Here is a 115343-nt window from a genome sequence, read left to right on the forward strand (position 1 = left end):
GAGGATGTGCGCACCAAGCTCGGCAAGATCGATCGCAGCAAGCTGTCGGATGGTGACCGCGACCTGCTCGACGCCGCACAGGCCATCGCCGGTGAAGTGGTGGCGCCACCCGCTTCTCTTCCAGCCGCAAGTCCGGCGCCCGCGGTAGCTGCGCCGACGCAACCCGAAGTTACCGCCGCGCAGGCCGCCGACGCCGCCGGATTGCCACCCGTCGAAGGCGCTGCCTCCGAACAGCCCTTGGTTGCGCCAGCCGATGGCGTCGCGACCGTTGCGCCGAGCGCGCCGGTTCCTTCGGCCGAAACCGCAGCCGTCCTCCCGGCCTCGGCGCCCGCAGCCTCGGCCAGCCCTGACAAGACCGACCCGACCGACGCCGCCATGATGAAAACCCGTCGACAGCTCGACCTGATCGACCAGATGCTTGGAGCCGCCCCGAAATGACACCCAGCCTCGGCCCAGGCCTGCCAGGATTTACCGCCGCGCGCACCACGGCGGACCAGCCGGCCGTGCCGGGAAAGAAGGATGATGACGGCTTCGGCAAGATGGTGCACGCCGGCGCGAACCCGGCCCGCCCGGAAAAGCAGCCGCAGATTGAGGCCGGGTCGCGCGATCCGCGCTGGAGCAAGCTCGCCGCTGGCCTTGCGGCGCAGGCGGGCGAGGACAAGCCGATGCCGGACGGCAAGGCGCCGACCGCACGGGCCGCACCGACCGGATTGACGGCGGCGAAATCCACGAAGGATGGCAAGGATGCCCGGGCGGCCAAGGATACCGACGCTGAAACACCAGTGTCCGACGCCGGCGCAACGCCGCTTGACGATCATCTGCCGCTTCTGATGGCGTTTCATGACCTGCGCCATTTCTCGACATCGACCAAGTCGGCCGACGTCGGCGAAACCGGCCAGGACGCCGCTGTCGACGGGCAGGTTGTGCCCAAGGGCTACCGGCCGAAGTCGGCCGCCGGTAATGGCGCCGTCGAACCTATGTCGAAGCCTGAGCGGGCGTCGCTCGTCGACGGGCCGTTGACGAAACTTGACAACCCGTCCGCGCGCGACGCCGCCGCTGGCGCGCCACGGCGCGACAATGCGATCGCCGCCGGCCCTTTGCCGGAGACGATCCCGGCCGACGTACCCGGCGTGGATCCGAAACAGGCGGCGCCACAGCTGAAGTCCATCGCCGACGTTCAGTCTTCGTTGCGTTCCGAACCAGGAAAACGGCTCTCGACGGCCGGGCGCATCGAAGTGGTTTCCGAACGCAACTTCCCTGCCCCGCCGCAGGCGCCGATGAGCCAGGCAGCGCTCAGCGTGATCGGCGCCATAACCGCCGATGGCGGCCCGCAGCAGGTGCATTCGACGGCTTCCGCGGCCACCCAACTGGCCAGCCCTGTTGCCGTTCCGACACATGTGTTGAAGATCGAACTCCACCCGGCCGAACTGGGCATGGTCACGGCACACCTTCGTCTCTCCGGAGAACAACTCTCGATTGAACTGAAGCCCGAAACACACGATGCCTACCGTCGGCTTTCCAGCGATAGCGAGGCGATCGTCAAGTCGCTGCGCGGGCTGGGCTTCGAGGTTGATAAGGTCACCATCATGCAACCGTCGGTGGCCGTTGCGGCTACAACCCGGGCGGATGCAACCGCGTCGATGACCGCGGTGCCTGGCCGCGACCAGTCGTCCTTTCAGCCCGGAAATTCCAGCGGCGGCAATGGTGGAGCCGGCGGCCAGCAACCGGGCCAGCAGTCCGCAAGGGGTAACCACGATGACGCGCAAGCACACGGCCGCGCCGTTTCACCTTCTCGCGAGCGCGCTGGCGGCGATATCTTTATCTAGCCTTGCGGGCGGCGCCGCCGCCGCCACCAATCCCTGCGAGCCCGAGATCCTGCGTGCCGCCGACCGCTACGGCATACCCGCCGGCATCCTCTACGCGGTTGGCCTGACAGAGACCGGCAAGAAAGGCAGCCTTCAGCCTAACGCTTTGAATATAGAAGGAAAAGCAGTCTTCCCGAAAAGCCGGACCGAGGCACTTGCCACCTTCGCCAACGCCCAGCGCGAGGGCAAGAGGCTGATCGATCTCGGCTGCATGCAGATCAATCATCACTACCACGCCTCGCATTTCCGCAGCGTTGAGGACATGCTCGACCCCCGCCAGAATGTCGACTACGCGGCACGTTTCCTGGCCGGTCTCCATGCCCGCCACGAGACCTGGTCGATGGCCGTCGCGCGCTATCACGCCGGTCCCGACAACGACCCGGCGCAGAAGGTCTATGTCTGCCGGGTCATCGCCAACATGGTTGCCACCGGTTTTGGCAAATGGACAACCAACGCCCGGTCCTTCTGCAACCCATAGGCGTATTTTCAGCCTCCTATATGCTAGCCGCACTGCACCGTGGCTCCCTTTTGACTTGGCCCCTCAAGCATATTTGGCTGCACGCTAATGCAACCGGCACGATTCCAGACTCCCAAGAAACTAGTTACAAGAAATGACCGTGTTCAGGATTCCCGCCACCGGTTACGCCTCTTTCCACGGGGCAAATGTGCTGATTCGGAGGCGGGGCCGATGATCGTTATCGTTGACGAGCGAGAGCTCGTAACAGAGGGATACAATTCACTTTTCGACCGCGAGGGGGTCGCCTGCGCGGGTTTCGCGCCCGGCGAGTTCGGCGAGTGGGTGAACTCGGCCGCCGACGCCGATCTGCGCTCGGTCCGCGCCTTCCTCATCGGCGACTGCCGCGAAGGCTCGATCTCTCCACGCCAGATCCGCGACCGCACCGGAGCTCCTGTCATTGCTCTCAGTGAACAGCATTCGCTGGAAAACACGCTGCGGTTGTTCGAGAGCGGCGTTGACGACGTCGTCCGCAAGCCCGTCCACATCAGAGAGATCCTGGCCCGCATCACCGCCATTCGCCGCCGCGCCCAGGAGGACGTCGCCTACACCGAGATCGGCGCCATGCGCATCTTCATGGACGGCCGCGATCCCGAGATCGACGGCCAGCCGCTGCCCTTGCCGCGCCGTGAACGCCGCATCCTCGAATATCTGGCGAGCAACCGCGGCCGCCGGGTTACCAAGACCCAGGTGTTCAACGCCATCTACGGCATCTTCGACGAAGAGGTCGAGGAGAACGTGGTCGAAAGCCACATCAGCAAACTGCGCAAGAAGCTGCGCGAGAAGCTGGGCACCGACCCGATCGATTCCAAACGCTTCCTCGGCTACCGGCTGGTGTTCTGATGCCGTATCGCGCCAGCTTCGCGCAAGACAAGGCGCGTAGCCTCGCCGCCAGTGGCATGGATATTGCGGAGACATCTCGATGAGCCTCTACGGAATGATGCGGACCGGCGTTTCCGGCATGAACGCACAGGCCAACCGCCTGTCGACGACAGCCGACAACATCGCCAATTCCGATACCACCGGTTACAAGCGATCCTCCGCCGAATTTTCGACGCTGATCATGCCGTCGACGGGTGGCGCCTACAATTCCGGCGGCGTCACCACGACGATCCGGCAGGCGGTCAGCGATCCGGGCGTGCTCCAATACACCACCTCTGTCTCCGACCTTGCCGTCAGCGGCGATGGCTTCTTTGTCGTCCAGGATCCCAGCGGTACGCCCTATCTGACCCGCGCCGGCGCCTTCGTTCCCGACGCGCAGGGCCGCCTGGTCAACGCGGCCGGCTTCCAGCTGATGGCCTACAGCTACGCCAACGGCACGCCGGCTGCGACAGTGAACGGCTTCGAAGGTCTGGAGCCGGTTGTCATCGCCGATCAGGGATTGACCGCGACTGCGAGCACCGCGGGTAGTTTCAGCGGCAATCTGCCTGCAGGCGCGACAGCGGTCGCCACCGCCAACCTGCCCGGCGCCAACGCCGCCACAGCACAGTACACCTCGAAATCGTCGATGGTCGCCTATGACAATCTCGGCAACAAGAAGCTGCTCGACGTCTATTTCACCAACACGGGTACCGGCACCTGGCAGGTGGCGGTTTTCGATCAGTCGAAGGCGACGGCCGGAACATCGTTCCCCTACACCGGCGGCGCACTCGGCACGGCCAACCTGACCTTCGATACCACGACCGGCAAACTCACCGGCACGCCCACCAGCGTTTCATTCACCGTGCCGGGCGGTGCGAGCCTCAATCTCGATTTGTCGACGCTGACCCAACTCGGGACCGGCTTCACCGTTTCCGACGCCCAGGTCAACGGCAACGCGCCGAGCACCATCGACAAGGTCCAGATCAGCAAGGACGGCACCATCTACGCCCAGTACAAGGACGGCACCTCCAAGCCGCTCTACAAGATACCGCTTGCCGACGTTCAGAGCCCGGACCAGCTCAAGGCCCTTCCCGGCAACGTCTATGCCCAGGGCACTGATTCCGGCGCGGTCCGTGTCGGCTTCGCCAATGAAGGCAAGGCCGGTTCCATCATCTCCGGCGCGCTCGAAAACTCCAATGTCGATATCGCCGAGGAACTCACCGACATGATCGCGGCGCAGCGCAGCTACACCGCCAATTCGAAAGTCTTCCAGACCGGTTCCGACCTGATGGACGTCCTTGTCAACCTGAAGAGATAAACCGGGCGTCGCCCGTGAAAGACCAGCATGTCGCTATCCTCCGCATTGAGTATCGCCCAATCGGCGCTTATGAATACCGCGCGGCAGACCAGCGTTGTCTCGCGCAACATCGCCGACGCTTCCAATCCGGATTACACGCGCCGCATCTCCGTCATCACCAGCACGGCGCCCGGCGCTCGTTTCGTTGACGTCCAGCGTGCGGCCAACGACCTGCTGTTCCGCCAGAACCTTGGTGCCCTGTCGGCGTACAGCGGTCAGAACGCGCTCTACAGCGGCATGGATCAGCTGGATGTTTCGGTCAACGGTGTCGACAACGCGTCATCGCCCTCGACGGCGATCGCCAATCTGCAGCAGGCGCTGCAGCTCTATGCCACATCGCCGTCCAATCAGAATCTCGGCTCGAGCGTCATCGATGCGGCCAAGCAGGTCGTGCGCTCCCTGAATGAAGGCTCCAATGCCATTCAGGACTTTCGAACCCAGACGGACGGCCAGATCGACACGGCGGTCAAGGACCTTAACTCGCTGCTTGGCCAGTTCGAGGACGCCAACCAGGCAGTCATGTCCGGAACCCGTTCCGGCACCGATGTTTCCGACGCTCTCGACCAGCGCGACGCGCTGCTGAAGAAGATCTCGAACTATGTTCCGATCTCGACCTTCACGCGCGGCGACAACGACATGGTCATCACCACGGGCGACGGCACGACGCTATTCGAGACGATACCGCGCACGGTGAGCTTCACGCCGGCGGCCGGCTATGCCGCCGGGGCCGCCGGCAACACCGTCTATATCGACAACGTACCGATTTCGGCGGGAACCGGTGGCAACACAACCGCCAGCGGCACGCTTGCCGGCCTGCTGCAATTGCGCGACGGCGTCGCCTCGACCATGCAGAGCCAGCTCGACGAAACCGCGCGCGGCTTGATCACCGCCTTTGCCGAGACCGCCCCGTCGATGCCCAACGCCGCCGGCCTGTTTACCTGGTCTGGCGCGCCGGCAGTGCCGGCCGCGGGCACGCTCGTCAACGGTCTTGCCGGCACGATCGGTATCAATGCCGCGATGGATCCAAGCGCCGGCGGCAACCCGACATTGCTGCGCGATGGCGGCGCCAACGGTGTGGCCTATGTCGCGAACACCACGGGCGGCGCCTCCTATTCCAACCTCCTGATCGCTTATGGCGACCGACTCGACAAGCCGATGACGTTCGATTCCGCGGCGGGTATTTCGGCGACGTCCAGCGTTTCCGACTACGCCGCCAATTCGATCGGCTGGCTCCAAAGCGTGCGCCAGCAGGCTTCGACCGCCGCCGACGCCAAGGAGGCATTGGCACAGCGCAGCGCCGACGCGCTGTCCAACGCGACCGGGGTCAATATCGACCAGGAAATGTCGCTGATGCTCGATCTCGAACACACTTACCAGGCATCGGCCCGGATGATGAAGACAGTCGACGACATGATGACGGCGCTGTTGAGCGCGGTGGGATAAAGCCATGACTTCCGTCTCTTCTGCTGCCCTTTCGAACGCCGCGCGCTATCAGCAGATGCGCATGCAGGCCGATCTTGTCAAAGCCACGAAAGAGTCCTCGACCGGCAGGATCGCCGATGTTGGACTTGCGCTGGGTGGACGCACCGCCCAGTCCGTCACCTTTTCGCGCGATCTCGACCGGCTCAACGTCATTGTCGATTCGAACGGACTGGTCGCGGCCCGGCTTTCATCGACCCAGACCTCGCTCGGCCAGCTCTCAAGCGTCGCGCAGACCTTCCTGTCCAGCCTGACCACGGCATCGTCGGGCGACAACTCCGACAGCCTGACCCGGTCGACCGGCCAGACGACGATCCAGCAGCTTGCCTCGATCCTCAACACCAGCGTCAACGGCGAATACCTGTTTGCTGGCACCAACACCGACGTCAAGCCAATCAACGATTTCACCGCGCCCGGCTCACCCGCCAAGGCCGCCTTCGACGCCTCTTTCGTCGCCAATTTCGGCTTCCCGCCCAATGACCCGCTCGCCGCCAACATCACCGCCGCCCAGATGGACGACTTCATCACCAACGACGTCGAGCCGCAGTTCCTCGGCTCTGGTTGGCAGGCCAACATGTCGAATGCCACCGACCAGCAGATCGTCAGCCGCATCGCGCTCAACGAAACCACCGAGACCTCGACCGGCGCCAACAGCGATGGCATCAAGAAGCTTGCCATGGCCGCTGCCATGGTCAGCAGCCTGATGTCCACAAACATCAGCCAGGCTGCGAAAGATACGATCGTTAGCCGCTCGCAGATCTTGGTAGGCGAGGCGCTGAGCGGCATCGCCCAGGTCCAGTCGGAAACCGGCATCGTCCAGAAGCGTGTCTCGGACGCCAGCGACCGCATGAAGACGCAGGTCGACCTGTTCGAACGGCACATTCTCGATCTCGAAGCCGTCGACCCGGCGGAAGCCGCGACCCGCGTCGCCGATCTGACGCAGCATATCGAGACGTCCTTTGCTCTGACAGCGCGCCTGCAGCAGCTCAGCCTGTTGAATTACCTGACCTGACAACTCCAGCGGAACGGTAGAGCCAACGATGTACCAATTCTCCTACGCCGACGTTCAAAGCACCTCCGTCTCGGACGCCAAGGACCGTGAGCGTGAGCTTTTGACCCGCTCGATCGACATGCTGTCGGCGGCGGCCGCCGCCGGCCAGGATTCGAAGGAGGCGGTGGAGGCACTGCATTTCACCAATCGTGTCTGGACGACCTTCGTCGAGGATCTCGGCTCCAGCGACAATGCGCTTCCCAAGGAATTGCGCGCCAACCTGATTTCCATCGGCCTGTGGCTGCTGCGCGAGGCGGAGGATATTCGCCAGGGCCGCACCGACAATTTCGAAGGGCTGATCGAAGTGTCCCAGATCATCCGCGACGGCATTCAATGACCAACACGCTGAAGATCTCGTTGAAGCCGAACGAGAAGATCTACATCAACGGCGCCGTCATCCGCGTCGACCGCAAGGTTACCGTCGAACTGATGAACGATGTGCAGTTTCTGCTCGAGAGCCATGTGATCCAGGCCGAAGAGGCCTCGACACCGCTCAGGCAGCTGTACTTCATCCTGCAGGTCATGCTGATGAACCCCGCCGGCGCGGACGAAGCGCGCGAGATGTTCCGCCGCTCCCTGCCGCTATTCCTGGCCAGCTTCGAGGACGCCGAGATCTGTGGCACGCTGAAGCAGATCGACCGCATGGTCGGCGAGGACCATATCTACGAGGCATTGAAGGCGATCCGTTCGCTTTATCCTCTCGAACGCCGCGCGCTTGGCGGCAATGACGATGTTCCGGGCGCGTCGCGCCCGCTTGCCGTGGGAGCACGCTACTAATGACCGTGGACATGACGACGACGATACCGGTCGGCTCCAATTCGACCACCACGTCGACCTCGAAGACAGCGGTCGACTACCAGTCCTTCCTGAAGCTTCTGATCGCCGAGATGAAGAACCAGGATCCGACCAAGCCGATGGATTCGACGCAATACGTCGCCCAGCTCGCCACCTTCTCGCAGGTCGAGCAGTCGGTTCAGACAAACACCAAGCTCGAGCAGATCATGCAGTCCTCGGCACTGTCGCAGGCCGACGCCATCATCGGACGCACGATCACCTCGGCCGACGGCAAGACCACGGGAACGGTGGCTTCGGTGACGCTCGCCAGCAACGGACTTATCGCTGTGCTGCAGGATGGCACCCAGGTCCCCGTCGGCGCAGGCGTGTCAATTAAACCGGCAAGCTAGGCCAGCCGCCACATGAACGAGGCCGACGCACTCGACATCGTCCAGTATGCGGTGTGGACGGTGCTGACCGCGTCCGCTCCGGTCGTGCTGGTCGCCATGGCGGTCGGCATCGGCATCGCCCTCATCCAGGCGCTGACGCAGGTCCAGGAAATCACCTTGACCTTCGTCCCGAAGATCGTCGCCATCATGCTTGTGGTGGCGCTGACCGGCCCGTTCATCGGCGGCCAGATATCGGCCTTCACCAACGTCATCTTCGAGCGCATCCAGAACGGGTTCTGAGCCTGGAACTATCCGTTTTGATCAAGGGGTTTTAGGGACCCATTCTTGCTGCGCTTTGAGGAGAGCGTTTGCCAGGGTCGGCATGGAGCTTTTCCTTCGCTTGCATGCCGGCGGCCAGACCGCGGGCCACCTACCGAGATGCTGCATGCCGCGAGGCACGTTGAGATAAGGCATCCGGCAAGCAAGTGGAAGCGTGGCCCTTTGCTATCCCCTTGTTGGACCATGATCTTCCGCGCAAGACATTCGCCCTTTTCGGCGCGATGCCATAGTTTCGGCAAACCATCCGGGGAAACGATCAGCGCAAGGATCAGCACGCTGTGGCAGGAACCTATCCATGATCGACGAAAAACCGGAAAGCGAAGGCGTCTCGGCGCTGGCGCCCTTCCGGCATGGCATCTTCCGCGCCGTATGGGCCGCGAGTCTCGTCTCGAATTTCGGAGGCCTGATCCAGGGCGTCGGCGCGGCCTGGATGATGACCACGATCGCCACTTCGCCCTATCAGGTCGCGCTGGTCCAGGCCTCCACCACCTTGCCGATCATGCTGTTCGCGCTCGTCGCCGGCGCCATCGCAGACAGCTTCGACCGGCGCAAGGTGATGCTGGTCGCACAGAGCTTCATGCTGTTCGTCTCGGTGCTTCTGACCGTATTCACCTACTACAATTTGCTCACGCCCTGGACGCTCCTGGCCTTCACCTTCCTGATCGACAGCGGCACGGCGCTTAACAGCCCCTCCTGGCAGGCTTCCGTTGGCGACATGGTTCCGCGCAACAAGGTGCCTGCGGCTGTCGCGCTGAATTCCATGGGCTTCAATCTGACGCGCAGCGTCGGCCCGGCGATCGGCGGCATCATCGTCGCCGCCGCTGGTGCCGCGGCCGCCTTCGCGGCGAATGCGGTGAGCTATATCGGGCTCATCGTCGTGATGGCGCGCTGGAAGCCCGATGTTCCGGTATCGACCTTGCCGCGCGAGTCGCTGGGCGCGGCCATGGGCGCCGGCCTGCGCTATGTCGCCATGTCGCCCAACATCGGCAAGGTGCTGGTCAGGGGCGCGGCCTTCGGCTTCAGCGCCGGCGCTGTCCTGGCGCTCCTGCCGCTTGTGGCGCGCGACGTCGTCAAGGGCGACGCCTTGACCTACGGCATCATGCTCGGAGCCTTCGGCATCGGCGCGGTCGGCGGCGCGCTGATCAGCGTGCGGCTGCGGCAATTGCTCTCCAGCGAGACGATGGTGCGCTGCGCCTTCGCCGGCTTCGCGGTTTGCGCCTTCAATGCGGCGATCAGCCAGCATGCCTGGCAGACATCGCTTGGCCTGCTGGTCGGCGGTGCCTGCTGGGTGATCGCGCTCTCGCATTTCAACGTCACCGTGCAGATGGCGACGCCGCGCTGGGTGGTCGGCCGGGTCTTGTCGGTCTACCAGACCGCGACCTTCGGCGGCATCGCGCTCGGCAGCTGGATCTGGGGCGTCGTCGCCGATGCGCATGGCGCCGAAACGGCGCTGATCGCGGCCGCCATCGCCATGCTGGCCGGCGGCGCCATCGGCCTCGTACTGCCGCTGCCGCAGCAGCAGGTGCTGAACCTCGACCCGCTCAACCGCTTCAAGGAGCCGCATCTGGCGCTCGACCTGAAGCCGCGCAGCGGCCCCATCGCCATCATGATCGAATATGTGATCCGGCACGAGGACGAGGCGGAATTCCTCGCCACCATGGCCGAACGCGGACGCATCCGCCGCCGCGACGGCGCCCGCAACTGGACGCTGGCGCGCGATCTCGAAAATCCCACGATATGGATCGAGCACTATCACACGCCGACCTGGCTCGAATATGTCAGGCACAATAGCCGCATCACCCATGCCGACGCCATGGTCGGCGAACGCCTGCGGGCGCTGCACAGCGGCGGCGAACCGCCGCGCGTGCGTCGTGTGATCGAGCGTCCGACGACCGCCGGCACGGCGCTCGTGATGGCTAAGGGACCGATCGAGCATTGACGGCGGTCGCGGACCGCAGCTTTATCCTTCGCCCGACAGATCCCGGCGTGCCTTTTCGAGTTCCTCGGCGTAGCGCCGCATCAAGTGGCCCTCGGTCAGCAGCCCAAGCACGATGTGGTCGGTGAAGTCCTCGACAACGGCCAACTCCTCGGCGCCGGCACGCTGGAACGTCTCGGCGGCGGCCTGTACGTTCATGCTGGGCACCAGGACGGCATCCTTGTACTGGGCAAGATCGCGCACCGGCACCTCGCCGCCGGCGGGATCGCTGTGCAGTTCGGCCACGATCAGCACGCCGACATACTGATCGCCCGGATCGACGGCGATAACGCGCTGGGCCGAGCCGAGCGGGATTTCCTTGCGAAAGGCGGCCAGCGTCGTCGAGGCATCGATCGTCCTGATGTCCTTGCGCATCATCGAGCCGACGGTGAGGCTGCGCATCCAGCCGACATCATGGGCGCTGCGGATCGTCTCGCCGCGCAGATGAAAGCGCCAGGTCGAGAACGAATAGCCGAAGGTCTCGCGCACCAGGATCGCCGCCATGATCGAGGCGGCCAGCACCACGCCGGTGAGTGTCAGGTCGCGTGTCGATTCCAGCGCCAGGAAGGTCATCGTCAGCGGACCGCCGACGACACCGACGGCCAGCGACGTCATGCCGACGACCGCCGCCACGGAAGGGTCGATACCGGTCGCTGGCGAGATCAGCGCCATCACGCCGGCGAACGCCTTGCCGAGCAGCGCACCGAGAAACAGCGAAGCAAAGAACAAGCCACCGCGAAAACCGGAGCCGAGCGAGACGGCTGATGCCGCGAGCTTCAGCACGAAGACGCTGGCGACAACGGCCAGACCGTAATTCATGGCGAATTCGCGATGCAGCGCGCCATGGCCACTGGACAGGACCTGCGGCGTGATCAGCCCCAGGAGGCCGACAATGACGCCGCCGATGACGGGGCGCAGCGAGGCATCGATGGACAGCCTGTTGAAGCCGCGTTCGATCAGCGTCACCAGTTGCATGATGGCGATCGAGGCCGCACCCCCGAGCAGTCCAAGCAACAAGAACGGCACATACTGGCTGGGGGAGAGTGCCGGCAGGCCGGCAAGTTCCAGCGGAAACGGCACGCCGCCGAACATTTCCGCCGTCAGCGAAGCCGAGATCGCGGCGGTCATGACCGGCGCGACATTGGCGACCGAATAGATGCCGATGACCAGTTCGAAGCCGTAGAAGGCACCGGTCAGCGGCGCGTCGAAGGCGGCGGCGATGGCGCCGGCGGCACCGCAGCCGACCAGGATGCGGACATCGTTGCGGCGCAGCCTGAACATCCGCGCCAGCCGCGACGCCACGCCGGAGCCGACCTGCGTGTAGCCGGCCTCCAGGCCGACCGAAGCGCCGAAGCCGCTGGAGATCATCGTCTGGCCGACGATGATGAAGGTGTCGGTCAGCGACATGCGCCCGCCATAGAGCGCGTTGGCCTCGATCGGATCGACCGGTGTGCGGAATTTCCGCTTTCTTAGCCAGATCACGCTCAGCCCGAGCAGGACGCCGCCGATTGCCGGGATCAGCGCCTGCATCGGATTGGCGAGCGAGAACATGCCGGAAAGCCGGCCACCTGGTTGGACGCCAAACAACAGCCCGTGCAGATCCTGCACGATCTGGCTCATCGCGGTAACCAATATGCCCGCCATGACGCCGATGATGCCGGCCAGGATGACCACCGCGATGCCGCGCGCCTCGAGCAGCGGGATCGACCTCAAAAGCACCGCGCGCAGCCGGCGGGCGTAGACTTGCGGTTGGTTTCTGGAAAGCACCGGGGCGGCTCGCCGATATCGGAAAAGGCAACGGAAAGCCGCTGATACGCCCGCCGACACCGCATGGCAACCACAATGGCGACATGGAAGACGCCGTTGTGGCCAAGAGGCCGCTCATTGCGTGAAGCGCTCAGGTCGGCATCGGCTCGCCAGCCTCATAGAGCAAGAGATTGCGCTCGCCGATGCCCAGCGCCGGCCAGCTCGAGCGCCAGTCGGCGATGTGCGGTGAGCGGAAATGCGCATCGAGCGCCGCCCTGTCGCGCCACACCTCGGTGACGCGCATCAGCCCGGCATCGAGCACATCGCGCGCATAGGAATATTCGAAGCAGCCATCCTCGGCGCGGCTGCCCGAGATCATGTGCTCCATCGCGGACTTAGCCTCCTCGAACTTGTGGGGCGGCAGGCGGATCGTGCCGATGATCACAAGCATGGGTCTTCCTTTTTGCGAGACGTCGGAGCGAGCCACTTTCCCACCCTCGCGCAAGCTTGGCCAGTTACCCTCGCCCGGTTGTCGCATGCGCGGCAGCACATGGTTCGAGGACTTCAATGGCGATCACCGAAAGCATCCAGCCAGGCGCGGTGGCCAAGAATGGCCGCGACATCTTCTTCGCGCTCGGCATCGTCGTCATCCTGGCCGTGCTGTTCCTGCCGATCCCGGCCTTTCTCATCGACATCGGCCTCGCCTTCTCGATCGCGCTTTCGGTGCTGATCCTGATGGTGGCGCTGTGGATCCAGCGGCCGCTCGATTTCTCCTCGTTTCCGACCGTGCTGCTCATCGCCACCATGCTGCGGCTGTCGCTCAACATCGCCACCACGCGCATGATCCTGTCGCACGGCAATGAGGGCACGCACGCCGCCGGCTACGTCATCGCCGGTTTCTCCAAGCTGGTGATGGCGAGCGACTTCGTCATCGGCCTGATCGTCTTCATGATCCTGATCGTGGTGAACTTCATCGTCATCACCAAGGGCGCCACCCGTATCGCCGAAGTCGGCGCCCGCTTCACGCTGGACGCCATCCCCGGCAAGCAGATGTCGATCGACGCCGACCTCTCCGCCGGCATGATCGACGACAAGACCGCGCAGTTGCGGCGACGCGAACTGGAGGAGGAGTCCTCCTTCTTCGGCTCGATGGACGGCGCCTCGAAATTCGTCCGAGGCGACGCCATCGCCGGCCTCATCATCACCGCCATCAACATCGTCGGCGGCATCGCCATCGGCTACATCAGGCACGGCATGGGCATGGGCCAGGCCGCCGACGTGTTCATCAAGCTGTCGGTCGGCGACGGCCTCGTCACCCAGATTCCCGCGCTCATCGTTTCGCTCGCCGCCGGCCTGCTCGTCTCCAAGGGCGGCACCCGCGGCTCGACCAATCAGGCCGTGTTCGGCCAGCTCGGCGCCCATCCGCGCGCCCTCTATGTCGCGGCGGCGCTGCTGGTGCTGCTCGGCCTGATGCCCGGCCTGCCGCTCTTCCCATTCTTCGCGCTGGCCGGCGGCATGGCCGGCCTTGGCTATATCATTCCGATGCGCGCCAACCGCGTCCTCGCCGAGGCCGAGGCGCTGAAGGACAAGGAGAAGGCAAGCAAGGTCGAGGAGGAGAAGAACTCGGTCAAGGCCTCGCTCGCCACCGCCGAGATCGAGCTTCTCATCGGCAAGCAGCTTTCGACCCGTCTCCTGGTATCGCACCAGGAGCTGGTCTTCCGCATGTCCAAGATGCGCAAGAAATTCGCGCAGCAATATGGCTTCGTCGTGCCGGAAGTGCGCGTCGCCGACGATTTCGCCATCCCGCCGAAGAGCTACCAGATCAAGGTGCACGGCACCGTGGTCGCCGAATACCAGATGCGGGTCGGCGAGATCATGGTGCTTCTCGGCAATCGCGACGTGCCCGAGATACCGGGCGAAGAGATCCGCGAGCCGGCCTTCGGCATGCGCGCCTATTCCGTCATGGAAACCTTCGCCGAGGATTTGAAGCGCGAGAACTACACCTTCGCCGACAACATGTCGGTGCTGCTCACCCATCTCTCGGAAGTCATCCGCAACAACCTGCCGCAGCTTCTGTCCTACAAGGACATGAAGGCGCTGCTGGAGCGTCAGGACCAGGAATACCGCAAGCTCGCCGACGAGATCTGCACCACCCACATCTCCTATCCCGGCCTGCAGGCGGTGCTGAAGCTGCTTCTGGCCGAGCGCGTCTCGATCCGCAATTTGCATCTGATCATCGAGGCCATCGCCGAGATCGCGCCGCATGTGCGCCGCACCGAGCAGATCGTCGAACATGTCCGCATCCGCATGGCGCAACAGATCTGCGGCGACCTCTCGGAGGGCGGCGTGCTCAAGGTGCTGCGCCTCGGCAATCGCTGGGACCTCGCCTTCCACCAGAGCCTCAAGCGCGACGCCAAGGGCGAGGTGCGCGAGTTCGACATCGATCCGCGCCAGCTTGAGGAATTCGGCCAGGACGCCACCAAGGCGATCAAGAAATTCCTCGAAGCCGGCGAGCGCTTCGTCCTCGTCACCGCGCCCGACGCCCGCCCCTATGTGCGCATGATCATCGAGCGCCTGTTCACCACGCTGCCGGTGCTCTCCCATGTCGAAATCGCCAAGGGCGTCGAGATCAGGGTGCTCGGGACCATATCGTGAGCATTCTCTCGCAGAGCGTCGTCATCGCGGCGTTCCTCGCCTTCTGCCGCATCGGCGCCTGCTTCATGCTGATGCCGGGCCTGTCCAGCGCCCGCGTGCCGGTCCAGGTCAGGCTGTTCGTGGCGGTCGCCGCCACCGGCGGCCTGCTCGCCTTCCTGTGGGACAAGATCTTTCCCTTCGTCGATGCGCGCCCGCAGATCCTGGTGCCGATGATCATCTCGGAACTTCTGGTCGGCGGGCTGATCGGCGCCATGACCAGGCTCTACATGGAAGCGCTGCGCTTCATGGGCTCGGCCATCGCCATGCTGATCGGCTATGGCGGCTCCGGCGGACCGGCGATCGAGGAGCCCGAGCCGCAGGCAGCCCTTGCCGCCATCATCTCTTTCTCGGCGCTGATGATGCTGTTCGTCTTCGATTTCGACCACGAAATCATACGCGCCCTGGTAACGTCCTACACGGTCGCGCCGGTCAACATCTTCTTCAACCCGCAGGCAGCCCTCGTCGATGTCGCCGACACCGTGTCAGACACGTTCTTCCTGGTCATCCGCCTCGGCAGTCCGTTTGTCGCCTACGCTCTTCTCGTCAACCTGACGATCGGCTTCGTCAACAAGCTGACCCCGCAGATCCCGATCTACTTCATCTCGCAGCCCTTCGTCATTGCCGGCGGCATGATCATCTTCTATTTCGCCATCGGCACCATGCTGTCGCTGTTCGTCGACGGTTTTGTCGACCTGACGCTGGCGAGGTAGCGATGAGCACGCGCAAGGACCGCCTGCGGAAACTGGTCAAGGTGCAGGAACAGCTGAAGGCGCTGCACGAGACCCGCCACGCCACCTTCCTGGCCGCGGCAAACGCCGCCGAGGCCGAGGCCAGGGAACTGATCGGCCATTTCGACCAGGACAATTCCCTCTCCAGCCTGTTCCCCGATCTCTACCACCGGCGCATCGCCCAGGCCGTCGTGCGCCAGGAAGAAAGCCTGGAGAGCGCCAGGCAGGAGGCCGGCCTGATTGCCACGGCAAACGCGCGCACCAACATGGTCCAACGCGCCTACAAGGACGTGCGCAACCGCGACGAGCGCGAACGCTCCGACCGCGAACGGCTGGATTTGATCGCGCAGAAGCGAAGTGAGGAATAGCCGTGGGAATCGGTCTATGACCCTGCAAGCTGATATTGGCAGCAACCATGCTGGAGATTGCTGCTGCGCCATCGGCGCACCACCTAGCCTTCACAGCGGTCGGTCGACGTTCATGCTTACTTCAGTGACCAGCTTGCGGCGAAGAGCCATTGCGTAGTCGTCCGGCCCCTTCGGCGTTATGACGAAGGCCTGGGAGCCGCCAATGACCGATTTGGCAAAATAGGATGCCAACGTATTGTCGGGGCTCTCATCTTCCATCGGGATGGCGATCGCGTTGATCGTGTATCCCTTGGCAATGGCGTTCAGCCTGCTCGGCTGAACAGGAAGTCCATCGTTGTTCTCACCATTGGAAGAGATGTCGATCACTTTCCTGGCCGCCTTTCCAGGAAACTGGTCGAGCAGAAGACTGCCGATGTCGATGGCTGAGGAAACGGATGTTCCTCTGCGTCCTCGGCGGGTGATCCCGGTATCGCCTTCCTTGCTGATCACAGATGCTGCCGCTCTGGCGTCTTCCAGCCCGCAGATGTTTGTCCACGGAAGCACAGTGCGTGCGTGTCCGGGACTCGACCATTCAAAGTAGGCCACGCTGATGCAGCCAACGTAGTTGCGCGTGATGGCCGCGATGATCTCTGGCGACGTGAGCGCGGCGGCATGACCCTCGCGCTGCAGGTCGGCAATCTTCGGATCGATCGAGGACGAGAAATCGACCGCGAATACGATGGCGACATCGACATCGGCGGCATGTGCCTGCGGTCCCCAAAACATCGAAGCGGCAAGTGCTCCCGCCAGTCCAAAGTACGAGTTAACCCGCTTTGCCGGCCACCTGACCGATCGCTTCGCCGGCTTCGGAATGCCTTCCCCTCTCATCCGCGGCTGCTCGTGAAAGGAGCCTGTCACAGACAAGCCAGTTACGTCCTGATGCACAGTTGGGCACATGTCATTCTCCATCGAGCAGCCGTTTCAAAGCGGACATTTTCAGCATGTGGAAATTTGGCGAGGGATCCCCACGCCGAACAGCAGCAGATCGGCCCTGGTCCACAGAGCGTAACAACCAAGCAAGGTCAGCGGCATGGCGAGTACCGCGAAGGATCCGCCCGACCAGACCTCCTGCGAGGCCCAGCCCAGGGCGACGGCCGCCACCAAAATCGCCGGCAACCGGCTGGCAAGCACCGCGCTGCGGAATGGATCTGGCCAGGCGGCCGGCCACACCGGAACCTGAGTGCCCGGTGTGTGGAAGGTGCTGCCGAATTTGCCCAGCGCGTGCAGCAGGCCGGACGTCGCCGCAAGCAGAGGATCGCCGAGCAGCAGCAGAGCGATGCCCAGCCCGACCGCGCCCAGGCCTGACAGGAAGTCGCCGAGGCGGTTGAGGAATAGCAGCAGCAAATTGGCTTTTGTCCTGGACACTGGCCACCCCTCAAACCAAGTCTTCCGTTGACTTGGCTCCCCTAATTTAGGAAAGCCTAAGTTACTTGCCGTTACGGCAGCGTTTGAGCGCGGGGGCCAACGGCGGCGAAACGTTAGTCTCGAGTTAGGATTTCGTCAGGCTGGGATAGCGAATGCGAAGTGAGAACAGCGGCGCTGCAAATAGAATCTCACTCTTCGGCGGGTTCCGGATTGATAATGAAACGGCCGGCCCGCTTCGGCTGACCGGGAAACGGGGGCCGGCAATCGTTGCTTATCTGGCCCAGAGCCCGGGCATGGCGGCGACGCGGGAGAGGCTGGCGGACCTGTTATGGGGCGACAGCGATAGCGAACATTCGCGCAATAGTCTTCGGCAAACCCTCAGCGTCTTGCGCCGGGATCTATCGCGCGCTCGAGTGGATAAGATCTTATCCACTCGAGCGGGGAGTCCATCAATCTCAGGCCTGAGATGGTTCGGGTCGACGTGCAGGAGTTCGAAGCGGGTCTCGGGGCCCGGTCCGCGCACGAACTCGAGACGGCTTTGGCGAGCTGCATTGGCCCATTTCTCGACGGACTTTATTTGGGAAGCAGTGGGTTCGATGACTGGGTCGCATCGGAACGCGACAGGCTGCTCGGCCGCGCTCTTGTGTCTTTCGAGAAACTGGCTCGCCTTGTCGACTCTGAAACCGGGCTGGTCCTTGCCGATCGCCTTCTGGCCATGGAACCGACGCGGGAAGAATCTTATCGGCTCAAGATGGAATTATTCCTCGCACGTGGCCAACGCGACAGGGCGATCAAGACATACGAGACTTGCAGAAGCATGCTGAAGAAGGAGTTCGGTGTCGAACCTGGCTCAGAGACGCGGGCGCTTTGGCAATCCCTGCTCCTTGCTGCCGACCCGGCGTCAAATGTTCCGTCGGCAAGTGGTATTCCGACCGGCCAGCGCCTCGGGCGCCCGTCTATCAGCGTTGCCGACTTCACCAATCTGACCGGAAAGCAGGGCGATGATTTTTTCGCCAGGGGGCTCGTCCAGGACATCACCACGGCCCTATCCGAGGTAGCCGACTATGTCGTGCTGTCCGCGCCTTCGCCCATGGAGAAGAAAGGCCTAGGCGAAGAAGACAAAACGCCGGGAATGCTCCGGGCGCAATATTTGCTCAGCGGCAGTGTCCAGAGATCCGGCAATGGGCTGAGGGTGAACATCCAGCTTGTCGATACCGCTGGCGGCCAGCATGTCTGGGCCCAGAAATTCGACGGCAACTCAGAGAACGCGCTCGAATTCCAGGACAGGATCGCGCAGTCCGTTGTTCTGGCTGTGATCCTCGAACTTCAACTGACCAACTGGAAAGTCCGTGACAAAAGCCCGCCTGGTCCCCCTGAAGTGCGCAGGTTGGTGAACGAGGCTCTCATGAAGTATTTTGAGATGACCCAGGATTCGCTGTTGGTCGGGATTGAGTTTGCCGAGAAGGCCCTCTTGATAGGCCCCGACAACGCCCGTGCGAAGCGGACGCTCTCGATCGTGATCTCCATGGGCGTGGCGTTTGGCGCACTGCTTCGGGAGGAAGGGCTGATCGAGCGTGCGCTTCAGCTTGCGGAAGCCGCCGTGAGGGCGGTGCCGGACGATGAAATTGCCCGGTGTATCCTGTCATTCGCACTCGAAAGTTCTGGCCGTATCGACGAGGCGGTCGTCGAGTGCCGCCATGCAATCAGCCTCAACCCGAACTATCCAAGCGGTCACGGCGATATTGCGATGCTGTTTGCCCTCCGCGGACAGGTCAGCGAAGCAGTCCGCGAGGCCAACGAGGCAATTCGGCTCGGGGCGCATGACGTCATCGACTACTGGCGTCACCACGGCTTGGTTGTGGCGCTGTTTGCCGGCGGAGACGATCAGCGGGCGCTCGAAGTCGCCCGCAGGGTGGTCAGGACAAAGCCGGGTTTCGTTCGAGGCGCCCTATATTGGGCTGCGGCCGCGTCGGCAACCGGAAACAACGAAGAGGCGTCCCGAGCCATCCACCATTGCCTCTCACAACTTCCACATCTCAACCTGGGCAATGTCTGCCCCGGCTTTGTGCCACGCTATGTCAAGGATCATCAGCACTCGAGATTCCTTGAAATGTTATCGAGAGCCGGCCTTCCCAATTGCTAGAGCAAGGTGAGAAATCGCGGCCGGTCGGTGATCGGTTGGTCTCAAGCCAATTTCCGTCTGCCGCTCTCCAGTTTTTTCCAAGACGTTCAAATTTGAGCTTCCGTACTCACGCTTTGTCGAGAGTATCTCCTGTAATCACTTGAACCTCCTGCGCCGAAAGTTTTAGCCGTTCTGAATCGCCGGCGGCGACGATGACGATGAAATAGGAGAACGCAATGTCTCGCAATCACGTTGAACGTCTTGAAGAGTTTAGGGAAATCCTGATCGCGACTCGACGCGAAGGAGTCCGCAACGTGCACCATACTCGCGACGCGATGCGGGCAAGCGGCTTTCAGATCGGAGACAGCGACGGCTCCAGCTACGGAGCCGAGCTGAAGGCGCTCCAAGAGGAAATCGAGGCAGTCGATCGCGCCATCGAAGACGAGAAGCGGTTGGCCTTGGCCCTCGAGAGCTCGGCTCAATCCCGTCGACCGGCTAAACCGAGAATCGTGAAGGGTACATAGCATCAGGCGCGACCGTTGGCGTTCGTTGCGCCGATCGCCCGCGGCCTGGTGTCGGACTCGCCGCCGTGGTGTCATCTGTTGCGACGGAAAGTAACAGCCGAGATTGCCTTCTGCCGATGTGTCATCTCGCTCAGACTGCGACTAAACGACAAGTGAGATCACCAAAGCCAGGAAGCCGATGCTGGTGAGAACGGCCCGCGCTACATGGGCATATTCCCAACGATCACGAAGTTCGGTCCAATCCGGCTGCGGACCGTCGCGCTTCCCGCCAGCCCCGAAGAAGGCTGCGCCAGGTGCGCCCACCGGCGCGCCTTCCATCCAGTATTTGTTTACCGGGTGGATCGCGAGCCAATAGATCGCGACCGTTGCCAGCAAGGCAAAGAAAGCGAGCAGGACAGCCCAGAAGCCGGCGGTTCCAGCCGGGGCCAGGAATAGCAGGAGACCGGTCACGACGACACTCAGCGGATCGGCCGCACCGCCGATCGTAAAGCCGGGATAATAGATGTGCTGCACGGCGCGATATGTGCGCTCGTCGAGGCGCATCTTGCCTGGAAGCTCCAGGGCGTGTGCGACCGATAGTGCCATGGGCAGCGCGGCGATCAGGACAGCCACGACTTGCAGCAGGCTGAACATTCCTCGCCTCCGGGTTCGCCATCGACAATACTATGGGGCGAACGCCGATGGGCACGCGATGTTCCATTGTAGAATCTGGATTTGAGGCTTTTTGGCGCCAGGCAACAGGCCGGCCTGATTGCCACGGCAAACGCACGCGCCAACATAGTCGAACGCGCCTACAAGGACGTGCGCAACCGAGACGAACGCGAACGCTCAGACCGCGAACGGCTGGATTTGATCGCGCAGAAGCGAAGTCAGGAGTAGCCGCGGAATTCTGTGCCGTTGGGTGGCGAGGCAACCCATCTACCCGTCGGCCACCCTCTGGGAACACTGATCGACGCCGTGGCTCAGCCAGCTTTGCTAAGGTGGAGTTCATCGGCAAGCACGCTTTCGTTGGGATCGATCGGACCCAGGTTCTTGACGACCCGGAAGCGACCGCCCTGCGCCTGCGCGATGTACATGTTCATGCGAACATGATGTTGGCCGGGGACCATTTCGGCCGGGCCACCCGGGCCCTCGCTGATTCGGGCGTGATCAAGTGCCCGGATGACCGCGCCCTGCTCGAGCGTGCCGGCTTCGTTGACTGCTGCTTCCCACATCTTGATTGCCCGGTAGTGGCCAGTGCAGCCGCTGCCTGCGGTCAACATGGCGCTGCCGGAGAATCGGTCCTGGTAGCGACGCAGGAGCGCTCGGCCAAACGGATCCTCGAGCTCCTGATAGTAGTCGAGGCAGCTGTAGAGGCCCTCGATCTGTTCGGACGGCACGAGATTGAAGAAGTTCTCGTCGAAGTAGGTGCAGACGATCTTGCCGCCGCGTTTGCCGAAACCGGCCTTGTACAGCTCTTCGAAGAACGGTGTCAGGCCCGGCGGAACGATGGTATTGAAAATCACGTCGGTGCCGCTCGCCATGATCTGATGCACAGTCCGCCTGAAATCGACGGTGTCCAGCGGAAAATACTCCTCGCCGACGATCTCGCCGCCATTGGCACGCACCACCCGGCTCGCCGCCTTGTTCAGCAGATGGGGCCAGATGTAATCAGCCGACGGCAAATAAAACCGCTTCGCGCCGGTGCTGTTCATGAGCCACGGTATCAATGGCTCAACCTGCTGCGCGGGGACGGGTCCCGTGCAGAAGATCAGGGGATGGTTTTCCTGTCCCTCATACTGCTCGGTATAGATGTAGAGCGTCTTGCCCCGCGTAACCGCCTCGCTCTTGATGGCCTGTCGGGTTGAGCTGTAGATGCCGCCTACGACCAGGTCGACCTTGTCGACGTCGATCAGTTTCGCGGTCCTTGCCTTGGCGGCGCCGTCGATGGTTTCGCCATCCTCGATGACAAGCTTCAGCGGCCGGCCGAGCAAGCCGCCCCTGGCGTTGATATCGTCGACGAGCATGGTGGTGAGGTTCGCATTGGCGATGCCCATGAAAGACAATGGGCCGGTGAGTTCGGCGATAAGGCCGATCTTGATGGGTTTCGGATTCATTTGATCTCTCCAAATCTGGGGGTTCGTCGGGCGCGCGCCGCCGCCGGGTGGCAGGCGGCGCTCAGCGAGGGGACCTCAGGCCTCGTAGTGGCCGAGCAGGAATGCCGCCTGCGGCTTGCCGACATGGCCGGCTTCCTGCAGGATCGCGGGCACCTCCGGATCCGACACGAAATTCTTCCAGCCCTCGGCGTCCCAGTCGAAGATCGCCCAGACGCGGTCTGGCTCGCTTGGGTCGCGGAAGACAGTCGCACCATTCGAGCCGTGCAGCCGGCGCTTGTCGGCGCCCTTGGTCGAAAAGATACGGATGAAGTGGTCGATATCAGCCACTTTGGTCGTTGCGAGAAGCATTTGATTTCCTCCTGTCGGTCGCGGCCACCATTGGTCCGTCGACAGGATCACGATGCGCGCCCCGGAGCGGGCGCACATGGGGTGGATTCCCTATGTCTGCGTCTCGCCTGGCCGGACAAGGCCGTGCTCGACCGCATAGAGCGCTGCTGCCGCGCGGGTGGTCACACCGATCTTGGCATAGACGCTCTGGATATGGTGGTCGGCGGTCTTGGGCGAGATATCCAGCTTGCGCGCCGCTTCCTTCGCCGTAAGGCCGGCGGCAATCAGGCGCAGCACCTCGATTTCGCGCGGCGTCATTCCAGCCAGCGGCCGGGGCGGCGTCCGGCGCGACGGTTGCCCGGCGAAGGACAGCACGGCCTCGGCAGCGTCAGGGCAGATGCAGCCCTCGCGAACGGCGGCGCGTAACTGGCTTGCCGCCGCATCACTGGACAGTGCCCGGCGGTGAGGGCGTTCCTCTCGCGACGTCTGGAATGCTTCGGCAGCGGCCAGGATCCTCGCCGCCGGGGACAGGTCGGAGGCGTGGACCTTGCGGTGATAGCCCGAGCCGTCCAGGCGTTCGTGATGGCGAAGCACGAGAGCAGCCATCGCTTCGCCCTCGTGACCGAACGAGGCCAGCGCCCGCTCGCCGTAATAGGCATGCAGTTGCGCCGCGTCGCGCTCACGGACAGACAGCGGGCCGTTACGCATCCAAGTCGCCACCGGCACCACGAGTTCGCCAATGTCGTGGATACAACCCGACCAGCGCAGCGCACGCAGGTCGGTGGCGGGAAGCTTCATTTGTCCCCCGGCTCCCTCGGCCAGTTGCGCCACCATCCGTGAATGGCCGTAGGTAAGCGGCATGCGCATGTCGATCATGTCGGCGATGGCAAGGAACGCCTCGTCGCAGCCTGCCTCGTCCAGCGTCACCGGCGGATCGGGCTCGAGCGCCAGTATTGTCTCACGGTCGACCGTTGCGCCGATCCCCTCCATCAGCGCCGGCGCGTTGGCTGAGACGAGCCGGGCCAGATCCGCTTCGTAAGGGCCATCGGCGCGACTGGCTATGGTTTCGGCCATTTCCTCGATGCCGACGGCTTCGCTGAGCGCGATGGCATCCTGCGCCAGCGTAATCAGGCGCACGGCTGGCAGGACATCCTCGCCGCTCAGTCCGCGCGGCAGGCCCTTGCCGTCCCAGCGTTCATAGATCTGCCCGAGATTGTGCCGAATCTCCTCGGGAAGGCCGAGCCGTTGGCCGATCCGCTGCGCGACCTCGCAATGCGCGGTAAGCACCGGGCGCGCGACCGCGAGCGCCTGCGACATCGCGGCCTCGATCGCCCTGGCCTGCGCGTCAGGCTCGAGATCATAGTAGAACCGCTTGAAGGCCTGCACGAAGACCCTGCCCAGTTCCGCCCGATTGCCCATGTCAAGACCGACAAGATCCTGACGGAGCGCGATTTCGTCGCCGAAGGTGGCCGACAGAAGGTCGGTGTCGGCATTGCAGCCGACATAGCGCAGCATCGACTGGTGGTAGGCATTGCGCCGAACCTCATCGGGAACACCCCCAAGCGCGGCGATCCGCATTGCAAGCACACAAGATTTCAGCGCGAAGTCGCGAGAATGGCCAGTGGCGAGATCGGAAGCATAGGCCAGGACCATCATGAAGTCCGCGCGGCGCATCGAGACGTCTGTCATCGCACACCCCCCAGTGAGCCCCATGCTAGCCCCGTGGGCCGTCAATACCTAGGGGAAAATCCCAAGCTTGACGTATCGACCCCCTGTATTCCGCCTCCCCTCTCCCTCGCAAGCCTGCCACAAGCTTGTTGAGGCATGGTCTGGCCAAGGAAACCCGGCAAAAGGCGGACTTTCTTGGCGATTTCTCCACCCAGCGACATCGTTATGGATGTCGCCCGAGCCGCGGAGCCGGCAGACATCGAGGCCGCCCGCGCCGCGCTGACCAAGCGCGCGGGCGGTGCCGCCGGCACGTTCTCGGTCGACGCCGCCGCGTCGGTCGATGCCGGCTCGATGCTGTCGCGCGCCACGGCTGACAAGGCCGCGGCGACAGCCGACCCGGCCAAGAAATTCAAGAAGTTCGAGGCGATGGTCTTGCAGACCTTCATCCAGAACATGCTGCCCAAGGACACCGAGGGCGTCTACGGCACGGGTCTCGCCGGCGACATGTGGAAATCGCAGCTTGCAGAGCGTGTCGCCGACGTCATGGCCGATCGCGGCGGCATCGGCATCGCCAAGTCGCTGCTCGCCGACCACTACCTGGACGGCAAGCGCAAGGTGCCGATCGGACCGGTTTCAAATGGACCGGAGAAGACCGAGATCGACCAGCAAACCCGTCTGTCCACTTCGCTCGTCCAGGAATTGCAGCGCAAGGCCGCAAGGTCGATGACCGGCGACGAGATAACCACAAAAACAGACATCAAGATCTAAACTGGGAAACGCCATGGCCGACATTACGGAATTCACCCCAAACCTGCCGGCGCGCACGACAGAATCGGAAACACCGATCCAGTTCGCACGGCCTGGAAACCTGGCCGCCATCATCGGCCGCATCGAGGAAGTGGTCGAGGAAGAGACCGCCGGCATCCGTAGCAACACAAGCTACGACCTCAAGGCGTCGAACGCCCGCAAGAGCCGCTATCTCTATGAACTGACCCGCGCCATGAAGGGCGGCAGCGAGGTCGAATTCCTCGAGCAGCACCGCGAGGGCCTGACCCGGCTGCGCCAGAAGCTGGCGAGGAACGAGGCGGCGATCCTGGCGCATCTCTCCGCCGTCAACGAGGTTGCCGGCCTGTTGCGGACGGCCATTCAGCGCGCCGAGACCGACGGCACCTACTCCGCCGTTGAATTCGGCAGGAAAGGTTAGGGCGCGATGATTTCGGGCTCGGGCTCTCGATGATCAAGGTCATTGCCATCGCGGTCTGGATCTGCGCCGCCACGCTCGGCGCGGTATTCTATTCGTTCCAGGCAGCGGGTGAAAAAGGTGTCGGCGAAACCCCGAAGCCGATGCTGGGCGGGTTGGACTACGTCAAGACCGACATCATTTCGGTGCCGCTGATCCACAACGCCTCGATCGACGGCTACTTCCTGACCAAGCTCGTCTACACTGTCGAGCCGGAGCAGATAAAGAAGCTGTCGATCCCGGCCGACGCGCTGATCACCGATCAGGTCTACACCTACCTCTATTCCAATCCCCAGATCGACTTCACCAACAAGCAAACGATCGACCTCGATGCCTTTCGCGCCGCGATCCGCGACACCATCAACACCCGTGTCGGCGCGAACCTGGTGCATGAGGTCCTGATCGATCAGGTCAACTTCCTGTCGAAGGACGAAATCCGCGACAACTGGCTGCGCCGCAAGAAAAGCGAGACCGCAAGCGAGATGACCAAGGCGTTCAAGGACCATTGAGCTCCGCAAGGTGCTGCCCGTGCCGACGCCGGCATGTGCGGCGATAGGAACCAGCGCCTGCAAACCGCGTTGACGTAAACGTCAATCCGAAGCTATATGCGGCAGCGATCATGATCGCCAAAGATGCGGCACGGGCTTCCGCCGGACCGAAATGCCCTGCGCTACAGATACAACCAGACAAGCAGATGCAACCAGACAGGAGAACAGCGTGAGCGTTCAGCAGATTGCCGAGAAGATCAAGTCACGCGTGGCCAGCAGCGGGTTCGATCGTTCCGTGAAGTTCGACACCGGCAGCGACGGCGTCATCGTCATCGACGGTGCCACCGTCTCGAACACCGATGCCCCGACCGATTGCACCATCAAGCTCTCGCTCGACGACCTGGACTCGCTGATCGCGGGCGATCTGAACCCGACCATGGCGTTCATGACCGGCAAGATCAAAGTCGAAGGCGACATGACGGTCGCCATGGCGCTGAGCCAGTTGATCGGCTGAGTGCGCGGCCGCTTGAACGCGGCTTTTTGAGGTCAGACGAACGCCGCCTTTCGGCGGCGTTTGTTTGAGGGTTGGTGCCTCAGGCCGCCAGTGTCGGCGCCTGCGTCTTCAGCTTGCGGCCGGCAGCCTTCAGCGTGCCCATAGCGCCGTCAAGCGCCCCGTCCACCAGTTCCAGTGCCAACAGGCGATGCCGCTCATAAGGTCCGGGCATGGCGAGCGAACCGGTCCTGGCGGCCGAGAACCCGAAGCGTCCGTAGTAGGGCGCATCGCCGACCAGAAGGATCGCCGCGTGGCCGAGGCGCGCCGCCTCGGCGATGGCGTGGCGCATCAGCGCCGAACCGATGCCGGCATTCTTGAGCGACGGGTCGACCGCAAGCGGGCCAAGCAGCAGTGCGGCCGCACCGCCCTCGCCCAGCCTGACATCCCACAGCCGCACCGTGCCGGCAACGCCGCCCGAGGCATCGCGCGCGACGAAGGCCAGGCCTTCCGAAGGCCGGCGGCCGCGCCGCAGCTTCTCCGACGATTTGGTCTTGCGCTTCGGCCCCATGGCACGATCGAGCAAGGCTTCGCGCGCCGCGACGTCGGCAACGGTTTCCGCGACCATCATGAAGGCCGGCGCATGAGCTACGAGTTCAACTGACATTTCCATTTCCGCAATCCCTGGCGAGCGGAGATCTGTTCCACAGGCGAGCCCGGGTGGGCGACAGGCGCCCGCCTGGGATGATCCGATCGGCTCTGTCAGCGCATTTTCAGGCGAAATCGTGTCCGGTTCGCCGTCCGAAAATGCGCCGAGGAAGCGCCGTCAGATCACGTAGGATCGGAGAGGCTCGAAGCCGTTGAACGCGACCGCCGAGTAGGTGGTCGTGTAGGCGCCGGTGCCTTCGATCAGCACCTCGTCGCCGATGGTCAGCGACAAGGGCAGCGGATAGGGTGTCTTTTCGTACATCACGTCGGCCGAATCGCAAGTCGGGCCGGCGAGCACGCAAGGCGCGGTCTCCGTGCCGTCATGACGGGTGACGATCGGGTAGCGGATCGCCTCGTCCATCGTCTCGGCCAGGCCACCGAACTTGCCGATGTCGAGGAACACCCAGCGCACATTATCGTTATCGGCCTTCTTCGAGATCAGCACGACTTCCGACTTGATGACGCCGGCATTGCCCACCATGCCACGGCCCGGCTCGATGATGGTCTCCGGGATCGCGTTGCCGAAATGCTTGCGCAGCGCCGAGAAGATCGCCTGGCCATAGGCCTGGGCCGCCGGCACGTCGCGCAGGTAGCGCGTCGGGAAACCGCCGCCCATGTTCACCATCTTCAAGACGATGCCTTCCTCGGCGAGCGTCGCGAAAACCGTCTTGGCGTCGCGCAGCGCACGGTCCCAGGCGGTCAGGTCGGTCTGCTGCGAGCCGACGTGGAACGACACGCCATAGGCGTCGAGGCCGAGGCCCTTGGCATGGCGCAGCACGTCGACGGCCATCGCCGGCATGCAGCCGAACTTGCGCGACAGCGGCCATTCGGCGCCCTCGCCGTCGGTCAGCACGCGGCAGAACACGCGCGAGCCTGGAGCGACGCGGGCGACCTTCTCGACCTCCTCGACGCAATCGACCGCGAACAGGCGGATGCCGAGCTGGTAGGCGCGTGCGATGTCACGCTCCTTCTTGATGGTGTTGCCGAAGGAGATGCGGTCCGCCGGCGAACCGGCGTCCATCGCCATCTCGACTTCGGCAACGGAAGCGGTGTCGAAGGACGAGCCCATCGCAGCAAGGAGACGCAGGATTTCCGGCGCCGGGTTTGCTTTCACCGCATAGTAGATCCTGGAATCGGGCAGCGCCTTCTCGAAGGCGCGGAAATTGTCGCGAACGACATCGAGGTCGACGACGAGGCAAGGGCCGGTCGGACGTCGGGTGGCGAGGAAGTCGAGGATGCGCTGAGTGGCCATCGGGATTCTCCATCACGCCTTTCGGCGCGCACAAGGGTGCGGACGCGGGCTTTCGGCCTCGCAAACACGCGGTGGACAAAGGCGGGACGGAAAATCATGGAACCAGCCGGTGGAGACCCCGGAACCATGAAACGCCGTCTCGCGGCGATGAACCTCAGCCTTGCCCGGCTTCGGTTCGCTTTGTCTGCCTTGGCTTGGATTGGGAGAACCCCGTTCCGCACTGCCGGCAATGATGGTGTGCCTCTTCAGTAACCCCGGTCTTTGGACAACCGGCAGAGAACCAGAAAGGCCCGCACCGTCGTTGCTTCAAGGTGTCCTCGGTCTGGCGGTTGGCCGCTAAACCGACTGGAGGGGTTAGCTCCAGTTACCTTACCGATTTCCCTCGCCATTCGAGGATCGGCGGACACCCACAGGCACGTGCGACTTTGGGCAAGCGCGATATAAGAGCGAAGAGTTTCACAATCAATAAAAATCGTATCCAAGGTTGTAAAATTTCTGGCGTCGAACAATGTTGGCTCAACCGTATACGGATAGCGAACGATGACAGGCACGCGTGGCCCTCTCAATGCCTTTCTCGATCTTCGCCAGATGCCGGTGGCGCATGCCGCGCTTGGCCCGCTGGCCGGCCTGCGGCTGGCCGTAAAGGACATCTACGACGTTGCCGGCTATCGCAGCGGCTGTGGCAATCCCAGGAAATTCGCCGATAGCCCGGCCGACTCGCGCACGGCGCCGGCGGTGCAGATGATTCTCGATGCCGGCGCGCGCTTCGTCGGCAAGACGCAGACCGACGAGCTGGCCTTCGCGCTGTTCGGCCAGAACGCGCATTTTTCGTTTCCGGTGAACCCGGCCGCGCCCGACCGCGTCACCGGCGGCTCGTCATCGGGATCGGCGGCGGCGGTGGCGGGCAAGCTCGCCGACATCGCCACGGGGTCCGACACCGGCGGCTCGATCCGCGCGCCGGCGAGCTTTTGCGGGCTGATCGGGCTGCGCACCACGCATGGCCGCATTTCGCTCGACGGCACCATGAAGCTGGCGCCGAGCTTCGACACCTTCGGCTGGTTCGCCGACGACATCGAGACTTACGAGACCGTCGGCAAGCTGCTGCTCGGCCGCGACCCGCATCATCACCATCTGGACCGCCCGCTGGCGCTCGACTGGCTGGACGAGCTGGTCGCCCGCCCGGCACTTGCCGAATATGCCGAAATGAAGAGGTTGGCGAGCGCGGTTTTCGGCGCGCCGGCGACGCCGGCGATGCCCTTCAGTTCGTCTCCGGATGAACTCTACTGGTGCTTTCGCCGCCTCCAGGCCAAGGAAGCCTGGGGCGTGCATGGCGAATGGATCACCAGCGGCGAGCGTGACCTCGGCCCCGGCGTCGAGGAGCGTTTCGGCTTCGGCCGTGCCGTCGACGAGCGGACGGCGCAGGCTGAGGAAGTGCGAAGGCTGATCTTTCGCGATGAACTCGGCGCCCTGCTCGGCAAGGACGGTTTCCTTGTCCTGCCAACGGTGCCGGGCCCGGCGCCCTATGTCGACTCGACGCCGGAGCAATTCCAGGCCTATCGCGAGCGGGCGCTGCACCTTCTGTGCCTCGCCGGGCTCTCCGGGTTTCCACAGATCACCTTGCCGATCGGCTCGGTCGCCGGCGCTCCGTTCGGCCTGTCGCTGCTTGGCCCTTCCGGCTGCGACATTGCCCTGATACGGCTCGGCCGAAAACTTCTCGACGCAGCAAAGGCCTGACAATGGACACACTGACCCGCATGCGCGCATTCATCGACGTCGTCGAGGCCGAAGGCTTTTCGGCGGCCGCGCGCAAGATCGGCCGCTCCAAGGCGCTGCTGTCGAAATATGTGCGCGAGCTGGAGGACGAGCTCGGCGCGCTGCTCCTCAACCGCACCACGCGCCAGTTCTCGATGACCGAGGCCGGCCACACCTATTACCGGCGCGCCTCCGAGATCGTGCGCGAGGTCGACAGCCTCGCCGACGCCGTGCGCGAATCATCCGGCGACGTGCGTGGCCGCATCAAGGTGTCGGCGCCGCGCACCTTCGCCGACGCGCCGATCGGTCAATCGCTGATCGACTTCGCCAAGCAGCACCCCGACATCGTGCTCGATATCCAGCTCGACGACCGCTTCGTCGATCTGGTCGAGGAAGGCTTCGACCTCGCGGTCCGCATCTCGCGCCTGGAGAATTCTTCGCTGATCGCCAGGCGGCTGGCGCCGTTTTCGGTAAAACTCTGCGCCTCGCCGGAGTTGATCGCCAAGCATGGCATGCCGACGCGGCCGCAGGATCTCGGCCACATGCCTTGCATCGTCGACACCAATGGCCGCGGGTTGAACAACTGGCCGTTCAAGGGTGACAACAACGACCAGCTGAGCGTCGCGGTGTCGGGCCCGATCGAGGTCAACAGCCCGATGGCGGCCCGCGCCGCCGCCATATCGGGGCTCGGATTCTGCATCCTGCCGGATTTCATCGCCGCGCCCGATTTGAAGAGCGGCCTGCTGGTGACGGCGCTCGATGACCGCATCCTGTCCGGAGGCGGCATCTTCGCCGTCTACCCGCACCGCCGCTATCTGCCGGCCAAGGTCCGCGTCTTCGTCGACTTCCTGGTGCAATGGTTCAGGACGCGCGAGATCGCCTAGCCGGTTTTAACCGTCTCAAGGTCCCAATTTCGCCCCCTTTCTGGTCACTCTCGGCATCTCTCCGAGGCCAATGGAATCGCGACCGGTAATGCACCTGAAACGGCACGCAATCATGCTGGCTTCGGCCTTGACGGCGATCTTTGCCGCGATTGGTCCAGCTTATGTGCACCCGCACGTCTTCGCCGAGGCGCGCCTCGACGTGATCCTCGGCCCGGATCACCAAACCGTGAAGGCGCTGCGCCATCTGTGGCGCTTCGACGACCTGTTTTCGAGTACGGTGATGATGGAGTTCGACAAGAACTCCGATCTGAAACTTGACGACAAGGAGCTGAAGGAGGTCGCCGACACGGTTCACGCCTCGCTGGCCGAATTCAATTACTTCCAGCTCGTCACGCAGAACGGCAAGGACGTGACGATGGTGCCGCCGCCGCATCTGATGGCCAATTTCGACAACGACCAGCTGATCATCCTGTTCGAGTCCGAACCCAAGGTCCCGATCAAGCTGACCGGCACGATCGACATCGGCGTCTACGACCCGACCTTCTACACGGCGATCGACTTCACCGAGGATTCCAACATTACGGTTGAAGGCCTGCCGTCGAACTGCACCAGCAAGGTGATCCGTCCGGACCCGGATGAGGCGATCAAGGAAAACCAGAAGACCCTGACGGATGCCTTCTTCAACGACCCGACAGGCACCGACATGAGCAAGATCTTTGCCACCAAGCTCGAACTGACCTGTCAGCCAGAAGGATGAAGCCGGTGACGAAACCGTCCCTGCGTTTGGCATTCGGCCTGTTGGCCCTGACCTTTGCGGCGATGCATTTCGCCAACGCCGCGCATGCCCAGTCCTCGCTCGGTATCGGCGTCAATGACGGCATGGCGCCGAGCACCGGTCCGTTCGCCCACATCCTGATGTGGATCAATCTGCGCCAGCAGGAATTCTACCGCGCGCTGGCGACAGCCATGAAGGCGATGCGCCAGGACAACAGCAAGATCTGGATCCTTATCGGCCTGTCCTTCGCCTATGGCATCTTCCATGCCGCCGGCCCCGGCCACGGCAAAGCCGTCATCTCGTCCTACATGGTGGCCAATGAAGTGGCGCTGCGGCGCGGCATCCTGTTGTCCTTCGTCTCGGCCCTGCTCCAGGGCTTGACGGCGATCGTGGTCATGCTGCTCGCCTATTTCGTCCTGCGCGGCACCACCATCTCGATGACCGACGCGGCCTGGTTCATGGAGATCATGAGCTTTGCGCTGGTCACCCTGTTCGGCGCCTGGCTGCTGTGGCGCAAGCTCGGCCCTTCCGTCCTGCGCCTGTTTGGCAAAGGTCCCGCCTACAGCCTGTCGGCGGCTCATGCCGGGCATTCTCATGGTGGCCATTCTCATGCGGGTCACTCTCACGCGGGCCACTCTCACGCAGCCCATTCGCATGCCGCGCACAGCCATTCGGCGCATGCCCATTCGCTCGCGGTCCATGTGCATGACGATCACGGCCATGAGCATGACCATTCGCACGATGATCACGACCATAGCGCGCATGACCACCATCATGACCATGGTGCGCATACCCATCACGATCACGCTGCGGGCGAGGTCTGCGAAACCTGCGGCCACTCGCACGCACCCGATCCGGCGCTTCTGTCGGGCGATCGCTTCGATTGGCGCACCGCGTGGTCGGCGGTGGCCGCCGTCGGCATCCGCCCCTGCTCCGGCGCGCTGATCGTACTCAGCTTCGCCCTGCTCAACGGGCTGTGGCTCGGCGGCCTGCTGTCGGTGCTGGCAATGTCGATCGGCACCGCCATCACCGTCTCGGTACTGGCGACGCTTGCCGTGACCGCCAAGAACTGGGCGGTGTATTTCGCCGGCGACGGCCGCATGGGCAACCGCATCCATTCGATCGTCGAGATCGGCGGCGCCGCCTTCGTGTTCCTGTTCGGACTTTTGCTGCTGTCGGCGAGCCTGACAGGCAGCGTCTAGGCCTTGCTCGAACCGATGGGCTGCACGAACTCCTAATCGGGAAGCTTGCCGCCTAGCTCATCCTCGATATGGGCGCGAATAATCTCATCAAAGCTCTTTTCGGCGCTGAAGCCGAGTTCCCGTGACCGCTTCGCCTCGAACCGAGTCGGCCAGCCCTTGACGATCGCCCAGATCGTCTCGTCCGGCACCTCAAGGATCAGTTTCACTACCTCGGTGCCGGCGATGCGTTCCAGCGCCTCGATCTGCTCGCCGACGGTGACGGCGACACCAGGCATCGTCAGGTTGCGGCGCGGCCCGACGGCGGCGCCATCGATCCCGGCGGCATGGATCAGGAAGTTCACCGCTGAGCGCGGGCTAGCATGGGTGTGCACGACCGAGCGCGGCACCGGCAGGATCGCCTCCTGGCCGCTCAGCGGCTCGCGGATAATGCCGGAGAAGAAGCCGGAGGCCGCCTTGTTCGGCTTGCCGGGCCGCACGCAGATGGTCGGCAGCCGGATGCCGATGCCGTCGAAGAAGCCGCGCCTGGAATAGTCGGCAAGCAGCGCTTCGCTCATCTGCTTCTGGGTACCGTAGGAGGTCAGCGGCGTCGGATGGAAGTCGTCGGGAATGACATTGGGAAACGGCGCGCCGAACACCGCGATCGACGAGGTGAAGACGACGCGCGGCGCAAAACCGGCCAGCCGGATGGCGTCGAACAGGGCGCGCGTGCCGTCGAGATTGACTCGGTAGCCGAGATCGAAATTCGCTTCCGCCTCGCCCGACACGATGCCGGCAAGATGGAACACGACATCGGGTCGCGAAGCCACCAGGCCTTCGGCGGCACCCGCCGCGGCGAGGTCGCCGGTATGGGTATTGATGCTGACACCGTCCATCGCCGGCGCCTGCGGCGGCACGATGTCGTGCAAATCGAGCGCGGTGATCTTCTCGGCCCGCAGCGTGCCGTCCTTTGCCAGCCGGGCGATGAGCTTGCGGCCGACCATGCCCGCGGCGCCCGTGATCAGAATGCGCATGTCAAAATCCCTTACTTGCCCTGATTTTTGCGCTGGCTGCGCGCGCGCAGCCAGAACACTAGGAAGAACGCCATCACGAACACGGTGCCGAACACACCGGCCAGCACGGTCGAAAAACTGCCGAGTGCCAGCATCATGGTCGGCAGGTAGAAGACGGCAATGCCGAACAGAAGCATGATCCAGACCGCTGCGATGGCCGCATTGCGCGTGTCGCGGTCCATCATGCCGCACCGGGGCGGCGGTCGTCGGGCTGGGTTTTCAAAGCTGGAGAACTCCTGAGGCAGGTTCGATCGATGGTCATCGACAGGACCTAGTGATAGTGGCCGTGATGCGGGACAGCATCGTGCTCGTGATGGTGGTCGTTGCCCTCGTCGGTGCACTTTCCGAATTCCGGCTCCACGGTGGCATGGCTGATGCCGTGCGCGCTGGCAAGCCGCTTCTTGACGGCGCTGACCGCCTGATACGCATCGACGCCGTCATTGAGACAGGCATGCAGCGTCGCCATGTTGCTGGCGCCATCGAGCGACCAGATATGCATATGGTGCACCTCCCGCACGCCCCTGACCGTTGCCTCGATATCGCGGGCGATCAGGTCCCGGTCGAGGCTGGGCGGCACGCCTTCGAGCAGCACATGGGCCGCGGCGCGCATCAGCGACCAGGCCGTCGACAAGATGAGCAGCGAGACCAGCACCGACAGGATCGGGTCGATCGGCGTCCAGCCGGTCGCCAGGATCACCAGTGCGGCCACGATCGCCGCGGCCGAGCCGAGCAGGTCGCCAAGCACATGCAGGATGGCGCCACGCATGTTCAGGCTTTCGCGGTCGCCGCCATGCAGCACGAAGAAGGAGCCGAGATTGACCAGCAGGCCCAGGATCGCCACCACCAGCATCGGTCCGCCCAGCACCGGGGCCGGCGTCTGCAGGCGCTCCCACGCCTCGTAGATGATCCACAGCGCAATGACGAAGATGGCGATGCCGTTGGTGTAGGCCACCAGCGTCTTGACCCGGCCGAAGCCGTAGGTGAGCTGGCCGGTCGCGGGCCGTCCCGCAAGATGGAAGGCATACCAGGCAAGGCCCAGCGCGATCGCGTCGGCGAGCATGTGCCCGGCATCGGCCAGCAGCGCCAGCGAGCCGGTGAAGAGACCGCCGAGTGCCTCCGCCACCATGAACCCCGCCGTCAGGCCGGCCGCGATCAGCACACGCTTCTTGTCGGTCGAGCCATGCACATGGCCGGGCCCGCCGTGATCATGGCCGCTATGGTCGTGGGAATGGGCCAAAATAAGAACTCCTAGGCGCCGAATTCAGCGCGACAATCCTCGAGCCGTCGCTTCTGCTGGCCGTCGCCATCGAAATTGGCCGGGTCGAGCCACGCTTCATAAGCCTTGCGCAACCCCGGCCATTCCTTGTCGATGATCGAATACCATGCGGTGTCGCGGTTTTCACCCTTGACGATGAGATGCTGGCGGAAAATGCCCTCGAATTTGAAGCCGAACCGTTCCGCCGCCCGCTTCGACGGTTCGTTGCGGTTGTTGCACTTCCATTCGTAACGGCGATAGCCGAGCCCGTCGAAGATGTATTTCATGAACAGGAACTGCGCTTCCGTGGCTGCCGGCTTGCGCGAAATGAGTGGCCCCCAATAGATGTTGCCGATCTCGATGACGCCGTAGGCCGGATCGATGCGCATCAGCGTCTGGCGCCCGGCGACCTTGCCGCTGGCCTTGTCGATGATGGCGAAGAACAGCGGATCTTCGCTGGCTTCGACCTTGTCCAGCCATGGCTGGAAGGCGGCACGGGTTTCCGGCGGATAATCGGGCAGCCAGGCGAAGCGGCCGTCGACATCGGACACCGAGGACGCCTCGTAGAGCCCATCACCGTGCTTTGCGGCGCTCAGCGGCTCAAGCCGGACGTATCGACCGTCGATGGGCTTGCGCTCGGGTCGCGGACGCGGTTGCCAGTCTTTGAGATTTTCCGACACCAAAAACTCCAATCCGTTTGACTTTTGCGGGCCAAGGCTCACAAAAACGCGACCCAACAGTAAGAACCACACGGACGGGAAAAATGCTCCACACGATTTCGGCCTTCGACCGTCTCGGCGAGGAAAATGCGTTCGCTGTGCTGGCGCGGGCAACGGCGCTGGCTCAACAGGGCCGCGACATCGTCAATCTCGGCATCGGCCAGCCCGACTTCAAGACGCCGCAGCACATCGTCGAGGCCGCCATCAAGGCGCTGCGCGACGGCCACCATGGCTACACGCCGGCAAACGGGCTTCTGGCGACGCGCGAGGCTGTGGTGCGCCGCACGCTGACCACCACCGGTGTCGAAGTGTCGCCAGAGACGGTGATGGTCCTGCCCGGCGGCAAGCCGACCATGTTCGCCGCCATCCTGATGTTCGGCGAGCCCGGCGCCGAGATCCTCTACCCCGATCCCGGCTTTCCCATCTACCGCTCGATGATCGAGTTCACCGGCGCGGCACCCATTCCCGTGCCGATGCGCGAAGAGAACGGCTTTGCCTTTTCCGCCGAGGAAACGCTGGCGCTGATCACCTCCAAGACCAGGCTCTTGATTCTGAACTCTCCGGCCAACCCGACCGGCGGCGTCACGCCGCGCGCCGAGATCGAGAAGCTGGTCAGGGGCCTGGAGAAGCACCCAGACGTCGCCATCCTTTCCGACGAGATCTACGACGTCATGACCTATGACGGCGAGACGCATTGCTCGCTGCTCGGCTTCCCCGAGATCCGCGACCGGCTGATCGTGCTCAATGGCTGGTCCAAGACCTGGGCGATGACTGGCTGGCGCATGGGCTGGTCGATCTGGCCGAATGGCGACAAGGGCGCTCATCTCTACGACAAGGTGCGCAAGCTGGCGGTCAATTGCTGGTCCTGCGTCAACGCGCCGAGCCAGTTCGCCGGCATCGCCGCCATCGACGGTCCGCAGGACGACGTCGACAGGATGATGCGTGCCTTCGACCGCCGCAGGAAGATCGTGGTCGAGGGCCTGAACGCCTTGCCCAACATTTCCTGCATCACCCCCAAGGGCGCCTTCTACGCCTTCCCCAACGTGTCGAAGACCGGCTGGAAGGCAAAGAAGCTGGCTTCCGCCCTGCTCGACGACGCCGGCGTGGCGCTGATCGGCGGCCCCGATTTCGGCATTCTCGGCGAAGGCTACATCAGGCTCTCCTACGCCAACTCCGAGGAGAACATCTTGCGGGCGCTGGACAGGATCGGAGCCTTCCTGGCGAAGTGAGGTTCAAAGCGGCCTGCTGCCCCCTCCCGGACGGTGTCATGAGCCGTCCGGAGGCGCGCGGCCAAGACTGGGCGTGCATGTCGGGAACAGCTACGGTCCTCGGATCAGGATCGAAGTGGGGTGACATTCGAATGTTCTATGCAATCCTTGCCTATCATGTGGAAGACGCAATCAAGGCGCTGACGCCGCAGGAAGATGCGGCGCTGATGGCTGACTTGCTCAAGATCAACACCCGGCTTCATGAGGAAGGCACGCTTGGACCGTCAGCGCGTCTGGGGTCGACACAGGATGCCTGCACCTTGCGCGGCCCGGGCGACGGCGTGATCATCGACGGCCCTTTCGCCGAGACCAAGGAACAGCTGCTCGGTCTCTATGTAGTCGACTGCGCCACCAGAGATGCGGCAATCGCGATCGCCCGCGACCTTCGCCGCGTCAATCCGACCGCCGTTTACGAGATCAGGCCCATTCTGCTGTTCAAGCCCGGCGTGCCGCTGGCGGGCGAATGAGGCGGCGGCGAAAGCCTGTGCTCATCCGCGCCCCACGAATGGCATCTTGGTCGCCATCACTGTCATGAACAGTACATTGGCGTCGAGCGGCAGGCTGGCCATGTGGACGACCGCGTCGGCAACATGCTGGACATCCATCACGGCTTCGGCGGCGATGGAGCCGTTGGCCTGCGGCACGCCGACGGTCATCGGCTGCGCCATGTCGGTCAGCGCATTGCCGATGTCGATCTGGCCGCAGGCGATGTCATAGGGGCGGCCGTCGAGCGCCAGCGTCTTGGTCAGCCCGGTGATGGCGTGCTTGGTCGCCGTATAGGGCACCGAGCCCGGGCGCGGCGCATAGGCCGACACCGAACCATTGTTGATGATGCGGCCACCCATCGGCCGCTGCTTGCGCATGGCACCGAACGCAGCACGCGCGCACAGGAAGGAACCGGTGAGGTTGACGCCGACGATATCGTTCCACACCTCGACCGGGATCTCATCGATCGGCGTCGACTTGTAGCCCATGCCGGCATTGTTGAAGAGCAGGTCGACGCGACCAAAGGCCTCCGCCACGGTCTCGAAAAGATCATCGACCTCGCCGGCCTTGCTGATGTCGCAGGCAACCGCCAGCGCCTTGGCGTCGGAGGGGCCAGCCTCGGCGACCGCGGCGTCCAGCACCGCCTTGCGGCGACCGCAGAACACCGTGTTCCAGCCGGCCTTGAGCAATGCCGTGGCGACGCTCTTGCCGATGCCCGTGCCGGCGCCGGTGACGATGGCGGTTTTCTCGGTCATGGCAGTTGTCCTCCGGCAGCGCCGCGCGTGCCCGCTTGATTTTCAGGATCTGGCTTCAGAACAGAAGGCATCGCAAATGACGGCAGCGATGGCAAGCGGAGCGGCCAGCACATGTTCCCGAAAAGTGGAATCCGGTGTGCGGAAGCGGCCTCATCCGGGCCGACAAAAAGGGCGGTCATTGGCGACCGCCCTGATCTGAACCGGACTTGGGAGGAGGAAAGCCGATCCGACTGTGTAGAATCATGCGCTTCCTGAGTTAACGAAGGGTAAACGCAGGCTAAGTGCACCTGTGCCGATATGGGCTACCAACGCGGATTGGGCGAAGTGCCCGCCTTTGCGGCCGGCACCTTGGCAGCCGAAACCGTCGCCTCGACATGGTCTATCAGGGCATCCGGCAGGCCAAGCCGGCCGGCGAGCAGGTCGAGATAGCCGCGCTCGGTGCGCGTGTCCGGGTCTATGGTCAGGCGCGACGCGGTGTAGAGCTCGAGCTTCTGCGCGTCGGTCTTGGCACCCGCCACCAGCGTGTCGAGATCGAGCGGGCTTTCCAGCTCCGCCATCAGGAATTTCTCGGCATCGGAGCCGATACCGGAAAGGCTGAGCTTGCCGGCGATCTTCTTGCGTTCGTCCTCGTCGACATGGCCGTCGGCCTTGGCCGCCGAGATCATCGCGCGAACCAGCGTCAGCGTGAACTCATCTTCGCCCTGCGGCGCCTGCGACGGGTGGAAGGCAGTATCCTTGGGCGGCGGCAGCAATTCCGGTTCGCCGGCGGCGGGCGCCTGCTCCGGTGCATTGCCGGCCTTGTAGTTCTGGTAGGCCTTGTAGGCGAGACCGCCAATGGCAGCCAATCCACCGAGCTTCACCGCCGTGCCTGTCACCTGGCGACCGGCGCCGGTTCCAAGCAGCACCGCCGCAAGCGCGCCGGCCGCCAGCGGATTGTCCTTGGCCATCTGCACGGCCTGGCCCGCCTTGTCGCGGACAGTGCCGGTGGTACCGGGAATTTGCGAGCCGAGCAGTTCGTCGAGAAGCTTCTTGGGATCGAACATCAATGCCTCCAGGATTTGCCCGGCTGAACGGGCAGGTTTCGAACGTCGAAGACGTAGGTTCCGAAGCCTGGCATTGCAATGACAGGCTGCCGCTTGGCAGCGGCTGGGATCAGGAGCCGATATGCGGGCCCTTGCCCCGCGCTTGCGCGAGTTCGACCTGGCGCTGGCGCTCGGCGTAGCGCTTGCGGTCTTCATCCGAGCGGGCATCGAAGCAATGCGGGCAAGAGATACCTGCGGCAAACTTCGGCGACGACCGCTCGCTTACCGTCAGCGGATGGCGGCAGGCGCGGCAGAGTTCGGCGTCCCCCTCGGCCAGGCCATGCGACACCGAAACGCGCTCGTCGAAGACGAAGCACTCGCCCTGCCACACGCTTTGTTCGGCCGGAACCTCCTCGAGATATCTGAGGATGCCGCCCTTGAGGTGGAACACATCCTCGAAGCCAAGCGACCTGACATAGGCGGTCGCTTTCTCGCAACGGATGCCGCCGGTGCAGAACATCGCCACCTTGCGGCCTTCGAGCTCCGCCCGGTGCGCTTCCACCCAGGCCGGAAACTCGCGAAAGCTCGCGGTCGCTGGGTCGATCGCCCCCTTGAACGTGCCGATCGACACCTCATAGGCGTTGCGCGTGTCGATGACGATCGTGTCGGGTTGCGAAATCAGGGCGTTCCAGTCGGCCGGCGCGATATAGGTGCCCGCACTTGTCGCCGGGTCGATGTCCCCGACGCCCATGGTGACGATCTCGCGCTTCAGCCGCACCTTCATGCGGTGGAACGGCATTTCCACAGCTTCGCTGTATTTGACCTCCAGGCCCGCCAAGCCCTCGACGGCCTCGATATGGTCGATGAGTTCGGCGATCGCTGCTTCGCTGCCCGCGACGGTACCGTTGATACCTTCATGCGCCAGGAGCAGTGTGCCCTTGATGCCGCGTCCGCAACAGAAGGCGGCAAGCGGCGCACGCAATGCCTCGAAGGCGTCGAGCCGGGCAAACCGGTAGAGCGCGGCGACGCGGACGGGTTGGGATGGCGCGGACGGTGTCATTGCCAGAGCAACTAGACGCTCGTAAAAGGCGATTCAAGGCAAAACGGGCTCGGCGGCCTGTTTCGGTGGCTTGTTTCGCTTGCCTGTCATGGCCCTGTTGGGGAAGAGACGGTAAGCTGCCCGATGACGCGTGACATCGCGACGCGACCAGGTTCGTGGACAGGCAAACACCCGTCTGCTAATCGGTTGAAATAGCCTTTTACATGGAGAGACAGATGCCCAGCAAGACCGAAAAACTCCTGTCGCTTCTGAACGGCCAGCCGGTCATTCCGGTGCTGAAGATCACCGATGTCGCCAGCGCGGTGCCGCTGGCCCGTGCACTGGCGCGCGGCGGCTTGTCGGCGATCGAGATCACGCTCAGAACCGCCGATGCGCTGGAAGCGATCCGGCGGGTCGCCGCCGAGGTCGAGGAAGCCATTGTCGGCGCCGGCACCATTCTGGACAGCAGGCAGTTCGACGAGGCAGCCAGCGCCGGTTCGCGCTTCATCGTCAGCCCCGGCATCACCCGCGAGCTTCTGGCGGCGGCCGCCGACAGCGAGGTTCCGCTGCTGCCCGGCGCCATCACGCCCGGCGAGATCATGGCCGCGCGCGAGGCCGGCCTGCGCTTCCTGAAGTTCTTCCCCGCCGAGCAGTCGGGCGGCATCGCCTCCTTGAAGGCCTTCGCCTCGCCGCTGGCCGATGTCAAATTCTGCCCGACCGGCGGCATCACCGGCAAGAACGCGGCCGACTACCTCAGCCTGCCGAACGTGATCTGCGTCGGTGGCTCCTGGGTCGCGCCCGACGATATGGTCAAGGCCGGCAAATGGGACGAGATCGAAGCGCTGGCGCGCGCCGCGAGCCAGCTTCGGAAATAGCCATCGCTCACCAGGGCAACGGACCATTCTCATCGAAATAGCCGCCGGTGGGGCCGCCGGCCTTCAGCGTCGCCAGCTGCACGATGATCCCGGCAGCCTGCTGCACCGTACGGCCGCCCTTGTGCGCATTGAGGTCCGTCGCGGCGTAGCCGGGAGCGGCAGCGTTGACCATGATACCGCGCGTCGAAAGCTCCCGGGCGAAGGCCACGGTGACGGCATTGAGCGCTGTTTTCGAGCTGCCATAGCCCATGACATTGGGCGACTGGCTGTTATCAGCGGCGCGCGCGATCGAGCCGAGATAGCTGCTGACCATGACGATGCGGGCGGCGGGCGATGCCAGGAGGAGCGGCAGGAATGCCTGGGTGACGCGAACCGGACCGAAGACGTTGACGTCATAGGTGGCCTTCATGTCGGCGACACTCTCGCGGCTCGGCGGCCGTTCGTAGCCGCCGTCCGGCCCCAGCGCGTCGACATAGCCGGGGGCAATGCCGGCATTGTTGACCAGCGCGTCAAGGCTGGATATCCGCGTCGTCAAAGTTCTGGCCGCGGCCGTTACGCTGTCGTCGCTGGCGACGTCGAGTTGGAGCCATTCGACGCCAAAACCTTCGTTGCGCAACGTCTTTGCCGCGGCCTCGCCGCGCTCGGCATCGCGGGCGCCGAGCCAGACCTTGAATCCCATGACCGCCAGCCGGCGAGCGGTCTCGTGGCCGATACCCTTGTTGGCGCCGGTGACCAACGCATTCACTTTCGTCGTCATGTCCGTGTCTCCTTGATGACCTAGAAATGACCTGCGTTGGCCGGTTTCGCGCGCCGGATACTCGCGTCCTCTTGCCTAATCCTCTCAACTGGTTGCGCGGTCAGCATGGATCGGCAATGCTGAAGACATGGAAGAAGCCCTGCAGGAATTGATCGTGATCGCCGGCCGCCATGCGCATGGGCGGCGCACAAAGACAGCCATCCCGCGTGTTTCCATCGGCCGCAGCGAGATTGCGACCCCGCCGCTGCCCGAGCTTTGCCAACCAACGGCGCTGTTCGTGCTGCAGGGGACGAAAACGGTGCTGATCGGCGACCGCACGCTTCGCTATGGCGCCGGCAGCTATTTCGTCTATGCGGTGGAGACGCCCGCCACCAGTCAGCTCATCGAGGCGAGCAGCGCCCGTCCCTATGTGGCCGTCGCCTTCGCCCTCGACATCGAGTTGATCGCCACCTTGATCGTCGACCACAAGCCGGCGCTCGACGGCGACAGCTTCGTGACCGACCGGGCCGATGACGAACTGCTCGATGCATGGCGCCGCATGCTGCGGCTGCTCGACCGGCCAGCAGAGATTCCCGTGCTCGCGCCCATGCTCGAACGCGAGATCGCATTCCGCCTGTTGCAGGGTCCGCAAGGCGCGAAGCTTCGCCATCTCGCGCGCGCTGACGGCCGCTTGTCACAGATCCGCCGCGCCACCGCCTGGATACGATCGCACTACAACGAGCCTATCGACGTGACGGAATTGGCCGAACTCGCGCATATGAGCAACGCCTCGTTTCACCGCCACTTCAAGGCGGCAACCGCCATGAGCCCGATCCAGTATCAGAAGCAGGTCCGTCTGCTGGAGGCGCGTCATCTGCTGATCGCTGAGTCGGGCAACGCCACGCGCGTCGCCTTTGCCGTCGGTTATGAAAGCGCATCCCAGTTCAGCCGGGAGTATGCGCGCCATTTCGGACTGCCGCCGTCGCGTGACGCAGCGCGGCTTCTGGCCAAGGGTGAAGCTGCTACGCTGGAAATCGACTGATGCCGCCGCCCGGCGGTGATCACGGGTTTGGGAGCGAGACTCGCGGTGACTTGCCGACAGGTTGGCTCCGACCAGTGTAAGAGCCGCGTCAGCTGGCATATGAACGCCCGGCCGACTCCCGCCGATCGGGCCAATTCACCGGATCTATCAATTCCGGATCAGTTGCAGACCCTGATCTTGTTGACCACCCTATGGTGGTGAACCCAATGCTTGACCACCTTGGTCCTGCACTGATGCTTGCCGTTCTTGATGATCACGGTTTCGGCTTGCGAGGGAGCAATCGCAGCCGATGCTGCCGCCAGTGCCAGAACTGATGCCAGTAGAATATCCCCAGGTTGGAACGCGCCGATAGTGACCTGGAAATGGGTCCATCGTTCCGATCTCACGAGAAGTTCCGTCTCGCGTGATCTGGCTCCCGACGGTGATGACCGGCGAGCCTTTCAAGCTTCGAATGGGTAATATTAAACAGCAAAAAGCCGCGCAGGCTGCCCGGCGCGGCTTTTGCGATTGGCTGGTCGGTTACTTCGTCTGGAAGCGGGCGACCGACATGAACTTGACGGCGTTGCCGGTGAAGCGATTGGGGTCGGCTACCGCGTCGCCCGACTGGAAGCCGGCCGTATAGACCTCGGTCGGCGGCGTATGCACGATATTGTAGGCGTAGCCCGGCGCCGTCGTTGCGCTCGAAACGGCGGCGACAGTCTCGCCACTGGTCAGCGCCCAGCGGGCGGCCTGAGGCGCGGCTGCGACCACCACGGCCCTGGGGCCGGGCTTCTGGTCGCGGGCGGTGGCCCTGGCTTCCTTGCGGGTCGTCTTCACGCCGGCGCCGATCGCGGCTGCCGGATCGGAACCGGCCGGACGGGCGGCAACAGCCTGGCGAGGCGATGCCGCATCGACGGCGGACGGATCGTTGAAGGCCGAGCGCGGTTCTTCGGACAGCGAGGCAAGCTGGTATTCGTCACCGCCGCCGACCTGTGCATTGGCAACCTGTGCATTGGCAACCTGGGCATTGGCGAGCTGGGCATTGGCTTCGTCGAGCACGGCCTTGACGGCATCCGGCTTGGCCGGTGCCGGACGCGCCGTCGGCAGCACCGAGAACGCATCCGTGGCGGACTTGTCCTGATCAGCCGTCTCGGCCAGCGCCATCAGCACATCCTTGCTGGGCGGCGGTGCGAGGTCCGCCGGCAACGAGTGTTCGGGACGCCAGGTCGGCAATGGGATGTTGTTGACGGCAATCTGCGCCGGATCGGCGGCGGCAGCAGCCGCCATCGCCGCAGGGTCGGCCTTGCCGAAAGGCATGTTCGCCGGCGCCTGCGCGGTCGCCACGGCCTGTTCGGTGGTGGCCGTCGCATCCGCCGTGGCGAACGGAACATTCTCAGGCTGCTGCGCGCCGACATCAGCCTTCGGCCGCGGCGCGAAGTCGGGCAGCGGGATCTCCTTGGCAGGCAGCGCCGCGATGATCGTCTCCGGCGTGTCCGTCCGCGGCTCCGGAGCCTGCTCGTCGGCGACCTGCGGAATTTCGGCGCGCTGCGCATTCTCGGGCGCGACGATGGCGATGCCCGGCAGGTTGCTGCTCTTGGCAGTGGCCAGCGGCTTCACGTTTCTCGGCTTGGGCGCGGGTGCGGCCGAAGCGGTTTCGACATCGGCGCTGTCGTCGGCTTCATCGTCGCCGCCGCCAAAGAATGCGGAGAGGAACCCGCCGGACTTCTTGCCGCTGCCGCCGGCGCTGGCCAGTTCGATGTTGGGTGTGCCGGAGCCGCTGCGCGCCTTGTAGGAGGCGAGCGCCTGCTCATAGCCCGGCAGCGGCCGGCCGTCGCTCGGCACATGCAGTGTCTTGCCATTGGGGAACAGGCTGACCAGTTCCTGGCGGCTGATGCCGGGCCAATGGCGTACATTGCCGACATCCATGTGGACGAACGGCGAACCGGAGGTAGGGTAATAGCCGACGCCACCGCCCTGCATCTTGAGGCCGATGTTGCGCAGCTTCTTCAGCGGCACGCCGGGAATGTAGAAGTCCATCGCTTTGCCAAGCATGTGCTGGCTCTTCTCGGCGACGCCCCGGCTGCGGCTGCGCAGCATCGAGTTGGTCGCCGGCGAGCGGTAGCCGCAGACGACCTGGATATAGTCGGTGGCGCCGCTTTCCCGATACGCCTCCCAGACCAGGTCCAGCAGGCGCGGGTCCATCTTGGTCGGCTCGTTGCGCCGCCAGTCGCGCAGGATGATGTTGATCTTCCTCAGACCCTCGGGAATGTAGCGGCCATTGCGCTTGTAGACGATCTCGGCCTTCTCGTGGGTGTGGAGGTGATAGAGCTTGAGCGAACGAACTTCGGCCTGGGCGCCCGTGGCGGCCGCGGCAACAAAACCAAATGCGACAATCACCGCTGCCAGCCATCTCGGCCAGACGCGCAAATGATGATGACGCCCGTTTGTGAGTCGTTCGATTCTGTTCAAATCAAAAGGCCTTGCAGGCTGCCGTTTGTCCCCGGATTTGCCCAAACGGATGTGTCGTTTTCACATCCGAATATCGATCCTAATGGTTAATCATCGCTTATTGAAGCCGAAATGCGGTAACACCATGGCGATATCCCGTCAAAAATTGTTCGGAGGGTTTCTTGGTAAACCGCTGGTTTAGATCACGTTTCCGCCTTTGGCTGAAACACGATCTGTTACCATTAGCCTTAATGCGTGATCGCCACCTGTCGGGCACCGCTCCCAGCCCGCCATAATCCGGCCGGGACAGTGCAAGACCGCACCATGACAGGGCAAGCTGGTCCCGGCCTTGCGCCGCTCAGGAGGCGAGGCGGTCGATACGCCCGGTTTCCGGGTCGATGCCGTATTCCTTGAGCTTGCGGTAAAGCGTCGAGCGGCCGATGCCGAGGCGACGGGCGACTTCGCTCATCTGGCCGTTGTAGTGATCGATGGCGAGCTTGATCATCTCGAGTTCGACATCGGCCAGCGCCCGCACATTGCCGCGTTCGTCGAGCGCCTTCAACGTGCCGAAGCGAGGCTGCGTCCTGACGGCTTGGTCGTGCACGCTTGCCGGAACGGCGTCGCTGGGCACGATATCCTCATCGCGGGGCTCCAGCGATGGCGGCGCGAGAGCGTCTGCTTCCTGATCGCCATCCGTTTCGAGGTTGACGGTACCCTCCACCTGCGCCCGGATCTGCGGGAAATCATCGACGGTCAGCACATCGCCTTCGCACAACACCGAGGCGCGAAAGACCGCGTTCTCCAATTGCCTGATGTTGCCTGGCCAATCATAGGCCTGCAGCACGGCAAGCGCCGCCGCCGAAATGCCCGTAAGACGGTGGCGCGGGTCGGCGGGCGCCACTTTCTCCATGAAATGTCTGACCAGGTGCGGGATGTCGTCGCGGCGGTCGCGCAGCGGCGGCACGAAGATCGGATAGACGTTCAGCCGATAGAACAGATCCTCGCGGAACTTGCCGTCCTTGACCTGCTGCAAGAGGTTGCGGTGCGTGGCCGAGATCAGCCTGATGTCGACCCTGACGGTGGCGCGGCCGCCGACCGGATCGACCTCGCCGTCCTGCACGGCGCGCAGCAGCTTGACCTGCACGTCGAGCGGCAGGTCGCCGATCTCGTCGAGGAACAGCGTGCCCGAATGCGCGTCGACGAACTTGCCGGTGTGCTTGTCGGTGGCGCCGGTGAACGAGCCCTTCTCGTGGCCGAACAGGATGGATTCGACCAGATTGTCGGGAATGGCGCCGCAATTGACGGTGACGAAGGGTTTCGAACGGCGGTCGCCGCTGCCCTGGATGGCGCGCGCCACCAGTTCCTTGCCGACGCCGGATTCGCCTTCGATCAGGGTCGGGATATTGGAAGCCGCCGCTTTCTGGCCAAGGCGTATCACCCTGTCCATGGCCGGACTGTGCGTGATCATGTCCTTGAAGGTCAGCAGTCCGCCGCGCTTGCGCGACGTGCGCTTGACCTCGCCCTCGACCGCCTCGACCTTGAGCGCATTGGCGATCGCGGCCTGCAGCCTGTCGGGCGAAGCCGGCTTGACGACGAAATCGAACGCGCCATGGCGCATCGCCGAAACCACGGTTTCGATGCCGCCCTGGGCGGTCTGCACGATGACCGGCACGCTGATGCCGCGCTCGCGCATCGCCTTCAGCACACCGATGCCGTCGAGGCCGGGCATGACCAGGTCGAGGATGACGACGGAGACGTCGCGAGTGCCAGGCCCGTCGAGCACTTCGAGACCCGCGGCACCGCCGTCGGCGACGATTGCCGTATGGCCGAACCGCGTCACCGCCGCCTCGAGCAGCCGGCGCTGCACGGGATCGTCATCGACTATGAGTATGGAACCTGTCATGACTGTCTTGAGTTGCCCGCGCCCGAAATCCCCATGGATCATCTTGGCACAGGGTTCTAAATAAGGTTTCAAAAAACCCGGTGAACGAATTCCTTAGGATTTGACCGGCTTCTCCATTCTCCCTTTGATTCTGACCCCAGATTCTGACCCGTTGATTCACAGAAGGTATTGTCGATGCGCATGATGTTTGGTCGGCGGCTTGCGGCGCCAGCGTCCGGTCAGGGCGCGGCCGGGCTTGGCGATCTGCCGGAATGGAACCTTGCCGACCTTTACACCGGCATGGACGCGCCGGAGCTGAAGCGTGACATCGCCAGGGCCGCCGCCGATGCGATCGCTTTCGAGGCCCGCTGGAAGGGCACGCTGGCGGCCGAAGCCGAGCGCGGCAGCGCCGGCAGGCTGGGCGAGGCGCTGGTGGCCTATGAGGCGCTGGAGGAACTGATCGGCCGCATCGTCTCCTATGCCGGCCTGGTCTATGCCGGCAACACGGCCGACCCGCAGCGCGCCAAGCTCTATGGCGACATCCAGGAGAAGATGACCGACGCCAGTGCGCATCTTCTATTCTTCGCGCTCGAATTGAACCTGATCGACGACGCGGCGATCGAAGGCGCGCTGGCCGCCGACCCCGCTTTCGGCCACTACCGGCCCTGGGTGCTCGATCTCAGGATGGACAAGCCCTATCAGCTCGAGGACCGCGTCGAGCAGCTTTTCCATGAGAAATCGATCACCGGGCGCGGCGCCTGGAACCGCTTGTTCGACGAAACGATGACCGACCTTCGCTTCGACGTCGAAGGCGAGGAACTGACGCTGGAGCCGGCGCTCAACCGCCTGCAGGATGCCGACGGTGAAGTCCGGCGTCGGGCTTCCGCGGCGCTGGCCGCGACTTTCCGCAAGAATTTGCGCACCTTCACCCTGATCACCAACACGCTGGCCAAGGACAAGGAAATCTCGGACCGCTGGCGCGGCTTCGAGGACATCGCCGATTCACGCCACCTCGCCAACCGGGTCGAGCGCAGCGTGGTCGACGCGCTCGCCACCGCCGTACGCGAGGCCTATCCGCGCCTGTCGCACCGCTATTACCAGATGAAGGCGCGGTGGCTTGGCATGGAGGTGATGAACCACTGGGACCGCAACGCGCCGCTGCCGGAGACGCCGCAAGCGGTGATCGGCTGGGACGAGGCCAGGAACACCGTTCTGTCGGCCTATCACCGCTTCTCGCCTGATATGGCCGAGATCGCCCGCACCTTTTTCGACCGCAACTGGATCGACGCGCCGGTGCGCCCTGGCAAGTCGCCCGGCGCCTTTGCCCACCCGACCGTGCCGTCGGCTCATCCCTATGTGCTGCTCAACTACATGGGCAAGCCGCGCGACGTGATGACGCTGGCGCATGAACTCGGTCACGGCGTGCACCAGGTGCTGGCCGCCGGCCAGGGCGCGCTGATGGCCTCGACACCGCTGACGCTGGCCGAGACAGCCTCCGTCTTCGGCGAGATGCTGACTTTCCGCTCGTTGCTCGAGCAGACCACCGACCGGCGCGAGCGCAAGGCCATGCTCGCACAGAAGGTCGAGGACATGATCAACACGGTGGTGCGCCAGATCGCCTTCTACGAATTCGAGCGCAAGGTGCACGCCGAGCGCCGCAACGGCGAACTGACATCCGACCGGCTCGGCCAGTTCTGGCTTGAGGTGCAGGCCGAAAGCCTGGGACCCGCGATCAAATTGCGCGAGGGTTATGAAGTGTTCTGGACTTACATCCCGCACTTCATCCATTCGCCCTTCTATGTCTACGCCTATGCTTTCGGCGACTGCTTGGTGAATTCGCTCTATGCGGTCTACCAGAACGCCGAGCGCGGCTTCCAGGACAAGTATTTCGAGATGCTGCGCGCCGGCGGCACCAAGCATCACTCCGAGCTTCTGGCCCCCTTTGGTCTCGACGCCACCGATCCGGCCTTCTGGCAGATCGGGCTCGGCGTGATCGGCGGCCTCATCGACGAACTGGAAGCGCTCGACGGTTGAGATGTCTCGCGCCGGCACGGAACAGTTTAGCCGGAATGCATGTTGGGCCAGCACCATTCCTGGCTAAATATCTGTTCTTCAACGACTCTCGGCGGCAAGTTTTCCGATAGCTTTCCGCAAGCCCTATGGTAGCCTTTGCTCCAAGCTCAGCCGGAGCGTACGCGGATCGGCGAGGAAAAATCTCGGCCGACCGTGGCGCTCTGGCGAACGCGACAACGGCCGTTGGCATGGCAGCAAGCCGATCGCCGACAGCTCGACCGAAGCCGGCTGTTCCGCGCCGCGGAACCACCACCGAGTAGTCCTTCGCCGAAGGTCATGAATCCATACCGCGGCAGACGGATCTGACTGGAGAGAGACAATGGGCACTTTTTTCTACATGCTCCTGGCGTTCCTTGTGGGTGTGTTGGTTGGCTGGTTCGTCTGGGGACGGCTGCGTGGTGAGCTCGACAGCTTGCGCGGCGATCTCGACCGCACCCGTAGCGAGCGCGACAGGCTGCGCGCCGACAGCGACCGCCTGACGGGTGAACTGAATGCCTGCGGCAAGACCCGCTCGGATCTCGAGCGCCAGCTGCGTGACGCGCAGGCTTCCGCCGGAGCCGGCGCCGCAAAGGCCGCAAGTCAACCGTCGGCCGCCCTGATGTCGACGCCGGCCACGGCCAAATCAGCTCCGGCAGCGGCCAAGGCCGCGCCAGCCAAACCGGCCGCGGCAAAGCCGGCGGCGGCCAAGGCACCAGCCAAACCCGCTGCGAGCAAATCCGCGGCCGCCGGCTCGGCAACCAAGAGCGCGGCCGCTCCCAAGGCCTCAGCAGCGAAGAAGGCCGCGCCGCCGGCGGCCAAGGCCGCCTCCGGCAAACCCGACAATCTGCGCCGCCTGATCGGTATCGGCCCGGTCAACGAGAAACTCCTCAAGGCGCAAGGCGTGACTTCCTTCGCCCAGATCGCCGCCTGGACCGCCGCCGACATCAAGCGTATCGAGGACGTGATGAACTTCGACGGCCGCATCGCGCGCGAACGCTGGATCGAGCAGGCCAAGCTGCTCGCCGCCGGCAACGAAAAGGAATTCGCCAAGCAGTTCCCGACAGCCGGAACCGCCAGCAACACCTGAGCGATAGACACAGCGATTAACCGGCGGCGCCAAGACGTCGCCGGTTTGTTTTGAGCGGACAAGGGCCAGCAGAGGTCGGCCCAAGGGTCAGCCCGGAGGTCGGCTTTGAGTGGCAGCGTGCCGTTCCCTCGATTGCGCGCGAACGGCCCCCCATATAGAGCGGTCAACGGCTTCATTGACCGCAGCACCCGAGTCCCATGTCCCTGCCCGCCGCCATTTTCCGCAACGACGAAAGCGCGCGCCAGCTCGTTTTCGACCGGCCGGCCGATATCATCGTGGCGCATGCGGCAAAGGACTTCCGGCCGGCGCTGGAGGCCGCGCAGGCCGCGCACGATGCCGGCAAGTGGCTGGCCGGCTATTTCTCCTACGAAGCGGGTTACCTGCTCGAGCCGAAGCTGGTTCCCTTGCTGCCAAGCGGACGCCGAGCGCCGCTGGTCTGCCTCGGCGTTTTCGATGCCCCGGTCGAAGAAGCGGTGCCTCAGCGCGCCGCGCCGACCAACGGCCCGATCTTCGATGCAAGGGCGGCATGGTCGTTTGAGGATTACGAGAAGCGCTTCGCACGGCTGCACCAGCACATCAGGCAAGGTGATTGCTACCAGGGCAATCTGACCTTTCCGGTGCGGGCGCAATGGTCGGGCGACCCGCTTGCCGCCTTCGATGCGCTGACCGAACGCCAACCGGTGAAGTATGGCGCACTGGTCGCGCTCGGTGACCCCGTAGTGCTGTCGCGCTCGCCCGAACTGTTCTTCGAGATCGACGCCGGCGGTATGATCGAGACGCATCCGATGAAAGGCACCGCACCGCGCGGCGCGACCAAAGCCGAGGACGAACGGCAGAAAAACTTCCTGCGCAACGACGAGAAGAACCAGGCCGAGAACCGGATGATCGTCGACCTCCTGCGCAACGACATCTCGCTGATCAGCGAGGTCGGCACGCTGGAAGTGCCGGCGCTGTTCCGCATCGAGAGCTATCCGACCGTTCACCAGATGGTGAGCGACGTCAGGGCGAAACTGCTGCCCGGGCTCTCGATCCGCCAGATCTTCGCGGCGCTGTTTCCCTGCGGGTCGATCACCGGCGCGCCGAAGATCCGCGCCATGGAAATCCTGCACGATCTGGAAAGCACGCCCCGGGACGTCTATTGCGGCGCCATCGGCTGGATCGCACCCGGCGGCACCATGCGCTTTTCGGTGGCGATCCGCACCATATCGCTCTTTTCCAGCGGCGAGGCCGTCTACAATGTCGGTGGCGGCATCGTCTTCGATTCGACGGCGCAAGAGGAGTATCAGGAGTGTCTGCTCAAGGCCCGCTTCGCAACGGGGACGCCACCGATTTCGAGCTGATCGAGACCATGCGCTGGGAGCCGGACAGCGGTTTCCTGCGCTTCGATCGCCACCTTGCGCGCCTCTATGGCTCGGCGGCGGAACTGGGCTTCAGCCATGATCCGGACAGGATCGGCGAGGCCCTGAGCAGCGCGGTCGGCGGCTCCCCCATCGCCATGCGCACGCGGCTCGCACTGTCGCGCCGTGGCGAGGCGAGCGCCTCCGCGCAACCTTATGAACCGCTCGCCGCCGACAAGGTCTGGGTGCTGCGGTTGGCGCGGACAAAGCTCGATTCAGGCAATATGCTGCTGCGCCACAAGACCAGCCGTCGACAGCTCTACACGCATGCCCGCTCCGAATATCTCGCCACCCAGGCCGACGAAGTGCTCCTGGCCAATGAGCGTGGCGAAATCTGCGAAGGCACGATCACCAATGTCTTCGCCGATTTCGGTGACGGCGTGCTGGCAACGCCCCGACTCGACTGCGGCTTGCTGCCTGGCGTATTGCGCGCCGAGCTTCTGGACGAAGGCCGCGCCCGGGAAGCGATCTACAGCTTGGACGAGTTGAAATCCGCGAAGGCGTTGTTCGTCGGCAATTCGCTGCGCGGACTGATCCCGGCAAAATTGATCTGAACCATGACCTCCTTGCCCACCCATACGCCCTATGACGGCTCGTCGAAACTCTTCACCATCGGGCTGAAGCCGCTCGATCCGGCGGATTGGATCGAGGTCGACGGCCATCTTCTGCCCTACCTCGCCGAAAAGCGCCGGCTCTATTCCGAAATCGCGGGGCGGGTTTTCGTCGAGGAGGAGGGCACGCGGGATGCACAGCAGGAAGTGCTCGAATTGCTCGGCGCGTATCTGCCTGGGAGATTCCCGCACACCCATCGCCGCACCGATATGGGCATCGAGGTGATGGACGCCGCGAACCACCCTGACCTCCCTTCGGGTCTCGCCGACGCACCGCTGGTCGCCGCCTCGCTGCTGGTGCAGGAGGACCTGATCCTGATGCGCCGCGACGACAGCGGCTGGCGGCTCGCCGCGGGTTCGCTGTGCTTCCCCTCATCCTGGTCGCTCCTGGAGAAGTTCGGCAAGCCGCTGCAGCAGATCCACGCCCCGGTGCCGGGTTTTGGTCCCGGTACCCGGCCTGCCGAACTCATCAACCGCATGTTCGACGGTCTCCAGGGCCAGGCGGTCGAGCGTTACAACTGGTCGATCCAGTCGGGCGATGCGCTGTACCATCCGCTGTCCAATATCGAGCGCATGGACCGCGCCACAAACCGGCCGACACGCGTCCCCGACGGTGACGTCAAGGCGCACGCCTTCATCCGTGTCGAGCGGCAGACGCTGCGCAAGCTTCCCGCGTCGGGCGATATCCTGTTCACCATCCGCATCCATCTCGACCCGCTCGCCGTGCTGGCACGGCATCCGAACCGGGCGACGCTGGCGCTGTCCTTCGCCGCCCAACTCGACGCGCTCGACCTTGCTCAGCTCAACTACAAGGGCCTGACATCGGACCGCGACCGGCTGGTCGAACGACTGAAGACGATGGCCGGCTGAAGCCGCCTACAGGCTGCCCGCCACGAAATCAACGAATGTCCTTGCCCTGACGCTGGCCTTGCGTCCGGCCGGAAACAGCGCCCACAATTCAACAGGCGGCAGCACCCAGTCGACCAGGATCGGCCGCACCGCACCGCTGCGCAGTTCTGCGTCGAACATCCATTCGGAGCCGACCGTGAAGCCGATGCCGGCAAGTACTGCCTCACGTATCCCTTCGGCGGAAGTCACGCGCAGCCGCCCTTGGCCGGCAAGCGAAATCTCTTCGGCGCCTCGCCGGAACGTCCAGCGATTGGAAGTGCCTGCTCGGACGAAAAGGATCGCCTCGTGCCGCGACAGCTCATCCGGCGCGATGGGTTCGCCCTCGCGTGCTAGGTACGAGGGTGCTGCCACTACGAGACGACGACAGGTGGCGATCTTGCGCCCGATATGAGCAGGGGCAAAGCTTTCACCCAGACGCAGCATGACATCTACCCCTTCCTCGACGAGGTCGACGTTCCTGTCGTCCATCGCCACCTCGACGTCGAGCCTCGGATGAGCGTCCAGGAACGCTTTCAGCCTCGGCACGACATGCAGGCGGCCGAAGGTTACCGACGTACCGATGCGCAGCAACCCGGTAAGCGCCGCCGCAGTGCCACGGGCCGCGTTCTCTGCTTCGTCGGCCTCGTCGACCGCGCGCTTCGCGCCTTCATAGAAGCTTAGGCCCGCATCGGTCGGCGAGAGACCTCGGGTGGTGCGCGACAGCAGGCGAACGCCGAGCCGCTCCTCGAGCTGAGCGATGGCCTTCGAGACGGCTGGCTGCCCGACGCGCAAATGCCGCGCAGCCGCCGAGAACGAGCCGGTTTCGATGACCCTTATAAAGGTGTTCATCACCATGAGCCTGTCCATCTATTCCACCTTGGAATTAGTAATATGTTTTTGTTCACTCTACCTGACCCACCCAGGAATGGCCAATTGGGCGGTTGTCAAATCCATCCATCCATTCGGAGAACCAAAATGGGCAAGCTCAACAACAAGGTCGCCATCGTCACCGGTGCCGCGCGAGGCATCGGTGCGGGCATCGCCAAACGACTGGCGGCGGAAGGCGCCGCCGTCATCGTCAACTACGCCTCCAGCCGTGAGGCTGCGGAACGCACGGTCAAGGAGATCGTCGCCGCCGGTGGCAAGGCTACTGCGGTCCGGGGCGACGTGGCCGATGCCGCCGAAGTCGAGAAGATGTTCGAGGCCGCCGAGATCGCATTTGGCAAGCCAAGCATTCTGATCAACAATGCCGCGACCGCCAGCTTCGGCACTTTCGAGGAAGCCAGTGAGGCGGATTATCGGCGGCTCTTCGACACCAACGTACTGGGCACGATCCTGACCACGAAGGCGGCCATGCGCCACTTCCCCGAGACCGGCGGCAGCATCGTCAACATCGGCACGATCTCGAGCTGGAACCCAGTGCCAAACACCAGCCTCTATTCCGCCAGCAAAGCGGCGATCGATACGCTGACGCTTAGCCTGTCGAGAGAACTCGGAGCCCGCAACATCCGTGTCAACATCGTGGCGCCCGGCTATACCCATACAGAAATGACCGAAGGCATGGTTGGCACCGATTTCGGCAATATGCTGATCGCTGGCGTCCCCCTTGGCCAGCGCTTCGGCAAGCCGGACGACATCACCCCGACCGTGGCCTTCCTCGCTTCGGACGAGGCGGCGTGGCTGACCGGCGAACGCATCAACGCGTCCGGCGGCGCTCGCTGATACGACGCCGGCTCAATCCGCCACCGGCAGGCCATGGCCTCCCGGTGGCATCGCCGAGCACCTCCACGGCGGCGCTCCCAAGCGTTTCGCCGCTTTTCCCTTTATTGTGACAATGATCTATGGTTTGTCGCGCCGCGGCCAAGCGGCTGTTCTGGAGTGTTTTTTGAGGAGTGCTCGATAAAATGGCGACTGAAAACTGGCCCGTTTACGGTGAGATCACCGGCCCTGTGGTGATGATCGGCTTTGGCTCGATCGGACGGGGAACGCTGCCGCTGATCGAGCGCCATTTCAAGTTCGACAAGTCGCGCATGACGGTCCTCGACCCGCGCGACACCGACCGCAAGCTGCTCGACGAGCGCGGCATCGCCTTCGTCCAGGAAGCGGTGACCGAGAAGAATTACAAGAAGCTCCTGACCCCGCTGCTGACCAATGGCGGCGGCCAGGGCTTTTGCGTCAACCTGTCGGTCGATACCGGCTCGGTCGACTTGATGCGGCTCTGCCGCAAGCTCGGCGTGCTCTATATCGACACTGTCGTCGAACCCTGGCTCGGGTTCTATTTCGACGCCAAAGCCGACAATGCCAGCCGCACCAACTATGCGCTGCGAGAAGCCCTGATCAAGGAAAAGCACGACAAGCCCGGCGGCGCCACGGCGGTCTCCACCTGCGGTGCCAATCCCGGCATGGTCTCGTGGTTCGTCAAGCAGGCGCTGGTCAATCTCGCCACCGATCTTGGCCTGGAATTCTCGGAGCCCGCGCAGGAAGACCGCGAAGGCTGGGCCAAGCTGATGAAGAAGGCCGGCGTCAAGGGCATCCACATCGCCGAGCGCGACACGCAGCGCACCAAGAAGCCGAAGCCGATGGATGTGTTCTGGAACACCTGGTCGGTCGAGGGCTTCATCTCCGAAGGAGTGCAGCCGGCCGAACTTGGCTGGGGCACACACGAAAAATGGATGCCGAAGAACGGCAAGAAGCACAAACATGGCTCTAAGGCCGCGATCTATCTGGAGCAGCCGGGCGCCAACACGCGCGTGCGTTCATGGTGCCCGACGCCGGGCGCCCAGTACGGCCTGCTGGTGACGCACAACGAGGCGATCTCGATCGCCGATTTCTTCACCGTGCGTTCCAAGAAGGGCAAGGTCCAGTACCGCCCGACCTGCCACTATGCCTACCATCCCTGCAACGATGCGATGCTGTCGCTGGACGAGATGTTCGGCGCTGCCGGCAAGCCGCAGCCGGTGCACCACGTGCTCGACGAGAACGAACTGGTCGACGGCGTCGACGAGCTCGGCGTCCTGCTCTACGGCCATGACAAGAATGCCTACTGGTACGGCTCGCAGCTTTCGCTGGCCGAGGCGCGCAAGCTGGCGCCCTATCAGAACGCCACCGGCATGCAGGTCACCTCGGCGGTTCTCGCCGGCATGGTCTGGGCTCTGGAAAATCCGGACGCCGGCATCGTCGAGGCCGACGAAATGGACTACAGGCGCTGCCTCGACGTGCAGTCGCCCTATCTCGGGCCGGTCAAGGGTTACTATACCGACTGGACACCGCTCGACAGGCGCCCGGGCCTGTTCCCGGAGGACCTCGACCGCAGCGACCCGTGGCAATTCCGCAACATCCTCGTCCGATAGCATGCCCCATTACCTTGCAATCGCCCGGAAATCGGGCGATTGAAGGGATGCGGCCTAGACAGCTTTGTGCGTCCCGTTGGGCGCACAAGGCACACTCTAGCATTTTGGGCGTTCGCATCGCGCTTTCCAAAATCGAACCCGATTTTTGGGCCGATGCGTTTGGAGAGGATTTCATATGACTATTGCGCGCAAATTTCTTTCGATGGGCATGGCGGGTGCCGTGGCCTCGATGCTTGCTGCCTGTGCCACCAGCGGTCCTGGCGAGCCGCCGATGGCAGCCTCGCCGAAAGGCGTCGAAGGCTCCTGGATCGACGCCAAGGGCACCGGCCTGTCGACCTTCACCGCCGGGAAATTCGCGACGGTGGCCACCGACACCGGCCAGAAGCTGGCGGATGGCAGCTACACGATGACCGGCGCCACGTCGGTGCAGATCAACGGCACATCGCTGATCCGCCAGACCGGTGTCAGCTTCAACTGCCTGCTGGTGTCGACCAGCCAGCTGAACTGCACCAGTTCGTCCGGCCAGAACTTCGTGCTGACGCGACGCACCTGAACGAGCAGGGGTTCGCCTCATAGCGCCTCACGAGGGACGGCGGTCAACAGGCCGCGGTCCTTTTTTTGCGCCAGAAAACACCCCGGGGTTTTCGCCGGAAAATACAGCCGGCATTTCCGCTTGCGTCAGCCGAAACGTGATGGGAACATGGCCAAAATGCTGGCTGTTATATCCCAGTCAAGCAAGGGCGTTAAACGCCTTGGATCAGCCTGCCGGGAGACGAAGATGAAGAAGCTTGCCGCCATAGCCGCCCTTTCCGCATCGACGCTTGGTCTGTCGGCCGGCGCATCCTTTGCCGACTACACACTGAACATTTTGCATTTCAACGATTGGCACAGCCGCATCGAAGGCAACAACAAATACGAATCGACCTGTTCGGCCGATGAGGAGACCAAGGGCGAATGCATCGGCGGCGCCGGCCGGCTGGTCACCGCGATCGCCCAGGAACGCAAGAAGCTCGAAGGCCAGAACGTACTGCTGCTCAATGCAGGTGACAGCTTCCAAGGATCGCTGTTCTACACAACCTACAAGGGCGCCGTGGAAGAGGAATTCCTCAATCAGATAAAACCCGACGCTGTGACGCTCGGCAACCACGAATTCGACGACGGCGAGAGCGCGCTGGTGCCTTATCTCGACAAGGCGAAGTTTCCGGTCGTCAGTGCCAATGTCGTGCCCAACGACAAGTCCGGCGCGGCGGGCAAGATCAAGCCGTCGATCGTCGTGGAGGTCGGCGGCCAGAAGATCGGCATTGTCGGCGCCGTCACCAACGACACGCCCGAACTCGCCTCCCCCGGCCCCAACATCGCCATCGCGGACGACGTCAAGTCGATCACGGCTGAGGTCGAGAAACTCAAGGCCCAAGGCGTCAACAAGATCATCGCCGTGACCCATATCGGCTACAACCGGGAGAGCGACGTCATCGCCAAGATCCCGGGCATCGACGTGGTCGTCGGCGGCCACAGCCATACGCTTTTGTCGAATACCGATCCGAAGGCGGCAGGCCCCTATCCGACGATGGCCGACAATCCCGACGGCTACAAGGTGCCGGTCGTGCAGGCGGCGTCCTATTCGAAATATCTCGGCGAGTTCAAGGTCGTGTTCGACGACAATGGCGTCGTCAAATCGGCGAGCGGCGATCCGATCTCTCTCGACAAGTCGATCACGCCGGATCCTGCCGTGCTCGCCCGCATCAAGGAGCTTGGCGCGCCGATCGAGGCCTTGAAGAACAAGGAAGTCGCCGAGACCACCGACGTCATCGACGGCAGCCGCGAGAGCTGCCGCGTCCATGAATGCGCGATGGGCAACCTCGTTTCCGACGCCATCCTCGACCGCGTCAAGGGACAGGGCGTCGAGATCGTCATCTCCAATGGCGGCGGCCTGCGCGCCTCGATCGACAAGGGCACCGTCACCATGGGCGAGGTGCTGACGGTGCTGCCGTTCCAGAACACGCTGGCGACCTTCCAGATCTCCGGCAAGGACCTGGTCGCCGGCCTCGAAAGCGGCCTCAGCCAGATCGAGGACGGCGCCGGCCGCTTCCCGCAGGTCGCCGGCCTGAAATATTCCTTCGACAAGTCGGTCGCGCCCAATGCCGGCCGCGTCAAGTCGGTCGAAGTGATGGAGAACGGCGCCTGGGCGCCGATCAATCCCGACAAGGACTATCTGGTCGCCACCAACAATTACGTCCGCCAGGGTGGCGACGGCTACAAGGTCTTCGCCGAAAAAGCCAAGAAGGCCTACGACTACGGCCCCGGCCTCGAACAGGTGGTTGCCGACTATCTCGGCGCGCATCGGCCCTACACGCCCAAGCTCGACGGCCGCATCACCGAGATTGCCGCGACCGTCGCGGCGGCACCGGCGGCAGAACCGGCAAAGCCCGCCGAACCGGCGAAGCCAGCGCCGGCCGAAGCCGCCAAGCCGGCTGAACCGGCGAAGCCCGCGGACGCGGCACCGGCAATGCCTGACCTGCCCGCCAACTCCGGCGATATTGCCAACAAGCCGCCGGCCATGTCGACAGAGGCTGCACCTGCTGAACCGGCAAAGCCGGCCGAGACGGCTCCTGCACCGGCAGCACCCGCCCCGGCAGCCCCCGCGCCCGCCGAGCCGGCAAAACCCGCAGAGGCCGCGCCGGCTACGGGCAATCATGTGATCGTTGCCGGCGACACCTACTGGGACCTGGCAAAGAAGGCTTATGGCGACGCGACCAAGTGGAAGCTCATCTATGATGCCAACAAGGGTCAGAAGCCGCACCGGCTTATGCCCGGCGCATCGCTGACCATTCCAGCGAAGTAGCCTCACTTTACCTCTTCCAGCACCAAGCCTGCCTGGGAAACCGGGCGGGTTTTGTGTTTTCAGGCTAAGGTGCGGCCAGACGCTGCATTGAAAGCGCGCGCAAGATGGTTAGGTTCGCGTCTCCTGGAGAACTCTTATGACGCTTTCCACCTCCGTCGATGCCAAGGCCGCGAAAGCCATCGGCCCGTTGCCTGCCGGCCACCTGCCGGTCAAGGCGGGCAAGGTGGGCGTCGTACTGATCAATCTCGGCACGCCGGACGGTACCGATTTCAAGCCAATGTGGCGCTATCTTAGGGAATTCCTGTCCGATCCGCGTGTCATCGAGCTCAACAAGGCGGTCTGGTATCCGATCCTCTATGGCCTGGTGCTCACCATGCGGCCGAAGAAGTCGGGCGCCAACTACGCCAGGATCTGGAACCGGGAGAAGAACGAGTCGCCGCTACGCACCTATACGCGCGCTCAGAGCGAGAAACTGGCCGAGGCATTGCGCGACCTGCCCAATGTCGTGGTCGATTGGGCAATGCGGTACGGAAATCCGTCGACGGCAAGCGTCGTCGAGAGGCTGGTCGCGCAAGGCTGCGACCGCATTCTTTCATTCCCGCTCTACCCGCAATATTCGGCGACCACCACCGCGACCGCCAATGACCAGCTGTTTCGCGCTTTGATGAAGATGCGTCGCGCGCCTGCGGTGCGCAGCGTGCCGTCCTACCATGACGAGCCGGTCTACATCGAGGCGTTGGCGCGTTCGATCGAACAGCATCTGGCGACGCTCGATTTCGAACCCGAGGTTGTCATCACCTCCTATCATGGCATCCCGAAGCCCTATTTCGAGAAGGGCGATCCCTATCATTGCCACTGCCAGAAGACGACACGCCTGCTGCGCGAACGGCTCGGCTGGGATGACAAGAAACTGATCATCACCTTCCAGTCGCGCTTCGGCGCGCAGGAATGGCTGCAGCCCTATACCGACAAGACGGTGGAGAAACTGGGCAAGGACGGCGTGAAGTCGATCGCCATCGTCAATCCCGGCTTTTCCGTCGACTGCATCGAGACGCTGGACGAGATTGGTCGCGAGGCCGCCGAAACCTTCCATCATGCCGGCGGCAAGAACTTCGCCCACATCCCTTGTCTCAACGACAGCGCCGAGGGCATGGCGGTGATCGAGGCGCTGGTGCGGCGCGAACTCTCCGGCTGGGCCTGACGCCGGAACAACGGCCACTCCGGGGCGTTGAGGCGCACCTTCCGGAGCGTTCGATGCCCCGCCAACTCGACCTCAGAACTGGCCGGCCCGTCTGGTCCGCCTATCGGGCGCCTGCGGTGCCGACGACCGCGCTGAGCCGTGACGCCAAGGCCGATGTGCTGATCGTCGGCATGGGCATCAGCGGCGCCATGATGGCCGAAGTACTGACGGCGGACGGTCATTCCGTGATCTGCATCGACCGGCGCGGGCCGGTGAAAGGCTCGACCGCGGCGACCACGGCGCTGGTCGAATTCGAACTCGACCAGCCGCTTTCAGTGTTGATCAAGATGATCGGCGAGTCCAAAGCGCAGCAGGCCTGGAGACGCTCGCGGCTCGCCATTTCCAGTCTGGCCGGTCGTATCGAAGATCTGGCCATCGACTGCCGCCTGAGCCGTACCCAATCGCTCTATCTGGCCGGCACCATGCTCAGCGCTTCGGAACTGCGGGACGAAACCGAAGCCCGCCGGCAAGCGGGTATCGCCGCAATCTATCTCACTCCGCAGCCGCTGGCCGAGCGCTACGGTATCGAGCGCGGCGGCGCCATCCTCAGCCACGGCAATATCGCGCTCGACCCGCGCAAGCTGACCGCCGGGCTGCTGTTGAAGGCGTTGGAGCGCAAGGCACGTTTCCACGCCCCCGTCGAGGCAACAACGATCGAGGACAGTGCCGACGCGGTGGTCGTGGCGACCAAGGGTGGCCCGATGATCACGGCGCGGCATGTTGTTCTGGCCACCGGCTATGAACTGGTCGACATCGTGCCGGCGGCCGCTCACCGGATCATCTCGACCTGGGCTATAGCGACACGCCCGCAGCCGCGAAAGCTCTGGCCGCGGGCAGCTTTCATCTGGGAAGCATCCGAGCCCTATCTCTATGTCAGGGCGACAGCCGACGGCAGGGTCATCTGCGGCGGCGAGGACGAGGACCTCATCGACGAGGCACGCCGCGACGAACTGATCGCCGACAAGAGCGCGCGCATCGCCGCAAAACTTAGCCGGCTGTTTCCACGTCTCGACGTCAGGCCTGAATTTGCCTGGACCGGGTCCTTCGGCACCACGACCACCGGCCTGCCCTATATCGGCGCCATTCCGAGACACCCGCGCATCCATGCCGTGATGGGTTACGGCGGCAACGGCATCACCTTCTCGCGAATTGCCTCGGAGATCGTCTCGGCCTCCATCGGCGGCTTCGACGACACGGATGCAGGCCTGTTTGCCTTCAACCGCTAGCTGCAGACCCGCAAACAATCCCTCATCACCTGATTGTAACGCTGCTGAAACACACTTAAGTCTTTGCTGAAGCTGGCTGCGCGGGAATGGCTCGCGCGACTTGCTTCTGAGGGAGAGCCAAATGGATTTCAGTGGTTTCGATATTGCGGTCGTAGTGCTGGTCGCGCTTGTCGTGCTGGTGCTGTTCAAAGGCATCAAAACAATTCCGCAAGGCTACAACTATACCGTCGAACGTTTCGGCCGTTATACAAGGACACTGAGCCCAGGCCTCAACATCATCACGCCGTTCGTCGACCGTATCGGCGCCAAGATGAACATGATGGAGCAGGTGCTCGACGTTCCGAGCCAGGAGATCATCACCCGCGACAACGCCATTGTCGGTGTCGACGGCATCGCCTTCTTCCAGATCCTCAACGCGGCACAGGCGGCCTATCAGGTTGCCGGGCTGCAGAACGCGATCCTCAACCTAACGATGACCAACATCCGCACCGTCATGGGTTCGATGGACCTCGACGAACTGTTGTCCAACCGCGACGCCATCAACGAGCGCTTGCTGCGTGTCGTCGACGAGGCGGCGCATCCGTGGGGCATCAAGATCACCCGCGTCGAGATCAAGGACATCAACCCGCCGGCCAACCTGATCGAATCGATGGGCCGCCAAATGACCGCCGAGCGTAACAAGCGGGCGCAGATTCTCGCCGCCGAAGGCCTCAAGCAGTCGCAGATCCTCGAAGCCGAGGGCCGCAAGGAAGCCGCCTTCCGCGACGCCGAGGCCCGCGAGCGCTCGGCCGAAGCGGAAGCCCGCGCCACCCAGGTGGTGTCGGAAGCGATTTCCAAGGGCGACGTGCAGGCGCTGAACTACTTCGTCGCCCAGAAATACACCGAGGCACTGGGCAAGATCGGCTCGGCCACCAACAGCAAGATCGTGCTGATGCCTTTCGAGGCGTCGTCGTTGATCGGTTCGCTCGGCGGCATCGGCGAGATCGCCAGGGAAGTGTTCAAGGGCGATGGCCCGGCCGGCACGCAGCGGCAGGTTTCACGCCCGCCCGTCGTCAAGCCAAGCGACAATTGATGTCTGCGGTTTGGGAGTAGACCATGATCGACCGTGTCATTTCCGAACTCGGCCCGTGGAGCTGGATGGTCCTGGGCTTCGTCCTGCTGGTGATGGAAATCATCGCGCCGGGCATCTTCATGCTGTGGATCGGCATCGCGGCGCTCATCATCGGCGCGCTGTCGCTGCTGATCTGGGATGTGGCCATCTGGACTTGGCAGGTCCAGGTACTCGCTTTCCTCGCGCTTTCGCTGGTCTCTGCCTATGTCGGCAAGAAACTGGTCGGCGGGCGCCATGATCCGACGGACCAGCCGCTGCTCAACCGGCGCGGCGCCCAGATGGTCGGCAAGATGGCGACGCTTGCCGAGCCGATCAGGGACGGCCGTGGCCGCATCAAGCTCGGCGATACGCTGTGGCGCGTCTCTGGCCCGGATCTGCCGGCCGGCACGCAGGTCCGTGTCACGAGTGCGGCGGATACAGACCTGGAACTCACGGTGGAGCGGGTCTGAATCTTCAGACTGCGCTAAGGTATTGAGATTCAGATCAGGCCGCGTCGAAAACGATGGCTTTCGAGAACTGGAGCGGAGCGGACATTTGGGTCCGTGAGCACCGGAAGCGCAGAAAGCCGTCGTTTGCAGGCCGGCCTCACCTGAATATCGATACCTTAGGCGGCGCCGATGCGAAGCAGGTCGTGGAAATGCACCACGCCCAGCGGCATGTTGTTCTTGGTCACCACCAGGGCGCCGATATTGTGCTCGTTGAGCAGCGCGATCGCCGTACCGGCAAGCGTCTGCGGGTCGACCGTCTTGGGCGTGCGGGTCATCACCTCGTCGACGATGACGTCGGCCAGGTTACGGTGCAGGTTGCGGGCAACGTCGCCATCGGTGATGATCCCAGCCAGTTCGCCGTTGGCGTCGACGATCAGGACGCAGCCGACTTTCTTCTGCGACAGCGTCATCACCGCTTCCGGCATCTTGGTGCCGAGCGAAGCCAGCGGAATCTGGTCGCCGACCCGCATGATCTCCGAGACCAGGGTCAGGTTGGCGCCAAGCTGGCCGCCGGGATGGAAAGTGCGGAAATGGTCCGGTGTGAAGCCGCGCGCCTCGAGCAGCGCGATCGCCAGCGCGTCGCCAATGACCAGTTGCAGCAGGGTCGACGTCGTCGGCGCCAGGCCGTGCGGACAGGCCTCCGGGGTGCGTGGCAAAAGCAGCACGACGTCGGCGGCCCGCGCCAGCGCCGATGTCTCTCCGGAGGTGATGGCGATGAGCGGAATGGAGAAGCGCCTGGAATAGGCGACGATGCCCAGCATCTCCTTGCTCTCGCCAGACCATGAGATGGCGATGATGGCGTCGTCCCTGGCGATCATGCCGAGATCGCCATGGTTGGCCTCGACCGGATGGACGAAGAAAGCCGGCGTGCCGGTCGAGGCAAGCGTCGCCGCGATCTTCGAACCGATATGGCCGCTTTTGCCGACACCGGTGACGATGAGCCGGCCTTCGATCTTCGAGATCGTGTCGACCGCCTGGGCGAAAGGTGCGGCCAGGCCGTTCTCGAGCGCCTCGGCCAGGGCTGCGATCCCGGCCTGTTCGGTCGCCACCGTTCTCAGCGCCGAAGCGATCGACGCCTGCCTGTCCAGGGGCTTCTTATTGAGGGATTTCGCATGCATGGGTGATGCGATTAGCGCTTTGCCGCCCGCCTGTCCAACAGAAATGGCCCCACGGATATCGGCCGGGCTGTGAGACGGAATGGGCCAGCGACCGGCATGAAAACAGGAAGCTTGACGAAGGCGGTATGATTCCCTTTCGAAACCGGCGTCCGGGACCCGGTAAGGGACCCGTCTCAACCCTCCGTTAACCATCCCCATTTACGGTTCGGTAAGTATGGCGCTCAAGGCGCCGCGCAAGCAGTGGTGGCGATGTCCGGGGTCCAGCCAGAAAAATCGACAGGACGACAGGGCAAGGCGGTCTGCGCCTTGCTGCTGGCGACCAGCATGTTTGCCTTGCTGCGCCCGGCACCGCTGCATGCCCAGGAGACGGAACTGCGCGGCGAGGTGTCCGAATCGGCGATCCTGTCCGACCAGCAGCGCAAGGCGCGGCAGCTTGCCTTGGCAAGACAGGGCCAGCAGGCACCGGCCAACGCCGTGCAGGACGCACAGGCCGACACCTATCTGCCGGCCAGCGCCGGCGCCGTGCCTGACGATACGGACAGCAACGACGCAAGCGCGTCCGGCAGCATTTTCGACCCGCCGCAGGCGACCGACGATGCCTCTGCCGACGCTTCGAAGCCGGCCAAGCCTCGCCGCCGTCCATCGACTGGCGGGCAGGCGGATCAGGACAAGACCAAGGCGGGCTCCAAGACTTCCGACAATGCGGCAGACGGGTCGAAAAAGAAGAAAAAAACGACGTCCACCGATACCACCGCTTCAACGACGGCCTCCACGACGGATGCAACCGATACAACGGACACGGGCGAGGAGACGGCCAACCGCCGTGTCCGCACCATCGACAGCGCCGACAAGCAAAAGCTCGACCCCGGTGCCGAGCGCACCGACGCCATCGAAGGCCAGAAGAAGAAGCCAGAGGACGACCCGTTCGCCGCCCCCGGCGTCAAATGGGGTTCCTTCGTCATCCGGCCGACGATCGAACAGGGCCTGACCGCCACGTCGAACGGCGATTCGAGCAGCGCCGGCAAATCGGCGCTGCTGTCGGAGACGGCGCTGCGCTTTTCCGCCACTTCCGACTGGCGCGAGAACTCTGCTGTCATTGATGGCTACGGCCTGTTCCGCGAAACGGTGTCGGGTTATCCCGTTCACAATGCGCAGGGCCGCATCGAAGGCCAGTACAATGTCGACCTCGACAACGAGTTGCGCGCCATCGCCAAGCTCGGCTACGAGGCCGTGCCGGAATCGGCATCATCGCCGGACGCCATTGCCGGCGTCAGCACCCAGCCGCTGCGGCAGACCGTCGACGGCAGCCTTGCCGTCGAAAAGGCGGTCGGCAAGATGCAGTACACGCTGACCGGCGCGGTCGCGCACGACTTTTACGGCGACGCCAAGCTTTCGGACGGCACCTCGCTGTCGCAGAAGGACCAGGACAACACGCTCTATACGGCGACTTTGCGCACCGGTTACGAAATCTCCCCCGCCCTCACCCCGTTCAGCGAAATCGAGGTCGGCCGCCGCACCTACGATCAGCGCATCGACAATGAAGGCTTCGAGCGCTCCTCGACGCGGCTCGGCGCCCGTGCCGGCCTGCAGCTCGACATGGGTGAGAAGCTCTCGGGCGAATTCTCGGCGGGGTGGCTGCGCGAAGCGATCGAAGACAAGAGCCTGGAGCCCATTTCAGGCGCCACCGTCAACGCCGCCCTCAAATGGTCGCCCGAGCGTGGCACCACGATCGGCCTGACCGGCAGCAGCACCGTCGAGACCACGACCACGGCAGGTGAAAGCGGCGATATCCTCTACTCCGGCCGCCTGACCGGCGAGCGGCAGATCCGGGCCAACCTCACCGGCAACGCGGCCCTGGGCCTCGACTGGCGCAACTATGTCGGCATCGACGGCCATGACAGGATTTTGAGCGCCGAGGCCGGGCTGACTTGGTGGCTGAACCGCTATGCCGGCCTCACCAGCAAGGTGAGGACCGAAAAGCTGACCAGCAATTTGCCAGGCCGCGACTACACCGCCAACAGCATCTATCTCGGCGTGAAGGTGCAGCAGTGAAGGCGCCTGCAACGCCAAGGATGTGTTGAGATTCAGGTCAGGCGGCGCCGAGAATGGTGGGTTCCGAGAACCGGAACGGAGCGTACGTTTGGGTACGTGAGTACCGGAAGCGCAGGAAGCCGCCATTCGCAGGCCGGCCTCACCTGAATATCAGCACATCCTAGAATGCTGCCCCGCGCCGCTCTGATGGCTTCATCTCGTCGAGAAGCGTGCGGATGACGCCGGCCATGCTGTGATTCATGTCGCTTCGCCACAGCGCGAAGGCGACATTGGCCTCGACGAAGCCTTCCGGGGAGCCGCAGTCGAAGGTGCGGCCCTGATAGTGGTAGCCGTAGAAGGCCTGCTGCTTCTCCAGCTTCAGCATCGCGTCGGTGAGCTGGATCTCGTTGCCGGCGCCCTTCTCCTGCCCTTCGAGGATCTTGAAGATCTCGGGCTGCAGGATGTAGCGGCCGTTGATGTACAGGTTCGACGGCGCGGTGCCGGTCTTTGGCTTCTCGACCATTTCGGTGATGCGGAAGCCGTGATGGGTCGGTTCGCCCCGGCCGACAATGCCATATTTATGGGCTTCGGCCGGATCGCACTCCTGCACGGCGATGATGTTGTTGCCGGTCTCGGCGTAGAGATCGACCATCTCCTTCATGCAGCTCTTTTCCGACTGCATGATCATGTCGGGCAACAGCAGCGCGAACGGCTCGTCGCCGACCAGTTCGCGCGCGCACCAGACGGCATGGCCAAGCCCCATCGGCACCTGCTGGCGCGTGAAGCTGGTCTGTCCCGGCGCCGGCTGCAGCCGCTGCAACCGGGCTAGCTGCTCGTCCTTGCCGCGCTGGGCGAGCGTGTCATAGAGCTCGAACTGGATATCGAAATGATCCTCGATGACCGCCTTGTTGCGGCCGGTGACGAAGATGAAATGTTCGATGCCTGCCTCGCGCGCCTCATCCACCACATACTGGATGACCGGCCGGTCGACGACGGTCAGCATTTCCTTGGGAACAGCCTTGGTGGCGGGGAGAAACCGCGTGCCGAGACCAGCGACTGGAAAAACTGCCTTGCGAACTCTCTTCATACGCCAATTATCCATTTGATGGCTGGCTCCGCAATCCCCGTCCGGCGACATTTTCACGCCGGATTTGAGGATTACTGGCAAGACCGAGGGGAAACTCCCATCCGTAAAGCATCGAGACGTCTTTTCGTTCCAGGCATTGCCTATGGTAAACTAATTCATAACCCGGTTCGGCGATGAATGGTCTTTCCTGAGACAGAGAAGGAGGAAGAGATGTCCGTTCGCAATGCCGCAAAACGTTTCACCAGCGTCATGACGGCGGCCAGCCTCTCGCTCGCTATGCTGATGCCTGCCGGGCCGGTCTTCGCCGACGCCGGTTTCCGGCAATGGGTCGCCGGCTTCCGCGCCACGGCCGTGGCGGGCGGCGTTTCCGGCTCTGTCTACGATCAGGCTTTCAGGAGTATCAACGAACCCGATCCGGTGGTGCTGGAAAAAGCCCGCACCCAACCCGAATTCACCGCGCCCGCCTGGGACTATTTCGACAACCGCGTCCATGACCAGTCCGTCGCCGTCGGGCAGCAGATGGCGAAAAAGTGGAAGCCGTGGCTGGACAGGATCGAGGCGAAGTTCGGCGTCGACCGCTACATTCTGCTGGCTATCTGGTCGATGGAATCGAACTATGGCGAAATCCTCAAGCGCGACGACATCATGCGCAATGTCGTGCGTTCGCTGGCGACGCTTGCCTATGGCGATCCGAAGCGGTCCAAATATGCCCGCACCCAGTTGGTCGCGGCGCTGAAGATCCTGCAGACCGGCGACATCGACGAAGGCCACCTGATGGGCTCCTGGGCCGGCGCCATGGGCCAGACCCAGTTCATCCCCACCAGTTACCAGCACTATGCCGTCGACATGGACGGCAACGGCAAGCGCGATATCTGGAATTCCATCCCCGACGCGCTGGCGACATCGGCCAATCTGTTGAAGAAGAATGGCTGGCAGGCCGGCAAGACCTGGGGCTATGAAGTCGCCTTGCCGGCGGGAAAACTGCCGGCCGGCTCGAAAACCCTGGCGCAATGGCAGGCGCTCGGCGTCGTCAGGGCCAGCGGCAAGCCGTTCAAGAACCTCACCGACAAGGCGACGCTCAAAGTGCCGGATGGCCGCGGCGGACCGGCGTTCCTGATGATCAGGAATTTCTCGGTGATCAAGGCCTACAACAACGCCGACAAATATGCCCTCGCCGTCGGCCTTCTTGCCAACGAGATCGCCGGCTCCAGCGGTCTTGTGCAGGATTGGAAGCGGCCTTTCACCAAGCTCAGTTTCGAGGAACGGCAGGAGCTGCAGAAGCGGCTTTCGCAACATGGGCTTTACGACGGCAAGTTCGACGGCAAGATCGGCGACGGATCGAAGACCGCCATCATGGCCTATCAGGCAAAGGTCGGCTTGACCCAGGACGGGTATCCGAGCATGGAAGTGCTCAAATGGCTCCGGCAAAAATAGAGCCGGCCACGGCGCCGAGTGCGTTTTTGGCGGACGCACCAGGCGCAACGGTACTTTGAACTTGCGCCCGGTCCCAAAACCGGCTCGTTTTGTGGGGTGGGCGCAAGGGGAGGAGGAGTGATTGGTTTCGGCCGCGCGTATCGCGATCCTTGTTCGCCGCATGCCGATCCTGATTCTGGCGATTGTTCTGCTTGTGATCGGCGCTGCCAGTGCCTTCCATGCGCCGGCCATGGCGCAGGAGCAGCAGCAAAATCGTGGCTGGTCGTTGCGCGACCTTCTGTTTCCGCGCCGCAGCGAGCGGTTTGAGCCGCCGCCGACCATCCAGAAGGCAAGACCCAAGGCGAAAAAGCCGCGCGCTCCCCGTCCGCCCGCGGAACCGGAAACCCCGGTGGTCGACAAGGCGCCGGATGCCCGGACCGTCCTGGTGGTCGGCGACTTCATGGCGGCCGGCCTCTCCGAAGGCCTGGACACCGCCTTCGCGGAGAATCCCGGCGTCAGGATCGTCGTTCGCTCCAATGGTTCGTCCGGTTTCGTGCGCGACGATTTCTACAACTGGCCCGAACAGATCAAGTCGCTGATCGAGACCGAGAAACCGGCCGCCGTGGTCGTCATGCTGGGGTCCAACGACCGTCAGCAGATGATGGTGGGGGACGTTCGCGAGCAACCCCGGTCCGAGAACTGGACCAAGGAATACGAGCGCCGCACCGACGAACTCGGCAAAGCCATCGCCAGCACCAAGGTGCCGTTCCTTTGGGTCGGCATGCCGGCCTTCCGGGTGGCGAAGATGACCTCCGACATGCTGGCCTTCAACGACATCTACCATTCGGCGGCCCAGAAGAACGGCGGCGAGTTCGTCGATGTCTGGGATGGCTTCGTCGACGAGAACGGCGCCTTCATCACCAGCGGCCCCGACATGAACGGCCAGCCGGTGCGGCTGCGCGCCGATGACGGCATCAACGTCTCGAAAGCCGGCAAGCGCAAGCTCGCCTTCTACACCGAAAAGCCGCTGATGAAGATCCTCGGTCTGGCCGCGTCCGGAAACATGGCCCCGGCCGCCGCACCGGCAGGCGCCCCTGTCGAGGCCCCGGCGTCGGCCGCCGCACCCATCGTCATCGACCGCACCGTGCCCATGCTGCTCAGCGATCCGGCGCTCGACGGCGGCACCGAATTGCTCGGTGACGCGCCGCCGGCAAAAGCCAATCCGGCTCTTCCCGGTGAAAGACTGGTGATCGAGGGCAAGGCGCCGGCGGCTTCACCCGGCCGTGCAGACGATTTTTCCTGGCCGCCCAAGACAAGCTCCGCCGCTGCGGCCGCCTCGGCTGACACGACGACGGCGATCGCGCCTTAACGCGGCAGTACGCTCGTTCCCATCAACGCCTCGTCGATCGACCGCGCCGCCTGGCGGCCTTCGCGGATCGCCCAGACCACCAGCGACTGGCCGCGGCGCACATCGCCCGCCGCGTAGAGCCTGTCGACGCTGGTCTTGTAGTCGCGGTCATTGGCCTCGACATTCCGGGAGCGGCGGCTGTCGGTGGTGACCTTCATCTCCCCCTCCAGTTCCGTCACCACACCGGCCGTCGTCGGCCCGGCAAAGCCGATGGCGATGAAGGCGAGGTCGGCGCGGATGACGAAGTCGGTGCCGGGGATCGGCTTGCGCTTCTCGTCGACTTCGCAGCATTTGACGCCGGTCAGCTGGCCCTCCTCGCCGATGAACTCGAGCGTCGCCACCTGGAACTCGCGCTCGGCGCCTTCGGCCTGCGAGGACGACGTGCGCATCTTGGTCGCCCAGTAGGGCCAGACCGCGAGCTTGTCTTCCTTCTCCGGCGGTTGCGGGCGGATGTCGAGCTGGGTGACGCGCACCGCGCCCTGCCGGAAAGCCGTGCCGACACAGTCGGAGGCCGTATCGCCGCCGCCGACGACGACCACATGCTGGCCGCCGGCGATGATCGGGTGCGAGGGCCAGGCCACCGACTGGATCGGCTCGCCGCCGACGCGGCGGTTCTGCTGCACCAGATAGGGCATGGCGTCATGCACGCCGCCGAGATCGTCACCGGGAATGCCGGCCGCGCGTGGCGTTTCCGAACCGCCGCAATAGAGCACGGCATCGTGTTCGGCGAGCAGTTCGGCAACAGGCTTGTCGACACCGACATTGACACCGCAATGGAAAGTCACGCCCTCGCCCTGCATCTGCTCGATGCGGCGGTCGATATAGTGCTTCTCGATCTTGAAGTCGGGGATGCCGTAGCGCATCAGCCCGCCTGGACGGCTTTCGCGCTCGTAGACGTGAACGTCGTGGCCGGCGCGCCCAAGTTGCTGGGCTGCTGCCATGCCCGCGGGGCCGGAACCGATGATAGCGACCCGCTTGCCGGTCTTCTTCTCCGGCGGATAGGGCCTGATATGGCCGGTCTCATAGGCCTTGTCGGCGATCGCCTGCTCCACCGTCTTGATGGCGACCGGAATGTCCTCGAGATTCAGCGTGCAGGCTTCCTCGCAAGGTGCCGGGCAGATGCGGCCGGTGAATTCCGGGAAATTGTTGGTCGAATGCAGGTTGCGGATCGCATTGTCCCAGTCACGGTTGTAGACAAGGTCGTTCCAGTCGGGGATCTGGTTGTGGATCGGGCAGCCCGTCGGCCCGTGGCAGAACGGAATGCCGCAATCCATGCAGCGCGCGGCCTGTTTCTCGACCTCCTTGTCCGACATCGGCAGCGTGAATTCGCGGAAATGCCGGATGCGGTCGGAGGCCGGCTGGTACTTGTGGACCTGCCGGTCGATTTCGAGAAAGCCTGTTACCTTGCCCATAGTCCAGTTCCTGCTGTCCAGATGGTACGGTTTTCGCCGCACCCGTTAACCTCTTGAGGCAGCCATGGCAACCTTCGGCAAGAGGTCAAATTGTCGGTGACATGAAGCCGGGAAGCCTGGGCCTCCCGGCCGTTGCAAAAATCTATTCGGCGGCAACGCCCATGCGCATGCGTTCCATCTCGATCAGCGCACGGCGGTACTCGACCGGCATGATCTTGCGGAATTTCGGCCGGAACGTCGTCCAGTCGTCGAGGATCTCGCGGCCGCGCACCGAACCCGTATAGTGCACGTGGTTCGAGATCAGCTGGTAGAGCCGTTCCTCGTCGTGGCTGGTCATGTCGCCCGACACGTCGACGCGGCCCTTGTGGTCGAGGTCGCCGCCATGGTGCAGCAGCTTTTCCATCAGATCGTCTTCTTCCGGAACCGGTTCCAGCTCGACCATGGCCATGTTGCAGCGCTCGGCGAAATCGCCGGCCTCGTCCAGCACATAAGCGACGCCGCCCGACATGCCGGCGGCGAAGTTGCGGCCAGTCTTGCCGATGACGACGACGATGCCGCCGGTCATGTACTCGCAGCCATGGTCACCGACGCCTTCGACGACGGCGGCAACACCGGAATTGCGCACGGCGAAGCGCTCGCCGGCAACGCCGGCGAAATAGGCTTCGCCCTCTGTTGCGCCATAGAGCACCGTGTTGCCGACGATGATGGACTCGGCCGCGACGATCTTGGCTTCTTCTGGTGGCCGGATGACGATGCGGCCGCCCGATAGCCCCTTGCCGACATAGTCGTTGCCGGCGCCGACAAGCTCGAACGAGATGCCGCGCGCCAGGAAGGCGCCGAACGACTGGCCGGCGGTGCCGGTCAGCTTCACCTGGATCGTGTCCTCGCGCAGCCCCTTGTGCTTGAAGCGCTTGGCGACTTCGCCCGACAGCATGGCACCCGTCGAACGGTCGACATTGCGGATGTCGACCTCGATCTGGACCGGCTGCTTGGCCTCCAGCGCGGGCTTGGCCAACTCGATCAGCTTGCGGTCGAGCACATCGTCGATGGGATGCTTCTGCCGCTCGGTCCAATGCACCGCCTCATGCGGGGCATCGGGCTTGTAGAACATCTTCGAGAAATCGAGTCCGCGCGCCTTCCAGTGCACGATCAGGTCGCGCTTTTCCAGAAGGTCGGTGTCGCCGATGATCTGGTCGAGATGGGTGAAGCCCATTTCGGCGAGCAGCGCCCTCACCTCTTCCGCGACGTAGAAGAAGAAGTTGATGACGTGCTCGGGCGTGCCCTTGAAGCGCTTGCGCAGCACCGGATCCTGCGTCGCGACGCCGACAGGGCAGGTGTTCAGGTGGCACTTGCGCATCATGATGCAGCCGGCCGCGATCAAGGGCGCGGTCGAGAAGCCGAACTCGTCGGCGCCGAGCAGCGCGCCGATGATGACGTCGCGCCCGGTGCGCAGGCCGCCATCGACCTGCAGCGCCACGCGCGAACGCAAGCCGTTCAGCACCAGCGTCTGATGCGTCTCGGCCAGACCCATTTCCCACGGGGAACCGGCGTGCTTGAGCGAGGTCAGCGGCGAGGCGCCGGTGCCGCCATCATAGCCCGAGATGGTGATATGGTCGGCGCGTGCCTTGGCGACACCCGCCGCGACCGTGCCGACACCGACTTCCGACACCAGCTTGACCGACACGTCGGCCGCCGGATTGACGTTCTTCAGGTCATAGATCAGCTGCGCCAGATCCTCGATCGAATAGATGTCGTGATGCGGCGGCGGCGAGATCAGGCCGACGCCGGGCGTCGAGTGCCGGACCTTGGCGATGGTCGCGTCGACCTTGTGGCCGGGCAACTGGCCGCCCTCCCCGGGCTTGGCGCCCTGCGCGACCTTGATCTGCATGACATCGGAATTGACCAGATATTCCGCCGTCACGCCGAACCGGCCGGAAGCGACCTGCTTGATCGCCGAGCGTTCCGGGTTCTTGCCGCCACCGGGCAGCGGCAGATAGCGGTCAGCCTCTTCGCCGCCCTCGCCGGTGTTCGACTTGCCGCCGATCTGGTTCATGGCGCGCGCCAGCGTGGTGTGGGCTTCGCGCGAAATCGAGCCGAACGACATCGCCCCGGTCGAGAAGCGCTTGACGATATCGGCTGCCGGCATGACGTCGTCGAGCGCGACCTTCTTGCGCCCGTTCTCTTCAGCCAGCTTGATCTTGAACAGGCCGCGAATGGCCTGGGCGCGCGCCGTCTCGCTGTCGATTTGCGCGGAATAGTCCTTGAACGTCTCCCACGAGCCCTGCCGCACGGCATGCTGCAAGGTGGCGACCGCGTCGGGCGACCACATATGCGCCTCGCCGCGCATGCGGAACAGATATTCGCCGCCGACATCCAGGCTGTTGCGCAGCACCGGATCGCTGCCGAAACCGTCCGTGTGACGGCTGACCGTCTCGGCCGCGACCTCGTCCAGCCCGACGCCTTCGATCAGCGTCGCCGTGCCGGTGAAATATTGCTGCACGAAATCGGATTTCAGCCCGATCGCGTCAAAGATCTGCGCGCCGCAATAGGACTGGTAGGTCGAGATGCCCATCTTGGACATCACCTTGAGGATGCCCTTGCCGATCGACTTGATGTAGCGCGACACCACTTCGTAGGCGTCGACCTCCTCCGGCAGCTCGCCGCGCTTGTGCATGTCGAGCAGCGTGTCGAAGGCGAGGTAGGGGTTGATCGCCTCGGCGCCGTAACCGGCAAGGCAGCAGAAATGGTGCACTTCGCGCGGCTCGCCGGATTCCACGACGAGGCCGACAGAGGTGCGCAGCCCCTTGCGGATCAGGTGGTGATGCACGGCTGCCGTCGCCAGCAGTGCCGGGATGGCGATCCGGTCAGGGCCAAGCTGGCGGTCGGACAGGATGATGATGTTGTAGCCGCCGGCGACCGCCGCCTCCGCTCGCTCACAGAGCCTGTCGATGGCGCCTTGCATGCCGGCAGCGCCCTCGCTCGACCCGTAGGTGATGTCGATCGTCTTGGTGTCGAAGCGGTCTTCGGTGTGGCCGATCGAGCGGATCTTTTCCAGATCGCCATTGGTCAGGATTGGCTGGCGCACTTCGAGCCGCTTGCGGCGCGAATTGCCGACCAGGTCGAAGATGTTCGGCCTGGGACCGATGAAGGACACCAGGCTCATCACCAGCTCCTCGCGGATCGGGTCGATCGGCGGGTTGGTGACCTGGGCGAAGTTCTGCTTGAAATAGGTGTAGAGCAGCTTCGACCTGTCCGACATTGCCGAGATCGGCGTGTCGGTGCCCATCGAACCCACGGCTTCCTGGCCGGTGGTCGCCATCGGCGACATCAACAGCTTGGTATCTTCCTGGGTGTAGCCGAACGCCTGCTGGCGATCGAGCAGGCTGACATCCTTGCGCAGCGCGCGCGGCTCGACCGGCTTCAGATCTTCCAGGATGAGCTGGGTATTCGCAAGCCAGGTCTTGTACGGATGCTTGGTCGCGATCTCCGACTTGATCTCCTCGTCGGGAACGATGCGGCCCTTGGCAAGGTCGATCAGCAGCATGCGGCCGGGCTGCAGCCGCCACTTCTTGACAATCTTCTCCTCCGGCACCGGCAGCACGCCGGCTTCCGAGGCCATGATGACGCGGTCGTCGTCGGTAACGATGTAGCGTGCCGGACGCAGCCCGTTGCGGTCGAGCGTGGCGCCGATCTGGCGGCCATCGGTGAAGGCGACCGCCGCCGGTCCATCCCATGGCTCCATAAGGGCCGCATGGTACTCGTAGAAAGCCTTGCGGTCGGCCCCCATGAGCTTGTTGCCGGCCCAGGCTTCCGGGATCAGCATCATCATGGCGTGGCTGAGGCTGTAGCCGCCCTGGAACAGGAATTCGAGCGCGTTGTCGAAGCAGGCGGTGTCGGACTGGCCGTCATAGGAGATCGGCCACAGCTTCGAGATGTTGTTGCCGAACAGTTCGGAATCGACGGAAGCCTGTCTGGCCGCCATCCAGTTGTTGTTGCCGCGCACCGTGTTGATCTCGCCATTGTGGGCGACCATGCGGTAGGGATGCGCCAGCTTCCACGACGGGAAGGTGTTGGTAGAGAAGCGCTGGTGGACCAGGATCAACGCTGTCTCGAAGCGCGGGTCCTTGAGGTCCTTGTAATAGGCGCCGACCTGGTAGGCCAGGAACATGCCCTTGTAGACGATGGTGCGCGCCGACAGCGACACGCAATAGGCGCCGATATCCTTGTTGTCGTTCTCGGCGTAGATGCGGCCCGATATGACCTTGCGCAGCAGGTAAAGCCTGGCCTCGTACTCCTCGTCGTCGGGAATATCCGCCGTGCGGCCGATGAAGACCTGCCGATGGAACGGCTCGGACGCCACGATGTCAGCCGCCTTCGACAGGGATGAATTGTCGACGGGCACGTCGCGGAAACCGATGAGCGGCAGTCCCTCGGACTGCGCCGATTCGGCAATGATCTCTTCGACATGGGCACGAAGAGCGGCGTCTTGCGGCATGAACCAGTGCCCGACGCCATATTGGCCAGAAGGCGGCAGTTCGATGCCCTGGGCCGCCATCTCCTCACGGAAGAATTGGTCCGGAAGCTGCACCAGCACGCCGGCGCCGTCGCCAACCAGCGGATCGGCCCCGACGGCGCCGCGATGCGTCAGGTTTTCGAGCACGGCAAGGCCGTCCTTGACGATCTGGTGCGACTTCACGCCCTTCATGTTGACGATGAAGCCGACGCCGCAGGCGTCATGCTCGTTGCGCGGATCGTAGAGGCCCTGCGCGGCAAGACCGTTGGCGGTTCGGCCGATGTTGGATCGAGGCGCAGTTTTGACGGCAGCCGCTTTCGTCTGCGCGGCCTGGCCGTTCGTCGCAGCAAGCGTCATGTCCGTCATTGTCCTGTCCTCCGTTCCCAGCCCTTCGGGCGCTGGCCATTTCTTCGGTCGCTAATTTGCCTCGGCAAGCGTCTTGCTCACCCTGATCCTTGCGGCACGTCTTGCGAAATCCTTGCCGGATCATGCGGCTTTTCGCATGGTCCGCATCTGGTATCGTACAGGCCAGAGTCTGGCCGTCCACCTGTCGCTCGCGGCAACAGCCGGAGAGGCCCATATGTTACGCCAATCCAGCCTGTTTTGTGCGACAAAATAAGACAGCACTACTGTCCTAAATTTTTATGGCAGAATTCCCCGACGCACACAAGACCGATTCACAAAAAACTTGGGCCTTACACGACAGAAAATGTCGCGAAGCTGACCGAAAACGTAAGCTTCAGTCGCCAGCCGCCACACTGACAAGTTGATCGGGGCTGGTGGTTTTTCGGCGTCTGGCCCTTGCGGTCGGCTTGCGAAACCGGTCAACTTCGCGCTGATTTCCCCAGCACAGGCAGATACATGTTCTTCGCTTCCGACAATTGGGCAGGCGCCCATCCCAATATCGTCGCCGGCCTGTCGGCCGCGGCCGGCGGCTTTTCCACCGCCTATGGTGACGGCGCCCTCGACCAGGCGGTCTACCGGCGCTTCAGCGAGATTTTCGAACGCGAGGTCGCGGTGTTCTTCGTCGCAACCGGTACCGCCGCCAACTCGCTGTCGCTGACCACCTACAACAAGCCCGGCGGCATTTCCTTCGCCCACCGCGAATCGCATGTCATCGAAGACGAGTGCGGTGCGCCGGAATATTTTTCCGGCGGCTCGCGGCTTCATGCCGTCGATGGCCCTCTGGGCAAGATCGACCCGCACAATCTGGAACGGACCATCGGCCGCTTCGCGCCCGAGATCGTCCATTGGGGTCGGCCGATGGCCGTTTCGATCACCCAGTCGACCGAGGTCGGCACCATTTACGGTCTGCAAGAGATCGAGACGGTCGCGGCCATCGCCAAGCAACATTCCGTGCCGTTGCATATGGATGGCGCCCGCTTTGCCAACGCGCTGGCCGCGCTCGACACGACGCCGGCCGAAATGACCTGGAAACGCGGCGTCGACATCCTGTCCTTCGGCGGCACCAAGAACGGCTGCTGGTGCGCGGAGGCGATCGTGCTGTTCGACCTCGACCGCGCCAAGGAAATGGCCTTTCTGCGCAAGCGTGCCGCGCAGCTGTTTTCGAAGTCTCGCTTCGTGGCGGCGCAATTCGAGGCCTATTTCAAGGACGGGCTGTGGCTCGACACGGCCCGGCACGCCAACGCCATGGCCGCGCGCCTCGCGGCGGCGATCGAGGACTCGCAGACAGCGAAGCTCGCCTGGCTGCCGCAGGCCAACGAGGTGTTCGCGGTGATCAAGAAGACAGAAGCCGACAGGCTGCAGGCGGCGGGCGCCGCCTTCTACGACTGGCACAAGCCGCATGGTTTCGACGGCCATATCGGCGAGGACGAGTTGCTCTACCGCTTCGTCACCAGCTTTGCCACGACGGCCGAGGAAGTCGATCGCTTTGGCCAGCTCCTGGCCGGATAAGCGGGCAAAATGGCTGCGACACGCCCCGTTTTTGAATTGGCCTCGGACCTTGATAAGCGGACCAAGGTGGAAGGCAGCGGATCAGGGTTCATACGTCGTTGGCGATACCATTGGCTTTGCTGGACAATTCAGTTGCGAGCAGCGCTGGTCACAATGATCCTCGCTTGCAGCCTGCAAGGGGCTTGGTCCCAGAGCTGCTCCGTCACGGCCGCCAACGGATCGTACGGCGTGGTGGACATTCTGAGCGGAGCCGTTGACGACACGACGGCAACCTTCTCGATCAACTGCACCGGGACAACCAACCAGACCGTGCGCCTTTGCGTCGAACTTTCACCTGGCCAGACCAACGCGGCCGGCAACCGCCGGCTGGCTTCCGGGTCCGAGCGATTGGTCCACGAGCTCTACAGCGACGCGTCGCGAACGACGATCTGGGGGTCCTGGGGTCTGGCCACGACCAGTTACGGGCTCTATCCCATTGGGGCGACCTACGATCTTGCTTTGGGTTCCTCGGGCAGCGCCGGCACCGCGTTGACCGTTTACGGCAGAGTATTCTCCAACCAGACCGCCGCTGGACCCGGATCGTATGTCTGGACCATGACCACCGCACCGGCTGCCAGCTATGATTACAAGACCGCCTCGACGTGTCCGACAGGCAGCCGGCAAGCCACGTCCAGCGGCTCCACCTGGACCGCGACAATCAACGCGAACTGCAACGTCTCGGCCACCAACGTGAACTTTGGCTCCGTCGGAGTGCTGGCATCCAATGTCGATTCGACCGGTTCGGTCACCGTTCGCTGTACCGACACGACGCCGTACAATATCGGACTGAGCGCCGGCGCCGGCTCCGGTGCCACGGTTGCCAGCCGCAAGATGACGAGCGGCGCAAAGACCGTGACCTATTCGCTCTACAGCGACAGTGGCAGGGCCAGTGTCTGGGGAACCACGATCGGCATTAACACCGCTAGCGGCACCGGCACCGGGCTCGATCAACCATACACCGTATACGCCCGCGCGCCCGCGCAGACGACGCCCGCGCCCGGAGCCTACACCGACACAATCGTCGTGACGGTTACGTACTGATGACCCACAGACAGCCGATCCGGGATCAGCGGCAGACAACCTGGATGACCACTTGCTCGTTTGCTTTTGTCATGTAGCCGAATGATGCGCGGCACGAACCCTTGGCGGTCTCGGCAACGACAGTGTTGTTTCGCGCCAGTGCTTTCACATAAGCGCGTCCGTCATAACCGATGACGAAGTCCTGCGTGCCGTTGATCGTGCCGTGCGACCCGACCTCGAGCGGCTGTCCGTCCGGCCCCGACAAGACGAGGACCGCGGCGCTGACGTCGGTGCGAACTCGGAAATCGACCCTCACGCCAGCCCGGTCGGCTGGCGCAATGATATCCTGCGTGGTCGTGACGTCGGCGTCGACGGGCAGATTGGTCGTGTCGATGGCGATCTTGTTGCGCTGATAGGAGCGCAGGCTCGGCACCAGAAGCCTTCCTTTCGCGTCGGTGACGCCGGCCGGCCGGTTCTCGAAAAGCACGCCGACACCCGGCAAACCCGTCTCGACAACGGCGAAACTGTCGTCGATCCGGTCTGTCAGGAAAATGCCGGAACCCATCGTTGCGATTGCCCCCTCGAACTGGGCTGTCGCCGCTGTGCCCGAGATTGAACGGCCGACGCCGGCCTCGGCATGCCCATGGGAGGAACGATAGGAGACTGCCGCGGAGCCCTCGGCGGACCCGTCCTGACTGAAGCTCGTCCGCCAGCCAAGGCTGCCCGGGTCCTCGCCGAGCGGTTTGCTAACATCGGCAATCACATCGACACCGTGCTTGTCGGCTGAAATGGCCGTCGAAGCCATTACATTGCCGCCGATCGGGATCGACAGGCCGGCGAAGAGGCCGGCATTCCGTCGCCCGCCAAGGGCGGCGAAAGCGGTCGCGTTGAGATAGCTGAATGGCAGCGCCCGCGAATAGGAAGCGGTGAGTATCCTGGAACCTTCACCGCAGGCCGGCGTCAGATCGATGTAGCTTGCGCTAATGCTGCCACTGTCGAAGGGCAGCGGCGTTCCGAAGGAAATGCTGTTGACCATCTTCGGCGGCCTGGATCGGGTCGACGCACCCACGGCCATGGGGTCGAAGGACAGCAGCCTGAAGAAGGCGTGGCCGGACGTTCCGCCGTCTTGAAGCCGGTCGCTCACCGAGGCGAGATCGTCATAGGACCCGAACGTCATTTGCGAACTGGCATTTACACTGAGGGTCCCGATTCTGATCTCATAGGAGGCATAGGACTGCAGCCCGCCGCCCGCCGCGCCATGGCTGCCGGCCACCGCGAAGGAAGCGACGCCGAGCGAACCGGTGCGCGTCACTATGCCGAGACCACCGTTGAGCAGGCCGCTGCTGGCCTCCGCGTGGGCTTCGAGCGTCAGCCAGTCGAAGATGCCCTTTCTCAGGCTTGCCGACAGGACTGGCTGGTTGACGGCATAGGCGTCGGACGTCGTCGCGTATCCCAACCTCGGCAGGCCTGCCTCCAGCGAAAAGTCGAAGAGCCCCGGCCTCAGTAGGTTGGGCGAGGCGTAGAATGGCACGCTCTTGCGCGTTTCACGGCCGGCCGCATCGCGCAAGACGATAACCGCCTGCCCACCGCCGGTGGTGACGGGAATGTCTGTGATCTGGAACGGTCCGGTGTCGACGGGGTGCGAATAGGTCTTCAACTCGTTGACATAGACGTCGACCGTCGACGGCACCGCCGCGCTGCCGCTCGCCGATACAAGCGGCTGGGTGATCAGATCGGTGCGAAGGCCGAAGTCGCGGCGCGCCTGAAGCCCGCCGATGCGGATCGGCCTGGTCCAGGCGAACCCGCCGGAAATCGCATCGCCAGCTTGATACGTGGTTAGCGTTGCCGGGTCGGAATAAGTGTAGGCGGTATCGAGCCTCAATGTATCGGCGCGGCCGTTGTCCTCCAGCCGCAGGATCGCCGATTGGCCGAAGGTGCCGACCGGCGAAAAGGCCCGTGCATCGAGGGTGGTGGAAGCGCCGCTGAAGGCGAAGCCACTGGCGTCGGGCCCCTGCCGCGATGCTGCGAACAAATTGTAGTTGAGAACCCCGCCGAACCCCGCTCGAACGTCAGGGGAAGCCTCCCGGCCGGGCGCGGCGTCATAGGATATCATGCCGCGCAGGCCATCATTGATCGTCAGAAAAATGCGTTGCTCCCGCTCTTCGTAGCGGTAGCCCAGCCCCCGCACGGTGTCGAGCATGACGATGGCTCTCCGAGGTCGGGGTTGCTTGCCGAGGTCCAGTCCCAAAGCGCGCAGTTCGTCGGGAGCGGCGCCGAGATGCCGGCCGTCGAAAGACTCGAATGCCGCGATCTGGTTGGTGGCGGCGCCGTTGATGAAGACTTCGAGCTGAAGCTGCTGCGCCGCTCCGTCCGCTCGATTGGACTGTATCAGCGTGGCAACCAATATCGACAATGTCAGGAGCCAAGCCGCATTCACGGCGCGGCGACAACCGGCGCCACGGCATTGATCGGGCCATCATTGCCTTGGCCCGAGATCGAGACCGAGCCCTTGGTGGCGAATTTGCGCCCGCTGGCCGGTGCCGCCCACCGCATGGTCGACTGACCGAGCGCATAGCCGACCAAACCCCCGCCGAATGAAATCTTGTGCCCGCTGACGTCGCGTAGCAAGAGTGCGGAGATGCGCAAGCGGGTACCGCCCCTGTTGTGGGCTGAAACGATCAAACGGCCGTCCTGTCTCGATATCGTCCAGTCCAAGGTGGGTGGCGTTCTTGCCTGCGAACCGAAGAAGACTGGGATCGAGTGGCGAACCAGCAGCCTCACCGTGCCTGTCTTGGCCCGACTGGCGTCTGGAAGCTCGTCGACGAGCAGGCGATAGGCCTCCTCGGTCGCAACCGGTCGCTTGACCACTCGCACGATGCGGGCAACATAGTCGGTACCCGGCAGGAGCGTGACGGCAGGAGGCGAGGCAACCACATCATCCGTGGGCTGAAGGGATTCTTCGCCATTGACCTGCGACCAGCGAAAAACACGAATCTGCACGTTGGTCGGCGTCGTCCCCTCATTGCGCAGCGTAATGGTCGAGGCCGCGCTCGGCGCGACGACATCGACCAGAGCGGGCTGCACCTGAAGCGACTCCGCACGGACCTGCACAGCGCCGAACAGCAATGCCCCCGCCAGGGCAGAAGCCAGCCTTACCCAATTCATTGCCACCCCCATGGCGTCGACCGTCAATGAGGCCGACTTCAGTAGGTTACCGTGACGGTCACGGTGTCTGTATAGACAGCTGGCGCAGGCGTTGATTGCGCCGGCACGCGTCCATAGACGGTAAAGTTTTGCGCGGCGCCGGAACCGGTCGCCGAAACCGTATTTGTCCCGATGGTGTTGCCCCAGACGGTCGTTCTGCCGCTGTCGCTATAGAGAGAATAGGTAATCGTGGCGGCACCATTGGTCATCTTGCGGGCGGCGACGGTCGCGCCCGATCCGGTGCCCGCGTCCAGGCCGACATTGTATGGAGTCGTGTTCGTGCACTGAACCTGGACCGTGGACGTCTGGTCGACATTGGTCGCAATGACGCCGGACGAGCCGAAGTTCAGGGTTGACGCGCTGTTGATGGTGCAGGACGCGGTGATCGTCATCTGCACGGCCATGGAAGCGGTTGTTGTCGTGGCGCGCGCCTCGCCGCCGGTAATTGCCAGGATCGCCAGACACGCTGCTGTTTTCCGCCACATCCGGCGAGGTCCTTTTTCGATGGTCCCAGGAGAAGACGAGGCGGGATTGGAAGCATGTGCCCGTGATTGAGCCTCGCCGAAATATGTTCGATCTTGCTTAACAAGATATTACTTATTTAGAGAAAGCTAAACCAATTGGTGCTCGGCCCCTCCCGAGGGCAAAAAGAGGTATCCCGCTGCCGGATGCGAGCAGCGTCAGGCCAAAGCCCCCTTTTCACATCCCCCCAGCAAACGCACAAAAAAGCGGCGCCTTTCGGCGCCGCTTCCGTCTCGGGAGGAGACTTTAACTTTATGCATTAGGCAGCCGTCTTGTCAGGCGGCGGTTTTGGCCTCGATCTGCTTGGCCTTGGCCGGAGCCGAGGTGATCGCGATCTTGCGCGGCTTCAGCTCCTCGGGGATGTTGCGCTTCAGATCGACGAAGAGCAGGCCGTTCTTCAGCGCGGCGCCGACGACTTCAACGTGATCGGCAAGCTGGAAGCGGCGCTCGAAGGCCCTGGAGGCAATACCACGATAGAGCAGCTCGGAACCTTCACCGGTACCCTCGTCCTTGCGCTCACCCTTCACGGTCAGCACGTTGCGATGGGCTTCGATCGAGATTTCCTCATCCGAGAAGCCGGCAACCGCCATCGAGATCCGGTAGGAATCCTCGCCGGTGCGCTCGATATTGTAAGGCGGATAGGTCTGCGCGCCATCAGGCTGCGCAAGCGAATCGAGCATGGTGAAGAGGCGGTCGAAGCCGACGGTCGAACGATAAAGCGGGGAAAAATCAACGTGACGCATGAGGTGTTCTCCTGTTGAGCAACATGGTTTGCGTATGGTCGGTGCGAAACCCGCGAGCGGCGTTTCGAGAGGACCAGCGGCCCCGACATTGGCGACCGCAAACCACATTTGGGGAGCGTTCGAAGGCATTTCAAGATTTGGCCGGACGGCAAAAAAAGCAGGGCGGCCTGCCTTGATGAACGGCAGATGAACCGGCGCTTCGGCGCGCGTTCATTGAGCTGCCGCTAAAGTGGCTCTCAAGATCAAGGATTGGCGGCGCCGAATTTGCAGAGGGGCCGCAACGAGGCCGAACCGGGTGTTAACGTCCCTTCCTCCCGGATCGACAGAAGGCCGGAAGCGGGCTCAAAGCCGCTTCCGCCCTTCCCTGTGCTGCGGCCCCCGTCATCTGGAATTCCTTTGCTTTTGATGTATTGACGTCTATCACCTTGAGAGGCCGGTCCCGACAGGCTGGCACGTGAAGACGCCGAGCACAAAGCGCCGTATGACGGACATCCTCCAAGACACCTCCCTTTTCCATGACACTGAGGGCAATCCGCGGCCGGAAAACGCCGCCGGCGGCTTCTTCACCACGCGCGACCGCAAGAAGATCCGCTATGGCCTGTTTGGAGCGGTCGCGCGCCCGATGAGAGGCACGGTGGTGCTGCTGCCAGGCCGCAACGAGTGCATCGAGAAATATTTCGAAACCATCCGCGATCTTGCCGCCCGGGGCCTTGGCGTCGCCACGCTCGACTGGCGCGGCCAAGGCGGTTCCGACCGGCTGATCCGCGATCGCCAGCGCGGTTATGTCAGGTCCTTCCGCGATTATACGGCCGACCTGGAGCAGTTCTTCGAGGAGATCGTGCTGCCCGACTGCCGTGGACCCTACTACATCCTGGCTCATTCCGCCGGCGCGGTGATCACGCTGCTTGCGGCGCCGTCGATGGTCAACCGCGTGCGGCGCATGGTGCTGATCGCGCCGTTCCTGACGCTGCCCGACTTGCCGGTCTCGATAAGCACGGTTCGCCGCGTCTGTTCGTTTTTCTGCGCTTTGGGCCTTGGCAGGCTCTATGCCGCCTGGGGCCCACGACCGAGAGACACGCTGCCTTTCGAAGCCAACAAGGTGACGTCGGATCCACAGCGCTATCGTCGTAACACCCGCATCTATGAAGAGTATCCGCAACTGGCCCTCGGCGGCCCGACGATCCGTTGGCTGCAGGCGGCGGCAAAGGCTTCGGAAGCGATCAGCGATCCCGACTTCATGGCCAGGATCCAGGTTCCCCTGCTGATCATCGCCGCCGGCGCCGACCAGGTCGTCTCGACCAGGGCGGTGGAAGCATACGCCAGAAGTCTGAGGCTCGGCTCGATGCTGATGATCGACGGCGCCAAGCACGAAATCCTGCAGGAGGCCGACCTCTACCGCGAACAATTCCTCGCCGCCTTCGATGCCTTCGTTCCCGGCTCCGACGACCCGACGGCCTGACTGGCCAAAGCCCTTCACGGATCGGCCGGCATAGCTGACACCCCGTTGTCAGGAAGATGGGGCGTGGGCGCCCGCAGCACTCAAAAGCGCTAAAGATTCTGACAGTCCGCGCCCGTACCGGAATGCTCATCTGCTCGCGTCGAATTGAACGCCGAGGAGATGAGATCATGACCGACAAAACCTGCGCCGCCTGCGATTGCCAGCTGGGCGCCAATCCGATCCATGTCAAGGTCGGCGGCAAGACCGTCGAGGTCTGCTGCGAGGAATGCGCCCAGGCACTCAACGAAGCCGGCGCTTGGGCGGCCGGCGCCGGTGAGGATTGAGCCATGCGCCCCGATCATTCAATAGCGCAGCGCTTGGCCGGCCACGTCGCCGCGCCGACAGTTCGCACCGAAACCCTCCGCCAGTCCTTGCATGCCCAATGCCTGGCGGCAGCCCGATGGGTCGGTCGCCAGATGGAAAACCGCCGAAGCCGCCTTGCCTTGCTCGAGATGACCGACGAATAGCTCAAGGACATTGGCCTGTCGCGCGGCGACGCCTATTGCGAATTCAGCCGCCGCTTGTGGGAATGAGGCACCGTCCGGAGGTCTCCTGACAGGATTGGACCGGCCGATTGCGTAGAGTGCCTTCGTAATTCCGGATTCATTTTCCGGTACGAGGGATGAACGCAACGGCCATGTCGCAATTCACGGTACAGCCGCTCCTGGACACCGGCACCGTCAGGGTGCGCGACATCGTCTGCAGCGGCGAATGCCGGCACCGGAGCGACGAAGAGTGCAGCACGGCCACGCATCTGGTGTTTCCCTATCGCGGCGTCTTCGTGCGCCATGTCGGGCGCAACGACGTCGTCGCTGAGGCCAATCAGCTGCTGTTCTTCAACGCGGCTGAGGCCTATCAGGTCAGCCATCCCGTCGAAGGTGGCGATGCCTGTCTCGACCTTGTGGCCGAGGAAGGCCAATTGCGCGAACTGGCGCCGAAGGGACAGCTGCGCGCCGGCGACCGCCTGGCGTTCCGCCGCCAGCGCCGGCGCATCGACCCGCGCGCGCAGGCTCTGGTGGCGTTGCTGCGCCATAGCCTCAGCCGCAATGTCGCCGAGACCTTGGAAGCCGAGACGCTCGCCTTGACGCTGGTGCGGCGCTCGCTCGGCGAACACACCTCGCATGTCGCGGGCGCCAGCCCTGGACGGCAGAAATTGGTCGACCGCGCCAAGCTCGTCCTGTCCTCGGACCTGTCGCGGCGCTGGACGCTGGCCGAGATTGCCGCCGACGTCGGCGTCTCGCCGGTCTACCTGACGCAAGTCTTCCAGCAGGTCGAGGCGATGCCGCTCTATCGCTATCACCTGCGCCTGCGGCTGGCGCGCGCGCTCGACCTGCTCGGCCGCTACGACAATCTGACCACGCTGGGCATGGATCTCGGCTTCTCCAGCCACAGCCATTTCAGCTCGATGTTCAGACAGGTCTACGGACGCACCCCAGCGGAATTCCAGCGCTCGATCGGATCGCGCTGATTTAATCGCGCCAAACAAGGCGCCGAGATATCAGCCGCGCAGGGCAGCCATGGCGGCCGCATGAAGCTCAGGCGTTGCCGCCGCCAGCACATCGCCGCCCTTTTCCGCCGGCCCGCCGTCGAAGGTGGTGACGACACCGCCCGCCTTCTCGATGATCGGGATCAGCGCCACGATGTCGTAGGGCTTCAATCCGGGATCGGCGACAATGTCGACGCTTCCCGAGGCGATCATGGCGAAGGCGTAGCAATCGGCGCCGTACCGGGCGAGTTGGATCTGCCGCTCGAAGGCGTCATAGCGATTGCGCGCCTCGCCCTTGAACAGCGCCGGCGTGGTGGTGAACAGGGTTGCCTCGGAAAGCTTCGTCGTCTTGCGGGTCGAAAGCTTGCGCGGCCCTCCCGGCCCCTCGTAGTGCGAGCCCGACGCGTTGGCATAGAACAGCTCGCCGGTGAAGGGTTGCGCCATCATGCCGGCGACCGCGTCACCGTCGACCGTCAGCCCGACCAGCGTCCCCCATACCGGCAGGCCCGAGATGAAGGCGCGCGTGCCGTCGATCGGATCGATCACCCAGACATGCCTGCTCGAGATATTTTCGCTGCCATGCTCCTCGCCAAGAATGCCATGGTCGGGATACTCGGCCGAGATCAGCGCCCGGATGGCGCGCTCGGTCTCGCGGTCGGCTTCGGTGACCGGATCGAAACTGCCCTTTTCCTTGTTGGCGACAGCCCCTTGGGCACGGAAGCGCGGCAAGGTCTCCGCCGCTGCCGCCTGCGCGATGCGGCGCATGAAATCGATGCTGATATCCAACTGATTCTCCCGCATACGGCATGCCCAAACAGGGCTCTGCCGCCACTTTCCTGCCAAAACAAGGCTGTTTATCGATTTATCCGCCGCCGCGACTGTTGCCGGAATGTCACGCCAGCGTCATCGAAACGATGTTTCCACATCACTCTGAATTAAAAAAGCCTGAACGTCGCTTGACATTTGTGCAGCGCACAATACCCTCAATCTCGGACAGGTTCTCCTGTCCATGCCCTCCTTGGGCGTTTCCTCCCTAGACTTCGACCGTATCGTGAAAACGATGCGGTCTTTTTTTACGCCGCAAATCCCAAGCTGCCCATCCGGTGCGCGATCTCACTCCGCGGCCAGCGGCAAGTCGATGAAATGATGGTCGGGCATCGCCATCAGATCGGCCGAAAATCGCGTCAAATCATCCGCCAGCGCATCAAAGCCGGCGGCCTTCTCGAATGTCCGCTCGTTCATGTAGAGCCCGCGATTGACCTCGATCTGCAGTGCATGCAGATGACGCGCCGGGCGGCCATAGTGCTCGGTGATGAAGCCGCCTGCATAAGGCTTGTTGTGGGCGACGGTGTAGCCCATGGCGCAGAGCAAGCCGATCGCCGTTTCGGTCAGCGCAGCGGTGGCCGAGATGCCGAAACGGTCACCGATGATGAAGTCCGGCCGCAGGCCGTTATCGCCGACACGGATGCTCGCCGGCATCGAATGGCAATCGATCAGCACCGCAAAGCCGAAACGGGCATGGGTTCTCGTCAAAAGCCGCTTCAGTGTTTCGTGATAGGGCTTGTAGACGGCCTCGATGCGGGCGACCGCTTCGGCGAGCGGCAAGCGGCCGGAATAGATGTCGAGCCCCTCGCCGACCAGCTTGGGCACCGTGCCGAGCCCGCCCGCCACCCGCGCCGAGCGGATGTTGCAGAAGGACGGCACCGGCTCGGCGAACATGCGCGGGTCGAGTTCCCAGGGCTCGCGGTTGACGTCGAGATAGGCGCGCGGGAAATTCGCCGCCAGCATCGGCGCGCCGAGCGCCACCGCGCCCCCGAACAGCTCATCGACGTAGCAATCCTCCGAGCGGCGGATGGCGTTGCGGTCGAGCCTTGCCATGGCAAGGAAGCGTTCGGGATAGTAGCGGCCGCTGTGTGGTGAGTTGAAGAGGAAGGGAACGCGCTGTTCGGCGCCCGATCGGATTTCGAAGGGTGAAACGACCGAAAAATCCTCGGCTGCCGTCTTCAATTTGAACGAACCCGAAAACACCAGTGCATCATGAAACGAAACTGCCACCTTGCTGGCCGCATGTCCAGCATTTCGGCGGCCTCACCGCTTACCAAATGTGGGGCTTCCTCGTCCTCGTTCACTTGATGTTTACCCTCACCTCCTCATATACAGGATGGTTAACGGGCCTGCCCCACGGCAGTCTCGGGCGGGTGATTCGGACGGGACATCATGGCACGCATTCTTCTGGCGGAAGACGACGACGATATGCGTCGGTTCCTCGTCAAGGCGCTGGAGCGCGCCGGTTATCAGGTCAGCGATTTCGACAATGGCGCCAGCGCCTATGAGCGGCTGCGCGAGGAGCCGTTCTCGCTGCTGTTGACCGACATCGTCATGCCGGAGATGGACGGCATCGAACTGGCACGACGCGCCACCGAGATCGATCCCGACCTCAAGGTCATGTTCATCACCGGTTTCGCCGCTGTTGCGCTGAACCCGGATTCCAAGGCGCCGAAAGACGCCAAGGTGCTGTCGAAGCCCTTCCATCTGCGCGATCTCGTCAACGAGGTCGAGAAGATGCTGCAGGCGGCCTGAGCCGCCTTCGGCCAAGGCATCGCGGCTGCGGCGAGACGACGCCTTCTTTCCTTTTTCCTGCTATTGACGCGCTGGATCAAAAATGGTGTATGCGCGGCTTCGGATGGGCGTGTAGCTCAGCGGGAGAGCACTGCATTGACATTGCAGGGGTCACAGGTTCAATCCCTGTCACGCCCACCATCCTTTCAAAGACTGAGATAACTTCCTGACGACGTGGCTATCGAGCGTCTTGGCCGACACGCCGGGCGCGCCGGCCGCTTCCCAAATCGATGCCTGCGAGCGAGGCTGGTTGCATGGCCAGCAGCGCGATGTGCGCTGGCCGAGAAAGGCACCTTCGGCCGGATCCGCACCGTGCCGCCCGTGGTGCGGACCCACAGACTGGGAGGTTGTAAATGGGACAAGGATCTCTTTATCCTTAAGTGGAACCTAATATACCGGTTCTCAGTTTCAGTAGCGCAGCATCCCCCTCCGCTGCGGCCAAGGGAATTCACTCTTGGTCGGCCCGCATCGTCCCAACCCGGCGGTGCGGGCTCATTTTGTTGGGACGGCGTCCCCTTTAAATTTGCGCTTTCCATTGCAGGCTCCCTGGAAAGCAATGGCAAACGGAATTGTTGGGTCGAAGCCGGGCGTCGCAAGGCTATGTACAACAGTTGCCCGCTTGCTGAAGGACAGGGCTCCGCCGCTGGTGCGCTACCTATTGAAAGTCTTCGGTTCGACAAGGAACGATGCTGCGATCAGGTCGTCGCCAGCAATCTGCCCGCGACCGTCATCCATGATCGCTGCGACCTTTTGGAAGGTTCTTATTTCGGTCTCGGTTATACGAGCGGCCCGCACTCTCGCCTGGAGATCAACCAAGCGCGCCTCGAGGGCTTGCGATGTTTCGACTTCAAGGGTCATCATCTTCACTTGTCCGGTTGAGTGGCGACCGACATGCACTGCCCGCCGCCATGGGGTGGCGGCGGGAGTGGTAGTTCGAAGTTCAGTCGTAGACTTTGACAATCTTGCGGGTGCCTGGGTCCACCAGAACCGTGCGGTTGTCGACCACCACGTAGCGGTATTTGACGTTGGGGACCTCATGAAGTTCAACCGTGTCCGGCAGAGCCGTTCCGACGTTCAGTTCCACACCAGGAACCTTCACGGAAGCAAGTGGCTGCTTCTTCACATATTCGCGCACGACGGTGTCCTGCTCCGGCGTGATGACAACGTCCTGTGCCGCAACTGCGCCGACGCCGGCTAAAAGCAGTAGCGCCGCAGCGCTGCTGGTAAGGTGCATCCTCATGGTTTTCTCCTCTTATGGTCCGGGCGACAGCACGACCGTCTGCGCGCCAGCCATCCGAACACCTCGTCCGGCCAAACGTTCCGCTGCCGGGCTTCAGTCTGAAACAGGATAAGACCAAAGTCCGGCCGCAAAACGCAATGGTCTTGCCTCTTGGGACTGGGCGGAACGGCCTACGTCCGGCGTAGTTGCTTCTCCAAATCGGAGAAAGCAGATGGATAAGAGTGTTGGCCAAGCGCGGTGGTTGCTCGCACCGGTTTTCGCGACGGCCGTCACCTTTCTGGTGATCGGCATAGCCCTTGGCTGACATGTCGTGGATCGGCACAGCTACGTCCCTTCCTGTGCTGATAGGACCCGCGAGCCGCCTAGGGCAGCTGGCGGGTCCTCTATTATCTGGTGAGCAAAGGACAATGACATTGATCCAGAAATCGAATGAAAGTGTCAACGCGAACGACCCTGCGAATGACAATGATCAGCCTGGGTTGCTGGACGCCGTCTCCTTGACCGACGAGGAAAATATTGCCGATCTTGTCAGACGAACCGAGCGCACTGCTCTTTGGGTAGTTCTAGGAATGGGCGGCTGGTTGATGTTAGTCCCCGCTATCTACATTGTACTGACCCACGGAATATGAAGGCAATACTGCGCCCGCCGTGGGGGCATTGCTCAACCTCACGAAGCGTCTTGATGGCAAATATCGAAGCGGGTCCGTCAACCAACGGACTGAAGGCGAAATGCTATTCGATCGAATTCGAACTTCTCGGTGTCGAGCGCGAAACGGCCGAGCCGGCATTGGCTCTAATGGCCGATCGGTCGACAGGCAGGCATGCGGTTCGGCTTTCATCAATCCGAGCGGCGCCATCCGAGACCGACTGTGGAAGCGGATCCAAGCACTTGGGGCCGGCGGAAGGTCATGAAGCGGCCGGCAACACAATGGGTCAGCTCGACCGCATTAAGCACTTGCGCGGAAAGGAAGATTTGCGGCACGTTTCACTGCAGGAATTTCGGGGAGGAAGATCATGCCGATTCGACGGAAGGCGACTGAGGTAGGTATTTTTGACGCTTCAGAGATAGCTCTTCTCGGGCGGGTCTTTGATAGGCTCAGGCTTGATGACCAGTCGGCCGATGCACGCGACGCAATCGCATCCCGCATTATCGCAAACTACATGGCGGGTGTGATCGACGAGGACGAACTCGCCTCGCTTTCGAAACAGCCGTTGGGGCGGTGACAATGGCGGTCGTCAAGAAGGATCAAGAGTGCGCCAACTATGCCTGGATGTACTGCGTTACAAGCGCGGGAACATGGCAAGAACGCGTCGTGCCTGATATCTGCCGACGCCTTGCTAGAAGCCTTTGACGACGTTCTTGCAGGCCGCCAGAGTGCGATCGGCCCGATCGTCCCGGCCTGGTCATTAAAACGGCGCATGGCTGGAAAAGTGCCCAGGATCTCACTTCTTGTCGGCGAGCGATACCGCCCGCTCGTAGTAGCCGTCGGCCGGGATGAGACAGCGCTTTGACTTGAAGAATCGTTGGACATCCCAAGAACCTGTTCAGAAAACCCCGCCTGACTCCCGGTCGGCGGGGCTTTTCCGTGCGTTCACACCATGCATTCAACGCGCTAGAACGAGCGGCCGTAACCACGCGGCCTGGCTTTCGGCCCCGGCGAACTTTCCGCCGGATTTGCGGCCAATTTGGCGAATCGCCGGTCTCTTAGCCGCAGGAACTTCTCCTTTGTCAGCAGCTCGTCGCGTTCGTCATCATCCGCGTCCATTCGGCGATACATCGCGGCAATCACATAGTCGGCTTTGTTGGTTCGATAGTCTTCTTTTCGCACAGACATCGTTTTCTCCCTGGTCGCGGCCTTTTTCCCTCCTTTTGGCCTGACGGAGGAATTAACTGCCGGTGCGCCGCACGAGTCTACCAATTGGGGATTGTATTAAAACGGTACACGCCACGTCCGGGCGGCCCCACCCCATGCGGGGGATACTTCCGGTCAATCCCGCTGGGCTCAGAAGCCCGCGACCGCGCACAGGCTCTTCATCCTGGATACGGCCAGTTCCGGATCGGCCAGCAGGCCTGCCTGGTCGGCAAGGCGAAAGATATCGGCATAGTGGCGGATGCCGCGCGCCGACTGCATGCCGCCGACCATCGTGAAATGGTCCTGATGGCCGTTCAGCCAGGCCATGAAGACGATGCCGGCCTTGTAATATTCGGTCGGTGCCTCGAAGATCTTTCGCGACAGCGGCACCGTCGGCGCCATCAGCGCATCATAGCCGGCGCGGTCGCCCTCGGCGAGTTTCGCCAAGGCGGCGTTGGCGACCGGCGCGATGGCGTCGAAAATGCCGAGCAACGCGTGCGAATGACCATGGCCGTCTCCGGCGATCAGTTCGGGATAATTGAAGTCGTCGCCGGTGAACATCACGACCCCATCAGGCAGCCGGTTGCGCAGCGCGACCTCCTTGCCGGCATCGAGCAGCGAGATTTTTATGCCTTCGACCGTGCCGGCATGGCGCTCGACGATGGCGACCACCGTATCGAGCGCGGTCTCGAAATCGCTGCTGCCCCAATAGCCTTTCAGGGCTGGGTCGAACATGTCGCCCAGCCAGTGCAGGATCACCTTGCCGGAGGCCTGGCTCAAAAGGCGGTCGTAGACGCGCGCATAGTCATCGGGACCCTTTGCGACAGCCGCCAGTGCCCGGCTCGCCATCATGATCACCTTGCCGCCTTGGCCTTCGATGAAAGCGAACTGCTCTTCATAGGCGGCGATCACATCGTCTGGTGTGCGAGCCGCCGCCGGGGCCAGATGATCGGTGCCGGCGCCCGAAGCAAGATCGGCGCCTTCGACGGTCCGCGCCTCGGCGATCGAGCGGCGGATCAATTCCCGCGCATTTGCCCAGTCGAAACCCATCCCCCGCTGCGAGGTATCCATCGCCTCGGCGATACGGAAGCCGAGCCGCCACAGATGATGGCGGAACGCCATCGTCCGCTCCCAGTCGACCACCGGCCGCGACCATGGATCGGTCATCCCGAGCGGATCGGCAACGACATGCGCCGCCGCATAGGCGATGCGCGAAAACCGCGCGCCGACCATCGGCCGCACCGGCTGTCCGACAAGCGCATAATGGCTGCTTGGGCCACCCTCACCAGGCAAGGCTATATCCATCGATCTCTCCCTGTAATCGCAGCTAATAAATGGAACGTTCCAATAAATCAAGAAGCTTTGAGATTCGAGGTTCACCTCCCTCGTATTGCTGCAACGCAGCACGACAGCCCCGCAATTACAGGGCCCACGGCGTGAGATTATCGATATTCGGGAATCCAAAAATTCCCGATTGACTCGCGATTGGAGCAGAGATTAGAACGTTCCAATAAAAATGTGGATGGAAACCGGGAGGAGACATCAGGATGGCCAGCCGGGCCAAGGCGACGATCTTCGACATCGCCCGCGAGGCAGGCGTGTCCAAATCGACGGTGTCGCTCGTCCTCCAGGGCAGCGGACTGATCCGCCCCGAGACCGCGGTCAAGGTGCGCAAGGCGATCGAGGACGTCGGCTATGTCTACAATCGCGGCGCCGCCAATCTGCGCAAAGCCCACTCCAACGTCATCGGCATGGTCATCAACGACCTCACCAATCCGTTCTTCGCCGAACTGGCGGTCGGCATGGAGCGCGTCTTCCAGTCCGCCGGCATCGTGCCTTTCATCGCCAACACGGCGGAAAACCCGGTCCGCCAGGAAGAGGTACTGAAATCGCTGATGGAACAGGGCGTCGCCGGGCTCATCGTTTCGCCGGCGCGCGGCACGACCCCGGGAGCATTCCGGCGGCTGGAAATGGCCGGTGTTCCGATTGCCTTCGCCATGCGCCGGCTGCCCGAGAGCCGCATTCCGGTGATCGCTCCCGACAATCATCGCGGCGCCTATCTCGCCGCCGCTCACCTCATCGGCAAGGGGCATCGCCGGTTGGCCTTCTTCGGCGGCTCGTCCGACCTCGTGGTCTACCATGACCGGCTGGGTGGCTTTCGCGAGGCATGCGAGACGCTCGGGATAGATACGCGTGACATGCTCGTCATCGAAGGTGAGACAAGCCGTCGGGGTGGCATCGCTTGCCTGGAAACCGCGCTTGCAATGGCTGAACCGCCGAGTGCTGCCCTGTGCTTCAACGATGCGGTCGCCTTTGGCGCCATGCTGGCGCTGCGCAAGCGTGGACTTGAGCCGGGACCGGATTTCGCCGTCGTCGGCTTTGACGATGTGACGGAAGCCGAACACTACATGCCTGCGCTGACCAGCGTCGCGGTGGACAGCGCCGGCCTCGGCGAACGCGCCGCCCATGTCATGATCAAGATGATCCAGTCGCGCACCACGCGCGCCGAAGACCATATCGGCGCGGTCAATCTCGTGGTCAGGGAAAGTTGCGGTCCGGACCGCCGCGCCAGAAACAGGTCGTCGGGAACGGGAGGCGTCGCATGAGCCTCAAATGGGGACTGATCGGCGCCAGCACGATCGCCAGGCAATTCATGGTCAACGCCATCCGCGTGCAGGCCGATGGCAAGATCGCGGCGGTGATGAGCTCCAGTCCGGAGCGGGGCCAGGCCTATGCCGTGGAAAACAACATTGCGGTTGCGGTTTCGACGCTTGACGAGCTCCTCGCAGAGGATATCGACGCCGTCTACATCTCGACCACCAACGAGCTGCATCTGGAACAGGCCTTGGCCGCCATCAAAGCAGGCAAGCACGTGCTGTGCGAAAAGCCGCTGGCACTGACGAGTGCCGATGCGCGCACGATGGTTGCCGCCGCCAGGGCGGCCGACGTCGTACTCGGCACCAACCACCACCTGCGCAACGCCGGCGCGCATCGCGCCATGCGCGAAGCGATCGCCACGGGGCGCATCGGCAAGCCGATCGCCGCGCGCGTTTTTCACTCGGTCTACCTGCCCGAAAACCTGCAGGGCTGGCGCATCGCCAGGCCCGAGGCGGGCGGCGGCGTGGTGCTCGACATCACCGTGCATGATGCCGACACGCTGCGCTTCGTGCTCGGCGACGATCCGGTCGAGGTTTCGGCTTTCACACAGTCCGCCGGCATGTCCGGCAGCGGACTGGAGGACGGCGCCATGTGCATCTGGCGTTTCAAGTCGGGCCTCATCGCGCAGTCGCATGAAGGCTTCACCACCAGCTATGCCGGCACCGGCTTCGAGGTGCATGGCTCGGAAGGTTCGCTGATCGCCAGCAATGTGATGACGCAGAAGCCGGTCGGCACGGTCATGCTGCGCACGAAAGGCGGCGAGCAGGAATTGAGCTTCGACCGCGAGGATCTCTACGTCAGGTCCGTGCGGCGGTTCCATGCCGCGATCCACGGCGACGGCCAGCCTGCCGCCACCGGCGAGGACGGCATCTGGTCCCTCGCCTCAGCCGAGGCGGCATTGCAATCGGCCAGCTCCGGCAAGGCCATCAAGATCGACCCGAAACTCGGGAGCATGAAGTGAGCAAGGTCGTTTCAGCGGCGCAGGCAGCCGGTCTGATCAAGGATGGCATGACCGTGTCCGTCTCCTCGTCGAGCGGCCTCGGCTGCCCGGACGCGGTGTTGGCCGCCATCGGCGAACGCTTCGACGCGGAAGGCCACCCGAAGAACATAACCACGCTGCATCCAATCGCCGCGGGCGACATGTATGGCATCAAGGGCATCGACCATCTGGCAAAGCCTGGCCTTTTGAAGCGCACCTTGTGCGGTTCCTATCCGTCCGGTCCCTCCTCTTCCGAACCGCCGCGGATCTGGAAGATGATCGGCGACAATTCGGTGGCCGCCTACAACGTGCCGTCCGGCATCCTGTTCGACATGCATCGCGAAGCCGCCGCCAAGCGGCCGGGCGTGCTGACCAAGGTCGGGCTCGACACCTTCGCCGACCCGCGCCACCAGGGCTGCGCCATGAACGCGGCGGCAAACGAGCCGATCGTCTCGGTGCAGCAGTTCGACGGCGAGGAATGGCTGTATTTCCGCTCGATCGTGCCCCACGTCTCGATCATCCGCGCCACCACGGGGGATGAGCGCGGCAACCTCACCTATGAACATGAAGGCGCCTATCTCGGCGGCCTCGAACAGGCACTCGCCGCTCGCAACAATGGCGGCGTCGTCATCGCACAGGTCAAGCGCGTCGTCGAAAACGGCACGCTGAAGCCGCATGACGTGCGCGTGCCGGGCGTGCTGGTCGACCACATCGTCGTCGCGCCCGACCAGTTGCAGACGACGCTGACGCCTTACGACCCGGCCATATCAGGCGAGATCTTCCGGCCATTGTCGACCTTCCGCAACGCCGAGATGAACGTCCAGAAGGTGATCGCCCGCCGCGTCGCCATGGAGCTGCGCGACGGCATGGCCGTCAACATCGGTTTCGGCATCTCCGCCAACGTTCCGCGCATCCTTCTGGAAGAAGGCCAGCACGGCAAGGTCACCTGGGTGATCGAACAGGGCGCGGTCGGCGGCGTGCCGCTGCTCGACTTCAAGTTCGGCTGCTCGTCGAACGCCGATGCCTTCATGCCCTCGCCGCACCAGTTCATCTATTTCCAGGCCGGCGGCTTCGATGCTTCGCTGCTCTCCTTCCTGCAGATCGACCGCCACGGCTCGGTCAACGTCTCGAAGCTGTCGGCGCGGCCGCATGTCACCGCCGGCGCCGGCGGTTTCGTCGACATCACAGCGCGGGCGAAGAAGATTGTTTTCTCGGGTTTCTTCAATGCCGGCGCAAAACTGTCATTGGCCGATGGCGGCATCCGCATCGACCAGGAGGGCAAGATCAAGAAGATCGTCGGCGAGGTCGAGCACATCTCCTTCTCCGGCAAGCGCGCGGTCGCGCAAGGCCAGGACATCACCTATGTCACCGAGCGCTGCGTGATGAAGCTGACGCCTGACGGGCTGATGGTGACCGAACTGGCGCCGGGCATCGATCTCGAGCGCGATGTGCTGGGGCAGTCCGAGATCGCGCTCGGTGTCGCCAACGACCTGAAGGTAACGCCGTCAGCACTCTACCACGACCAGCCGATCGGCCTGTCGCTCAATGGCGGCGCCTCGCTCGGAGGCGCGCATGGCTGAACGCCTCGTCACCTTCGAGCAGGATGGCGCCATCGGCATCGTCACCTTGCGCCGGCCGGAGAAATTCAACGCGCTGGATATTCCGATGCTTCGCGCGCTCGAAACAGCGCTCGACGAAGCGGAGGCGGCCGACAGCGTGCGTGTCGTGCTCATCCGCGGCGAAGGCAAGGGCTTCTGTGCCGGTGGCGATGTCGAAGCCTGGGCCGCCATGAGCGCCGCCGAATTCCAGGTGCAATGGGTGCGCTACGGTCACCGCGTCTTCGACCGGCTGGCGCGGCTGCGGCAACCGACCATCGCCGTGCTGTCGGGCCACGCGCTGGGCGGCGGGCTGGAACTGGCGGCGGCCTGCGATTTCCGGGTCGCGGAAACACAGGTGAAATTGGGCTTCCCCGAAACCTCCATCGGCGTCGTTCCCGGCTGGTCCGGCACGCAGCGCGCCGTGCGCCGTTTCGGCGCGCAGACGGTGCGTCGCATGGCGCTGGGCGGCGAGGTTCTCCTTGCTCCTGAAGCGCTGGCCCTGGGCGTGATCGATCGGGTGGTCGAAACCGGCAAGGCACTCGCCGGGGCCAAGGCCTGGGCCGAGAAGATCGCCGAGCGCGGTCCGCTGGCGACGGAAGCGGCCAAGCTGATGATCGCGGTTGCTGAAGGTGAGGAAAGTGCCGCCGCGACCGAAGCGCTGGCCAGCGGCTTCATTGCGCTGACCGGCGACCTCAAAGCCGGCGTCGGCGCCTTCAAGGCCAGGCAGAAGCCGGCATTTTCGAGATCCTGAGGATTCACGACCAAGATGAACGCGCCTCTCAACATCGCCATGCCCGCCGAGGCTTCCGCAGCGCCGAAGACCTATCGGCTGCTGATCGACGGCAAACATGTCGATGCCCGCGACGGCAGGACGCTGGAGCGCAACAGCCCCGGCCATGGCTTCACGGTTTCGCGTTACGCGCAGGCCGGTGAGGCTGAGGTGGAAGCGGCGATGCAAGCCGCGCACAGGGCGTTCGAGACCGGTCCCTGGCCGCGCATGAAGGCGGCCGAACGCGCCGCGCTCCTGCACAAGGCGGCCGACCTGATCGAGGCCCGGCTTGAAGACATTGCCCGTCTCGATGCGCTGGAATCCGGCAAGCCGATCGCCCAGGCCCGCGGCGAGATCGGCGGTGCCGTCGACATCTGGCGCTATGCCGCTTCGCTCGCCCGCACGCTGCACGGCGAGAGCTACGCCAATCTCGGCGACGCGATGCTGGGCGTGGTGCTGCGCGAACCGATCGGCGTCGTCTCGATCATCACGCCGTGGAATTTCCCGTTCCTGATCGTCAGCCAGAAACTGCCCTTCGCCCTCGCCGCCGGCTGCACGGCGGTGGTCAAGCCGAGCGAAATGACCTCGGCCTCGACCTTCGTGCTCGGCGACATCCTGACTGAGGCCGGCCTGCCCGCCGGCGTCGTCAACGTCCTCGCCGGCCTGGGCGGCGATGTCGGCGCACCGATGGTCAGCCATCCCCTGGTCGAGATGGTGTCGTTCACCGGCTCCACCCGCGTCGGCAAGATGACCATGGCTTCCGCCGCGCAGTCGCTGAAGAAGGTCTCGATGGAGCTCGGAGGCAAGAACGGCCAGATCGTCTTCCCCGACGCCGACCTCGAAGCCGCGGCCGACGCGGTGGTGTTCGGCGGCTTCTTCAATGCCGGCGAATGCTGCAATGCCGGCAGCCGGCTGATCGTTCACGAGGCGATCGCCGACGATTTTCTGGCCGCCGTGAAGGCACTTACGGCCAAGGTGACAGTCGGCGATCCGCTCGACGACCGAACCAAGGTCGGTGCGATGATCTCGTCGGACCACCTGGCCAAGGTCACCGGTTACGTTACGGCAGCGGCAAGCGACGGCAGCAGCATCTACAGCGGCGGCGGGCAACTGGCCTCCAATGCCGGCCAATATCTCGACCCGACGATCATCCGCGGCGTCACCGAGGACATGGCCATCGCGCGCGAGGAAGTGTTCGGCCCGGTGCTCTCCGTGCTGACTTTTGAATCGATTGAAAAGGCGTTGCACATCGCCAACAACACGCCCTATGGTTTGTCGGCGGGCGTGTGGAGCGCCAGCATCGACACTTGCATGTCGGTAGCGCGTGGGGTGCGTTCGGGGACGGTTTGGGTGAACACATTCATGGAAGGTTATCCCGAGCTGCCTTTCGGGGGCTACAAGCAGTCCGGTCTCGGACGCGAACTCGGCAAGCGCGCCGTCGAGGATTATACCGAGGAAAAGACAATCCAGTTTCATCGCGGCCAGCGCACCGGATGGTGGGTCGGCTGAGTTGGGAAGAACCCGGTGGGCTTCCACCGGTCGTGTAATGCAACAAGGGAGGAAGTACATGTTGCGCAAACTGCTTATCGGAACGGCTCTCGCATCGGGGCTCGCTTTCGCGGCCCATGCCGAGGACGTCAAGGAAGTTCAGATGCTGCATTGGTGGACGTCGGGCGGCGAAGCAGCTGCCCTCAACGTCCTCAAGGGCGATCTGGCCAAGGAAGGTTATGCCTGGAAGGACGTGCCGGTCGCCGGTGGCGGCGGCGACGCTGCCATGACCGCGCTGAAGGCGATGGTCGCGGCAGGCAACTATCCGACCGCCTCGCAGATGCTCGGCTACACCGTGCTCGACTATGCCGCCGCCGGCGTCATGGGCGACCTGACCGAGACGGCGAAGAAGGAAGGCTGGGACAAGTCGGTTCCGGCGGCCCTGCAGAAATTCTCGGTCTATGACGGCAAGTGGGTCGCGGCTCCGGTCAACGTCCACTCGGTCAACTGGCTGTGGATCAACAAGGCCGTCATGGACAAGATCGGCGGCACCGAGCCGAAGACCTTCGACGACTTCGTTGCGCTGCTCGACAAGGCCAAGGCGGCAGGCGTGATCCCGCTCGCTCTCGGCGGCCAGAACTGGCAGGAAGCCACCATGTTCGACTCGGTCGTGCTGTCGACCGGCGGACCTGAGTTCTACAAGAAGGCCTTCAACGACCTCGACGACGCGTCGCTCAAGTCCGACACGATGAAGAAGTCGTTCGACAACCTCGCCAAGCTCGTCACCTATGTCGACCCGAACTTCTCGGGCCGCGACTGGAACCTTGCCACCGCCATGGTCATCAAGGGCGATGCCCTGGTGCAGGTCATGGGCGACTGGGCCAAGGGCGAGTTCAATGCCGCCAAGAAAACACCGGGCACCGACTTCCTGTGCTATCGCTTCCCGGGCACGGAAGGCTCAGTGGTCTACAACTCCGACATGTTCGGCATGTTCAACGTTCCGGACGACCGCAAGGCCGCCCAGGTCGCACTGGCCACCGCCACCCTGTCGAAGAGCTTCCAGTCGGCCTTCAACGTCGTCAAGGGTTCCGTTCCGGCCCGTACCGACGTTCCGGATACCGACTTCGACGCTTGCGGCAAGAAGGGCATCGCCGACCTGAAGGCCGCCAATGAAGGTGGCACGCTGTTCGGTTCGCTGGCCCAGGGCTACGGCGCGCCGCCGGCGGTCGCCAATGCCTACAAGGACGTCGTGTCGAAGTTCGTCCATGGTCAGATCAAGACCTCCGACGAAGCCGTGGCCGAGCTGGTCAAGGCGATCGACGACGCCAAGTAAGCGCAACGCCTGAAAACACCTTCCCCGCTTCGGCGGGGAAGGTTTTATCTCAACGATTGGCCGGCTCAATACCATGCCGACCGAAGACCCGTATGCACGGGCCGCCTTGCCGCCTGACGGCAGAGCACGGACGACCCAAAGCGGGAGGAGCTCATGAGCACGGTAGCGACAAGCCAGATCAAGCTGACGCCGGAGCACGCCAGGCCACGCGCCTCGGTGCGCTCGCGCCTGCAGGACGCATTGCCGAAGATCGTGCTGGCGCCGAGCTTCGCCATCACCATCGTCTTCGTATACGGCTTCATCCTGTGGACGATCTATCTGTCCTTCACCAACTCCAAGACCTTCCCGTCCTATGTCATCACCGGCTCGCGCGCCTATCAGCGGCTGTGGGGCTGGACCTTCGACACCGACCCGCCTTCGAGCTGGTACACGTCGATCACCAATATGGGCATTTTCGGTTTTCTCTATATCCTGATCTGCCTGGCGCTCGGTCTGTTCCTGGCCATCCTGCTCGACCAGAAGATCCGCGGCGAAGGCGTGCTGCGCCCCATCTACCTCTATCCCATGGCGCTGTCCTTCATCGTCACCGGCGTCGCCTGGAAATGGTTCCTCGATCCGGGTCTTGGCCTCGAGCAGACGTTGCACCAGTGGGGCTGGACGAGCTTCCATTTCGACTGGATCAAGAACAAGGATTTCGTCATCTACACCGTGGTCATTGCCGGCGTCTGGCAGGCTTCCGGCTTCATCATGGCGATGTTCCTGGCCGGCCTGCGCGGCATCGACGGCGAGATCATGAAGGCGGCGCAGATCGATGGCGCCACCACCTTCCAGCTCTATCGCCGCATCGTCATTCCGCTGCTGCGGCCGATCTTCCTGTCGGCCTTCATCGTGCTCGCCCACCTTGCCATCAAGTCCTATGACCTTGTCGTGGCGCTGACCTCCGGCGGACCCGGCGGCTCGGCCTGGCTGCCGTCCAACTTCATGTACGAGTACACCTTCAAGCGCAACGAGATGGCTGTCGGCTCGGCAAGTGCGGTGATCATGCTGATGACCATCGTCGCCATCATCGTGCCCTATCTCTATTCCGAACTGCGGGAGAAGCCGCGATGAGCGCTGTCACCACTCCCGCCCGCCAGGCTTCCGGCGGCGTCAACGCCAAACTCGTCAACCGCATCGTCATCTATGGGCTGCTGGCGCTGTTCGCGCTGTTCTACCTGATGCCGCTGTTCGTCATGCTGGTCACCTCGTTCAAGACCATGGACGAGATCCAGAACGGCAACATGCTGGCGCTGCCCAAGGCGCCGACCTTCGAGCCCTGGCTGAAAGCCTGGGGCGAGACCTGCGTCGGCCTCACCTGCGCCGGCATCAAGGGCTATTTCTGGAACTCCATCAAGATGGTGGTTCCGGCCGTCATCATCTCGACGATGCTCGGGGCGCTGAACGGCTACGTGCTGACCAAATGGCGTTTCCGCGGCGCGACGCTGGTGTTCGGGCTGATGCTATTCGCCTGTTTCATCCCGTTCCAGTCGGTGCTGTTGCCGATGGCCACCATCCTCGGCAGCCTCGGCCGCTTCGGCGTGTCGCTGCAGAACACGGTCGGGACCAGCTTCGGCCTCGGCAATCCGACCGTGAACCTGGTCTTCGTCCACGTCGTCTACGGCCTCGGCTTCACCACCTTGTTCTTCCGCAACTATTACGAGGCGTTCCCGACGGAATTGGTGAAGGCCGCGCAGGTTGATGGGGCGTCCTTCTTCCAGATATTCCGCCGCATCATGCTGCCGAACTCGATGCCGATCTTCGTCGTCACCGTCATCTACCAGTTCACCAACATCTGGAACGACTTCCTGTTCGCCTCGGCCTATGCCGGCACCGGCGACTCGATGCCGATGACGGTGGCGCTCAATAATGTCGTCAACACCTCGACCGGCGTCGTCGAATACAACGTCAACATGGCGGCGGCGATGATCGCCGCACTCCCAACCCTTCTCGTCTATGTGCTCGCCGGCCGCTATTTCGTGCGCGGTCTCATGGCCGGCGCCGTCAAAGGATGATCCGATGGCTTTTCTGGAAATTGATGGTCTGAGGAAGCGCTTCGGCCAGGTCGAGATCCTGAAAGGGATCGACCTCGAGCTGGAAAAGGGTGGCTTCCTGGTGCTGGTGGGGCCCTCCGGCTGCGGCAAGTCCACGCTGCTCAACACCATTGCCGGGCTGGAGATGATCACCTCGGGCGAGATCCGCGTCGACGGCCGCACCATCAACGATCTGCACCCCTCCAAGCGCGACATCGCCATGGTGTTCCAGAGCTACGCGCTCTACCCGAACATGACGGTGGCCGGCAACATCTCCTTTGGCATGGAGATGCGCGGCGTGCCGGCGGCGGAGCGCCAGAAGGCGATCGACAAGGTGGCCAAGGTCTTGCAGATCGGCCACCTCCTGCAGCGCAAGCCAAGCCAGCTTTCAGGCGGCCAGCGCCAGCGCGTCGCCATGGGCCGGGCGCTGGTGCGCGACCCCAAGCTATTCCTGTTCGACGAGCCTTTGTCCAATCTCGACGCCAAGCTGCGCGTCGACATGCGCATCGAGATCAAGCGCCTGCACGCTACGACAGGCACAACAATCGTCTATGTCACCCACGACCAGATCGAGGCGATGACGCTGGCGACCAAGATCGCCGTCATGCGCGACGGCGAGGTTCAGCAGTTCGGCACGCCGGCCGAGATCTATAACAACCCCAGCAACCTGTTCGTCGCCGACTTCATGGGTTCGCCGGCGATGAACCTGATCCCGGCGACCATCGCCACCTCAGGCAATGCACTGTCCGTCGTGCTGCAGCGCGAGGCGCGCGAGCCCATCACCTTGCCGATGGCCAATGCCCCGGTGGGCCTGTCGGCATTCCAGGGCAAGCCGATCATCTTCGGCGTCCGCCCGGAGGCACTGACCGATCCGGAGGGCGCCGAGCGAAACGCCTCGAACATCGCCACCGCCGACCTGCACATCGAAGTGGTCGAGCCGGCCGGCTCCGACACTTTCGCCGTCACCAATCTCGGCGGCAAGGGCGTGGTGGCGCGGCTGCGCGCCGACGCCAACATCCAGCCGGGCACCAGCACGCCGCTCGCCTTCAATTTGACCAAGGCGGTGTTCTTCGATCCGGCGACCGAAAACCGCATCCTCTGAGCGAAATGACAAATCCCGATATCGTCATCATCGGCTCCGGCATTGGCGGCTCGACAATCGCTTCCGGCCTGGCCGGCAGCGGCGCCTCGATCCTGATGCTGGAGCGCGGCGAACCCTTGCCGGCAACGCCGCATGCGCGCGATACGCGTTCCATCTTCGTCGACGGCCACTACCGGCCGAAGGAGATGTGGCGCGAGGCCGGTGGAGCGGCCTTCAACCCCGGTAATTACTACTATGTCGGCGGCAATTCGAAATTCTACGGCGCGGTGCTGATCCGCTATCGCAAAGAAGATTTCTCGGCCATGGAACATTTCGGCGGCGTCTCGCCGGCCTGGCCGTTTTCCTATGACGAGTTCGAGCCCTGGTATTCCAAGGCCGAGCAGCTGTTTCGCGTCCGCGGCGCCCTGGGCGAAGATCCGACCGAGCCGTTCCACTCGGTCCCCTATGCCTACAAGCCGGTGCCCGACGAGGCGCCAATCGCCCGCGCTCGCGCCGAGCTCAAGGGGTTGGGCCTGCATCCCGCCTCGCTGCCGCTCGGCGTCGACATCGACACCTGGTTGAAGGAAGGCAACACCGGCTGGGACGCCTTTCCGAACACCGGCCAGGGCAAGGTCGACGCGCAGACCGGACCGCTGGCGGCGGCGCTGACGGACACCAACATCCGGCTTGAGACCGGCTGTTGTGTCGAGTACGTGGAGACCTCGGCCGACGGCAAAACCATTGCCGCCATCCACTATCGGCAAAATGGTGAGCTGAAAAAGGTCGCGCCGAAGCTGGTGATCCTGTCCGCCGGCGCGGTCAATTCCGCCGTTATCCTGCTGCGCTCGCCCTCTTCCAATGGCAAAGGCCTCGCCAACAGCTCCGACCAGGTCGGCCGCAATTTCATGAACCACAATTCGAGCGCCATGCTGGCGATCGATCCGCGCCGCCGCAACGATGCCGTCTATCAGAAGACGCTGATGCTGAACGATTACTACCTGTCCGACGGCAAGGGCGGCAAACCTCTGGGCAATGTCCAGCTGCTCGGCAAGATCGACGGCAATATGCTGAAGGCCAACGTGAAGTCGATGCCGAAATTCGCGCTCGACTTCATGGCCGGTCACGCCATCGACTGGTACCTGATGTGCGAGGACCTGCCCGATCCGGAAAGCCGCATCATGGTCGACGGCAAGGACATCGTCATGCAGTGGCGGCGCTCCAACATGCAGTCCCTCGACGGTCTGACTAAGGTGATGCGCGAAAACTTCCGCGCCTGCGGTTACCCCATCGTGCTCTCGCGCCCCTTCGACAAGCGCACCCCCTCGCATCAATGCGGCACGGTCAAGATGGGCGACGATCCGGCGATCGCGCCGCTCGATCCGTTCTGCCGCTCGTTCGACCACCAGAACCTGTTCGTCGTCGACGGCAGTTTTTTGCCGAACTCGGCGGCGGTTAATCCGGCACTGTCGATTGCCGCACAGGCGCTGCGTGTCGCCGACCACATCCGCAAGGCCAGCCTCCAATGACCCGCCCGGCCGCGATCATCACCGGCGGCGCGCGCGGCATCGGCCTTGCCTGTGCCCAGGCGCTTGCCGATACCGGCTTTGACATTCTGATCGCCGACCTTGCCGAGAAAGCCGCAGACGGACTGGCCGAAAACATCGCCGCACGCGGCGCGAAATTCGCCTACGCCCAATGCGACATCGCAAACCTCGACAGCCACACAGCACTTGTCGATGCCGCGCTACGCGCCTTCGGCCGCATCGACTGCATCGTCAACAATGCCGGCGTCGGCGCTGTCGTGCGCGGCGATTTGCTGGATCTGAAACCGGAGAATTTCGACCGCACGCTCGGCATCAACCTGCGCGGCACGGTGTTCCTCAGCCAGGCTGTCGCCAAGGCGATGCTGGCTACGCCGGGCGAACACCCCCGGTCGATCATCACCATCACCTCCGTCAGCGCCGAAATGGCCTCACCCGAACGGCCGGACTACTGCATCTCGAAGGCCGGGCTTTCGATGTGGGTGAAGAACCTTGCGCTCCGGCTCGCTCCGGAAAACATCGGCGTGTTCGAACTGAGGCCGGGTATCATTCGCACCGACATGACGGCAGGCGTGACCGCCAGATACGATGCCTTGATCGACAGCGGTCTGGTGCCGGCAAAACGCTGGGGCGAAGCATCCGACATCGGCGCGGTGGTGGCGACGCTTGCCGCCGGCAAGCTCGGTTTTTCGACCGGCTCGATCATCAATGTCGACGGCGCGCTGTCTGTGCCGCGGCTGTAAGTGGACAGTGTCATGACCGACTACATCATCGTGGGTGCCGGTCCGGCCGGCTGCGTTCTGGCCAACCGGCTGAGCGAGGATCCGGGCAATTCGGTGCTGCTGCTGGAGGCCGGCGGCAAGGACTGGCATCCCTATATCCATATGCCGGCAGGCTTCGCCAAGATGACCAAGGGCATCGCGTCCTGGGGCTGGTCGACCGTGCCGCAAAAAAACATGAAGGACCGTGTCTTCTGGTACACGCAGGCCAAGGTGATCGGCGGCGGTTCCTCCATCAACGCCCAGATCTACACGCGCGGCAATGCCCGCGACTACGACGCCTGGGAGAAGGAGGAGGGCCTCGCCGGCTGGGGTTATCGCGACGTGCTGCCCTACTTCAAGCGCGCCGAGAACAACCAGCGTTTTGCAAACGACTTCCACGGCGACCAAGGCCCGCTCGGCGTGTCGAACCCGATTTCGCCGCTGCCGATTTGCGAGGCCTATTTCCGCGCCGGCCAGGAGATGGGTATCCCCTTCAACCCGGACTTCAACGGCGCTGCCCAAGAAGGCGTCGGCTACTATCAGCTCACCCAGAAGGATGCCCGGCGTTCGTCCGCTTCGGTGGCCTATCTCAAGCCGATCCGCGCCCGCAAGAATCTGACCGTCAGGACTGATGTGCTGGTGACCCGCATCGTCGTCGAGAACAGCCGTGCCATCGGCGTCGAGATCGTCGACAGGCCAGGCGGCGAGAAGAAAATCTTGCACGCCGAGCGCGAGGTGATCGTCTCGTCCGGCGCCATCGGGTCGCCGAAGCTGCTGATGCAATCGGGCATCGGCCCAGCGGACCATCTGAAGTCGGTCGGCATCACGCCGGTGCACGACCTGCCCGGCGTCGGCTCCAACATGCAGGACCATCTCGATCTGTTCGTCATCGCCGAGTGCACCGGCGACCACACCTATGACAATTACGCCAAGCTGCACCGCACGGCCTGGGCCGGCCTGCAATACCTGCTTTTGAAAAAGGGGCCGGTCGCCTCCAGCCTGTTCGAGACCGGCGGTTTCTGGTACGCGGACCCGACCGCCGCCTCGCCCGACATCCAGTTCCATCTCGGCCTGGGCTCAGGCATCGAGGCCGGCGTCGAGAAGCTGAACAATCCCGGCGTCACCTTGAACTCGGCCTTCCTGCGGCCGCGCTCGCGCGGCACGGTCCGCCTGAAGAGCGCCGACCCGGGCGACCATCCGCTGATCGATCCGAACTACTGGTCCGATCCCTATGACCGCGCAATGTCGATCAAGGGCTTGAGGCTCGCGCGCGAGATCATGCGGCAGAAGGCGCTTGCCCCTTACGTGCTGCGCGAGGTGCTGCCCGGCCCTTCGCTCGCCAGCGACGACGAGCTCTTCGACTACGCCTGCCGCAGCTCCAAGACCGATCACCACCCGGTCGGCACCTGTCGCATGGGCCATGACGACATGGCGGTGGTGACGCCGGACCTGCGGCTGCGCGGCATCGAGGGATTGCGTGTCTGCGATGCGTCGGTGATGCCGCGGGTGCCCTCCTCCAACACCAACGCGCCGACCATCATGGTCGGCGAAAAGGGTGCCGACCTGATACTCGGCCGCGAGCCCTTGCCGCCAGCTGTGTTTTCCGGCAACCGGGCTGCTTAGGAGCAAAAGATGATCAGGCACTGTGTCTTCGTCAAATTCCGCAACGATGTCGGTGTCGGTGAACACAAGGCGATCCATGCCGACCTCGAGGCGTTGCGCCAGGTGATCGACGGCATGGACACCGTCCATTTCAATGCCAATGTCAGCCCGGAGCCGTTTGCGCGCGGCTTCAGCCATGGCTTCACCATCGATTTCCGCGATGCCGCCGCGCGCGACGCCTACCTGGTGCATGAAGCGCACCAGCGGGCCGGGGCCCGGCTGGTCGCCGCACTCGAAGGCGGCACTGACGGATTGATGGTCTTCGACCTCGAGCTTACGAAAAAGTGACCGCTTAGCCTTTCGAAGGCCGGCTGAATGCTGTTCTCTTTTGCCAATCGGGCGACATATCGTTCCTTTGGGGGATACAAAGGAGGACGCATTGAACCTCACTGCCGAGCAGAAGAAAACCGTCCTGGCCTCATTCCTGGGGTGGACGCTGGACGCTTTTGATTTCTTCCTGCTGACATTCCTGCTCACGGATATTGCAAGTGAATTCCAGACGGACGTCCCGGCGGTCTCAAAGGCACTGTTCCTGACCTTGGCCACGCGCTTCATCGGCGCGTTCTTCTTTGGCATGCTCGCCGACAAATACGGGCGCAAGCCCATCCTCATGCTCAACATCGTCAGCTACTCGGTGATCGGCGCGCTCGCCGCCTTCTCGCCCAGTCTCGGCATCTTCCTGGCTCTGCGTGCGCTGTTCGGCATCGCCATGGGCGGCGAATGGGGGCTCGGCAGTTCGCTCGCCATGGAATCCGTCCCGCCGAGTGCACGCGGCTTCGTCTCGGGCATCCTGCAATGCGGCTATCCGGCCGGCTACCTGCTGGCGGCTGTGGTCTATGGCCTGCTCTATCAGCAGACGATCGCCGGCTACACGATCGGCTGGCGTGCCATGTTCCTGCTCTCCTTCATCCCGGCGCTGATCGTGCTCTTCATCCGCTCGCATGTGCCGGAATCGCCGGCATTCGTCGAGGCCCAGAAGACCGCAAGGCCGGGCATGCTGGAAACGCTGCGCAAGCACTGGGGCATTGCGCTCTATGCCGTCGTGCTGATGATGTTCTTCAATTTCTTCAGCCATGGCACGCAGGATCTCTATCCGACCTTCCTGAAGAAGCAGCACGGCTTCGATCCGCATACGGTGAGCTGGATCACCATCGTCGCCAACATCGGCGCCATCGTCGGCGGCCTGGCGTTCGGCGCGCTGTCCGAGAAGATCGGCCGCGTCAACGCCATCACGCTCGCGTGCCTGATCGCCTTGCCGTCGATTCCGCTGTGGGCCTACAGCTCGACACCGTTCATGCTCGCCGTCGGCGCCTTCGCCATGCAGGTCGCCGTCCAGGGCGCCTGGGGCGTCATCCCGGTGCACTTGAACGAGCTGTCGCCCGGCGCGGTGCGCGCGACCTTGCCTGGTTTCATCTACCAGGCCGGCAATCTGGCGGCGTCCTATGGCGGCCCGTACCAAGCCGGCATCGCCGAAGCGCCCGGAGGCAGCTATGGCTACGCACTGGCGCTGTTTGCCGGCGTGGTCGCCATCTGCATCATTGTCGTCATCCGCTTCAGTCCCGAACGACGCGGCCAGGTCATGACGGTGCTGGACCACGAGGTCAGCCGAGTCTGAGCGCCACCACACCGGCGACGATGCTGAGCGCAGCCGCGCCGCGCCAGCCCGTCATCTTCTCGCCGAGGGCGAAGACCGAGATCATCATGGCAAACAGGATCGAGGTCTCGCGCAGCGAGGCCACCGAGGCGATCGGCGCCTTGGTCATCGCCCACATCACGATCCAGTAGGCAGCACCGCTGAGCACGCCCGTGAACAGCCCCGTCTTCCAGTCGCGCGCCAGAACCGGAAGCGCCTTGGGGCCCCGGAAGATCAAGCACAGCACCAGAGCGCCAAAAGCATCGCAAATGAACAGCCAGGCAGCATAGCCCTGCGCGGTCGCCGCCAGCCGCGCGCCGCTGCCGTCCGACAGCGTGTAGCTGGCGATGAAGATCGACGTGCCCAGCGCAAAGCCGACCGCGCGCAGGTTCAGCTTCTCCAGATGCGCACCGCCGCGAAACGACATCACCAGCGTGCCGGCCGACAGCAGGAAGATGCCCAGAATGGCAAGCGGAGCCGGCACTTCGGCAACGACGAACATGCCGCCGAGAGCTGCCAGCAACGGTGCCGTGCCGCGCGCCAGCGGATAGGTCTGGGCGAAATCGCCGGCTTGGTAGGCGCCGATCAGGAAGGTGCGGTAGCCCATGTGAAAGAAGACCGAGGCGATGATGTAGGGCCATACTTCTGCCTTCGGCACCTCGACGAAGGGCAACACCACCAGGCCCGCGACACCCATGCCCAGCGTCATCAGCGTGATCGACAGGAAACGGTCGAGATGGACCTTGACCAGCGCGTTCCAGATCGCGTGCATGGCGGCGGCGGCGAGCACCGCGAAGAAGACGAACAGGGTCATGCACGGCTCATGTGGCGATGCCCGGCGTCTCCAGATCGATGTCGATCCGCAGCGGGAAATGATCAGACGCGACCTCGCCAATGTCGGCGCCAACCGAGCGCACGCGGCCTGCGAACATGCCGCCGACAAAGCAATGGTCGAGCCGGCGATTTATCAGTTTGCCGTCGATGGTCTTCACATGCGTGTGGAAATCCGGAACCGGCTCGCTGGCGACAGCGGCAGCGTCAACGAAGCTGTCCAGATAGGCGGCACCGCGATGATAGGGCGTGCTGCCGACGATGCGGCGGTATTCCGCGCTGCCCGGCTCCATGTTGAAATCGCCCATCCAGATCGCCGCCAGCGGATTTTCCGGCTCGGCCTCGCCGCTGGTCCAGTTGCGCGACGGCTCGTCGTCGGCGCCGCTCCACGGGCCACCCTCGGAAGGCGCCCGGCGGTGCTCGGCGAGCAGGTAGTCGATTTGCTCCAGCCGCTCCTCCGCCGCGATATGGGCGAGGTGCAGCGACAGCACCCGCAGGGGCCCGGCCGGTGTGCGGATCATGCATTCCAGGGCCGCGTTGCGGGTGTTGAGCGGCCGCAGCGTACGCCGCATCGGCAGCCCGTGAAGCCGCGACCAGGCGATCGGCAGCTTCGACAGCACCATGGTGCCGAACTGCCGGCGCCGATTGATCAGGCGGCCGTCGCGCCGCTCGCTGGCGTCCATGTCGAAGGCCGGTCCATAGACCCAATGATAATCCGGCAGCAGGCGTGAAAGCAGTTCGGGCTGGTCGTCGAAACTGCTGCGCTGCCAATGCCGCTCCACCTCCTGCAGCGCAATGATGTCGGCGCCGGCAACGATCCGCGCCGCGCGCGAAAGATCGTAGCGGCCGTCGCTGCCAAACCCGTACTGGATGTTGTAGCTGACCAGCTTCATTGCTTACCCGGCTCAATTTCGATGTTGGCAGTAGCGGTTCGGCGAATTGGTTGCAATGTGCAGCGAGATGGCAGCGACTTGGGCCAGAAGCTTCCCTGCCGGCCCCCAGCTGCCTAGTCGGACTAGCCGTCGGTCGTCAGGGGCTGGAACCGGCCAGCCGGCGACGCCGCCAGTTCCGACCAGTCGATCTCTTCCTCCAGCCGATGATAGGCTTCATCGCCGATCGTGCCGTTGCTGCGCAATTCCTCGAGCGTGTCGCGCTGGCGATTGATGGCATAGAGGCGCAGCCGGTCGTATTCGGTTGCCGCCTGTGCGTCCTCCGGGTTTTCGGCCACCAGGCGCTCGGCCTCGTACTGCTCGCGCACGACAGCCGCCGCAGCCGACGTCTTTCGGCTCAACACGTCGAGTGCGGCTTGCATGATGGCGACGCGTGCCTGAGCCACTTCGCGATCTATTGTCGTATCCCGTTCGAAGTCGAGCATCCGCAGCAAGGGCTTCAGCGTCATGCCTTGCAGCACCAGCGTGCCCAGAACCACCGCGAAGGCGGCGAGCACGATCGGATCACGGCCGGGAAAATTGGCCGGCAGTGCAATGGCCACCACCAGCGTCACCAGCCCCCGCATGCCGCACCAGCCGACGAGCACACCGCCGCCAAATGTCGGCAGATCTCGCTTTCTGTCTTCACCGCCGAAGCGGGCGAACCATCGTATGATGGCAATGTAACTTGCCACCCAGACGAGGCGGGCGACGATGACGACGGCCAGCACCGTCGCGGCGAAGAGAAAGGCATCGCCCTGCCCTTCGCCGGAGAGCCGGCCGACGATCGAACGCGCCTGCAGGCCCATCAGCACGAAGGCCAGCACGTTGAGCACGAACACCGCCGACTCCCAGACCGAATAGGTGCTGACGCGGCGTCTCGCCGACATGCGGCGCGGCGCTGTGCGCGCAATCGTCATGGCATAGACGACGATGGTGATGATGGCGGACAGGCCCAGCCTGTCCGCCAGGATCCAGACTCCGAAAGTCCCGGCGAATTGCACCACCGTGCTGCTCGCTGCGTCCTCGATACGGGTGAGCGTCAAGAGCGAGATGCGGCCAAACAGATAGCCCGCGACCAGACTGCCGATCGTCCCCAGCAGGATCGTCGGAATGGCGTTGCTCAGCATGATCGAGCCGAGCGCCGCCGAAACCGCCAACCGGTAGATCAGCAGCGCGGTGGCATCGTTGAGCAGGCTCTCGCCTTGCAGGATGGCCGTAATACGGTGCGGTACCTTGAACTGGCTGAGCACAGCGCTTGCCGCCACCGCGTCCGGCGGCGCAACGATGGCGCCGAGCGCGATGGCAGCCGCGATCGGCAGGCCGGCCATTCTCCAGCCGACGAAGGCCACGACGGCAGTGGTGAAGACAACGGCGCCCAGCGCCAGCAGCGCCAGCGACAGCCGGTAGCGCTTCAGGTCGCGCAGCGACGTGTCATAGGCGGCATCGAGAAGCACCGGCGCGATGAACAGGGCAAGCGCCAGTTCCGGATCGATCTCGATCGTTGGCGCACCGGGTACGAAAGCGATCGCAACCCCGGCCAGCGCCAGCAGCGACGGATAGGGAATCTCCAGCCGTCGCGACAGCGCCGTCAGCGCAACGGCGGCCAAAAGCAGGACAAGCGTCAGTTCGAAAAGAGCCATGGCTCATCGTAGCGACGGAACAAGCCGATTGGCAGTGCCAAAGTCACTGCAGTGAGCAGTTACGTGCCGTCTGGTGGCGCGGTGGCTAGTGCAGCACCAGCATGTCGCCGGACGAGAACGAAATCTCGGCCTTCTCGCCGACGGCGGGCGGCGGCGTCGCCGGGCTGTTGAACGTGTCGAGCGACACCGTGTTGCCGCCAATTCCGACGCGAACCCGGATCACCGAGCCGAGGAAGTGGACTTCGGAAATCTCGCCGGACAGGCTGGAATCGCGGCCAGGCTGACGGCCGAGCGAGATCGCTTCCGGCCGCAGCGCCAGCGACAGCGTGTCGCCCGACTTCGAGCCATTGAGCTTGCCCTTGAGCGAGACTTCCTGCGTGTTGACCTGCACCGTGCCAGCCGCGGCATCGGTGACCTTGCCTTCGAGCACGTTCAGCGTGCCGACGAAATTGGCGACGAACTTGGTCGCCGGCCGGTTGTAGATCTCGAAAGGCGTACCGACCTGCTCGGCCTTGCCGCCATACATGACCGCGATTCGGTCGGAGATCGACAGCGCCTCTTCCTGGTCATGGGTGACGAAAATGGTGGTGATGCCGAGCTTCTTCTGGATCGAGCGGATCTCCTCGCGCAGCGACACGCGCACCTTGGCGTCGAGCGCCGACAGCGGCTCGTCGAGCAGCAGCAGCTTCGGCTTTGGCGCGATGGCGCGCGCCAGCGCGATGCGTTGCTGCTGGCCCCCGGAGAGCTGGTAGGGATAACGATCGGCCATCTGCGGCAGCTTGATCATGTCGAGCATCTCGGCGACACGCCTGTCGGCATCGGCCTTCGACATGCCGGCGACCTTCAGCCCGAAAGCGATGTTCTGTGCCACGGTCAGGTTGGGAAACAGTGCGTAGGCCTGGAACACCATGCCGACATTGCGCTGGTTGGGCTTCAGCCTCGTAATGTCCTTGCCTGCGACGACGATCTTGCCGGCCGACGGCTCCTCGAAGCCGGCAACCATGCGTAGCACCGTGGTCTTGCCGCAACCGGACGGTCCGAGGAACGAGACGAACTCGCCCGGCTCGACGTCGAGGCTGAAATCCTGGACCACAGTGTTGGAACCGTAGGACTTTCGCACATGCTGGATGGACAGGAATGGCTCGGCCATGGCTTTTTCTCTCAGGTCAGTGCTTTTCGTTCAGGTCGGGCGGTTCGCCGATTTCGGCGCAAAACGGGACAGGATCTGGATCAGCGACATGCAGCCCCAGGTAATGGCGAAGGCGATGATGGCAAGGGCCGCCGGTTCATAGGCGCGGTTGGCGCCGATGTTCTGCAAATACGGGCCGA

At 63.6% G+C, this 115343-nt stretch carries 109 protein-coding genes, 1 tRNA gene and 1 pseudogene (2 of these 111 cut by a window edge); 70 read left to right on the top strand and 41 right to left on the bottom strand.

The window, feature by feature from the left end; all coding sequences use genetic code 11:
• The 12 genes from LB577_RS07695 to LB577_RS07750 form a co-directional block, all read left to right on the top strand.
• A protein-coding gene (locus tag LB577_RS07695) for a chemotaxis protein MotC (protein ID WP_224686233.1) crosses the window boundary here: on the top strand, positions 1–438 show its end. 930 nt of this gene lie to the left of the window's left edge; the window shows 438 of its 1368 coding nt (coding positions 931–1368); its start codon lies beyond the left edge, outside the window; the stop codon is at positions 436–438.
• Positions 435–1826, top strand: coding sequence for a flagellar hook-length control protein FliK (locus LB577_RS07700; protein ID WP_224686234.1), 1392 nt, complete (start codon positions 435–437; stop codon positions 1824–1826). Before LB577_RS07695 ends, LB577_RS07700 begins: the two co-directional genes overlap by 4 nt.
• Positions 1756–2343 (top strand): transglycosylase SLT domain-containing protein, encoded by a 588-nt coding sequence (locus tag LB577_RS07705; RefSeq protein WP_224686235.1) that lies wholly within the window; start codon positions 1756–1758, stop codon positions 2341–2343. Before LB577_RS07700 ends, LB577_RS07705 begins: the two co-directional genes overlap by 71 nt.
• Before the next feature lie 210 nt (positions 2344–2553).
• On the top strand, positions 2554–3222 hold the full coding sequence (locus tag LB577_RS07710) for a response regulator transcription factor (protein ID WP_013893200.1): 669 nt from the start codon (positions 2554–2556) through the stop codon (positions 3220–3222).
• Positions 3223–3301: 79 nt separating this feature from the next.
• The gene (locus LB577_RS07715) at positions 3302–4558 is read left to right on the top strand and encodes a flagellar hook protein FlgE (protein WP_224686236.1); all 1257 of its coding nucleotides are present in this window, start codon (positions 3302–3304) and stop codon (positions 4556–4558) included.
• Between the two features lie 27 nt (positions 4559–4585).
• A complete protein-coding gene (gene flgK, locus LB577_RS07720; protein WP_224686237.1) occupies positions 4586–6040 on the top strand; it encodes a flagellar hook-associated protein FlgK in 1455 nt (484 codons plus the stop codon).
• Positions 6041–6044: 4 nt separating this feature from the next.
• Complete coding sequence (locus tag LB577_RS07725; protein ID WP_023765760.1) at positions 6045–7088, top strand: flagellar hook-associated family protein; 1044 nt, start codon at positions 6045–6047, stop codon at positions 7086–7088.
• A gap of 28 nt (positions 7089–7116) precedes the next feature.
• Positions 7117–7464, top strand: coding sequence for a flagellar biosynthesis regulator FlaF (gene flaF / locus LB577_RS07730; RefSeq protein ID WP_023765761.1), 348 nt, complete (start codon positions 7117–7119; stop codon positions 7462–7464).
• Complete coding sequence (gene flbT / locus LB577_RS07735; RefSeq protein WP_224686238.1) at positions 7461–7904, top strand: flagellar biosynthesis repressor FlbT; 444 nt, start codon at positions 7461–7463, stop codon at positions 7902–7904. The genes flaF and flbT overlap by 4 nt, the downstream gene beginning before the upstream one ends.
• Before the next feature lie 11 nt (positions 7905–7915).
• Positions 7916–8311, top strand: a complete 396-nt coding sequence (gene flgD / locus LB577_RS07740) for a flagellar hook assembly protein FlgD (protein WP_031250183.1) — start codon at positions 7916–7918, stop codon at positions 8309–8311.
• A 12-nt stretch (positions 8312–8323) separates the two neighbouring features.
• On the top strand, positions 8324–8590 hold the full coding sequence (gene fliQ / locus LB577_RS07745; protein ID WP_013893193.1) for a flagellar biosynthesis protein FliQ: 267 nt from the start codon (positions 8324–8326) through the stop codon (positions 8588–8590).
• 334 nt (positions 8591–8924) lie between these two features.
• Entirely contained in the window at positions 8925–10568 is a 1644-nt protein-coding gene (locus tag LB577_RS07750; protein ID WP_224686239.1) for an MFS transporter, read from the top strand.
• Positions 10569–10589: 21 nt separating this feature from the next.
• Here the strand turns inward: LB577_RS07750 and LB577_RS07755 are convergent, their stop codons facing one another.
• Together LB577_RS07755 and LB577_RS07760 are read right to left on the bottom strand one after the other, a co-directional pair.
• Complete coding sequence (locus tag LB577_RS07755) at positions 10590–12371, bottom strand: chloride channel protein (protein WP_224686240.1); 1782 nt, start codon at positions 12369–12371, stop codon at positions 10590–10592.
• A gap of 130 nt (positions 12372–12501) precedes the next feature.
• Positions 12502–12801, bottom strand: a complete 300-nt coding sequence (locus LB577_RS07760; protein WP_224686241.1) for a putative quinol monooxygenase — start codon at positions 12799–12801, stop codon at positions 12502–12504.
• A 116-nt stretch (positions 12802–12917) separates the two neighbouring features.
• Between LB577_RS07760 and flhA the strand changes: the two genes are divergently transcribed.
• The 3 genes from flhA to LB577_RS07775 are packed head-to-tail and all read left to right on the top strand — an operon-like array spanning position 12918 to position 16140.
• Positions 12918–15005, top strand: a complete 2088-nt coding sequence (gene flhA, locus LB577_RS07765) for a flagellar biosynthesis protein FlhA (RefSeq protein ID WP_140570824.1) — start codon at positions 12918–12920, stop codon at positions 15003–15005.
• Complete coding sequence (gene fliR / locus LB577_RS07770) at positions 15002–15754, top strand: flagellar biosynthetic protein FliR (protein WP_224686242.1); 753 nt, start codon at positions 15002–15004, stop codon at positions 15752–15754. The genes flhA and fliR overlap by 4 nt, the downstream gene beginning before the upstream one ends.
• A gap of 2 nt (positions 15755–15756) precedes the next feature.
• On the top strand, positions 15757–16140 hold the full coding sequence (locus LB577_RS07775; RefSeq protein WP_224686243.1) for a hypothetical protein: 384 nt from the start codon (positions 15757–15759) through the stop codon (positions 16138–16140).
• A gap of 90 nt (positions 16141–16230) precedes the next feature.
• Here the strand turns inward: LB577_RS07775 and LB577_RS07780 are convergent, their stop codons facing one another.
• A complete protein-coding gene (locus LB577_RS07780) occupies positions 16231–17076 on the bottom strand; it encodes a DUF1194 domain-containing protein (RefSeq protein WP_224686244.1) in 846 nt (281 codons plus the stop codon).
• A 39-nt stretch (positions 17077–17115) separates the two neighbouring features.
• A complete protein-coding gene (locus tag LB577_RS07785) occupies positions 17116–17523 on the bottom strand; it encodes a hypothetical protein (protein ID WP_224686245.1) in 408 nt (135 codons plus the stop codon).
• Positions 17524–17837: 314 nt separating this feature from the next.
• Between LB577_RS07785 and LB577_RS33085 the strand changes: the two are divergent.
• The 3 genes and pseudogenes from LB577_RS33085 to LB577_RS07800 all read left to right on the top strand — a co-directional run.
• Positions 17838–17918, top strand: a pseudogene (locus LB577_RS33085) (hypothetical protein); the annotation flags it as partial.
• A gap of 92 nt (positions 17919–18010) precedes the next feature.
• Positions 18011–19687, top strand: a complete 1677-nt coding sequence (locus LB577_RS07795; RefSeq protein WP_224686246.1) for a BTAD domain-containing putative transcriptional regulator — start codon at positions 18011–18013, stop codon at positions 19685–19687.
• A 215-nt stretch (positions 19688–19902) separates the two neighbouring features.
• Positions 19903–20190, top strand: a complete 288-nt coding sequence (locus LB577_RS07800; protein WP_023778486.1) for a hypothetical protein — start codon at positions 19903–19905, stop codon at positions 20188–20190.
• 141 nt (positions 20191–20331) lie between these two features.
• Here LB577_RS07800 and LB577_RS07805 read toward each other — a convergent pair whose 3' ends face one another.
• Positions 20332–20823, bottom strand: a complete 492-nt coding sequence (locus LB577_RS07805) for an anthrone oxygenase family protein (RefSeq protein WP_224686247.1) — start codon at positions 20821–20823, stop codon at positions 20332–20334.
• 81 nt (positions 20824–20904) lie between these two features.
• On the opposite strand from LB577_RS07805, the gene LB577_RS07810 reads away from it, so the two are divergent.
• A complete protein-coding gene (locus LB577_RS07810) occupies positions 20905–21069 on the top strand; it encodes a hypothetical protein (protein WP_224686350.1) in 165 nt (54 codons plus the stop codon).
• Between the two features lie 83 nt (positions 21070–21152).
• Here LB577_RS07810 and LB577_RS07815 read toward each other — a convergent pair whose 3' ends face one another.
• The 3 genes from LB577_RS07815 to LB577_RS07825 all read right to left on the bottom strand — a co-directional run bounded on the left by LB577_RS07815 (position 21153) and on the right by LB577_RS07825 (position 24302).
• Entirely contained in the window at positions 21153–22286 is a 1134-nt protein-coding gene (locus tag LB577_RS07815; protein WP_224686248.1) for a substrate-binding protein, read from the bottom strand.
• Between the two features lie 75 nt (positions 22287–22361).
• On the bottom strand, positions 22362–22634 hold the full coding sequence (locus LB577_RS07820; RefSeq protein ID WP_023765776.1) for a hypothetical protein: 273 nt from the start codon (positions 22632–22634) through the stop codon (positions 22362–22364).
• A 90-nt stretch (positions 22635–22724) separates the two neighbouring features.
• On the bottom strand, positions 22725–24302 hold the full coding sequence (locus LB577_RS07825) for an HD domain-containing phosphohydrolase (protein WP_224686249.1): 1578 nt from the start codon (positions 24300–24302) through the stop codon (positions 22725–22727).
• A gap of 135 nt (positions 24303–24437) precedes the next feature.
• Here LB577_RS07825 and LB577_RS07830 point away from each other — a divergent pair, with 135 nt between their 5' ends.
• From LB577_RS07830 to LB577_RS07845, 4 genes are all read left to right on the top strand, one after another.
• A complete protein-coding gene (locus tag LB577_RS07830; RefSeq protein ID WP_224686250.1) occupies positions 24438–25049 on the top strand; it encodes a rod-binding protein in 612 nt (203 codons plus the stop codon).
• A 13-nt stretch (positions 25050–25062) separates the two neighbouring features.
• Entirely contained in the window at positions 25063–25485 is a 423-nt protein-coding gene (locus tag LB577_RS07835; protein WP_224686251.1) for a hypothetical protein, read from the top strand.
• A 29-nt stretch (positions 25486–25514) separates the two neighbouring features.
• Entirely contained in the window at positions 25515–26030 is a 516-nt protein-coding gene (locus LB577_RS07840; protein WP_013893172.1) for a hypothetical protein, read from the top strand.
• A gap of 208 nt (positions 26031–26238) precedes the next feature.
• A complete protein-coding gene (locus tag LB577_RS07845) occupies positions 26239–26523 on the top strand; it encodes an SCP2 sterol-binding domain-containing protein (RefSeq protein ID WP_023765779.1) in 285 nt (94 codons plus the stop codon).
• A 79-nt stretch (positions 26524–26602) separates the two neighbouring features.
• Here the strand turns inward: LB577_RS07845 and LB577_RS07850 are convergent, their stop codons facing one another.
• Positions 26603–27172 (bottom strand): GNAT family N-acetyltransferase, encoded by a 570-nt coding sequence (locus tag LB577_RS07850; RefSeq protein ID WP_224686252.1) that lies wholly within the window; start codon positions 27170–27172, stop codon positions 26603–26605.
• Between the two features lie 153 nt (positions 27173–27325).
• Positions 27326–28459, bottom strand: a complete 1134-nt coding sequence (gene odc2, locus LB577_RS07855; protein WP_224686253.1) for an ornithine/lysine decarboxylase — start codon at positions 28457–28459, stop codon at positions 27326–27328.
• Between the two features lie 540 nt (positions 28460–28999).
• Here odc2 and LB577_RS07860 point away from each other — a divergent pair.
• The 4 genes from LB577_RS07860 (at position 29000) to LB577_RS07875 (ending at position 33072) form a co-directional block, all read left to right on the top strand.
• The gene (locus LB577_RS07860; RefSeq protein ID WP_224686254.1) at positions 29000–30193 is read left to right on the top strand and encodes an amidase; all 1194 of its coding nucleotides are present in this window, start codon (positions 29000–29002) and stop codon (positions 30191–30193) included.
• 2 nt (positions 30194–30195) lie between these two features.
• On the top strand, positions 30196–31095 hold the full coding sequence (locus tag LB577_RS07865) for a LysR family transcriptional regulator (RefSeq protein ID WP_013893168.1): 900 nt from the start codon (positions 30196–30198) through the stop codon (positions 31093–31095).
• 88 nt (positions 31096–31183) lie between these two features.
• Positions 31184–31852: a DUF1007 family protein gene (locus LB577_RS07870; RefSeq protein WP_224686255.1), complete on the top strand. Its 669-nt coding sequence runs from the start codon at positions 31184–31186 to the stop codon at positions 31850–31852.
• Positions 31849–33072 (top strand): nickel/cobalt transporter, encoded by a 1224-nt coding sequence (locus LB577_RS07875; protein ID WP_224686256.1) that lies wholly within the window; start codon positions 31849–31851, stop codon positions 33070–33072. The genes LB577_RS07870 and LB577_RS07875 overlap by 4 nt, the downstream gene beginning before the upstream one ends.
• Before the next feature lie 32 nt (positions 33073–33104).
• Here LB577_RS07875 and denD read toward each other — a convergent pair whose 3' ends face one another.
• The 4 genes from denD to LB577_RS07895 all read right to left on the bottom strand — a co-directional run bounded on the left by denD (position 33105) and on the right by LB577_RS07895 (position 36056).
• Entirely contained in the window at positions 33105–34082 is a 978-nt protein-coding gene (gene denD, locus LB577_RS07880) for a D-erythronate dehydrogenase (RefSeq protein ID WP_224686257.1), read from the bottom strand.
• A gap of 11 nt (positions 34083–34093) precedes the next feature.
• Positions 34094–34306, bottom strand: coding sequence for a hypothetical protein (locus LB577_RS07885; RefSeq protein WP_023765786.1), 213 nt, complete (start codon positions 34304–34306; stop codon positions 34094–34096).
• 86 nt (positions 34307–34392) lie between these two features.
• Positions 34393–35358, bottom strand: a complete 966-nt coding sequence (locus LB577_RS07890) for a cation diffusion facilitator family transporter (protein ID WP_224686258.1) — start codon at positions 35356–35358, stop codon at positions 34393–34395.
• 11 nt (positions 35359–35369) lie between these two features.
• Entirely contained in the window at positions 35370–36056 is a 687-nt protein-coding gene (locus tag LB577_RS07895) for a GNAT family N-acetyltransferase (RefSeq protein WP_224686259.1), read from the bottom strand.
• An 83-nt stretch (positions 36057–36139) separates the two neighbouring features.
• On the opposite strand from LB577_RS07895, the gene LB577_RS07900 reads away from it, so the two are divergent.
• Entirely contained in the window at positions 36140–37324 is a 1185-nt protein-coding gene (locus tag LB577_RS07900; protein WP_224686260.1) for a pyridoxal phosphate-dependent aminotransferase, read from the top strand.
• Positions 37325–37455: 131 nt separating this feature from the next.
• Entirely contained in the window at positions 37456–37830 is a 375-nt protein-coding gene (locus tag LB577_RS07905; protein ID WP_224686261.1) for a YciI family protein, read from the top strand.
• Between the two features lie 21 nt (positions 37831–37851).
• On the opposite strand, the gene LB577_RS07910 is transcribed toward LB577_RS07905, so the two are convergent.
• The 3 genes from LB577_RS07910 to LB577_RS07920 form a co-directional block, all read right to left on the bottom strand.
• A complete protein-coding gene (locus LB577_RS07910) occupies positions 37852–38604 on the bottom strand; it encodes an SDR family oxidoreductase (RefSeq protein ID WP_013893159.1) in 753 nt (250 codons plus the stop codon).
• Positions 38605–38906: 302 nt separating this feature from the next.
• Positions 38907–39647, bottom strand: coding sequence for a tellurite resistance TerB family protein (locus LB577_RS07915; protein WP_224686262.1), 741 nt, complete (start codon positions 39645–39647; stop codon positions 38907–38909).
• Positions 39648–39756: 109 nt separating this feature from the next.
• Positions 39757–40686, bottom strand: a complete 930-nt coding sequence (locus LB577_RS07920) for a rhodanese-related sulfurtransferase (RefSeq protein WP_224686263.1) — start codon at positions 40684–40686, stop codon at positions 39757–39759.
• Between the two features lie 215 nt (positions 40687–40901).
• On the opposite strand from LB577_RS07920, the gene LB577_RS07925 reads away from it, so the two are divergent.
• On the top strand, positions 40902–41540 hold the full coding sequence (locus LB577_RS07925; RefSeq protein WP_224686264.1) for a 2-dehydro-3-deoxy-phosphogluconate aldolase: 639 nt from the start codon (positions 40902–40904) through the stop codon (positions 41538–41540).
• 7 nt (positions 41541–41547) lie between these two features.
• On the opposite strand, the gene LB577_RS07930 is transcribed toward LB577_RS07925, so the two are convergent.
• Positions 41548–42297, bottom strand: coding sequence for an SDR family oxidoreductase (locus tag LB577_RS07930; RefSeq protein ID WP_224686265.1), 750 nt, complete (start codon positions 42295–42297; stop codon positions 41548–41550).
• Positions 42298–42424: 127 nt separating this feature from the next.
• Between LB577_RS07930 and LB577_RS07935 the strand changes: the two genes are divergently transcribed.
• Entirely contained in the window at positions 42425–43318 is an 894-nt protein-coding gene (locus tag LB577_RS07935) for an AraC family transcriptional regulator (RefSeq protein ID WP_224686266.1), read from the top strand.
• Between the two features lie 158 nt (positions 43319–43476).
• On the opposite strand, the gene LB577_RS07940 is transcribed toward LB577_RS07935, so the two are convergent.
• The 3 genes from LB577_RS07940 to LB577_RS07950 form a co-directional block, all read right to left on the bottom strand.
• The gene (locus LB577_RS07940) at positions 43477–43704 is read right to left on the bottom strand and encodes a hypothetical protein (RefSeq protein WP_224686351.1); all 228 of its coding nucleotides are present in this window, start codon (positions 43702–43704) and stop codon (positions 43477–43479) included.
• Between the two features lie 133 nt (positions 43705–43837).
• Positions 43838–45724, bottom strand: a complete 1887-nt coding sequence (locus LB577_RS07945; RefSeq protein WP_263495921.1) for a DUF882 domain-containing protein — start codon at positions 45722–45724, stop codon at positions 43838–43840.
• A 379-nt stretch (positions 45725–46103) separates the two neighbouring features.
• Complete coding sequence (locus LB577_RS07950; protein ID WP_224686268.1) at positions 46104–47648, bottom strand: sigma-54-dependent transcriptional regulator; 1545 nt, start codon at positions 47646–47648, stop codon at positions 46104–46106.
• Between the two features lie 174 nt (positions 47649–47822).
• Here LB577_RS07950 and LB577_RS07955 point away from each other — a divergent pair, with 174 nt between their 5' ends.
• The 5 genes from LB577_RS07955 to LB577_RS07975 all read left to right on the top strand — a co-directional run bounded on the left by LB577_RS07955 (position 47823) and on the right by LB577_RS07975 (position 53644).
• Complete coding sequence (locus LB577_RS07955) at positions 47823–49661, top strand: M3 family oligoendopeptidase (protein WP_224686269.1); 1839 nt, start codon at positions 47823–47825, stop codon at positions 49659–49661.
• A 358-nt stretch (positions 49662–50019) separates the two neighbouring features.
• Positions 50020–50766, top strand: coding sequence for a proton-conducting membrane transporter (locus LB577_RS07960; protein WP_224686270.1), 747 nt, complete (start codon positions 50020–50022; stop codon positions 50764–50766).
• 197 nt (positions 50767–50963) lie between these two features.
• Entirely contained in the window at positions 50964–52106 is a 1143-nt protein-coding gene (locus tag LB577_RS07965; RefSeq protein ID WP_224686271.1) for an aminodeoxychorismate synthase component I, read from the top strand.
• On the top strand, positions 52055–52717 hold the full coding sequence (locus LB577_RS07970; protein ID WP_224686272.1) for an aminotransferase class IV family protein: 663 nt from the start codon (positions 52055–52057) through the stop codon (positions 52715–52717). Before LB577_RS07965 ends, LB577_RS07970 begins: the two co-directional genes overlap by 52 nt.
• Positions 52718–52720: 3 nt before the next feature.
• Positions 52721–53644, top strand: a complete 924-nt coding sequence (locus LB577_RS07975) for a heme-dependent oxidative N-demethylase family protein (protein WP_224686273.1) — start codon at positions 52721–52723, stop codon at positions 53642–53644.
• Positions 53645–53650: 6 nt separating this feature from the next.
• Here the strand turns inward: LB577_RS07975 and LB577_RS07980 are convergent, their stop codons facing one another.
• Entirely contained in the window at positions 53651–54529 is an 879-nt protein-coding gene (locus LB577_RS07980) for a LysR family transcriptional regulator (protein WP_224686274.1), read from the bottom strand.
• 108 nt (positions 54530–54637) lie between these two features.
• Here LB577_RS07980 and LB577_RS07985 point away from each other — a divergent pair, with 108 nt between their 5' ends.
• From LB577_RS07985 to LB577_RS08020, 8 genes are all read left to right on the top strand, one after another.
• Complete coding sequence (locus LB577_RS07985; RefSeq protein ID WP_224686275.1) at positions 54638–55384, top strand: SDR family NAD(P)-dependent oxidoreductase; 747 nt, start codon at positions 54638–54640, stop codon at positions 55382–55384.
• A gap of 182 nt (positions 55385–55566) precedes the next feature.
• The gene (locus LB577_RS07990) at positions 55567–57012 is read left to right on the top strand and encodes a homospermidine synthase (protein WP_224686276.1); all 1446 of its coding nucleotides are present in this window, start codon (positions 55567–55569) and stop codon (positions 57010–57012) included.
• A 175-nt stretch (positions 57013–57187) separates the two neighbouring features.
• Positions 57188–57565: a hypothetical protein gene (locus tag LB577_RS07995; protein WP_023765806.1), complete on the top strand. Its 378-nt coding sequence runs from the start codon at positions 57188–57190 to the stop codon at positions 57563–57565.
• A 225-nt stretch (positions 57566–57790) separates the two neighbouring features.
• Complete coding sequence (locus tag LB577_RS08000) at positions 57791–59854, top strand: bifunctional metallophosphatase/5'-nucleotidase (protein ID WP_224686277.1); 2064 nt, start codon at positions 57791–57793, stop codon at positions 59852–59854.
• A 136-nt stretch (positions 59855–59990) separates the two neighbouring features.
• On the top strand, positions 59991–61055 hold the full coding sequence (gene hemH, locus LB577_RS08005; protein WP_224686278.1) for a ferrochelatase: 1065 nt from the start codon (positions 59991–59993) through the stop codon (positions 61053–61055).
• Between the two features lie 53 nt (positions 61056–61108).
• Complete coding sequence (locus LB577_RS08010; RefSeq protein ID WP_224686279.1) at positions 61109–62320, top strand: NAD(P)/FAD-dependent oxidoreductase; 1212 nt, start codon at positions 61109–61111, stop codon at positions 62318–62320.
• Between the two features lie 121 nt (positions 62321–62441).
• Positions 62442–63392 (top strand): SPFH domain-containing protein, encoded by a 951-nt coding sequence (locus LB577_RS08015; protein ID WP_013893138.1) that lies wholly within the window; start codon positions 62442–62444, stop codon positions 63390–63392.
• Positions 63393–63415: 23 nt separating this feature from the next.
• The gene (locus LB577_RS08020; protein ID WP_023778517.1) at positions 63416–63880 is read left to right on the top strand and encodes an NfeD family protein; all 465 of its coding nucleotides are present in this window, start codon (positions 63416–63418) and stop codon (positions 63878–63880) included.
• 155 nt (positions 63881–64035) lie between these two features.
• On the opposite strand, the gene LB577_RS08025 is transcribed toward LB577_RS08020, so the two are convergent.
• Positions 64036–65037, bottom strand: coding sequence for an SIS domain-containing protein (locus tag LB577_RS08025; protein WP_224686280.1), 1002 nt, complete (start codon positions 65035–65037; stop codon positions 64036–64038).
• 249 nt (positions 65038–65286) lie between these two features.
• Between LB577_RS08025 and LB577_RS08030 the strand changes: the two genes are divergently transcribed.
• Positions 65287–67089, top strand: coding sequence for an outer membrane beta-barrel protein (locus LB577_RS08030; RefSeq protein WP_224686281.1), 1803 nt, complete (start codon positions 65287–65289; stop codon positions 67087–67089).
• A 160-nt stretch (positions 67090–67249) separates the two neighbouring features.
• Here LB577_RS08030 and galU read toward each other — a convergent pair whose 3' ends face one another.
• Positions 67250–68155 (bottom strand): UTP--glucose-1-phosphate uridylyltransferase GalU, encoded by a 906-nt coding sequence (galU, locus tag LB577_RS08035; RefSeq protein ID WP_023765813.1) that lies wholly within the window; start codon positions 68153–68155, stop codon positions 67250–67252.
• Positions 68156–68365: 210 nt separating this feature from the next.
• Between galU and LB577_RS08040 the strand changes: the two genes are divergently transcribed.
• Together LB577_RS08040 and LB577_RS08045 are read left to right on the top strand one after the other, a co-directional pair.
• Positions 68366–69589: a lytic murein transglycosylase gene (locus tag LB577_RS08040; RefSeq protein WP_224686282.1), complete on the top strand. Its 1224-nt coding sequence runs from the start codon at positions 68366–68368 to the stop codon at positions 69587–69589.
• A gap of 121 nt (positions 69590–69710) precedes the next feature.
• A complete protein-coding gene (locus tag LB577_RS08045; RefSeq protein WP_224686283.1) occupies positions 69711–70937 on the top strand; it encodes a DUF459 domain-containing protein in 1227 nt (408 codons plus the stop codon).
• On the opposite strand, the gene LB577_RS08050 is transcribed toward LB577_RS08045, so the two are convergent.
• Positions 70934–72388, bottom strand: coding sequence for a glutamate synthase subunit beta (locus LB577_RS08050; protein ID WP_224686284.1), 1455 nt, complete (start codon positions 72386–72388; stop codon positions 70934–70936). The genes LB577_RS08045 and LB577_RS08050 overlap by 4 nt on opposite strands.
• A gap of 142 nt (positions 72389–72530) precedes the next feature.
• Entirely contained in the window at positions 72531–77267 is a 4737-nt protein-coding gene (gltB, locus tag LB577_RS08055) for a glutamate synthase large subunit (RefSeq protein ID WP_224686285.1), read from the bottom strand.
• Positions 77268–77762: 495 nt separating this feature from the next.
• Here gltB and LB577_RS08060 point away from each other — a divergent pair, with 495 nt between their 5' ends.
• On the top strand, positions 77763–78815 hold the full coding sequence (locus LB577_RS08060) for a threonine aldolase family protein (RefSeq protein ID WP_224686286.1): 1053 nt from the start codon (positions 77763–77765) through the stop codon (positions 78813–78815).
• Positions 78816–78968: 153 nt separating this feature from the next.
• Positions 78969–79895, top strand: coding sequence for a spore coat protein U domain-containing protein (locus tag LB577_RS08065; protein ID WP_224686347.1), 927 nt, complete (start codon positions 78969–78971; stop codon positions 79893–79895).
• Between the two features lie 25 nt (positions 79896–79920).
• Here LB577_RS08065 and LB577_RS08070 read toward each other — a convergent pair whose 3' ends face one another.
• From LB577_RS08070 to LB577_RS08085, 4 genes are all read right to left on the bottom strand, one after another.
• Positions 79921–82287: a fimbria/pilus outer membrane usher protein gene (locus LB577_RS08070; protein WP_224686287.1), complete on the bottom strand. Its 2367-nt coding sequence runs from the start codon at positions 82285–82287 to the stop codon at positions 79921–79923.
• Between the two features lie 20 nt (positions 82288–82307).
• Complete coding sequence (locus LB577_RS08075; RefSeq protein WP_224686288.1) at positions 82308–83039, bottom strand: molecular chaperone; 732 nt, start codon at positions 83037–83039, stop codon at positions 82308–82310.
• Between the two features lie 38 nt (positions 83040–83077).
• A complete protein-coding gene (locus tag LB577_RS08080; RefSeq protein ID WP_224686289.1) occupies positions 83078–83563 on the bottom strand; it encodes a spore coat U domain-containing protein in 486 nt (161 codons plus the stop codon).
• 312 nt (positions 83564–83875) lie between these two features.
• On the bottom strand, positions 83876–84343 hold the full coding sequence (locus LB577_RS08085) for an Hsp20 family protein (protein ID WP_013893124.1): 468 nt from the start codon (positions 84341–84343) through the stop codon (positions 83876–83878).
• A 481-nt stretch (positions 84344–84824) separates the two neighbouring features.
• Between LB577_RS08085 and LB577_RS08090 the strand changes: the two genes are divergently transcribed.
• The 3 genes from LB577_RS08090 to LB577_RS08100 all read left to right on the top strand — a co-directional run bounded on the left by LB577_RS08090 (position 84825) and on the right by LB577_RS08100 (position 87309).
• Positions 84825–85802 carry an alpha/beta fold hydrolase gene (locus tag LB577_RS08090; RefSeq protein ID WP_224686290.1) on the top strand — a complete coding sequence of 326 codons (978 nt, stop codon included), beginning with the start codon at positions 84825–84827 and terminating at the stop codon, positions 85800–85802.
• Between the two features lie 167 nt (positions 85803–85969).
• Positions 85970–86125, top strand: a complete 156-nt coding sequence (locus LB577_RS08095; RefSeq protein ID WP_224686291.1) for a hypothetical protein — start codon at positions 85970–85972, stop codon at positions 86123–86125.
• Positions 86126–86478: 353 nt separating this feature from the next.
• Entirely contained in the window at positions 86479–87309 is an 831-nt protein-coding gene (locus tag LB577_RS08100) for a helix-turn-helix transcriptional regulator (RefSeq protein ID WP_224686348.1), read from the top strand.
• Between the two features lie 30 nt (positions 87310–87339).
• Here the strand turns inward: LB577_RS08100 and hisN are convergent, their stop codons facing one another.
• Together hisN and LB577_RS08110 are read right to left on the bottom strand one after the other, a co-directional pair.
• Positions 87340–88113 carry a histidinol-phosphatase gene (gene hisN, locus LB577_RS08105; protein WP_023765827.1) on the bottom strand — a complete coding sequence of 258 codons (774 nt, stop codon included), beginning with the start codon at positions 88111–88113 and terminating at the stop codon, positions 87340–87342.
• A 327-nt stretch (positions 88114–88440) separates the two neighbouring features.
• Positions 88441–89382 (bottom strand): N-formylglutamate amidohydrolase, encoded by a 942-nt coding sequence (locus LB577_RS08110; RefSeq protein WP_224686292.1) that lies wholly within the window; start codon positions 89380–89382, stop codon positions 88441–88443.
• Positions 89383–89544: 162 nt separating this feature from the next.
• Between LB577_RS08110 and cpdR the strand changes: the two genes are divergently transcribed.
• Positions 89545–89907, top strand: coding sequence for a cell cycle two-component system response regulator CpdR (gene cpdR, locus LB577_RS08115; protein WP_006199474.1), 363 nt, complete (start codon positions 89545–89547; stop codon positions 89905–89907).
• A gap of 105 nt (positions 89908–90012) precedes the next feature.
• A tRNA-Val gene (locus LB577_RS08120) sits at positions 90013–90087 on the top strand.
• Between the two features lie 510 nt (positions 90088–90597).
• Here LB577_RS08120 and LB577_RS08125 read toward each other — a convergent pair.
• Positions 90598–90807, bottom strand: a complete 210-nt coding sequence (locus LB577_RS08125; protein WP_023778532.1) for a hypothetical protein — start codon at positions 90805–90807, stop codon at positions 90598–90600.
• Positions 90808–90886: 79 nt separating this feature from the next.
• Entirely contained in the window at positions 90887–91186 is a 300-nt protein-coding gene (locus LB577_RS08130) for a DUF1236 domain-containing protein (protein ID WP_023765830.1), read from the bottom strand.
• Between the two features lie 407 nt (positions 91187–91593).
• On the opposite strand from LB577_RS08130, the gene LB577_RS08135 reads away from it, so the two are divergent.
• Both LB577_RS08135 and LB577_RS08140 read left to right on the top strand, forming a co-directional pair.
• Positions 91594–91815 (top strand): hypothetical protein, encoded by a 222-nt coding sequence (locus tag LB577_RS08135; protein ID WP_224686293.1) that lies wholly within the window; start codon positions 91594–91596, stop codon positions 91813–91815.
• Positions 91816–92200: 385 nt separating this feature from the next.
• Positions 92201–92410 (top strand): hypothetical protein, encoded by a 210-nt coding sequence (locus tag LB577_RS08140; protein WP_224686294.1) that lies wholly within the window; start codon positions 92201–92203, stop codon positions 92408–92410.
• Between the two features lie 389 nt (positions 92411–92799).
• On the opposite strand, the gene LB577_RS08145 is transcribed toward LB577_RS08140, so the two are convergent.
• On the bottom strand, positions 92800–93021 hold the full coding sequence (locus tag LB577_RS08145; protein ID WP_023778538.1) for a hypothetical protein: 222 nt from the start codon (positions 93019–93021) through the stop codon (positions 92800–92802).
• Between the two features lie 168 nt (positions 93022–93189).
• Entirely contained in the window at positions 93190–94344 is a 1155-nt protein-coding gene (locus LB577_RS08150; protein WP_224686295.1) for a dihydrodipicolinate synthase family protein, read from the bottom strand.
• A 242-nt stretch (positions 94345–94586) separates the two neighbouring features.
• Between LB577_RS08150 and LB577_RS08155 the strand changes: the two genes are divergently transcribed.
• The 14 genes from LB577_RS08155 (at position 94587) to LB577_RS08220 (ending at position 110593) form a co-directional block, all read left to right on the top strand.
• Positions 94587–95645 carry a LacI family DNA-binding transcriptional regulator gene (locus LB577_RS08155; RefSeq protein WP_023765836.1) on the top strand — a complete coding sequence of 353 codons (1059 nt, stop codon included), beginning with the start codon at positions 94587–94589 and terminating at the stop codon, positions 95643–95645.
• A complete protein-coding gene (locus LB577_RS08160) occupies positions 95642–96658 on the top strand; it encodes a Gfo/Idh/MocA family protein (protein WP_224686296.1) in 1017 nt (338 codons plus the stop codon). The genes LB577_RS08155 and LB577_RS08160 overlap by 4 nt, the downstream gene beginning before the upstream one ends.
• The gene (locus LB577_RS08165; protein WP_224686297.1) at positions 96655–98256 is read left to right on the top strand and encodes an acyl CoA:acetate/3-ketoacid CoA transferase; all 1602 of its coding nucleotides are present in this window, start codon (positions 96655–96657) and stop codon (positions 98254–98256) included. Before LB577_RS08160 ends, LB577_RS08165 begins: the two co-directional genes overlap by 4 nt.
• Complete coding sequence (locus LB577_RS08170; RefSeq protein ID WP_224686298.1) at positions 98249–99025, top strand: enoyl-CoA hydratase/isomerase family protein; 777 nt, start codon at positions 98249–98251, stop codon at positions 99023–99025. Before LB577_RS08165 ends, LB577_RS08170 begins: the two co-directional genes overlap by 8 nt.
• A gap of 15 nt (positions 99026–99040) precedes the next feature.
• Positions 99041–100552, top strand: coding sequence for an aldehyde dehydrogenase family protein (locus LB577_RS08175; protein ID WP_224686299.1), 1512 nt, complete (start codon positions 99041–99043; stop codon positions 100550–100552).
• Positions 100553–100610: 58 nt separating this feature from the next.
• Positions 100611–101864, top strand: coding sequence for an ABC transporter substrate-binding protein (locus LB577_RS08180; RefSeq protein ID WP_224686300.1), 1254 nt, complete (start codon positions 100611–100613; stop codon positions 101862–101864).
• Between the two features lie 153 nt (positions 101865–102017).
• Positions 102018–102974, top strand: a complete 957-nt coding sequence (locus tag LB577_RS08185) for a carbohydrate ABC transporter permease (protein WP_224686301.1) — start codon at positions 102018–102020, stop codon at positions 102972–102974.
• Positions 102971–103915: a carbohydrate ABC transporter permease gene (locus LB577_RS08190; protein ID WP_224686302.1), complete on the top strand. Its 945-nt coding sequence runs from the start codon at positions 102971–102973 to the stop codon at positions 103913–103915. Before LB577_RS08185 ends, LB577_RS08190 begins: the two co-directional genes overlap by 4 nt.
• A gap of 4 nt (positions 103916–103919) precedes the next feature.
• Entirely contained in the window at positions 103920–105035 is a 1116-nt protein-coding gene (locus LB577_RS08195) for an ABC transporter ATP-binding protein (protein ID WP_224686303.1), read from the top strand.
• Positions 105036–105040: 5 nt separating this feature from the next.
• Entirely contained in the window at positions 105041–106540 is a 1500-nt protein-coding gene (locus LB577_RS08200) for a GMC oxidoreductase (RefSeq protein ID WP_224686304.1), read from the top strand.
• Complete coding sequence (locus LB577_RS08205) at positions 106537–107298, top strand: 3-ketoacyl-ACP reductase (RefSeq protein ID WP_224686305.1); 762 nt, start codon at positions 106537–106539, stop codon at positions 107296–107298. Before LB577_RS08200 ends, LB577_RS08205 begins: the two co-directional genes overlap by 4 nt.
• 12 nt (positions 107299–107310) lie before the next feature.
• Positions 107311–108939: a GMC family oxidoreductase gene (locus tag LB577_RS08210; RefSeq protein WP_224686306.1), complete on the top strand. Its 1629-nt coding sequence runs from the start codon at positions 107311–107313 to the stop codon at positions 108937–108939.
• A 9-nt stretch (positions 108940–108948) separates the two neighbouring features.
• Entirely contained in the window at positions 108949–109266 is a 318-nt protein-coding gene (locus LB577_RS08215) for a Dabb family protein (protein WP_224686307.1), read from the top strand.
• 91 nt (positions 109267–109357) lie between these two features.
• Positions 109358–110593, top strand: coding sequence for an MFS transporter (locus tag LB577_RS08220; RefSeq protein ID WP_224686308.1), 1236 nt, complete (start codon positions 109358–109360; stop codon positions 110591–110593).
• On the opposite strand, the gene LB577_RS08225 is transcribed toward LB577_RS08220, so the two are convergent.
• The 5 genes from LB577_RS08225 to LB577_RS08245 form a co-directional block, all read right to left on the bottom strand.
• Entirely contained in the window at positions 110580–111425 is an 846-nt protein-coding gene (locus tag LB577_RS08225; RefSeq protein ID WP_224686309.1) for an EamA family transporter, read from the bottom strand. The genes LB577_RS08220 and LB577_RS08225 overlap by 14 nt on opposite strands.
• A 7-nt stretch (positions 111426–111432) precedes the next feature.
• On the bottom strand, positions 111433–112335 hold the full coding sequence (locus tag LB577_RS08230) for an endonuclease/exonuclease/phosphatase family protein (RefSeq protein ID WP_224686310.1): 903 nt from the start codon (positions 112333–112335) through the stop codon (positions 111433–111435).
• A gap of 122 nt (positions 112336–112457) precedes the next feature.
• Positions 112458–114014, bottom strand: a complete 1557-nt coding sequence (locus LB577_RS08235) for a cation:proton antiporter (protein ID WP_224686311.1) — start codon at positions 114012–114014, stop codon at positions 112458–112460.
• A gap of 85 nt (positions 114015–114099) precedes the next feature.
• On the bottom strand, positions 114100–115164 hold the full coding sequence (locus LB577_RS08240) for an ABC transporter ATP-binding protein (RefSeq protein WP_013893094.1): 1065 nt from the start codon (positions 115162–115164) through the stop codon (positions 114100–114102).
• 30 nt (positions 115165–115194) lie between these two features.
• A protein-coding gene (locus LB577_RS08245; protein WP_023778555.1) for an ABC transporter permease crosses the window boundary here: on the bottom strand, positions 115195–115343 show its 3' portion. It continues 643 nt past the right edge of the window; 149 of the gene's 792 nt are visible here — the last part of the coding sequence; the start codon falls outside the window, past its right edge; it ends in the stop codon at positions 115195–115197.

Source organism: Mesorhizobium sp. B283B1A, from assembly GCF_020165735.1.
Lineage (GTDB): Bacteria > Pseudomonadota > Alphaproteobacteria > Rhizobiales > Rhizobiaceae > Mesorhizobium > Mesorhizobium opportunistum.

Coding starts and splice junctions, on each gene's coding strand:
- LB577_RS07715 (WP_224686236.1), top strand. CDS start 3,302: ATGAGCCTCTACGGAATGATGCGGACCGGCGTTTCCGGCATGAACGCA.
- LB577_RS07885 (WP_023765786.1), bottom strand. CDS start 34,306: ATGATGGACCGCGACACGCGCAATGCGGCCATCGCAGCGGTCTGGATC.
- LB577_RS08085 (WP_013893124.1), bottom strand. CDS start 84,343: ATGCGTCACGTTGATTTTTCCCCGCTTTATCGTTCGACCGTCGGCTTC.
- LB577_RS08145 (WP_023778538.1), bottom strand. CDS start 93,021: ATGTCTGTGCGAAAAGAAGACTATCGAACCAACAAAGCCGACTATGTG.
- LB577_RS08230 (WP_224686310.1), bottom strand. CDS start 112,335: ATGAAGCTGGTCAGCTACAACATCCAGTACGGGTTTGGCAGCGACGGC.
- cpdR (WP_006199474.1), top strand. CDS start 89,545: ATGGCACGCATTCTTCTGGCGGAAGACGACGACGATATGCGTCGGTTC.
- LB577_RS07915 (WP_224686262.1), bottom strand. CDS start 39,647: ATGTTCGATCCCAAGAAGCTTCTCGACGAACTGCTCGGCTCGCAAATT.
- LB577_RS08170 (WP_224686298.1), top strand. CDS start 98,249: ATGGCTGAACGCCTCGTCACCTTCGAGCAGGATGGCGCCATCGGCATC.
- LB577_RS08195 (WP_224686303.1), top strand. CDS start 103,920: ATGGCTTTTCTGGAAATTGATGGTCTGAGGAAGCGCTTCGGCCAGGTC.
- LB577_RS08185 (WP_224686301.1), top strand. CDS start 102,018: ATGAGCACGGTAGCGACAAGCCAGATCAAGCTGACGCCGGAGCACGCC.
- LB577_RS08050 (WP_224686284.1), bottom strand. CDS start 72,388: ATGGGCAAGGTAACAGGCTTTCTCGAAATCGACCGGCAGGTCCACAAG.
- LB577_RS07710 (WP_013893200.1), top strand. CDS start 2,554: ATGATCGTTATCGTTGACGAGCGAGAGCTCGTAACAGAGGGATACAAT.
- LB577_RS07750 (WP_224686239.1), top strand. CDS start 8,925: ATGATCGACGAAAAACCGGAAAGCGAAGGCGTCTCGGCGCTGGCGCCC.
- LB577_RS08075 (WP_224686288.1), bottom strand. CDS start 83,039: ATGAATTGGGTAAGGCTGGCTTCTGCCCTGGCGGGGGCATTGCTGTTC.
- LB577_RS07705 (WP_224686235.1), top strand. CDS start 1,756: ATGACGCGCAAGCACACGGCCGCGCCGTTTCACCTTCTCGCGAGCGCG.
- LB577_RS07975 (WP_224686273.1), top strand. CDS start 52,721: ATGACCTCCTTGCCCACCCATACGCCCTATGACGGCTCGTCGAAACTC.
- LB577_RS07875 (WP_224686256.1), top strand. CDS start 31,849: ATGAAGCCGGTGACGAAACCGTCCCTGCGTTTGGCATTCGGCCTGTTG.
- gltB (WP_224686285.1), bottom strand. CDS start 77,267: ATGACGGACATGACGCTTGCTGCGACGAACGGCCAGGCCGCGCAGACG.
- LB577_RS07920 (WP_224686263.1), bottom strand. CDS start 40,686: ATGACACCGTCCGCGCCATCCCAACCCGTCCGCGTCGCCGCGCTCTAC.
- LB577_RS07910 (WP_013893159.1), bottom strand. CDS start 38,604: ATGACCGAGAAAACCGCCATCGTCACCGGCGCCGGCACGGGCATCGGC.
- LB577_RS07955 (WP_224686269.1), top strand. CDS start 47,823: ATGCGCATGATGTTTGGTCGGCGGCTTGCGGCGCCAGCGTCCGGTCAG.
- LB577_RS07980 (WP_224686274.1), bottom strand. CDS start 54,529: ATGGACAGGCTCATGGTGATGAACACCTTTATAAGGGTCATCGAAACC.
- LB577_RS08020 (WP_023778517.1), top strand. CDS start 63,416: ATGATCGACCGTGTCATTTCCGAACTCGGCCCGTGGAGCTGGATGGTC.
- LB577_RS07835 (WP_224686251.1), top strand. CDS start 25,063: ATGGCCGACATTACGGAATTCACCCCAAACCTGCCGGCGCGCACGACA.
- LB577_RS07800 (WP_023778486.1), top strand. CDS start 19,903: ATGTCTCGCAATCACGTTGAACGTCTTGAAGAGTTTAGGGAAATCCTG.
- flaF (WP_023765761.1), top strand. CDS start 7,117: ATGTACCAATTCTCCTACGCCGACGTTCAAAGCACCTCCGTCTCGGAC.
- LB577_RS07870 (WP_224686255.1), top strand. CDS start 31,184: ATGCACCTGAAACGGCACGCAATCATGCTGGCTTCGGCCTTGACGGCG.
- flbT (WP_224686238.1), top strand. CDS start 7,461: ATGACCAACACGCTGAAGATCTCGTTGAAGCCGAACGAGAAGATCTAC.
- flgD (WP_031250183.1), top strand. CDS start 7,916: ATGACGACGACGATACCGGTCGGCTCCAATTCGACCACCACGTCGACC.
- LB577_RS08210 (WP_224686306.1), top strand. CDS start 107,311: ATGACCGACTACATCATCGTGGGTGCCGGTCCGGCCGGCTGCGTTCTG.
- LB577_RS07725 (WP_023765760.1), top strand. CDS start 6,045: ATGACTTCCGTCTCTTCTGCTGCCCTTTCGAACGCCGCGCGCTATCAG.
- LB577_RS08215 (WP_224686307.1), top strand. CDS start 108,949: ATGATCAGGCACTGTGTCTTCGTCAAATTCCGCAACGATGTCGGTGTC.
- LB577_RS08225 (WP_224686309.1), bottom strand. CDS start 111,425: ATGACCCTGTTCGTCTTCTTCGCGGTGCTCGCCGCCGCCGCCATGCAC.
- LB577_RS07805 (WP_224686247.1), bottom strand. CDS start 20,823: ATGTTCAGCCTGCTGCAAGTCGTGGCTGTCCTGATCGCCGCGCTGCCC.
- LB577_RS08130 (WP_023765830.1), bottom strand. CDS start 91,186: ATGAGGATGCACCTTACCAGCAGCGCTGCGGCGCTACTGCTTTTAGCC.
- LB577_RS07820 (WP_023765776.1), bottom strand. CDS start 22,634: ATGCTTCTCGCAACGACCAAAGTGGCTGATATCGACCACTTCATCCGT.
- LB577_RS08095 (WP_224686291.1), top strand. CDS start 85,970: ATGACCGACAAAACCTGCGCCGCCTGCGATTGCCAGCTGGGCGCCAAT.
- galU (WP_023765813.1), bottom strand. CDS start 68,155: ATGAAGAGAGTTCGCAAGGCAGTTTTTCCAGTCGCTGGTCTCGGCACG.
- LB577_RS07825 (WP_224686249.1), bottom strand. CDS start 24,302: ATGACAGACGTCTCGATGCGCCGCGCGGACTTCATGATGGTCCTGGCC.
- hemH (WP_224686278.1), top strand. CDS start 59,991: ATGACGCTTTCCACCTCCGTCGATGCCAAGGCCGCGAAAGCCATCGGC.
- LB577_RS08140 (WP_224686294.1), top strand. CDS start 92,201: ATGCCGATTCGACGGAAGGCGACTGAGGTAGGTATTTTTGACGCTTCA.
- odc2 (WP_224686253.1), bottom strand. CDS start 28,459: ATGGCCACTCAGCGCATCCTCGACTTCCTCGCCACCCGACGTCCGACC.
- LB577_RS08060 (WP_224686286.1), top strand. CDS start 77,763: ATGTTCTTCGCTTCCGACAATTGGGCAGGCGCCCATCCCAATATCGTC.
- LB577_RS07995 (WP_023765806.1), top strand. CDS start 57,188: ATGACTATTGCGCGCAAATTTCTTTCGATGGGCATGGCGGGTGCCGTG.
- LB577_RS08000 (WP_224686277.1), top strand. CDS start 57,791: ATGAAGAAGCTTGCCGCCATAGCCGCCCTTTCCGCATCGACGCTTGGT.
- LB577_RS08150 (WP_224686295.1), bottom strand. CDS start 94,344: ATGGATATAGCCTTGCCTGGTGAGGGTGGCCCAAGCAGCCATTATGCG.
- LB577_RS07830 (WP_224686250.1), top strand. CDS start 24,438: ATGGTCTGGCCAAGGAAACCCGGCAAAAGGCGGACTTTCTTGGCGATT.
- LB577_RS07930 (WP_224686265.1), bottom strand. CDS start 42,297: ATGACGACGAAAGTGAATGCGTTGGTCACCGGCGCCAACAAGGGTATC.
- LB577_RS08240 (WP_013893094.1), bottom strand. CDS start 115,164: ATGGCCGAGCCATTCCTGTCCATCCAGCATGTGCGAAAGTCCTACGGT.
- LB577_RS07775 (WP_224686243.1), top strand. CDS start 15,757: ATGAGCACGCGCAAGGACCGCCTGCGGAAACTGGTCAAGGTGCAGGAA.
- LB577_RS07760 (WP_224686241.1), bottom strand. CDS start 12,801: ATGCTTGTGATCATCGGCACGATCCGCCTGCCGCCCCACAAGTTCGAG.
- LB577_RS08100 (WP_224686348.1), top strand. CDS start 86,479: ATGTCGCAATTCACGGTACAGCCGCTCCTGGACACCGGCACCGTCAGG.
- LB577_RS08025 (WP_224686280.1), bottom strand. CDS start 65,037: ATGCATGCGAAATCCCTCAATAAGAAGCCCCTGGACAGGCAGGCGTCG.
- LB577_RS08190 (WP_224686302.1), top strand. CDS start 102,971: ATGAGCGCTGTCACCACTCCCGCCCGCCAGGCTTCCGGCGGCGTCAAC.
- LB577_RS07815 (WP_224686248.1), bottom strand. CDS start 22,286: ATGAATCCGAAACCCATCAAGATCGGCCTTATCGCCGAACTCACCGGC.
- LB577_RS08010 (WP_224686279.1), top strand. CDS start 61,109: ATGCCCCGCCAACTCGACCTCAGAACTGGCCGGCCCGTCTGGTCCGCC.
- LB577_RS07905 (WP_224686261.1), top strand. CDS start 37,456: ATGTTCTATGCAATCCTTGCCTATCATGTGGAAGACGCAATCAAGGCG.
- fliQ (WP_013893193.1), top strand. CDS start 8,324: ATGAACGAGGCCGACGCACTCGACATCGTCCAGTATGCGGTGTGGACG.
- flhA (WP_140570824.1), top strand. CDS start 12,918: ATGGCGATCACCGAAAGCATCCAGCCAGGCGCGGTGGCCAAGAATGGC.
- LB577_RS07865 (WP_013893168.1), top strand. CDS start 30,196: ATGGACACACTGACCCGCATGCGCGCATTCATCGACGTCGTCGAGGCC.
- LB577_RS07950 (WP_224686268.1), bottom strand. CDS start 47,648: ATGACAGGTTCCATACTCATAGTCGATGACGATCCCGTGCAGCGCCGG.
- LB577_RS07965 (WP_224686271.1), top strand. CDS start 50,964: ATGTCCCTGCCCGCCGCCATTTTCCGCAACGACGAAAGCGCGCGCCAG.
- LB577_RS07795 (WP_224686246.1), top strand. CDS start 18,011: ATGGTTCGGGTCGACGTGCAGGAGTTCGAAGCGGGTCTCGGGGCCCGG.
- LB577_RS07900 (WP_224686260.1), top strand. CDS start 36,140: ATGCTCCACACGATTTCGGCCTTCGACCGTCTCGGCGAGGAAAATGCG.
- LB577_RS07850 (WP_224686252.1), bottom strand. CDS start 27,172: ATGGAAATGTCAGTTGAACTCGTAGCTCATGCGCCGGCCTTCATGATG.
- LB577_RS08160 (WP_224686296.1), top strand. CDS start 95,642: ATGAGCCTCAAATGGGGACTGATCGGCGCCAGCACGATCGCCAGGCAA.
- LB577_RS08090 (WP_224686290.1), top strand. CDS start 84,825: ATGACGGACATCCTCCAAGACACCTCCCTTTTCCATGACACTGAGGGC.
- LB577_RS08030 (WP_224686281.1), top strand. CDS start 65,287: ATGTCCGGGGTCCAGCCAGAAAAATCGACAGGACGACAGGGCAAGGCG.
- LB577_RS08155 (WP_023765836.1), top strand. CDS start 94,587: ATGGCCAGCCGGGCCAAGGCGACGATCTTCGACATCGCCCGCGAGGCA.
- LB577_RS07860 (WP_224686254.1), top strand. CDS start 29,000: ATGACAGGCACGCGTGGCCCTCTCAATGCCTTTCTCGATCTTCGCCAG.
- LB577_RS08080 (WP_224686289.1), bottom strand. CDS start 83,563: ATGTGGCGGAAAACAGCAGCGTGTCTGGCGATCCTGGCAATTACCGGC.
- flgK (WP_224686237.1), top strand. CDS start 4,586: ATGTCGCTATCCTCCGCATTGAGTATCGCCCAATCGGCGCTTATGAAT.
- LB577_RS07925 (WP_224686264.1), top strand. CDS start 40,902: ATGCCCAGCAAGACCGAAAAACTCCTGTCGCTTCTGAACGGCCAGCCG.
- LB577_RS07990 (WP_224686276.1), top strand. CDS start 55,567: ATGGCGACTGAAAACTGGCCCGTTTACGGTGAGATCACCGGCCCTGTG.
- denD (WP_224686257.1), bottom strand. CDS start 34,082: ATGCGCATTCTGATCACGGGCGCCGCGGGCATGGTCGGCCGCAAGCTC.
- LB577_RS07700 (WP_224686234.1), top strand. CDS start 435: ATGACACCCAGCCTCGGCCCAGGCCTGCCAGGATTTACCGCCGCGCGC.
- LB577_RS07985 (WP_224686275.1), top strand. CDS start 54,638: ATGGGCAAGCTCAACAACAAGGTCGCCATCGTCACCGGTGCCGCGCGA.
- LB577_RS07935 (WP_224686266.1), top strand. CDS start 42,425: ATGGAAGAAGCCCTGCAGGAATTGATCGTGATCGCCGGCCGCCATGCG.
- LB577_RS08040 (WP_224686282.1), top strand. CDS start 68,366: ATGTCCGTTCGCAATGCCGCAAAACGTTTCACCAGCGTCATGACGGCG.
- LB577_RS08015 (WP_013893138.1), top strand. CDS start 62,442: ATGGATTTCAGTGGTTTCGATATTGCGGTCGTAGTGCTGGTCGCGCTT.
- LB577_RS08135 (WP_224686293.1), top strand. CDS start 91,594: ATGACATTGATCCAGAAATCGAATGAAAGTGTCAACGCGAACGACCCT.
- LB577_RS07780 (WP_224686244.1), bottom strand. CDS start 17,076: ATGTGCCCAACTGTGCATCAGGACGTAACTGGCTTGTCTGTGACAGGC.
- LB577_RS08235 (WP_224686311.1), bottom strand. CDS start 114,014: ATGGCTCTTTTCGAACTGACGCTTGTCCTGCTTTTGGCCGCCGTTGCG.
- LB577_RS08125 (WP_023778532.1), bottom strand. CDS start 90,807: ATGATGACCCTTGAAGTCGAAACATCGCAAGCCCTCGAGGCGCGCTTG.
- LB577_RS07840 (WP_013893172.1), top strand. CDS start 25,515: ATGATCAAGGTCATTGCCATCGCGGTCTGGATCTGCGCCGCCACGCTC.
- LB577_RS08175 (WP_224686299.1), top strand. CDS start 99,041: ATGAACGCGCCTCTCAACATCGCCATGCCCGCCGAGGCTTCCGCAGCG.
- LB577_RS08205 (WP_224686305.1), top strand. CDS start 106,537: ATGACCCGCCCGGCCGCGATCATCACCGGCGGCGCGCGCGGCATCGGC.
- LB577_RS08065 (WP_224686347.1), top strand. CDS start 78,969: ATGATCCTCGCTTGCAGCCTGCAAGGGGCTTGGTCCCAGAGCTGCTCC.
- LB577_RS08200 (WP_224686304.1), top strand. CDS start 105,041: ATGACAAATCCCGATATCGTCATCATCGGCTCCGGCATTGGCGGCTCG.
- LB577_RS07960 (WP_224686270.1), top strand. CDS start 50,020: ATGGGCACTTTTTTCTACATGCTCCTGGCGTTCCTTGTGGGTGTGTTG.
- LB577_RS08180 (WP_224686300.1), top strand. CDS start 100,611: ATGTTGCGCAAACTGCTTATCGGAACGGCTCTCGCATCGGGGCTCGCT.